Source organism: Streptomyces sp. WAC03905 (assembly GCF_057371075.1).
Genome location: NZ_JBXYDZ010000003.1, coordinates 5,019,333 through 5,132,511, shown reverse-complemented (window position 1 = coordinate 5,132,511; position 113,179 = coordinate 5,019,333). Strand labels below are relative to the sequence as shown.

At 73.5% G+C, this 113,179-nt stretch carries 95 protein-coding genes, 2 tRNA genes and 5 pseudogenes (2 of these 102 only partly in view); 59 read left to right on the top strand and 43 right to left on the bottom strand.

All coding sequences use genetic code 11. The annotated features are described in order from the left end of the window. The 4 genes in view from AC2RP6_RS25660 to AC2RP6_RS25645 are tightly spaced (at most 45 nt apart) and all read left to right on the top strand, a layout consistent with a single transcriptional unit that may run on beyond the window. A protein-coding gene (locus tag AC2RP6_RS25660; protein WP_486448328.1) for a serine/threonine-protein kinase crosses the window boundary here: on the top strand, positions 1-2,459 show its 3' portion. It extends 448 nt beyond the left edge of the window; the window shows 2,459 of its 2,907 coding nt (coding positions 449-2,907); its start codon lies off the left edge, out of view; the stop codon is at positions 2,457-2,459. Between the two features lie 3 nt (positions 2,460-2,462). Further along, positions 2,463-4,013: a PP2C family protein-serine/threonine phosphatase gene (locus AC2RP6_RS25655; RefSeq protein WP_486448327.1), complete on the top strand. Its 1,551-nt coding sequence runs from the start codon at positions 2,463-2,465 to the stop codon at positions 4,011-4,013. Positions 4,014-4,046: 33 nt separating this feature from the next. Next, on the top strand, positions 4,047-5,387 hold the full coding sequence (locus AC2RP6_RS25650; protein ID WP_486448326.1) for a hypothetical protein: 1,341 nt from the start codon (positions 4,047-4,049) through the stop codon (positions 5,385-5,387). 45 nt (positions 5,388-5,432) lie between these two features. Continuing rightward, the gene (locus tag AC2RP6_RS25645; RefSeq protein ID WP_486448325.1) at positions 5,433-6,455 is read left to right on the top strand and encodes an FHA domain-containing protein; all 1,023 of its coding nucleotides are present in this window, start codon (positions 5,433-5,435) and stop codon (positions 6,453-6,455) included. On the opposite strand, the gene AC2RP6_RS25640 is transcribed toward AC2RP6_RS25645, so the two are convergent. Next, positions 6,456-7,454: a methyltransferase domain-containing protein gene (locus tag AC2RP6_RS25640; RefSeq protein ID WP_486448324.1), complete on the bottom strand. Its 999-nt coding sequence runs from the start codon at positions 7,452-7,454 to the stop codon at positions 6,456-6,458. 82 nt (positions 7,455-7,536) lie between these two features. Between AC2RP6_RS25640 and AC2RP6_RS25635 the strand changes: the two genes are divergently transcribed. Beyond that, the gene (locus AC2RP6_RS25635; protein ID WP_486448323.1) at positions 7,537-7,941 is read left to right on the top strand and encodes a globin; all 405 of its coding nucleotides are present in this window, start codon (positions 7,537-7,539) and stop codon (positions 7,939-7,941) included. 36 nt (positions 7,942-7,977) lie between these two features. Here AC2RP6_RS25635 and AC2RP6_RS25630 read toward each other — a convergent pair whose 3' ends face one another. The 3 genes from AC2RP6_RS25630 to ettA are packed head-to-tail and all read right to left on the bottom strand — an operon-like array spanning position 7,978 to position 10,827. Then, positions 7,978-8,694, bottom strand: a complete 717-nt coding sequence (locus AC2RP6_RS25630) for a DUF8010 domain-containing protein (protein ID WP_486448322.1) — start codon at positions 8,692-8,694, stop codon at positions 7,978-7,980. Further along, the gene (locus AC2RP6_RS25625) at positions 8,691-9,140 is read right to left on the bottom strand and encodes an acyl-CoA thioesterase (RefSeq protein ID WP_486448321.1); all 450 of its coding nucleotides are present in this window, start codon (positions 9,138-9,140) and stop codon (positions 8,691-8,693) included. Before AC2RP6_RS25625 ends, AC2RP6_RS25630 begins: the two co-directional genes overlap by 4 nt. A 22-nt stretch (positions 9,141-9,162) precedes the next feature. Further along, positions 9,163-10,827, bottom strand: a complete 1,665-nt coding sequence (gene ettA / locus AC2RP6_RS25620; protein WP_078658346.1) for an energy-dependent translational throttle protein EttA — start codon at positions 10,825-10,827, stop codon at positions 9,163-9,165. A gap of 143 nt (positions 10,828-10,970) precedes the next feature. On the opposite strand from ettA, the gene AC2RP6_RS25615 reads away from it, so the two are divergent. After that, positions 10,971-11,552, top strand: coding sequence for a hypothetical protein (locus AC2RP6_RS25615; RefSeq protein ID WP_486448320.1), 582 nt, complete (start codon positions 10,971-10,973; stop codon positions 11,550-11,552). A 61-nt stretch (positions 11,553-11,613) separates the two neighbouring features. Here the strand turns inward: AC2RP6_RS25615 and AC2RP6_RS25610 are convergent, their stop codons facing one another. From AC2RP6_RS25610 to AC2RP6_RS25590, 5 genes are all read right to left on the bottom strand, one after another. Next, positions 11,614-13,086, bottom strand: a complete 1,473-nt coding sequence (locus AC2RP6_RS25610; RefSeq protein WP_486448319.1) for a phosphatase PAP2 family protein — start codon at positions 13,084-13,086, stop codon at positions 11,614-11,616. A 77-nt stretch (positions 13,087-13,163) separates the two neighbouring features. Next, positions 13,164-14,393, bottom strand: a complete 1,230-nt coding sequence (locus tag AC2RP6_RS25605) for a thioester domain-containing protein (protein ID WP_486450446.1) — start codon at positions 14,391-14,393, stop codon at positions 13,164-13,166. A gap of 132 nt (positions 14,394-14,525) precedes the next feature. After that, positions 14,526-14,936 carry a single-stranded DNA-binding protein gene (locus tag AC2RP6_RS25600; RefSeq protein ID WP_486448318.1) on the bottom strand — a complete coding sequence of 137 codons (411 nt, stop codon included), beginning with the start codon at positions 14,934-14,936 and terminating at the stop codon, positions 14,526-14,528. A gap of 125 nt (positions 14,937-15,061) precedes the next feature. Further along, positions 15,062-16,906 (bottom strand): GTPase, encoded by a 1,845-nt coding sequence (locus AC2RP6_RS25595; protein WP_486448317.1) that lies wholly within the window; start codon positions 16,904-16,906, stop codon positions 15,062-15,064. A gap of 4 nt (positions 16,907-16,910) precedes the next feature. Continuing rightward, complete coding sequence (locus tag AC2RP6_RS25590) at positions 16,911-18,536, bottom strand: dynamin family protein (RefSeq protein ID WP_486448316.1); 1,626 nt, start codon at positions 18,534-18,536, stop codon at positions 16,911-16,913. 332 nt (positions 18,537-18,868) lie between these two features. On the opposite strand from AC2RP6_RS25590, the gene AC2RP6_RS25585 reads away from it, so the two are divergent. The 3 genes from AC2RP6_RS25585 (at position 18,869) to AC2RP6_RS25575 (ending at position 21,720) form a co-directional block, all read left to right on the top strand. After that, positions 18,869-18,941: transfer RNA gene (locus AC2RP6_RS25585), tRNA-Arg, on the top strand. A gap of 343 nt (positions 18,942-19,284) precedes the next feature. Beyond that, a complete protein-coding gene (locus tag AC2RP6_RS25580; protein WP_486448315.1) occupies positions 19,285-20,556 on the top strand; it encodes a phosphoribosyltransferase family protein in 1,272 nt (423 codons plus the stop codon). Between the two features lie 45 nt (positions 20,557-20,601). Further along, a complete protein-coding gene (locus AC2RP6_RS25575; protein ID WP_486448314.1) occupies positions 20,602-21,720 on the top strand; it encodes a sulfite oxidase in 1,119 nt (372 codons plus the stop codon). Positions 21,721-21,780: 60 nt separating this feature from the next. Here AC2RP6_RS25575 and AC2RP6_RS25570 read toward each other — a convergent pair whose 3' ends face one another. Continuing rightward, complete coding sequence (locus AC2RP6_RS25570) at positions 21,781-22,245, bottom strand: phospholipase (protein WP_486448313.1); 465 nt, start codon at positions 22,243-22,245, stop codon at positions 21,781-21,783. 220 nt (positions 22,246-22,465) lie between these two features. Here AC2RP6_RS25570 and AC2RP6_RS25565 point away from each other — a divergent pair, with 220 nt between their 5' ends. Beyond that, positions 22,466-22,948 (top strand): hypothetical protein, encoded by a 483-nt coding sequence (locus AC2RP6_RS25565; protein ID WP_486448312.1) that lies wholly within the window; start codon positions 22,466-22,468, stop codon positions 22,946-22,948. A gap of 137 nt (positions 22,949-23,085) precedes the next feature. On the opposite strand, the gene AC2RP6_RS25560 is transcribed toward AC2RP6_RS25565, so the two are convergent. Continuing rightward, positions 23,086-23,853 carry an alpha/beta fold hydrolase gene (locus AC2RP6_RS25560; RefSeq protein ID WP_486448311.1) on the bottom strand — a complete coding sequence of 256 codons (768 nt, stop codon included), beginning with the start codon at positions 23,851-23,853 and terminating at the stop codon, positions 23,086-23,088. Between the two features lie 146 nt (positions 23,854-23,999). Between AC2RP6_RS25560 and AC2RP6_RS25555 the strand changes: the two genes are divergently transcribed. The 5 genes from AC2RP6_RS25555 to AC2RP6_RS25535 all read left to right on the top strand — a co-directional run bounded on the left by AC2RP6_RS25555 (position 24,000) and on the right by AC2RP6_RS25535 (position 30,000). After that, complete coding sequence (locus AC2RP6_RS25555) at positions 24,000-24,413, top strand: GNAT family N-acetyltransferase (protein ID WP_486448310.1); 414 nt, start codon at positions 24,000-24,002, stop codon at positions 24,411-24,413. Between the two features lie 125 nt (positions 24,414-24,538). Next, positions 24,539-25,990, top strand: a complete 1,452-nt coding sequence (locus AC2RP6_RS25550) for a S8 family peptidase (protein ID WP_486448309.1) — start codon at positions 24,539-24,541, stop codon at positions 25,988-25,990. Positions 25,991-26,233: 243 nt separating this feature from the next. Continuing rightward, entirely contained in the window at positions 26,234-27,529 is a 1,296-nt protein-coding gene (locus tag AC2RP6_RS25545) for a hypothetical protein (RefSeq protein WP_486448308.1), read from the top strand. Positions 27,530-27,698: 169 nt separating this feature from the next. After that, positions 27,699-28,754 carry a WxL protein peptidoglycan domain-containing protein gene (locus AC2RP6_RS25540; RefSeq protein WP_486448307.1) on the top strand — a complete coding sequence of 352 codons (1,056 nt, stop codon included), beginning with the start codon at positions 27,699-27,701 and terminating at the stop codon, positions 28,752-28,754. Between the two features lie 76 nt (positions 28,755-28,830). Further along, on the top strand, positions 28,831-30,000 hold the full coding sequence (locus tag AC2RP6_RS25535) for a hypothetical protein (protein ID WP_486448306.1): 1,170 nt from the start codon (positions 28,831-28,833) through the stop codon (positions 29,998-30,000). A 96-nt stretch (positions 30,001-30,096) separates the two neighbouring features. Here the strand turns inward: AC2RP6_RS25535 and AC2RP6_RS25530 are convergent, their stop codons facing one another. The 4 genes from AC2RP6_RS25530 to iolC are packed head-to-tail and all read right to left on the bottom strand — an operon-like array spanning position 30,097 to position 35,395. Next, complete coding sequence (locus tag AC2RP6_RS25530) at positions 30,097-31,596, bottom strand: CoA-acylating methylmalonate-semialdehyde dehydrogenase (protein ID WP_486448305.1); 1,500 nt, start codon at positions 31,594-31,596, stop codon at positions 30,097-30,099. A gap of 13 nt (positions 31,597-31,609) precedes the next feature. Next, a complete protein-coding gene (gene iolD, locus AC2RP6_RS25525) occupies positions 31,610-33,493 on the bottom strand; it encodes a 3D-(3,5/4)-trihydroxycyclohexane-1,2-dione acylhydrolase (decyclizing) (protein ID WP_486448304.1) in 1,884 nt (627 codons plus the stop codon). Then, on the bottom strand, positions 33,490-34,401 hold the full coding sequence (iolB, locus tag AC2RP6_RS25520) for a 5-deoxy-glucuronate isomerase (protein ID WP_486450445.1): 912 nt from the start codon (positions 34,399-34,401) through the stop codon (positions 33,490-33,492). Before iolB ends, iolD begins: the two co-directional genes overlap by 4 nt. Before the next feature lie 7 nt (positions 34,402-34,408). Then, complete coding sequence (iolC, locus tag AC2RP6_RS25515) at positions 34,409-35,395, bottom strand: 5-dehydro-2-deoxygluconokinase (RefSeq protein WP_486448303.1); 987 nt, start codon at positions 35,393-35,395, stop codon at positions 34,409-34,411. A 26-nt stretch (positions 35,396-35,421) separates the two neighbouring features. On the opposite strand from iolC, the gene AC2RP6_RS25510 reads away from it, so the two are divergent. The 5 genes from AC2RP6_RS25510 to AC2RP6_RS25490 all read left to right on the top strand — a co-directional run bounded on the left by AC2RP6_RS25510 (position 35,422) and on the right by AC2RP6_RS25490 (position 40,576). Beyond that, positions 35,422-36,336 (top strand): sugar phosphate isomerase/epimerase family protein, encoded by a 915-nt coding sequence (locus tag AC2RP6_RS25510; protein ID WP_486448302.1) that lies wholly within the window; start codon positions 35,422-35,424, stop codon positions 36,334-36,336. Positions 36,337-36,356: 20 nt separating this feature from the next. After that, positions 36,357-37,370 (top strand): Gfo/Idh/MocA family protein, encoded by a 1,014-nt coding sequence (locus AC2RP6_RS25505; protein WP_486448301.1) that lies wholly within the window; start codon positions 36,357-36,359, stop codon positions 37,368-37,370. 256 nt (positions 37,371-37,626) lie between these two features. Beyond that, entirely contained in the window at positions 37,627-37,827 is a 201-nt protein-coding gene (locus AC2RP6_RS25500) for a helix-turn-helix transcriptional regulator (RefSeq protein ID WP_030655426.1), read from the top strand. A 140-nt stretch (positions 37,828-37,967) separates the two neighbouring features. Continuing rightward, positions 37,968-38,201, top strand: a complete 234-nt coding sequence (locus AC2RP6_RS25495) for a heavy-metal-associated domain-containing protein (protein WP_486448300.1) — start codon at positions 37,968-37,970, stop codon at positions 38,199-38,201. Positions 38,202-38,317: 116 nt separating this feature from the next. Continuing rightward, positions 38,318-40,576: a heavy metal translocating P-type ATPase gene (locus tag AC2RP6_RS25490; protein ID WP_486448299.1), complete on the top strand. Its 2,259-nt coding sequence runs from the start codon at positions 38,318-38,320 to the stop codon at positions 40,574-40,576. A 381-nt stretch (positions 40,577-40,957) separates the two neighbouring features. Here AC2RP6_RS25490 and AC2RP6_RS25485 read toward each other — a convergent pair whose 3' ends face one another. Together AC2RP6_RS25485 and recD2 are read right to left on the bottom strand one after the other, a co-directional pair. Then, positions 40,958-42,247, bottom strand: a complete 1,290-nt coding sequence (locus AC2RP6_RS25485) for a citrate synthase (RefSeq protein ID WP_350995241.1) — start codon at positions 42,245-42,247, stop codon at positions 40,958-40,960. A 182-nt stretch (positions 42,248-42,429) separates the two neighbouring features. After that, a complete protein-coding gene (gene recD2 / locus AC2RP6_RS25480) occupies positions 42,430-44,697 on the bottom strand; it encodes an SF1B family DNA helicase RecD2 (RefSeq protein WP_486448298.1) in 2,268 nt (755 codons plus the stop codon). A 265-nt stretch (positions 44,698-44,962) separates the two neighbouring features. Between recD2 and AC2RP6_RS25475 the strand changes: the two genes are divergently transcribed. Together AC2RP6_RS25475 and AC2RP6_RS25470 are read left to right on the top strand one after the other, a co-directional pair. Continuing rightward, positions 44,963-45,511, top strand: a complete 549-nt coding sequence (locus AC2RP6_RS25475; RefSeq protein ID WP_486448297.1) for a DUF937 domain-containing protein — start codon at positions 44,963-44,965, stop codon at positions 45,509-45,511. A gap of 167 nt (positions 45,512-45,678) precedes the next feature. Then, positions 45,679-46,176: pseudogene (locus AC2RP6_RS25470) on the top strand (GNAT family N-acetyltransferase); the annotation flags it as partial. On the opposite strand, the gene AC2RP6_RS25465 reads toward AC2RP6_RS25470, so the two are convergent. Further along, the gene (locus AC2RP6_RS25465; RefSeq protein ID WP_486448296.1) at positions 46,127-47,053 is read right to left on the bottom strand and encodes an EamA family transporter; all 927 of its coding nucleotides are present in this window, start codon (positions 47,051-47,053) and stop codon (positions 46,127-46,129) included. The pseudogene AC2RP6_RS25470 and the gene AC2RP6_RS25465 overlap by 50 nt on opposite strands. Positions 47,054-47,142: 89 nt before the next feature. On the opposite strand from AC2RP6_RS25465, the gene AC2RP6_RS25460 reads away from it, so the two are divergent. Together AC2RP6_RS25460 and AC2RP6_RS25455 are read left to right on the top strand one after the other, a co-directional pair. Then, positions 47,143-48,060, top strand: coding sequence for a LysR substrate-binding domain-containing protein (locus tag AC2RP6_RS25460; RefSeq protein ID WP_486448295.1), 918 nt, complete (start codon positions 47,143-47,145; stop codon positions 48,058-48,060). A 179-nt stretch (positions 48,061-48,239) separates the two neighbouring features. Continuing rightward, entirely contained in the window at positions 48,240-50,054 is a 1,815-nt protein-coding gene (locus tag AC2RP6_RS25455) for a glycoside hydrolase family 3 protein (protein ID WP_486448294.1), read from the top strand. 87 nt (positions 50,055-50,141) lie between these two features. Here AC2RP6_RS25455 and AC2RP6_RS25450 read toward each other — a convergent pair whose 3' ends face one another. Beyond that, complete coding sequence (locus AC2RP6_RS25450; protein ID WP_486448293.1) at positions 50,142-51,575, bottom strand: S28 family serine protease; 1,434 nt, start codon at positions 51,573-51,575, stop codon at positions 50,142-50,144. 84 nt (positions 51,576-51,659) lie between these two features. Next, positions 51,660-52,145 (bottom strand): hypothetical protein, encoded by a 486-nt coding sequence (locus AC2RP6_RS25445; protein ID WP_486448292.1) that lies wholly within the window; start codon positions 52,143-52,145, stop codon positions 51,660-51,662. A gap of 165 nt (positions 52,146-52,310) precedes the next feature. On the opposite strand from AC2RP6_RS25445, the gene AC2RP6_RS25440 reads away from it, so the two are divergent. Further along, on the top strand, positions 52,311-52,865 hold the full coding sequence (locus tag AC2RP6_RS25440; RefSeq protein WP_486448291.1) for an EF-hand domain-containing protein: 555 nt from the start codon (positions 52,311-52,313) through the stop codon (positions 52,863-52,865). Positions 52,866-52,890: 25 nt separating this feature from the next. Here the strand turns inward: AC2RP6_RS25440 and AC2RP6_RS25435 are convergent, their stop codons facing one another. The 3 genes from AC2RP6_RS25435 to speB form a co-directional block, all read right to left on the bottom strand. Then, positions 52,891-56,742 carry an ABC transporter ATP-binding protein gene (locus tag AC2RP6_RS25435; RefSeq protein ID WP_486448290.1) on the bottom strand — a complete coding sequence of 1,284 codons (3,852 nt, stop codon included), beginning with the start codon at positions 56,740-56,742 and terminating at the stop codon, positions 52,891-52,893. Positions 56,743-56,924: 182 nt separating this feature from the next. After that, positions 56,925-58,610 carry a thiamine pyrophosphate-binding protein gene (locus AC2RP6_RS25430; RefSeq protein ID WP_486448289.1) on the bottom strand — a complete coding sequence of 562 codons (1,686 nt, stop codon included), beginning with the start codon at positions 58,608-58,610 and terminating at the stop codon, positions 56,925-56,927. 18 nt (positions 58,611-58,628) lie between these two features. After that, the gene (gene speB, locus AC2RP6_RS25425; RefSeq protein ID WP_030655465.1) at positions 58,629-59,591 is read right to left on the bottom strand and encodes an agmatinase; all 963 of its coding nucleotides are present in this window, start codon (positions 59,589-59,591) and stop codon (positions 58,629-58,631) included. A gap of 117 nt (positions 59,592-59,708) precedes the next feature. Between speB and AC2RP6_RS25420 the strand changes: the two are divergent. The 3 genes and pseudogenes from AC2RP6_RS25420 to tesB all read left to right on the top strand — a co-directional run bounded on the left by AC2RP6_RS25420 (position 59,709) and on the right by tesB (position 63,272). Continuing rightward, positions 59,709-61,107, top strand: a pseudogene (locus tag AC2RP6_RS25420) (PucR family transcriptional regulator ligand-binding domain-containing protein). Between the two features lie 125 nt (positions 61,108-61,232). After that, entirely contained in the window at positions 61,233-62,390 is a 1,158-nt protein-coding gene (locus AC2RP6_RS25415) for an acyl-CoA dehydrogenase family protein (RefSeq protein WP_486448288.1), read from the top strand. 6 nt (positions 62,391-62,396) lie between these two features. Beyond that, complete coding sequence (gene tesB / locus AC2RP6_RS25410) at positions 62,397-63,272, top strand: acyl-CoA thioesterase II (RefSeq protein ID WP_486448287.1); 876 nt, start codon at positions 62,397-62,399, stop codon at positions 63,270-63,272. Between the two features lie 13 nt (positions 63,273-63,285). On the opposite strand, the gene AC2RP6_RS25405 is transcribed toward tesB, so the two are convergent. The 4 genes and pseudogenes from AC2RP6_RS25405 to AC2RP6_RS25390 all read right to left on the bottom strand — a co-directional run bounded on the left by AC2RP6_RS25405 (position 63,286) and on the right by AC2RP6_RS25390 (position 65,676). Continuing rightward, positions 63,286-63,444, bottom strand: a complete 159-nt coding sequence (locus AC2RP6_RS25405) for a DUF4253 domain-containing protein (RefSeq protein WP_486448286.1) — start codon at positions 63,442-63,444, stop codon at positions 63,286-63,288. Positions 63,445-63,518: 74 nt separating this feature from the next. Continuing rightward, a pseudogene (locus AC2RP6_RS25400) lies at positions 63,519-63,851 on the bottom strand (DUF4253 domain-containing protein); the annotation flags it as partial. 368 nt (positions 63,852-64,219) lie between these two features. Further along, positions 64,220-65,041: a phosphatase gene (locus AC2RP6_RS25395; protein WP_486448285.1), complete on the bottom strand. Its 822-nt coding sequence runs from the start codon at positions 65,039-65,041 to the stop codon at positions 64,220-64,222. 56 nt (positions 65,042-65,097) lie between these two features. Further along, positions 65,098-65,676 (bottom strand): SACE_7040 family transcriptional regulator, encoded by a 579-nt coding sequence (locus AC2RP6_RS25390; RefSeq protein ID WP_360872169.1) that lies wholly within the window; start codon positions 65,674-65,676, stop codon positions 65,098-65,100. Between the two features lie 99 nt (positions 65,677-65,775). On the opposite strand from AC2RP6_RS25390, the gene AC2RP6_RS25385 reads away from it, so the two are divergent. The 10 genes and pseudogenes from AC2RP6_RS25385 to AC2RP6_RS25340 all read left to right on the top strand — a co-directional run bounded on the left by AC2RP6_RS25385 (position 65,776) and on the right by AC2RP6_RS25340 (position 79,000). Further along, a complete protein-coding gene (locus AC2RP6_RS25385) occupies positions 65,776-67,392 on the top strand; it encodes a carboxyl transferase domain-containing protein (RefSeq protein ID WP_486448284.1) in 1,617 nt (538 codons plus the stop codon). Between the two features lie 23 nt (positions 67,393-67,415). Continuing rightward, positions 67,416-69,423: pseudogene (locus AC2RP6_RS25380) on the top strand (acetyl/propionyl/methylcrotonyl-CoA carboxylase subunit alpha). An 11-nt stretch (positions 69,424-69,434) separates the two neighbouring features. Beyond that, on the top strand, positions 69,435-70,352 hold the full coding sequence (locus AC2RP6_RS25375) for a hydroxymethylglutaryl-CoA lyase (protein ID WP_486450444.1): 918 nt from the start codon (positions 69,435-69,437) through the stop codon (positions 70,350-70,352). 7 nt (positions 70,353-70,359) lie between these two features. Further along, a complete protein-coding gene (locus tag AC2RP6_RS25370) occupies positions 70,360-71,520 on the top strand; it encodes an acyl-CoA dehydrogenase family protein (RefSeq protein WP_030818972.1) in 1,161 nt (386 codons plus the stop codon). Between the two features lie 148 nt (positions 71,521-71,668). After that, positions 71,669-72,706, top strand: coding sequence for an ABC transporter substrate-binding protein (locus AC2RP6_RS25365; protein WP_486448283.1), 1,038 nt, complete (start codon positions 71,669-71,671; stop codon positions 72,704-72,706). Positions 72,707-72,815: 109 nt separating this feature from the next. Next, positions 72,816-73,715, top strand: a complete 900-nt coding sequence (locus AC2RP6_RS25360; RefSeq protein WP_486448282.1) for a siderophore-interacting protein — start codon at positions 72,816-72,818, stop codon at positions 73,713-73,715. A gap of 147 nt (positions 73,716-73,862) precedes the next feature. Further along, entirely contained in the window at positions 73,863-75,353 is a 1,491-nt protein-coding gene (locus tag AC2RP6_RS25355; protein ID WP_486448281.1) for a pyridoxal phosphate-dependent decarboxylase family protein, read from the top strand. Then, positions 75,337-76,638, top strand: coding sequence for a lysine N(6)-hydroxylase/L-ornithine N(5)-oxygenase family protein (locus tag AC2RP6_RS25350; protein ID WP_486448280.1), 1,302 nt, complete (start codon positions 75,337-75,339; stop codon positions 76,636-76,638). The genes AC2RP6_RS25355 and AC2RP6_RS25350 overlap by 17 nt, the downstream gene beginning before the upstream one ends. Beyond that, on the top strand, positions 76,635-77,222 hold the full coding sequence (locus AC2RP6_RS25345) for a GNAT family N-acetyltransferase (RefSeq protein WP_486448279.1): 588 nt from the start codon (positions 76,635-76,637) through the stop codon (positions 77,220-77,222). Before AC2RP6_RS25350 ends, AC2RP6_RS25345 begins: the two co-directional genes overlap by 4 nt. After that, positions 77,219-79,000, top strand: coding sequence for an IucA/IucC family protein (locus tag AC2RP6_RS25340; RefSeq protein WP_486448278.1), 1,782 nt, complete (start codon positions 77,219-77,221; stop codon positions 78,998-79,000). The genes AC2RP6_RS25345 and AC2RP6_RS25340 overlap by 4 nt, the downstream gene beginning before the upstream one ends. A gap of 135 nt (positions 79,001-79,135) precedes the next feature. Here AC2RP6_RS25340 and AC2RP6_RS25335 read toward each other — a convergent pair whose 3' ends face one another. Then, complete coding sequence (locus AC2RP6_RS25335; RefSeq protein ID WP_486448277.1) at positions 79,136-80,716, bottom strand: beta-N-acetylhexosaminidase; 1,581 nt, start codon at positions 80,714-80,716, stop codon at positions 79,136-79,138. A 52-nt stretch (positions 80,717-80,768) separates the two neighbouring features. Here AC2RP6_RS25335 and AC2RP6_RS25330 point away from each other — a divergent pair, with 52 nt between their 5' ends. The 3 genes from AC2RP6_RS25330 to glmS all read left to right on the top strand — a co-directional run bounded on the left by AC2RP6_RS25330 (position 80,769) and on the right by glmS (position 83,918). Further along, complete coding sequence (locus AC2RP6_RS25330) at positions 80,769-81,656, top strand: DUF4429 domain-containing protein (RefSeq protein WP_486448276.1); 888 nt, start codon at positions 80,769-80,771, stop codon at positions 81,654-81,656. A gap of 97 nt (positions 81,657-81,753) precedes the next feature. Beyond that, entirely contained in the window at positions 81,754-82,029 is a 276-nt protein-coding gene (locus AC2RP6_RS25325) for a hypothetical protein (protein WP_030025937.1), read from the top strand. Positions 82,030-82,100: 71 nt separating this feature from the next. Continuing rightward, complete coding sequence (gene glmS / locus AC2RP6_RS25320; protein WP_486448275.1) at positions 82,101-83,918, top strand: glutamine--fructose-6-phosphate transaminase (isomerizing); 1,818 nt, start codon at positions 82,101-82,103, stop codon at positions 83,916-83,918. 70 nt (positions 83,919-83,988) lie between these two features. On the opposite strand, the gene AC2RP6_RS25315 is transcribed toward glmS, so the two are convergent. After that, entirely contained in the window at positions 83,989-84,561 is a 573-nt protein-coding gene (locus tag AC2RP6_RS25315) for an acetate uptake transporter (RefSeq protein WP_486448274.1), read from the bottom strand. A 98-nt stretch (positions 84,562-84,659) separates the two neighbouring features. After that, positions 84,660-85,193 (bottom strand): universal stress protein, encoded by a 534-nt coding sequence (locus AC2RP6_RS25310; protein WP_030840416.1) that lies wholly within the window; start codon positions 85,191-85,193, stop codon positions 84,660-84,662. 322 nt (positions 85,194-85,515) lie between these two features. Here AC2RP6_RS25310 and AC2RP6_RS25305 point away from each other — a divergent pair, with 322 nt between their 5' ends. From AC2RP6_RS25305 to AC2RP6_RS25290, 4 genes are all read left to right on the top strand, one after another. Next, positions 85,516-85,941 (top strand): hypothetical protein, encoded by a 426-nt coding sequence (locus tag AC2RP6_RS25305; RefSeq protein ID WP_486448273.1) that lies wholly within the window; start codon positions 85,516-85,518, stop codon positions 85,939-85,941. A gap of 396 nt (positions 85,942-86,337) precedes the next feature. Then, positions 86,338-87,510: a helix-turn-helix domain-containing protein gene (locus tag AC2RP6_RS25300; RefSeq protein ID WP_486448272.1), complete on the top strand. Its 1,173-nt coding sequence runs from the start codon at positions 86,338-86,340 to the stop codon at positions 87,508-87,510. A gap of 105 nt (positions 87,511-87,615) precedes the next feature. Further along, entirely contained in the window at positions 87,616-88,218 is a 603-nt protein-coding gene (gene orn, locus AC2RP6_RS25295) for an oligoribonuclease (protein ID WP_486448271.1), read from the top strand. Between the two features lie 105 nt (positions 88,219-88,323). Beyond that, a tRNA-His gene (locus AC2RP6_RS25290) sits at positions 88,324-88,396 on the top strand. A gap of 85 nt (positions 88,397-88,481) precedes the next feature. Here the strand turns inward: AC2RP6_RS25290 and AC2RP6_RS25285 are convergent. Further along, positions 88,482-89,525 carry a LacI family DNA-binding transcriptional regulator gene (locus AC2RP6_RS25285; protein WP_486448270.1) on the bottom strand — a complete coding sequence of 348 codons (1,044 nt, stop codon included), beginning with the start codon at positions 89,523-89,525 and terminating at the stop codon, positions 88,482-88,484. A gap of 104 nt (positions 89,526-89,629) precedes the next feature. Here AC2RP6_RS25285 and AC2RP6_RS25280 point away from each other — a divergent pair, with 104 nt between their 5' ends. The 4 genes from AC2RP6_RS25280 to AC2RP6_RS25265 are packed head-to-tail and all read left to right on the top strand — an operon-like array spanning position 89,630 to position 94,215. Then, a complete protein-coding gene (locus AC2RP6_RS25280; RefSeq protein ID WP_486448269.1) occupies positions 89,630-90,979 on the top strand; it encodes an ABC transporter substrate-binding protein in 1,350 nt (449 codons plus the stop codon). Between the two features lie 7 nt (positions 90,980-90,986). Further along, the gene (locus AC2RP6_RS25275) at positions 90,987-91,982 is read left to right on the top strand and encodes a carbohydrate ABC transporter permease (protein ID WP_486448268.1); all 996 of its coding nucleotides are present in this window, start codon (positions 90,987-90,989) and stop codon (positions 91,980-91,982) included. After that, the gene (locus tag AC2RP6_RS25270; protein ID WP_486450443.1) at positions 91,907-92,803 is read left to right on the top strand and encodes a carbohydrate ABC transporter permease; all 897 of its coding nucleotides are present in this window, start codon (positions 91,907-91,909) and stop codon (positions 92,801-92,803) included. Before AC2RP6_RS25275 ends, AC2RP6_RS25270 begins: the two co-directional genes overlap by 76 nt. Next, entirely contained in the window at positions 92,800-94,215 is a 1,416-nt protein-coding gene (locus tag AC2RP6_RS25265) for a GH1 family beta-glucosidase (RefSeq protein ID WP_486448267.1), read from the top strand. Before AC2RP6_RS25270 ends, AC2RP6_RS25265 begins: the two co-directional genes overlap by 4 nt. A gap of 2 nt (positions 94,216-94,217) precedes the next feature. On the opposite strand, the gene AC2RP6_RS25260 is transcribed toward AC2RP6_RS25265, so the two are convergent. Beyond that, entirely contained in the window at positions 94,218-95,036 is an 819-nt protein-coding gene (locus tag AC2RP6_RS25260; RefSeq protein ID WP_486448266.1) for an NAD(P)H-binding protein, read from the bottom strand. A 123-nt stretch (positions 95,037-95,159) separates the two neighbouring features. Between AC2RP6_RS25260 and AC2RP6_RS25255 the strand changes: the two genes are divergently transcribed. Together AC2RP6_RS25255 and AC2RP6_RS25250 are read left to right on the top strand one after the other, a co-directional pair. Then, positions 95,160-95,660, top strand: coding sequence for a MarR family winged helix-turn-helix transcriptional regulator (locus AC2RP6_RS25255; RefSeq protein ID WP_486448265.1), 501 nt, complete (start codon positions 95,160-95,162; stop codon positions 95,658-95,660). Between the two features lie 115 nt (positions 95,661-95,775). Next, on the top strand, positions 95,776-97,119 hold the full coding sequence (locus AC2RP6_RS25250) for an MFS transporter (protein WP_486448264.1): 1,344 nt from the start codon (positions 95,776-95,778) through the stop codon (positions 97,117-97,119). A gap of 12 nt (positions 97,120-97,131) precedes the next feature. Here AC2RP6_RS25250 and AC2RP6_RS25245 read toward each other — a convergent pair whose 3' ends face one another. The 6 genes from AC2RP6_RS25245 to AC2RP6_RS25220 form a co-directional block, all read right to left on the bottom strand. Further along, positions 97,132-97,431 (bottom strand): hypothetical protein, encoded by a 300-nt coding sequence (locus tag AC2RP6_RS25245; protein ID WP_486448263.1) that lies wholly within the window; start codon positions 97,429-97,431, stop codon positions 97,132-97,134. A 104-nt stretch (positions 97,432-97,535) separates the two neighbouring features. Beyond that, a complete protein-coding gene (locus AC2RP6_RS25240; protein WP_486448262.1) occupies positions 97,536-98,198 on the bottom strand; it encodes an NADPH-dependent F420 reductase in 663 nt (220 codons plus the stop codon). Between the two features lie 57 nt (positions 98,199-98,255). Next, positions 98,256-98,912 (bottom strand): disulfide bond formation protein B, encoded by a 657-nt coding sequence (locus AC2RP6_RS25235; protein WP_486448261.1) that lies wholly within the window; start codon positions 98,910-98,912, stop codon positions 98,256-98,258. Further along, complete coding sequence (locus AC2RP6_RS25230; protein ID WP_486448260.1) at positions 98,909-99,073, bottom strand: DUF5993 family protein; 165 nt, start codon at positions 99,071-99,073, stop codon at positions 98,909-98,911. Before AC2RP6_RS25230 ends, AC2RP6_RS25235 begins: the two co-directional genes overlap by 4 nt. Positions 99,074-99,125: 52 nt before the next feature. Continuing rightward, the gene (locus AC2RP6_RS25225; protein ID WP_486448259.1) at positions 99,126-100,532 is read right to left on the bottom strand and encodes a sensor histidine kinase; all 1,407 of its coding nucleotides are present in this window, start codon (positions 100,530-100,532) and stop codon (positions 99,126-99,128) included. Between the two features lie 7 nt (positions 100,533-100,539). Further along, on the bottom strand, positions 100,540-101,229 hold the full coding sequence (locus tag AC2RP6_RS25220) for a response regulator transcription factor (protein WP_030655573.1): 690 nt from the start codon (positions 101,227-101,229) through the stop codon (positions 100,540-100,542). A 79-nt stretch (positions 101,230-101,308) separates the two neighbouring features. Between AC2RP6_RS25220 and AC2RP6_RS25215 the strand changes: the two genes are divergently transcribed. Beyond that, positions 101,309-101,854 (top strand): hypothetical protein, encoded by a 546-nt coding sequence (locus tag AC2RP6_RS25215; protein ID WP_486448258.1) that lies wholly within the window; start codon positions 101,309-101,311, stop codon positions 101,852-101,854. Between the two features lie 53 nt (positions 101,855-101,907). Here AC2RP6_RS25215 and AC2RP6_RS25210 read toward each other — a convergent pair whose 3' ends face one another. The 3 genes from AC2RP6_RS25210 to AC2RP6_RS25200 all read right to left on the bottom strand — a co-directional run bounded on the left by AC2RP6_RS25210 (position 101,908) and on the right by AC2RP6_RS25200 (position 103,964). Next, entirely contained in the window at positions 101,908-102,543 is a 636-nt protein-coding gene (locus AC2RP6_RS25210) for a class I SAM-dependent methyltransferase (RefSeq protein ID WP_486448257.1), read from the bottom strand. 100 nt (positions 102,544-102,643) lie between these two features. Beyond that, complete coding sequence (locus AC2RP6_RS25205) at positions 102,644-103,522, bottom strand: spermidine synthase (RefSeq protein WP_486448256.1); 879 nt, start codon at positions 103,520-103,522, stop codon at positions 102,644-102,646. 34 nt (positions 103,523-103,556) lie between these two features. Next, positions 103,557-103,964: a hypothetical protein gene (locus AC2RP6_RS25200; protein WP_486448255.1), complete on the bottom strand. Its 408-nt coding sequence runs from the start codon at positions 103,962-103,964 to the stop codon at positions 103,557-103,559. A gap of 248 nt (positions 103,965-104,212) precedes the next feature. Between AC2RP6_RS25200 and AC2RP6_RS25195 the strand changes: the two genes are divergently transcribed. Beyond that, complete coding sequence (locus AC2RP6_RS25195; protein ID WP_486448254.1) at positions 104,213-105,553, top strand: NsdA family TPR-like regulatory protein; 1,341 nt, start codon at positions 104,213-104,215, stop codon at positions 105,551-105,553. 810 nt (positions 105,554-106,363) lie between these two features. Here AC2RP6_RS25195 and AC2RP6_RS25190 read toward each other — a convergent pair. Continuing rightward, positions 106,364-106,960: a histidine phosphatase family protein gene (locus tag AC2RP6_RS25190; RefSeq protein ID WP_486448253.1), complete on the bottom strand. Its 597-nt coding sequence runs from the start codon at positions 106,958-106,960 to the stop codon at positions 106,364-106,366. A 98-nt stretch (positions 106,961-107,058) separates the two neighbouring features. On the opposite strand from AC2RP6_RS25190, the gene AC2RP6_RS25185 reads away from it, so the two are divergent. From AC2RP6_RS25185 to AC2RP6_RS25175, 3 genes are read left to right on the top strand one after another with little or no spacing between them, the layout of a single operon-like run. Next, entirely contained in the window at positions 107,059-108,264 is a 1,206-nt protein-coding gene (locus AC2RP6_RS25185) for a hypothetical protein (protein ID WP_486448252.1), read from the top strand. Continuing rightward, a complete protein-coding gene (locus tag AC2RP6_RS25180) occupies positions 108,252-109,835 on the top strand; it encodes a hypothetical protein (RefSeq protein ID WP_486448251.1) in 1,584 nt (527 codons plus the stop codon). Before AC2RP6_RS25185 ends, AC2RP6_RS25180 begins: the two co-directional genes overlap by 13 nt. Continuing rightward, positions 109,832-111,181, top strand: coding sequence for an AAA domain-containing protein (locus AC2RP6_RS25175; RefSeq protein WP_486448250.1), 1,350 nt, complete (start codon positions 109,832-109,834; stop codon positions 111,179-111,181). The genes AC2RP6_RS25180 and AC2RP6_RS25175 overlap by 4 nt, the downstream gene beginning before the upstream one ends. Before the next feature lie 24 nt (positions 111,182-111,205). Here AC2RP6_RS25175 and AC2RP6_RS25170 read toward each other — a convergent pair whose 3' ends face one another. After that, positions 111,206-111,688, bottom strand: coding sequence for a MarR family winged helix-turn-helix transcriptional regulator (locus AC2RP6_RS25170; RefSeq protein WP_486448249.1), 483 nt, complete (start codon positions 111,686-111,688; stop codon positions 111,206-111,208). A 114-nt stretch (positions 111,689-111,802) separates the two neighbouring features. Here AC2RP6_RS25170 and AC2RP6_RS25165 point away from each other — a divergent pair, with 114 nt between their 5' ends. The 3 genes and pseudogenes from AC2RP6_RS25165 to AC2RP6_RS25155 form a co-directional block, all read left to right on the top strand. Beyond that, a complete protein-coding gene (locus AC2RP6_RS25165; RefSeq protein ID WP_486448248.1) occupies positions 111,803-112,384 on the top strand; it encodes an NADPH-dependent FMN reductase in 582 nt (193 codons plus the stop codon). Between the two features lie 239 nt (positions 112,385-112,623). Continuing rightward, positions 112,624-112,968, top strand: a complete 345-nt coding sequence (locus AC2RP6_RS25160) for a hypothetical protein (protein ID WP_403959348.1) — start codon at positions 112,624-112,626, stop codon at positions 112,966-112,968. Positions 112,969-113,099: 131 nt separating this feature from the next. Beyond that, positions 113,100-113,179, top strand: a pseudogene (locus AC2RP6_RS25155) (bifunctional DNA primase/polymerase); it runs 545 nt beyond the window's last position.

Below are 113,179 nucleotides of genomic sequence, written 5' to 3'. Positions count from 1 at the left end.
CGGCGGCGGTCCTGGAGAATCCGGAGGTGCCGGAGCGCAAGCGGTTCTGCTCGCGTTCGGACTGCGGCGCCCCGGTGGGCCGGGCCCGCGGGGACCGGCCGGGCCGGACGGAGGGCTTCTGCACCAAGTGCGGGCACCCGTACTCCTTCGTGCCCAAGCTGCGCGCCGGTGAGGTGGTGCGCGGCCAGTACGAGGTGGCGGGCTGCCTCGCGCACGGCGGTCTGGGCTGGGTGTACCTGGCGGTGGACCGGGCGGTCGCGGACCGGTGGGTGGTCCTCAAGGGCCTGCTGGACACCGGGGACCAGGACGCGATGGAGGCCGCGATCTCGGAGCGGCGTTTCCTCGCCGAGATCGAGCACTCCAACATCGTGCGGATCTACAACTTCGTGGAGCACCTGGACCAGCGGACCGGTTCGCTGGACGGGTACATCGTCATGGAGTACGTCGGCGGCAAGTCGCTGAAGGAGATCGCGAACGAGCGGCGCCGGCCGGACGGCCGGCGCGACCCGCTGCCGGTGGAACAGGCGTGCGCGTACGGCATCGAGGCGCTGGAGGCGCTGGGCCACCTGCACAGCCGGAACCTGCTGTACTGCGACTTCAAGGTCGACAACGCGATCCAGCAGCAGGACCAGCTGAAGCTGATCGACATGGGCGCGGTGCGGCGGATGGACGACGAGGAGTCGGCCATCTACGGCACGGTGGGCTACCAGGCCCCGGAGGTCGCGGAGCTGGGGCCGTCGGTGGCGTCGGACCTGTACACGGTGGCGCGGACGCTGGCCGTCCTGACCTTCGACTTCCAGGGCTACACCAACGTGTTCGTGGATTCACTGCCGGATCCGGAGCACATCGAGGTGTTCCGGCGGTACGAGTCCTTCTACCGGCTGCTGGTCCGGGCGACCGACCCGGACCCGGGACGGCGGTTCTCCTCCGCGCAGGAGATGGCCGACCAGCTGACGGGTGTGCTGCGGGAGGTGGTCGCGCTGCAGACGGGCCGTCCGCGGCCGCAGCTGTCCACCCTGTTCGGCCCGGAACTGCGGGTCCCGGACACCCTGTTGTTCACCGGTACGGGCACCTCCGACACGGTCGTCTCCCGCCTGGGCCACCGCCCGCTCACCACCCGCCCCGCCGGCCCCCTCCGGGCCCTCCTCGGCCGCGGACCGGCTTCGGCCGCGCAGGGCGCCACCGCGCCGCGGCCGCGCGGTGCGGGCGGCACACCGGGACCGTGGCCCCCCGGCGGCGCGGCCGCACCCGCCCCGGGCGCGGGCACCCCGCCGGGCGGCGCCGGCCTGTCCGGCCCCGTCGCGGGCGGCGCGCCCGGACCGTGGTCCCCCGCTTCCGGTGGCGCGGGCACCCCGCCGGGCGGCACGTCCGGGCCCGCCAGCGCCGGCCTGCCCGGCGCGGCCCCCGGCAGGGGTGGGCTCGGGACCACCGCCACGCATGTGGCGGGGGCTGCCGTGCCCCGGGCCCGGCGGGCTCCCGCGCCCACCGCGGGTCCCGCGCCCCTGACCGTGCCGCCCGCCGGCGGCGGCCGCACCGCCAGCACGCTCGACGCCCGCGGCAGCGCACTGGCACTGCCCGTACCGCTGGTGGACGCCGCCGACCCGAACGCCGGTTTCCTCACCGGCCTGCTGGCCTCCGCGCCCGCCGACCTGCTCGGCGCGCTCGCCTCCGCGCCCGCCGACTCGGCCGAGTTGCGGCTGCGGGAGCTGCGGGCCCGGCTGGAGCTGGGCAGACTGTCCGCGGCCGGGGACGCCCTCGCCGAGCTGGAGGCCCGCCACCCGGACGACTGGCGCGTGGTGTGGGCCCGCGGCATCGCCTCCCTCGCCACCGGGGACGACGAGACGGCGGCGCTGTCCTTCGACGCGATCTACGACGCCTTCCCGGGGGAGCCCGCGCCGAAGCTGGCCCTCGGGCTGTGCGCGGAGGTGCTGGGCCAGCTGGACAACGCCGCCGAGTACTACCGCCTGGTCTGGATCACCGATCCGGGGTTCGTCAGCGCGGCCTTCGGGCTGGCACGGGTCCAACTGGCCGCCGGCGACCGGGACGGAGCCGTGCGCACGCTGGAATCCGTACCGGAGGCGTCCATCCACTACACCGCCGCGCGGGTGGCGGCCGTACGCGCACGTCTGCGCGACCGGTCACCGGACGAGCCGCTGCTGGCGGATCTTTCGGCGGCCGCCGACCAGGTGGAGGCCCTGCGGAGGTTCGGGCTGGACCCGGAACGGCAGGAGTCGCTGGCGACGGAGGTTCTGGGCTCGGCCCTGGACTGGGTACTGTCGGGTAGCCGGGGTGCCGACCCCGGTCGTACCTCGTTGCTCGGCAGCCAACTGGACGAGCGGGGCCTGCGCTTCGGACTGGAGCGCTCGTACCGCGTCCTCGCACGGCTGGCACGGCGTGGCGAGGAGAGGATCGAACTGGTGGAACGGGCCAACCGTTTCCGTCCCCGGACGTGGGTGTGATTGATGTCGATGCACCGGCCGTCGTGCTGCCCCAGCTGCGCGGAGCCCCTGGAAGAGGGTGACCGTTTCTGCGGCCTTTGCGGCTACGCCCTGACCTCCTCGCCCCCGGCGGCGTCCACGGACCACCCGACGGTCCCCCTGCCACCGGCTCCGCCCGCCCCGCCGGCGCCACCGGCTCCCCCGGCGCCGGCACCGGCGCCGGCACCCGCCGCTCCGGCGGCCGGGTACGGGGGGCCGACCCCGGCCGCGCCGCACGGTTCCGCCGGCGCGGGTGAACCCGCCCCCGGCTGGGGCAGCGCGGCCGCCGCGGCCCCGACCCTGGTGGGGGACCCGGCCGACTGGGCCGCCACCCCGGCGCCCCCGGCCCAGCACCGGCCGGAGCACGACCGGCACCCGGAACAGGAACCGGAGCCCCGGCCCGGCGCGGCCGGAGCCGCGTACCCGGCCCACGAGACCCCGTACGGCCCCGAGACCCGCCACGACCGTCCCGGCGGCGACCCCGCCGACGGGCATCCCGGCACACCGCCCGCCGCCCCGCACGAGAACCCGTACGAGAGCGGGTACGACGGCCCGCCCCCGTCCGGCGCGGCGCCCGGCGGGAAGACCTGCGTGGCCTGCCGGGCCGGGCACGTCGACACCGACGGGTACTGCGAGCACTGCGGGCACGCCCAGCCCCGCGAGCGCGACCACGTCGAGGAGGAGCTCGGCAGCGTCGCCGCCGTCAGCGACCGCGGGCTGCGCCACCACCGCAACGAGGACTCGTTCGCGGTGTCGGCCACCGCCCTGGCCGACGGCTCCGCCGCCACCGTGGCCATCGTGTGCGACGGGGTCTCCTCCGCCAGCCGCCCCGACGAGGCGTCGGCCGCCGCGGCCGCCGCCGCCAACGAGGCGCTGCTGGAGGCGCTGCCCCGCGGGGCCCACCCCCAGGAGGCCATGCACGAGGCGATCCTGGCCGCCGCCGCGGCGGTCGACGCCCTGGCCCCGGAGGTCCCCGGCGCGCAGAACGCCCCCGCCTGCACCCTCGTCGGCGCCGTCGTCAGCGGCGGCCTCCTGACCATCGGCTGGGTCGGCGACAGCCGCGCCTACTGGGTGCCCGACGACCGTGCCGCGCTGCCCCGCCGCCTCACCGAGGACGACTCCTGGGCCGCCCAGATGGTCGCCGCCGGCCTGATGGGCGAGGCCGAGGCCTACGCGGACGTCCGCGCGCACGCCATCACCGGCTGGCTCGGGGCCGACGCCTACGACCTCGAACCGCACACCGCGATCTTCAAGCCGGACCACCCCGGCGTGGTCGTGGTCTGCACCGACGGACTGTGGAACTACGCGGAGTCCGCGCGGGAGATGGCGCAGGTCCTGCCCGCCGACGCGGCGGTGCGCCCGCTGCACAGCGCGCAGGTGCTCGTGGGCCACGCCCTCGACGGCGGCGGGCACGACAACATCACCGTGGCCGTCGTGCCCTTCGCCACGCAGACCGAACGGGAACCGGGAGCGGCACCGGAGCCCGGACCGGCAGCAGCACCGGAACCGGAAGTGGAAGCGCGCCCGCAGGTCTGACCCGCCTGCCCGAGCCCTCTAGGAGTCCTGCCGATGGCGAACTTCGCCAAGCCGAGCGCACCGCGCTTCAGCGTGGACGTGTACCAGAACGAGTTCCTTCCCGAAGGCGGGCGGGACGTCCACGCCATCGTCACCGTCACCGCCACGGGCGGCGGCAGCGTCACCCGCGGCACGCCCGCCGACGGCACGGCCGCCGACGGCACGGCCGCCGTCGTGATCATGGTGGACTGCTCGGGTTCCATGGAGTACCCGCCGGAGAAGATGCGCGGCGCCCGCGAGGCCACCGCCGCGGCGATCGACACCCTGCGCGACGGCACCGCGTTCGCCGTGGTCGCCGGCACGCACGTGGCCAAGGAGGTCTATCCGGGCCAGGGCCGCCTCGCCGTCGCCGATCCCGCCACCCGCGCACGGGCCAAGGAGGCCCTGCGCGGGCTCGGCGCGGGCGGCGGCACCGCCATCGGCACCTGGCTGCGCCTGGCCGACGGCCTGCTGCGCGGCTCCACCGCCGCCATCCGCCACGGCATCCTGCTGACCGACGGGCGCAACGAGCACGAGGAGCCGGCCGTCCTGCGCGCCACCCTCGACGCCTGCGCGGGCCGCTTCACCTGCGACGCCCGCGGTGTGGGCACCGACTGGGAGGTGAAGGAGGTCACCGGCATCGCGAGCGCCCTGCTCGGATCCGCCGACATCGTGGCCGACCCGGCCCACCTCACCGAGGACTTCACGTCCCTGATGGAGAACGTCATGGGCAAGGAGGTCGCGGACGTCTCACTGCGCCTGTGGACCCCGGTCGGCGTGGAGATCCAGTACGTCAAGCAGGTCGCGCCGGCCGTCCAGGACCTGACGGCCCGCCGCACCGACACGGGCCCGCGCGCCGGGGACTATCCGACCGGGTCGTGGGGTGACGAGTCCCGCGAGTACCACGTGTGCGTACGCGTCCCCGGCGCGGCCGTCGGCCAGGAGATGCTCGCCTCCCGCGTCACGCTCGTCCGGCCGGCGACGGGCGGCCGGCCCGAGGCCGTCCTGGGCCAGGGCCTGGTGCGCGCGGTGTGGACGAACGACCTCGCCGCCTCCACCGCCATCAACCCGCAGGTCGCCCACTACACGGGGCAGGCGGAGCTGGCGCAGGCTATCCAGCAGGGCCTCGAAGCCCGCAAAATGGGCGATGTCGATGGTGCTACGGCCAAACTCGGACGGGCCGTACAACTGGCGAGCGTCTCCGGCAACGCCGACACAGCACGACTCCTGTCGAAGGTGGTGGATGTGGTGGACGCGGTGGCAGGTACTGTGCGGCTGAAAGCGAAGGTCGCCGACGCCGACGAGATGACGCTCGAAACACGTTCGACGCAGACCGTCCGAGTGAAGAAGTTCTGAGAGCCTCCCGCGATGACGCAGGGAGAAGAAGGGGGAAGAGCCGCCATGCCGACCTGCCCGAACGGGCACCAGTCCGCCTCCGACGACTGGTGCGAGGTCTGCGGCCACCGCATGGGTGCCCCGGAGGGACCCCCCGCGGTGCCTTCCTACGGCTACGGCTTCCCCCCGACCGCCGGTGAACCGACCGCCCAGGCCGAGCTGTGCCCGCAGTGCCGGACCCCGCGCGAGGCCATGGCCCCGTTCTGCGAGGAGTGCCGGTACAACTACCTGACGCGTTCCGCGACCTCGTACGCGCCCCCGGCCACGGACCCGGGGCCGTCGGCGCCCGGCCCCGGTACCCATGCCGGTGCCCCCGCGGGGCCGCGTCCCGGCAGCCCGCCCCCGCCGCCGGTGCCCTCGCCGGGCACGTACGCCCAGGACCACTTCGACTACCAGGGTTCCCGGCCGTCCCGGGTCAACCGGCCGGCCGAGCCGCTGCAGCGCGAGGACGACTGGATGCTGCCGCCGCCGGCGCACGAGCCGCCGCCCGCGTACCAGCAGGCTCCGCAGCCCCCGCAGCCCCAGTACCAGCAGCAGCCCCCGCCGCCGCAGCAGCGGGAGTACCAGCAGGAGTACCGGCAGCAGCCCCAGACGCCGCCGTACCAGCCCCTGCCGCCACAGGGCGGCTCCTGGACCGCGACGATCGGCCCGGACCGCTCGTACTTCATGGCGATGATGCAGCGCAGCGGACCGGAGGCGACCGGGCTCAACCTGCCCGCGTACTCCCCGGAGCAGCACCTTCCGCTGTCCGGCGGCCAGATCACCATCGGCCGCCGCCGCGCCTCGACGGGCGAGTCCCCCGACATCGACCTGTCGGTGCCCCCGGAGGACCCGGGCGTCTCCCACCAGCACGCGGTACTGGTGCAGCAGCCCGACATGAGCTGGGCGGTGGTGGACCAGAACTCCACCAACGGCACCACCATCAACGGCGGCGAGGACCCGATCCAGCCCTACGTCCCGGTCCCGCTCGCCGACGGCGACCGCGTCCACGTGGGCGCCTGGACCACGATCACCATCCGCCGCGGCTGATCACCCCTGTCCCAGGGGCCATACGTAGGGCCCCTGGGGATCGTCCAGCCACGACCACTGGCCCTCCGGGCCGACGGAGACGCCGAAGCGTTCGCGGCCCGGCCGGCCCTCGCTGCGCCACAGGTCCAGGGCCTCGCGGGGGTGCAGTACCCCTGCGGTCAGCACGAGCATGAACTGGAAGCGCTCGTTCTCCACCAGCTCGTACGGGAGTCCGCGCACCATCGCCATCCGGTCGGGCGGCGGTACGGCCGTGGCCCCGCGCAGCGGGACGAAGTACGCCGCGGTGTGCAGGAAGCGGCCCTCCGCGAAATCGGCGTCCCGCACCGTGAGCGCGATCAGCCCCGTCGACAGCGGGGCCAGGATCCGCGCCCCCGGGCGGCACTGGCCGAGCCAGGCGTGCGGGACCAGCGGGAGGCTGCAGGTCACCAGGATCCGGTCGAAGGGGGCCCGCGCCGGGCAGCCTCGGGCGCCGTCCCCGGTGACGACGGTGGGGTGGTAGCCGAGGTGGGCCAGGTGGGTCCGGGCGGACTCGGTGATCTCCTCGTCCAGGTCCACCGTGGTGACGTGCTCGTCGCCGAGGCGGTGGCTGAGCAGGGCCGCGTTGTAGCCGGTGCCCGCGCCGATCTCCAGGACGTCGTCGCCGTCCCGCACGTCGAGGGCGGCCAGCATCTTCGCCATCAGGGAGGGCTGGCTGCTGGAGGAGACCAGCCGGCCGTCGCGCAGCCGGGTCGCGAGCGGGGTGTCGACGTACACGCCGCGCAGCCAGCGGGCCCGCTGCCCGGGGTCGGGGTCCTCGGCCCAGAGCCGTTCGTGACCGGCGCCGCGGTCGGTCCAGAAGTAGGGGACGAAGACGTGCCGGGGCACGGCCGCGAAGGCCGCCCGCCAGCGCGGGTCGTCCAGTACGCCGGCGGCGGTCAGCTCCCGTACCTGGGCGGCGTGCGCGGTCTCCCGCAGGTCCCGCGTCTCGGTGCGTACGGTGCGTGCGGTGTGTGCGCCCATGCCTCCACTGTCCTGCGCCCGGCCGTCACGTGCGACGTGAAGGGGCCCCCGGGCAGTGCCGGGCGTCTGAGACGATGGTCGGGTGAATGAGATTCCGCGGGGCAGCCTTCAGGAGCAGACCTTCTACGAGCAGGTGGGCGGCGAGGACACCTTCCGTCGCCTCGTGCGGCGCTTCTACCAAGGCGTCGCGGAGGACCCGCTGCTGCGCCCGATGTACCCGGAGGAGGACCTCGGGCCCGCCGAGGAGCGCTTCGCGCTGTTCCTCATGCAGTACTGGGGCGGTCCGAGCACCTACAGCCGGCACCGCGGCCACCCGCGCCTGCGGATGCGGCACGCGCCGTTCCAGGTGGACGCGGCGGCCCACGACGCCTGGCTGAAGCACATGCGGGTGGCGCTGGACGAGCTGGGGCTGGCGCCGGAGCACGAGGCGCAGCTGTGGAAGTACCTGACGTACGCGGCCGCGTCGATGATCAACACGGCGGGCTGACCGCCGGCGGCGCGGCCGGTCCCGGGGCGCTGCGGGTCAGACGGGGCTGACCCGGAAGGCGCCGAGGCCTCCGGTGGCGCCGGGGCTGCGGGTCGCGACGGAACCGTACGGGGTGCGCAGCCGCAGCCAGCTCCCGGCGGCGAGGAGCGCCACGGGGTCGGGGGCGGCGCCGGACGGGGACGCGGCGGCGGACACGGTGGCCCGTACCGGCCGCAGGAAGCCCAGGGACTGCGCGGCGTGCGCGGCGCGCAGCGGCAGCTCGGTGTCGCCCAGGCAGCGGGACCAGATCTCGCGGCCGATGCGGTCGCGCTCGGAGCGGGTCCGGTGCTGCACGGGGAGGGCCTCGTCCCGGGCCCGGAACTCGGCGACGGACGCCGCGAGGACCCGCGCGATGGCCTCGGGGCCGGGCAGGCCCGGCAGGTGCCGCCAGCCGCCGCGGGGCGGGAGCACCCCGGTCCACGGCGGGCCGGTGACCGGCCCGGGCACGGTGGCCCCGGCCGAGGCCTCGTCCACGGATTCGAGGAGTTCCCCGGCGGAGACGGTCACGTCCAGCGGCGCCGCCACGGGGACGGCGAGCCGGACGGTACGGATGGCGAGGACCTCGAAGGAGGGCGGCCGTCCGAAGACGCCGAGCGCGCCGCCGCCGCCCTGGAGGCGGACGGCGGCGGCCCGGTCGTAGTGCACCAGCCGGCCCAGGAAGGCGGCGAGGTCCGCCGCCTCCCCGGTGTCGGCGAAGCGCAGCTGCTCGGTCATGCCGCGATGGCCTCGGTACGCGGCTCGTCGAGGTACTCCTCCAGGAAGCGCCTCTCCTCGGCCGTGATGCGGCGCGGCCGGCCGGCGGCGAGGTTGTAGGGCACGACCACGGTCTCCGCGCGCACGTAGACCGTCTCGGGCCGGTCCTCGGTCGCCTCGTCCTTGACCTCGTAGCGGATCGTCAGGGAAGCGGCGCCTATCCGGGTCACCCAGGACTCGATGAGGACGGGCTCGTGACGGTGCACGAGGGGCAGCTTGTAGTCGATCTCGTGGCGGGCCACGACGGAGCCGCCCGTGAAGGACTCGCTGCCCTCGCCCGGCGCGAGGCGGAACATGAAGTCGATCCGGGCCTCCTCCAGGTAGCGGAGGAAGACGACGTTGTTGACGTGCCCGAAGGCGTCCATGTCCGCCCAGCGCAGGGGGCAGCGGTAGTGGTGTCTGGCCATGGCCGTGACCTCAGCGCTCCCCTCAGCCCCGGGTGAGCTTCTTGTAGGTGGCGCGGTGCGGACGGGTCGCGTCCGGGCCGAGCCGCTCGATCTTGTTCTTCTCGTAGGACTCGAAGTTGCCCTCGAACCAGAACCACTTGGAGTCGCCCTCGTAGGCGAGGATGTGGGTGGCCACCCGGTCCAGGAACCAGCGGTCGTGGGAGACGACCACGGCCGCACCGGGGAACTCCAGCAGCGCGTTCTCCAGCGAACCCAGGGTCTCGACGTCGAGGTCGTTGGTGGGCTCGTCGAGGAGCAGCAGGTTGCCGCCCTGCTTGAGGGTCAGCGCGAGGTTCAGGCGGTTGCGCTCACCGCCGGAGAGCACGCCGGCCGGCTTCTGCTGGTCCGGCCCCTTGAAGCCGAAGGCGCTGACGTAGGCGCGGGACGGCATCTCGACGTTGCCGACGTTGATGTAGTCCAGCTCGTCCGACACGACCGCCCAGAGGGTCTTCTTGGGGTCGATGTTGGCGCGGCCCTGGTCGACGTACGAGATCTTGACGGTCTCGCCGACCTTGATCTCGCCGGAGTCCGGCTTCTCCAGGCCCTGGATCATCTTGAAGAGCGTGGTCTTGCCGGCGCCGTTGGGGCCGATGATGCCGACGATGCCGTTGCGCGGCAGCGTGAAGGACAGGTCGTCGATGAGGACCTTGTCACCGAACGCCTTGGAGAGGTTGTTGACCTCGACCACGATCGAGCCCAGACGCGGGCCCGGCGGGATCTGGATCTCCTCGAAGTCCAGCTTGCGCATCTTGTCGGCCTCGGCCGCCATCTCCTCGTAGCGGGCGAGGCGGGCCTTGGACTTGGCCTGGCGGCCCTTGGCGTTGGAGCGGACCCACTCCAGCTCTTCCTTGAGGCGCTTGGCGCGCTTCTCGTCCTTCTTGCCCTCGACCTTGAGGCGCTCGGCCTTCTTCTCCAGGTAGGTGGAGTAGTTGCCCTCGTAGGGGTGCGCGCGGCCGCGGTCGAGTTCGAGGATCCACTCGGCGACGTTGTCGAGGAAGTAGCGGTCGTGGGTGACGGCCACGACGGCGCCCTTGTACTGGGCCAGGTGCTGCTCCAGCCAGTTCACGGACTCGGCGTCGAGGTGGTTGGTGGGCTCGTCGAGGAGCAGCAGGTCGGGGGCCTCCAGCAGCAGCTTGCAGAGGGCCACGCGGCGCTTCTCGCCACCGGAGAGGTTGGTGACGGGCCAGTCGCCGGGCGGGCAGCCCAGGGCGTCCATGGCCTGCTCCAGCTGGGCGTCGAGGTCCCACGCGTTGGCGTGGTCCAGGTCGTCCTGGAGCTTGCCCATTTCCTCCATCAGCTCGTCGGTGTAGTTGGTCGCCATTTCCTCGGCGATCGCGTTGAACCGGTTGAGCTTCTGCTTGATCGGGCCGACGCCGTCCTCGACGTTCTCCAGGACGGTCTTGGACTCGTCGAGCTTCGGCTCCTGCATGAGGATGCCGACGGAGTAGCCGGGCGACAGGAAGGCGTCGCCGTTCGACGGCTGCTCGATGCCCGCCATGATCTTCAGAACGGTGGACTTACCGGCACCGTTCGGGCCGACCACACCGATCTTCGCGCCGGGCAGGAAGTTCAGGAAGACGTCGTCAAGGATCACCTTGTCGCCGTGTGCCTTGCGCGTCTTGCGCATGGTGTAGATGAACTCAGCCAAGAGAAACCGTCCGGCAGATCGATGGTGGGCAGATACACCCCATCTTGCCGTACGTCCATACCCGCGGGCGAATGGGTAGGTCAGAGCAGCCCGGGCCGGGGCAGGATGCCACCGGGATGTCGGGCGTGGTGGTCGGGGGGGCGGTGGGGAGCGCACTCATAGGGCTGGCGGCGGCGGTCGTGGGCGTCACCGGGACGCTCGTCGCGTCCGTGCTGTCGCAGCGCATGACGGCCCGTGTCCAGGTGGAGCAGTTCGCCCAGCGGCAGCAGGAGGCCGAGGCCCAGTGGCTGCGCGAGCAGCGGGTCGCCGAGCTGGACCGGCGGCGCGAGGGCTACATGAACGTCAACGCCGCCCTGCGCCGCTACCGGACCCACCTGCTGAACTTCCTGTGGACCGTGCACAAGGGCGCGGTGACCGACGAGGCGCGCGGAGTGGTCGAGGAGGCCCGGCGCGATCACCACTCGGCCATGGCCGAAGCGCAGATGGTGGCATCCGCGGGGGTGCTGGCCGAGCTGAACGACATGACGAGGACGCTGTCGGAGACGTACCGGCGGATCATGTGCCTGGAGGAGGGCCGTCCCGATCCGGACGGTTCCTTCGACGAGATACGGGCGGACTTCGCCCGGATCTGGGACCAGTGGGAGCGGCTGCTCGGCGCCATGCGGACGGATCTCGGGGTGGCGGACGCGGCGGCCGGACCGGCTCGGCTTCCGGCCGGCAGCTGATGGGCATCCGGCGGGCCGCCCCGGCCTGGTGCGGCGGGGCGGCCCGTCGGTCCGTTCCGGGTCAGATGGGGCGGTAGACCGTGAGGGCGTCCGGGAGGGCGTCGAGGACGATCTCGCCCGGGGCTTTGGCGTATTCGCCGTCGAAGGCGAGCGGGGTGCCGGGCGGGACGGAGCCGATGCGCAGGCTGCGCAGGTGCGTGGCGGCATGGACCGGGGAGCGGCTCAGCGGGCCGGCGAAGGCGGCGGCCAGCAGGCGGGGGCCGGGCCGCCCGCCGCCGTAGACGAGCCGGAGGTCGAGCAGGCCCTCACCCAGGCTGTCGCGTCGGCCGGGGTTCGGGCCGCTGCCGTGGTAGGTGCCGTTGCCGGCGAAGAGGAGCCACACGCTGCGGCGGCGGCCGGCGAGGTCCAGCCGTACGGGCCGCTCGGCGCGCAGGACCTTCCAGGCCGCCAGCAGCGCGGCCGGGCCGCCGCCGATGCGCGGGCCCCAGCGCAGCCGGTGGCGCAGCAGCTCCGGATAGGCGCCGATGCTGAAGTTGTTCAGGAAGTAGCCGGGCTCCCCGTCGGGGCCCGGGGAGAAGCGGCCCACCCCGATGCGGACGGCCTCCCCGTGCTCCAGGGCCTCGCAGGTGCCCTCGGGGCCGATGAGACCGAGGTCGAGCGCGAAGTGGTTGAGGGTGCCGCCCGGGAAGACGGCGAGGGGCACGTCGGCGCGCAGCGCGGCGGTGGCGGCCGCGTTGATGGTGCCGTCGCCGCCGCACACCCCGAGGACGGTGGCGCGTGAGGCCGCCTCCGTCAGGGCGGGGAGCAGCTCCGGGCCCTCGCACTCGATCACCTCGGCCTTGGGGAGCCGGGCGCGCAGCAGGCCGGGGACGGCGGCGGCCGTTCCCGAGCCGGTGTTGACGACGACCGTCAGACCGGCCCCCTCGGGCAGTGCGGGCGCCCCGATGGCCCTGCGCTCGTCGCCGGGCACGGCCCGGGCCTCCCGCACGTCGCGCGCGAGGCGGCGTACGACGAAGGCGGCGCCCACGCCCAGTGCCGCGCCCGCCGCCACGTCGGAGGGGTAGTGCACGCCGGTGTAGACGCGCGAGAAGGCCACCGACGCGGCGACGGGCGCCAGCACCGCTCCCCAGCCCGGCGCGGCCAGCGCCACCCCGGTGGCGAAGGCGAAGGCGGACGCCGAATGCCCGGACGGGAAGGAGGTGGTGTGCGGCTGCACGGCCAGCCGCCGCACCGCCGGAACGCCCTCCAGCAGTGGCCGCGGGCGGCGCACGGACCACTTGCCGACGGTGTTGATGGTCGAGGAGGCCAGGGCGAGGGAGGCCGCGCCGCGCACGGCGGCCTTGCGCGCCCCGGCCGATCCGAAGACGGCGAGGGCCACGGCGGCCCCGCCCCACAGCACCCCGTGGTTCGCGGCCCGCCCGAGGCGCGGCAGCACGCGGTCGGCGCCCGGCCAGTGCCTGCGGGCCACGGCGTCGAACAACCGGCGGTCCCACCGCGCGAGGACGCCGGTCCAGGTCAGTTCTTGATCAACCATTTCCTGCCTCTACCCGGGATCCCGTACGGGATCCCTTCTTCGGCCACTCCTCTCCTCCTGCTCCCGTACGCCTCTCCCTATTCCTGTCCCTCCTCGTCGAGCGGGCGCTTGCGCAGGAGGAGGACGACCAGGCCGCCCAGGACGACCAGGCCCACCGCCAGGGACGCGATGACGGGCGTGGCGGCCGAGCTGCCGCTGGTCGCCAGCCGCTCCTCGTCCGGTGAGGTGGTGGCGAGCGCGGCGGACTGCGCGCCCAGCGCGACGGCGTCCGAGCCCGCCGCCCGGCCCGGGTCCGACACCGGGGTCTGGCCGGCCCCGGGCGGTGGGGGCGGCGGCCAGGCCGCCCGCGCCGTGGCGGCGGTCACGGACTCGCTGGAGCCGGCCACGATCTGCGCCTGGGCGGGAACACCGCTGGTGAAGACCCGCCCGACCGGCACCCTGGTCGCCCCCTGGACGGTGACCGTGGCCGTCCCGTCGGGGGTGCCCGCCGGGACCTCGAAGTAGAGCCGGCTGCCGTTGACCGCGGTGGTCAGCGGCTGCCCCTGCGCGTCGACCACCCGTACGCCCATGGCCGCGGCCGCCGCGTCCGGGACGACGGACACGCTCCGCGCCCCGGTGCGTACGGTCACCGGGCCGAGGCGGGTGCCCACCGGCCCCGAGACGTCGCCGGGGTCCAGCCCCAGTGAGGCGGGCGGTTCCGGCATCTGCCCCGCGGCCCGCTGGAGGTAGTCGGCCAGCTTCTCGGCGGACGGGTCCGCGGCCTCGACCCGCACGCCGTCCGCGAGGCGCCAGATCGCCACCTGCGTCCCGGCCGCCGCGCTCTCCGCGGTGAGCCCCACGGCTCCGGCGGCCTTGGCGAGCCCGGCCAGGTCGTTCAGCTGCGGGTAGGAGTGCTCCAGCACCCAGCGGATCCGGCCCGCCTGCCCGTTGCCCGCGAGCGGGCTGCCGCTCCAGCCGCTCTCGGAGTACCGGGCCTGCGGCTGGGCGTTGCCCGCCACGCCGACCCCGTAGGTCTGCAGCATGCCGCCGCCGTCGACCCGCATCTCGTACAGGCCGGCGGGGATCTGCCGCACCGACCCGTCCTCGGCGTGGAGGACCGCCTGCCCGTACGTCTTCAGCCCGTCCAGCACGGCGCTCGCGCCCTCCGGGGCGCGGGGCGCCACCGGACCGGAGTCGGCGGCGGCCCGGGCGCCGGGCGCGGCGGCGAGGGCCGCGGCCAGCAGCGCGGCCGCGAGCGGCCAGGCGCGCCGAGCCCCGGCCCGCGGCGGCCGGTTCGAGCGGCGCCGGCGGAACCGGCGGACCGGCAGCAGGAGCGGGAGCGGGAGCTGAAGCAGGAGCAGGAGTGGAGGATGCGGGAACGGCAATCGACACAGTCTTCCCCTTCGGGCCAAAGACCCAGGTGCCCGTGAGTACCGGGGAATCCTAACCGCCTCGAACACTCAGCCCACCGCCGCCTTCTGAGTGTCCATCAGCGGATGATGATCTGTTCTCACCACCCGCCTGAACGCCGCCGTGCCGCGGTTCAGGTCGTGCCCGACGGCGGTCGCGTCGATCTCCGCGCCGAACCGCCGGTTGCCCTCGTCGTCCGGCGGGTCCTCCCGCACGCGCAGCCGCCCGTGCACCACCAGCGGTTCGCCGACCGCGACGGAGCCGGCGAGGTTCACCGCGAGGGTGCGCCGCGCCCACACCGTGTAGAAGCTCGTGGCCCCGTCCGTCCAGGCGTCCTTGCGCCGGTCGTAGTACCGCGGCGTCACCGCGAACCGGAACCGCGCCGACGGACCGTTCGCCGTCTCCTTGTAGTCGACCTGCGTCGCCACATGTCCCACCAGCGTCACCTGGGTGTCGTACATCCCGGCCGCCCTCCCCCGTCGTTCCGGCCCGCACGGACCATCCGCACGGACCACCCGCACGGACCATCCGTACGGGCTATGACCCATGCTGCGCCCGGCGGCCGGCCCCCGCTCCGGCCTGTGGACTACTGGCGGGTTGTGGACAACCGGCTCCCCCCTGCGGCGACGGTGGCGTACTGCTCCCGCACCTCCCGGTACCGCAGCAGCTCCGCCGCCACCGGTTCCAGCACCCGGGCCCGTCCGCACCCGGCGGCCGCCTGGCGCAGCTTGCGCTCCGCGTCCTGCCCGTACCGGCGGGCCGGGCCGCGGGCCGCGATCGAGCAGGCCCACTCCACGAGCGGTCCGCCGATGATGCCCGCCACCATCAGCAGCACCGGCGGCATCAGCTCGGGCTCAAGGACCCCGACGATCTGCCCGACGAGCCACAGTCCGCCGAAGATCTGGAGCAGCGTCATGGCCGCCTGGGCCAGCACCGCCGCCGGCCACCACGCGGGCCGCGGCGGCTTCGCGGTCGGCACCGCGACCGCGGCCCCGAGGGTCACCGCGATCTCGTCCAGCGCTTCCGGAAGCCCTTCGGCACCGCGCACCGCCGTCTCGCGCACCGCCTGCGCCCAGGGTTCGGGCAGGCCGGCGACCGCCTCGTCGGCGACGACGCGCACCGCCTGCTCCACCCGCTGACGCGCGGTCACCTCCTCCTCGACCGGTGCCTGCGCGACCGTCTGACCGCGGCCGCCGATGGCCGCGAGGGCCGCCAGTCCCGCCAGGGTGCGCGGAGCGCGCCGGTTCTCGTACCAGCGCCACAACCGCAGCCACGGGGTCCCGCACGCCTTGCCCGCGTTGCGCCGCCAGGCCCGTTCGGCGGCGAGCCCGGCCGCGCAGGCCCCGACCGCCTCGGCGAGCCGGTCCTCGAACTCGGCGCGCGCCACCTCCCCGATCTCGGGTCCGGCGTGCCCGTCGGCGACGTAGAGCGGCCGCAGCCGGACGGCCGCGCGATCCACGTCCGCCGAGATCCGCCGGGTCGCGGCGCCCTTCTCCTGCGTGAACTGGCCGAGGAGTTCGCGCAGCTCCCCCACGCCGTCGCCGGTGAGGGCGGAGAGTCCGAGGACCGTGGCGCCGGGCTCGCCGTGCTCGCCGAGCGCGATGCCGTCCTCGTCGAGGAGCCGGCGCAGGTCGTCCAGGACGAGGTCGGCGGCCTCGCCGGGCAGCCGGTCCACCTGGTTGAGCACGACGAAGGTCACCTCGGCGTGCCCGGCGAGCGGCCGCAGGTACCGCTCGTGCAGCACCGCGTCGGCGTACTTCTCCGGGTCCACGACCCACACCACGGCGTCGACGAGCGCCAGTACGCGGTCCACGTGGTCGCGGTGGGCACCGACCGCCGAGTCGAGGTCGGGCAGGTCGACGAGGACCATCCCGCGCAGCGTCTCGGCCTCGGCGGTCTCGCGGGGCCGGCGCCGCAGCCGCCCCGGGATCTCCAGCCGGTCGAGCAGCCCGGCGGCTCCGTCCGACCAGCTGCACGCGATGGGCGCGGCGGTGGTCGGGCGGCGCAGCCCGGTCTCGGAGATCTGCACCCCGGCGAGTGAGTTGAAGAGCGTGGACTTGCCGCTTCCGGTCGCTCCGGCGATCGCGACGACGGTGTGCTGGGGCGAGAGCCCACGGCGTGCGGCGGCCTCGTCCAGCACCCGTCCGGCCTCGGCGAGGGTCTTGCCGTCGAGCCGGGTCCGGGACAGCCCGACCAGCTGGCGCAGCGCGTCGAGGCGCTGGCGCAGGGCCTGCGCCTCGGGGCTGAGCGGGGGCGCGGACGACTTGCCGCCGTCGCTGCCGGCGCCGGAGACGGCCCGTACGAGCGCCTCGTCGCCCTCGTCGCCCGCCTCCGCGGCATCCTCGTCGCCCGCTTCGACGGGGCGGGGGCGGGAGCGCGCGATGAACCCGTCGTCCCATCGGTCGTCGGTGCGGTCGGTCAGGGCGGTCACGGCGTCACCTCTCCTTCTGCAGTACGGACAGCGCGGCGATCAGTTCTGCCTGGGGCTCGGGGGTCACGTCGAGTGCTTCCAACGGGGCGAGGCGGCGGTCGCGTTCGCCGCGCAGCACCTCGTCGAGGTGGTCGCCGACCAGTTCCCCGCCCCTGTCGCGCAGCCGCAGGGCGGCCTGGGCTCCGATCCGCTCCGCGAGCTTCTCCCCGGCGGGCCGGGCCCGTTTGCCGCCGAGCAGAGCCGCGACGAGCAGCGCGGCGACGCCCTCGGCGTCCGGGGCGGGCTGCCTGTCGAGCCCGGCCACCTCCTCCTCGGCCAGTTCCTCCAGCACGCGGCGCCAGCGGCGCACGGCCATGCCGATACGTTCCGCCGCTTCCTTGTCGGGGGCGGGCACGACCAGGGCGCCGGAGGCCGGTTCGCGCCGCCATGCTTCGGCGATGCGTTCGTCGGCGGCGGCGACGGCGCACTGGAGCAGTGCGGCGAGGGACTCGGAGAGCGAGTCCAGCAGTTCCCCGGCACTGGTGTCGAGGGGGTAGCCGCGCCAGCGGGTCAGCGCGTCGCCGGCCAGGACGGCCCCGCGGTCGAGGCGGCCCCGGACCCTCTTGCCCTCGCGCCGGTACGCGTCCTCGACGGCCGAGGTCAGCCGTACGGCGGCGGCGTGCTGGGCGGCGACGGCGGAGGCCAGTTCGGGCATCCGGCGGCCCAGGGAGTCCAGGGCGCCGAGGGCGGTGCGCCCGACGGCGTACTGCCGGGCGGCGGGGTCCTGCGCGTGGTGGGCGAGCCACGCGAAGAGCGGTGCGACCGCGCTGGCCGGGAGCAGTCCGCCGCCGCCGGCCGACTCGGGCAGCTCGGGGACGGTGAAGCGCGGTACGTCGCCCAGCCCGGCCTTGGTGAGCAGGGCTCCGTACTGGCGGGAGACCTCCGCCAACACCTGGTGCGGCACCCGGTCCAGCACGGTGACGAGGGTGGCCTTGTACTGCTTGGCGGTGCGCAGCAGGTGCCAGGGGACGGCGTCGGCGTAGCGCGAGGCGGTCGTGACCATCACCCAGACGTCGGCGGCGCAGATGAGTTCGGCGGCGAGTGTCCGGTTGTCGACCACGAGGGAGTCGATGTCGGGGGCGTCGAGGATGGCGAGTCCGCGCGGCAGGTTGGAGGCGGTCTCGATCCGCATCTCACGGGTCTCGTGGCCGCCCTGGGCGCCGAGGTGGCCTCGGCCGCGGACCCGGGAGGCGGTTCTGGGGGGCCTGTCGTCGTCCTCGTGCGGCACCCACACCCGCATCAGGTCGGGCAGTACGCGCATCCCGGCGAACCAGTGGTGGTCGTCGGGGTGGCAGACGAGCACGGGTGTCCGGGTGGTCGGGCGCAGCACACCGGCTTCGCTGACCTGACGCCCGACGAGGGAGTTGACGAGGGTGGACTTACCGGCCCCGGTGGACCCGCCGACGACGGCGAGCAGGGGCGCCTCGGGCGCCTTCAGGCGCGGTACGAGGTAGTCGTCGAGCTGCGCGAGCAGCTCGGCTCTCGTCTGGCGGGCCCGTGGGGCGCCGGGCAGGGGCAACGGCAGACGTACGGACGCGACCCGGTCGCGCAGGGCGGACAGGGCATCGAGCAGCTGAGGCCGAACATCCAAGGTCACCACATGCGAAGAATGCCCAATTTAGGACCATTTTTGAAGCTTATACGCCCCCTGCGCGCCGAGCGCGACTCCGGTGGGACATTCTGGGCACGACGGACGAGTGGGGCGCAGGCATAACGAGTGCACAACACCCAGGGCGCCGCGGCGCAAAAGCGATGCGAGAATCGCACCTGCCTGCGATTATCGGGACCGCTTCACGGAACCTCCACATCGTGGCCCGCGAGTGAAGCAACCGGGACAAGGCGGCCGGAGCCCTATCCTTGACCCGGTACGGACCGAAGTCCCACCCCCACCAGGGGCTCCAGGACCACCACGGCCACCTTCCGGCCCCCGTAGCTCAGTGGATAGAGCAGGTGCCTTCTAAGCACTTGGCCGCAGGTTCGAGTCCTGCCGGGGGCACACATTCTCCACCACCGAAGCCCTCCCTCCGCGGAGGGCTTTCGCGCAGGTCACAGCCGTTCCGCGGGCACCGGCCCAGGCTCCTTCGGGGGGCGTTCGGGCCGGTCCGGGTCAACACCGGCCCCGGCGGGCGGGGATGCCGCGCCGGGGTGTCAACTCCCGCCCGGGCGGCGGGGCCACCGCCTCGCGGGACGGCCTCCGTCCCCTTCGGGCCGCCGCCGGCGGGCCCTGCGCTCCCCGTGCCGGCACGCGGGCGCCCGACTTGCGGGAGGCCGTGGCGTGGGGTTGCGTCGGAAGGGCACGTGCGTGGTTTTCCGTCTCCCTCGGGCTGGGGGTGGACCCCGTGTTCTTCACCGACCGCGCGGACGCCGGAGAGCGGCTCGCCGGAGCCGTCCGCCATCTGGAGGCGGCGCGTCCCGTCGTACTGGGCCTGCCCCGCGGCGGCGTCCCGGTGGCCTTCCCCGTGGCGCGGGCCCTCGGTGCTCCGCTCGACGTGATCGTGGTCCGCAAGCTGGGCGTCCCGTCCCACCGTGAGCTCGGCTTCGGCGCCATCGGAGAGGGCGGCGTACGGGTCATCAGCGAGGACATCGTCCGCACCGGCCGGGTCACGCCGCAGGACCTGGAGGCGGTCGAGCACGCCGAGCGGGCCGAGCTCGCCCGGCAGGCCCGCAGGTTCCGCGGCGACCGGCCCCGGGAGCCCCTCGACGGCCGGACGGTCATCGTGGTGGACGACGGGATCGCCACCGGCGCCACGGCCGCCGCCGCCTGCCAGGTCGTACGGGCGCAGGGCGCCGCCCGGGTGGTGCTGGCCGTCCCGGTGGCGCCGCCCGAGGCGGTCGCCCGGCTGCGCGGCGCCGCGGACGAGGTGGTGTGCCTCTCCTCGCCGCCCTCCTTCCGGGCGGTCGGCGAGTGGTACCGGGACTTCGGCCAGACCCCCGACGAAGAGGTCGTCGCGCTGCTGGCGCGGGCGGCGGCCCGGCGGGCGCCGCGGGCCGAAGCGGTCGTGGTGGACGCCGGCGGCCTGCCCCTGGCCGGGGACCTCGTGCTGCCGGAGGGCGCCGGGGCGGTCGTGCTGTTCGCCCACGGCTCCGGCAGCGGCCGCCGCAGCCCGCGCAACCGGGCGGTGGCGGCGGACCTGAACCGGGCGGGCCTGGGCACCCTCCTCTTCGACCTGCTCACGCCCGCCGAGGAGACCGACCGGGCCGACGTCTTCGACATCGGGACCCTGGCCGGCCGGCTCACCGGCGCCACCGCCTGGCTGCGCCGGCGCGCGGCCCTCCCGATCGGCTACTTCGGCGCGAGCACCGGGGCCGCCGCCGCCCTGTGGGCCGCGTCCGCCGCGGACGCGGACATCGGCGCCGTCGTCTCCCGCGGCGGCCGCCCCGATCTCGCCGGGCCCCGGCTGGCCTCCGTACGGGCTCCCACCCTGCTCGTCGTCGGGGGCGACGATGCCACCGTGCTCGATCTCAACCGGCGGGCGCAGCGGGAGCTGCGCTGCGAGAACCGGCTGGACGTCGTGCCCGGAGCCACGCACCTCTTCGAGGAGCCGGGCGCTCTGGAGGAGGTGGCGGCTCTGGCCCGCGCCTGGTTCGCCCGGCACCTGGGGCGCCCCTGACGGGCCCGGCGTGCCGCCCGGGCCGGGGCGCGCGACGATGGGGGGATGGAACAGGCGTCCGTGGGGGATGTCAGCGGCCCGGCGCGGATCGCCGCGGCCGGTGAGGGCATCGGCCAGGAGGAGTTGGCGCTCGCGGCCCGCAACCACGGGCTGCCGCTGGAGGCCCTGCGCTACGAGGTGACCCCGCCCGGGCTGCACTACGTCCTGGTGCACTACGACATCCCCGCCGCCGACGCGGACGGCTGGACCCTGACGGTGGGCGGCCGGGTCCGTACGCCGCTGTCCCTGGACCTCGACGCCCTGCGCGCGTTCCCCGCGGTCACCCACCGCGTCACGATGGAGTGCGCGGGCAACGGCCGGGCTCGCCTGTCGCCCCGCCCGGTCAGCCAGCCGTGGCTGGTGGAGGCGGTGGGTACCGCCGACTGGACCGGAGTCCCACTGGGGCTCGTCCTGGACGGGGCGGGCGTACGGTCCGACGCCGTGGAGGCCGTGTTCACGGGCGCCGACCACGGTGTGGAGCGGGGTGTGGAGCAGGACTACCGGCGCAGCCTGCCGCTGCCGTACGCGAGCGGGGACGACTCCGGCGTGCTGATCGCCTACGCCATGAACGGGCTGCCCCTGCCGCCGCAGCACGGATACCCGCTGCGGCTCGTCGTCCCCGGCTGGTACGGCATGGCACACGTGAAGTGGCTGCGTGAGATCACTCTCGTCGACGCGCCGTTCACCGGCTTCCAGCAGTCCGTGGCCTACCGCTACCGGCGGACGGCCGATCCGGATGACCCCGGCGAACCCGTCACCCGGATCGCCCCGCGCTCGCTGATGGCTCCGCCGGGCTTCCCCGACTTCATGTCGCGCACCCGCGTCGTGCGCCCCGGCCCCGTGCGGCTGCACGGGCGGGCCTGGTCCGGTCACGGGGCCGTCGCCCGGGTGGAGGTCAGCGCCGACGACGGCGGGAGCTGGATCCCGGCCGAGGTGGAGTCCCCGCAGCCGCACCCGTGGGCGTGGCAGGCGTGGCGCTGTGTGTGGACGGCCGCGCCCGGCCGCCACACCCTCACCGTCCGCGCCACGGACACCGGGGGCCGCACGCAGCCGCTGGAACAGCCGTGGAACCGCGGCGGGTTCGGCAACAACGAGGTCCAACGGGTGGCCGTCCTGTGCCTGTGACCCAGGGGGTGTCCGGCCGGCGGATCAGGGCCGGACCCGGCCCTGATCCGCCGGACCCCCCTAGGAAATGCCGAGGAGCCTGACCGCTTGGTAGTACGTCCACGCGGTGCCGTCGCACGAGCGCTTGCGGTTGCCCGTGTAGCGGGCGCACACGCGCTTCAGGTCGGCGTGGAAGGCGTCGTCGAGCCGGGCCTTGGCCGCCGGGAACGTCCCTGCAGCCCGGTGGTTGCGGTAGCCGAAGTCGTGGCGGGCGCACGCCGCCGCGAAGGGGAAGCCGAAGGGGTTGTCCGGGGAGGTGGTGCACTGGTCGGTCGACCAGTCGAAGGCGTACGCGGCCCAGGCGGCGCGGTGCTCGCGCGCGTCGGCCCACTGCGCGTAACTGGCGGCGCTGGGCTGGGTCCAGCGGCTCAGCACCTGCGGCTTGTCGGCCGGGACCTCGGGCGCGGCCCAGGCCGTGGGCGCGAGGGCGAGCACCGCTGTGGCGGTGGCGGTGGCGAGGGCGGGGAGGAGGCGACGACGGAGCATGGGGGTCCTCGGGAGCCGGGCGGCGGACGGTCACCGGGCCAACGGGGCGCGGGGCCGGCCGGTTACTGTGCGGCGCCTCGGGGGTGTCGTGCCCGGGCCCACCGTCCCACCCCCTGCGGTGCACCCCTTGGGTATGACGCCGTGTGAGACCTGCGGACAACATCCGGTTCGTTCTGAGGAGGGACGCGCGGGGCGGTCCCCCCGGCCGAGACTGGAAGGCATGAACCGCCGCCCGCTCGTCATCGCCGCCGCCACCGTGGGGGTCCTCGCCACCGCCGCCTTCGCCCTGCCCAACCTGCCGCCCAACCCCGTCACGGACACGATCGACCACAAGGTGTTCAAGGAGAAGGGCAAGCGTTTCGCCACCGCCGCCGACGCCCCGGCCCGTGCGGAAGCGCCGTTCGCGCTGCCCTCCTGGATACCCAAGGACGCCACGGACGTCCGCATACGGGTGCGCACCACCGGGGAGGCCCGGCTGATCCGCTTCGACCTGGGCAAGACCCCGCTGGACGGCCCGCGGTGCACGGCCGGAACCCCGAAGCCGCAGGGCGACCCGGACCTGCACGCCCGGTGGTGGCCGCGCACGGTGCGGGCCGAAGTGCGCACCGAATGCCGGGACTTCCACCAGTACCAGGTCGCGGTCCGCGGCAAGCGGGTCTACGCCTGGACCGACGGCACCACGTCCCCGCGCGCCCGGGGCTAGCCGGCCCACCGGCACGTCCCTACGCACGGTTCAAGGGGCCGGCGGGTCCAAGGGGCCTGCGGAGGCGTTGAGTTCCCCCCTCGCCGCCGGCGCCCTGCGGCGGTCCCCCGCCCGCACGGACCGGCCGGAAGAAGCGCCTACGGGGTCAGGCCCGCGGCGGTGGCCTCGGCGAAGGCCGCCGGGTTGTCCAGCATGACGTTGTGCCCGCAGTCGGGCACGGACACCACGGTGACGCCCGCGGCCCGCAGGGCGTCGGCGCCGGGGAGCGGGCCGTCCGCCTCGGGCAGCAGGAAGGTACGCGGGACGCTCAGCTCCAGCAGCAGCTCGCGCACGGTCGGGGTGGTGCCCGCCGCGAGGTGGACGGCGCTGCGGTACAGGGCGGTCCGCCCCGCCAGCCGCATCGTCGACCACCAGTGGTCGCCGGCCCTGTCGCGCACCTCGGCCCAGCCGCCGGCCAGGAACTCCTCCTCGGTGTAGGAGGCGATCCCGCTGCTCCCGGGGGCCGCGGGGCGGGGCGGCACCGGATCCAGGTTGGCGTCGACGAGTACCAGCCGGGACACCAGGTGCGGGTGCCGGTCGGCCAGCACGACCGCCACCGCTCCGCCCATGCTGTGGGCGATCAGCTCGGCGCCCCGCACACCGGCGCCGGTGAGGGCAGCCGCCAGCGCGTCGGCGTGCTCCTCGAGGGTGTAACCGAAGTCCTCGGGGCGGTCGCTGTGCCCGTGGCCGAGCAGGTCGACCAGCAGGGAACGCCGCCCCGCCAGCAGCGGATGGGTGGCGCTCGCCGCGAAGTAGGCGGGCGAGGTGGCGCCGAGGCCGTGCACGTACACCCGCGCCGGCTCCTCGCCCGGCAGCTCGACCCAGCGGATCCGGTCGCCCTCCGGCGTGACCACGGCGTTCCTCACGATGCGACCCCCCAGGCCCTCAAGTCTCCGGCGACCCGGACAGGTTAGTCGGCGTCGCACCCGGGCCGCCGGGGGTTTCCGGGCCGCCGCCACGCCGCGCCCGGCTTCGCCCCGCCACCGGCCGCGTGCGCACTATCGTGACCGCCATGGACATCCGCCGGGCCCTCACCCCCGCCGAGCTCTCCGCCGCCGAGTCCCTCTTCGACGGGCCCGCCCGCGAGGAGTGGTCCGAGTGCTTCCTCACCGCCCCCGGGCACCTGATGCTCATCGCCTACGTCGACGGCGTGCCCGCCGGGATGGTCTCCGGCATCGAGATGGTCCACCCCGACAAGGGCACGGAGATGTGCCTCTACGAGCTGTCCGTGGACGAGGGCTACCGGCGCCGCGGCATCGGCCGCGCCCTGACCCTGGCCCTCGCGGACGAGGCGAAGGCGCGCGGCTGCTACGGCATGTGGGTGGGGGTCGACACCGACAACGAGGCCGCCCTGGCCACCTATGACGCCGCCGGGGCCCGTGACGAGGGCGTGTTCGCGATGCGCGGCTGGCCGATCGGCCCCTGAGCCGTCCGGCGCACCCACGGCCCACCCACCGCCGGGCCCGGCGGGCACCCGCGCGGCGGCGTGTCGTGCGGCCACTCGGCGCACCCTCCGCGCGCCCGTACGGCCGCTCGCCGAGCATCGGCCGCATGATCCCCTTCGTCCCGCTGGTCCCCGCCCTCGCGCTGCTGGCGGTCGCGCCCGCGGCCGTCGCCCCGCCGCCGTACGCCGCCGCCGACCCGGCCTCTTCGGTCTCTTCGATCTCTGCCGCCCCTTCGGCCACTTCCGCGCCTTCGGCCCCTTCGGCCTCTTCCGCCCCTTCGGCCCCTTCGGCCTCCGGCAACGCCGTCCTCCCGTACGTCGTCGTCCTCAAGGACACCGCCTCGCGGGCCCCGGCCCGGGCCCTGGCCGCCGAGGCCGCCCGGTCCGGTGACGAGGTCGGTGCGGTCTACGAGGCCGCACTCGACGGCTTCGCCGTCCGCACCACGGCGGCACGGGCCGCCGCCCTGGCCGCCGACCCCCGGGTGGCCTCCGTGGAACCGGACACCGTCTTCCGCACCACCGGAGCCGTCGACACCCCGCCCGCGCAGCCGCAGCGCCCCGCGCCCTGGTCGCTGGACCGGATCGACCAGCGCGAGCTCCCGCTCGACGGCTCGTACACGTACGCCACGAAGGCCGCGGGCGTCACCGTCTACATCCTCGACTCCGGGATCGACACCCGCCACCAGGAGTTCGGCGGGCGCGCCCGGACCGGGCTCAACACGGTGTTCCTGGAGGGCTCCCGGGACTGCAACGGCCACGGCACGCACGTCGCGGGGACCGTGGGCGGGGCGACCTACGGGGTCGCCAAGGGCGTGTCCCTCGTCTCGGTGAAGGTGGCCGACTGCCGCGGCGACGGACGCCTGTCGGGCATGCTCAAGGGTCTCGACTGGGTGGTCAAGGACGCCGCCCGCGCCCCGGGCACCCCGGCCGTGGCCAACATGAGCATGGGCGGCAGCCGCAGCCGCGCCCTCGACGCCGCCGTCCTGCGGATCGTGTCCTCCGGGATCACCTTCATCGCGGCCGCCGGCAACGACCGCGGGAACGCCTGCGGCGGATCGCCTGCCTCCGTGCCGCAGGCCCTCACCGTCGGCGCGACCGACGCCGCGGACCGCCGGGCACCGTTCTCCAACTACGGCTCCTGCGTGGACCTGTTCGCGCCGGGCGTGGCCGTCACCTCCGCCCGGAAGGACTCCACCACCGGCACGGCCCGCTCCTCCGGCACCTCGATGGCCGCCCCGCACGTGGCGGGGGCCGCCGCGCTGCTCCTGGCCGGCGGTACGGTGCGCACGCCGGCTCAGGTGTCCGAGGCCCTGGTGCGCGGCGCCGTGCCCGACCGGATCACCGGGCTCCCGGCCGGCACCCCGAACCTCCTCCTGCACGTCCCCACCAGCGTCCCCACCCCGGCCACCCCCACCCCCGCACCCACGTCCACCCACGCACCCACGTCCACCCCCGATCCCGCCACCCCCACCGCTCCCACCGCCACCGCTCCCACCGCCACCACCGGCTCCCCCACCACCGCTCCGCCTTCCGCAACTCCGTCGAACACGGCCGGATAACGCCTCGACCGTCGGCCGCCCCGGCGGCCGGAGCGACCCTTACCGCTCCGACCCCGACCGGCCGGTACCCGATGGGCCATCAGCCCTTCCCTGATGGCCCATCAATTTCTGTGTGCTTCGCGCGAAAGCAAGTCATTGACTTCTCATCACCGTGACGCGTCAATATCGGCCACCGCACCGGCTCGGCCTCCCTCACACAGCGGGTGGGGGGAGGGTTCGTCATGACGAAGGAGTCGCGACCCAGTGAGTACGAGAACGCATCGACGCAGAGTGCTGGCAGGGGCGGGGGCCCTGTCGCTGGCCCTCACCGGCGCAGTGGCGGGCCTGGCGGGCCCCGCGCAGGCCGCGACCAGGACCACGGTCGTCTTCGAGAACTGCGACGCCCCGGCGCCGCAGCCGGACGGCTCGGGCAACCAGAACTGGACCGTGACGCTGCCCGACGGCGCGAAGGCGGGCGACGTCGTCCCGATCACGATCGACCCGGGTGCGAGCCCGCTGATCCCCTCGTTCTCCGTCACCACGGTGAACACCTCCAAGATCACCCTCAAGGTCGGCGCGACCACCCAGGTCGTGACCAGCCCGCCGGAGACCGTGTCCGTCGTCGCCGGGCAGCCGCTCGACCCCAAGGCGTTCTCCGGCACCATCATGATCCCGGACGGCAGTGAGGGCACGACCGTCCAGGTCGCCCTCGACCTCGCGGTGACCGACGCGGACCTCTCCGGGTCGGTGTTCACCACCACCTGTACCCCGGCGCCCCGCCCGAGCGCCCCGCTCGGGTCGGTCGCGGTCGAGGCGCTGCCCAAGGACCCGGTCACCACGAGGCTGACGCCCAACAGCGGCCCGGCGGGCACCGCCGTCGTCGTGAACGGCGCCAACTTCCCGGCCGGTCCGGTCACCTGCTCGGCCCTGCTCGCCGGGGCGGCGACCGGTGACACCGGTACCGGAACGGCCGACGCGTCCGGCGCCGCGACCTGCAACATCACGGTCACCAAGAAGGCCGACGCGATCAGGATCGACGGGTCGATCACCCCGTACAAGTCCTTCGTGTTCATGGAGGACCAGCCGGGCGTGAAGAACCCGGTCGACGTCGAGGTCCTCCCCGGACCGCTGGCCCTGGGGCCGAAGGACGGCCAGCCGGCCGTCAGCTTCGGCGCGGTCACCATCAACGGCAAGGCCCAGTCGGTGGTCGGCGTGTTCAACGCCGCGACCGTCCAGGACTTCCGCGGCGGCTCGCTCGGCTGGGACGTGACGGCGACGCGCACGCCGTTCCTGAACCAGACCACCGGCCACTCGATGGCGAAGGCGCAGATCGGCATCCAGCCGTCCTGCACGGTGACCAACCCGGACAGCCCGAGCACCTGCACCGCGGGCACGCCCGGCGCGATCTCCGACGTCCCGATGAAGGTGGCCTCCCAGGCCGCCGGCGGTGACGAGCTGACCGGTGGTGAGTTCGCCGTCGGCGGCGCCGGGATGATCCAGCTCCCGGCCTTCATGTTCGCCGACACCTACCAGACGGTCGTCACCTTCTCGATCGCCTGACCCGCACGGCCCGCACGACGCCACGACCCGCCCGGCGAGTCGAGCCGTACGACGCCACCACCCGCCCGGCGGGACGACCGCACGACCGCACGGCCGCTCCACCAGGGTGGTGCGGCGCTCCGGCGCCGCACCACCCCTTCCCCTTTTCCGCGCCGACTGGAGACCGCCCATGCGCACCCGCAGCAGTACGCCCAGCCGCACCCGCACCTCCCCGTACGGTCTGCTCCTCGGCCTGCTGACGCTGTGCGCGGGCCTGCTGCTGCCGGCCGGCCCGGCGACGGCCGCGGACAACGGCACGTGGGGGGTGTTCCCGACCCCCGCGGCCGGGGCCGCCATGACCGACCGCGCCTACTTCTTCCACCAGGGCGCGGCCGGGAGCACCCTCACCGACAGCGTGACGGTCCTGAACTCCTCCGACCGGGAGCTGACGTTCCAGGTCTTCGCCACCGACGCCGTGAACACCCCGGCGGGCGGTGCGTTCGCCCTGCTGCCGGTGGAGACGCGGCCGAAGGACGTCGGCGCGTGGATCGCCCTGGCCCCGGAGGCGGCGGGCACCGTCACCGTGCCGGCCAAGGGACGCAAGGACATCCCCTTCACGGTGAAGGTCCCGGCGGACGCGACGCCCGGCGACCACGTGGGCGGGATCGTGGCGCTGGGCACCGCCGTGGAGGGCGTGCAGCGGGAGGGCAAGGTCCAGGTCGGGGTGAAGCGTTCGGTGGGCGCCCGCCTCTACTTCCGGGTACCCGGCCCGGTCACTCCCGGGCTGAGCGTGGAGGACGTGCGGGTCAGCCGGTCCGCCCCGCTGCTGCCCTGGGTCAAGGACGCGCGGGCGACCGTCTCGTACGCGCTGGTCAACCGGGGCAACGTGGTCGTCGAGCCCAGGGTGGCGGTCGCCGCGGAGGGCCTGTTCGGGCGCCGGGTGCTGGACCGGCCCGCACGTGAGCTGAAGCTGACCCTGCTGCCCGGCCAGCGGATCGAGCTGACCGAGCCGTGGCCGGACGCCCCCCAGTCGGACTGGGTGACGGTCAGGATCACCGCGGGCGCGGCGGCGCACCCCGATCTCGTCTCCCGGTCCGAAACCGACTTCGTCGCCGTGCCCTGGCCCGCCGTGGGCCTGCTCCTGGTGCTGGCGGGCGCGGGCGTCACCGCACGGGTGCTGCGCCGGCGCCGTCGCGCCGAGAGCGAACAGGACGAAGCCGTCCTGGACTTGGCTGGAACGCGCTGACCGGCGAGGGTGTCCCCACGTGACGGTATCCGGCCATCACGGCTCAGGGCCGACACCGGCTCAAGGGGGGACACCTGTGACGGAACGACAGCACGGCGACGCGGCCAGGGGCATCGGGCTGCTGACCCGCATCGAGGGCACCCTGGGCACCGGCACCGCCGCCTACCTGCCCGGCGACGGCTGGATCCGCCTCACCCTCCCGCTCGACGACGGCGGCCCGGCCCCCGTCACCGTGGACGTGGTCGCGGACACGGCGCGGGCACCGCGGGGGATCGCGTACCTGCTGCCCGGCGGCGGCCTGAACTTCGCGGCGGAGTTCTTCACCCCGGGCGGCCGGGGCGGGCGCCACCTCGCCCACGAGCTGCGCCGCCGCGGCCTGCTCGTCGTCGGAGTCACCCCGCGCGAGGACGCCGCCGCGGCCGCCGACGTCTCCGCGGAGTGGGGGCTGGAGGCGCACCGCCGGGACCTGGCCGGGGTGGTGGACGCGCTGGACGCCGTACTGGGGCTGCCGTACGAGTACGTCGGCCACTCGGCCGGGGCCGCGCTGGCGCTGGACGCGGCCTCGCACGACGCCTCGCCGCGGCTGCGCCGGGTCGTGGCCCTGGACACGACCGGGCCGTACACGGGCGAGCTCGCGCAGCGGGCGGCCGACACCCGGGACGCGTACGCCACCCGGCTGGCGCAGGGGGTCCCCTTCGTCGATCCGGGGCTCGCGGCCGTGATCGCGAAAGCGGTCGCCGATCCGGACGGCGTCTCCCCGGCGCCCTGGCCGCCGGACCCGGCGCGGCGCTTCACCCACGCCGGGCTGGCCCACTTCGCGCTGATCCGCACGGCCGCCCTCCCGGGGCCGGCGAACTGGATCCACACCCGGGGCCACGGCGCCGGTACCTACGCCTTCGGCGCCACGCCGGCCGAGGACCGCTTCGCGCTGACCCGCACCCCGCTGTCCACCTGGCACGCGGCGACCTCACAGCTCGGCAGCGGGCTCCTGCCGGCCGCCCTGATGCGGGACCTCGCCGCGGTCTGGGCGGGTGACGACACCACCTACGGCATCGCCTGGGACCGCATCACGGCCGAGGTGGTCTGGATCAACACCGAGCTGGGCCGCGGCGACCGGCCGCGCGGTGCGGAACTGATCCGGGCGGGCGGCAACGAGCACGTCTCCTTCACCGTGGTCCCGGGCCACGGCCACGGGGACGCGGTCTGGGCCGACACGGCCGCAGCCGACGTCTGGTCCCGCTTCTGATCCCGCCCCGGAACGGCACCCGCCCCCCGCGGTGAGGTCGCGGGGGGGGCGGGGGCCGGTCCGGGGCGGGCGCCGGCGCGGGACTGCGGCGTGCGGTCAGTGGTTGCGGGGGAAGCCCAGGTCCACGCCGGCGGGGGCGTCCGAGGGGTCCGGCCAGCGGGTCGTGACGACCTTGCCGCGGGTGTAGAAGTGGATGCCGTCGTTGCCGTAGATGTGGTGGTCCCCGAAGAGCGAGTCCTTCCAGCCGCCGAAGGAGTGGTAGCCCACCGGCACCGGGATCGGGACGTTGACGCCGACCATGCCGGCCTCGATCTCCAGCTGGAAGCGGCGGGCGGCGCCGCCGTCGCGGGTGAAGATCGCGGTGCCGTTGCCGAACGGCGAGGCGTTGATGAGGGCCACGCCCTCCTCGTAGGTCTCCGTGCGCAGGACGCACAGCACCGGGCCGAAGATCTCGTCGCGGTAGGCGTCGGAGTCGGTGCGCACGTGGTCGAGCAGCGACAGGCCGATCCAGTGGCCGTTCTCGTTGCCTTCCACGGTGTAGCCGGTGCCGTCCAGGACCACGTCGGCGCCCTGCGCGGCCGCGCCCTTGACGTACGAGGCGACCTTGTCGCGGTGGGCGGCCGTGATCAGCGGACCCATCTCGGAGGTCGGGTCGTTGCCGGGGCCGATCTTGATCTTCTCGGCGCGCTCGCGGATCTTCTCGACCAGCGCGTCGCCGATGGAGCCGACGGCGACGACGGCGGAGATGGCCATGCAGCGCTCACCGGCCGAGCCGTAGGCCGCGGAGACCGCCGCGTCCGCTGCCGCGTCCAGGTCGGCGTCGGGCAGGACCAGCATGTGGTTCTTGGCGCCGCCGAGCGCCTGCACGCGCTTGCCGTTGGCGGAGGCGGTGGTGTGGATGTGGCGGGCGATCGGGGTGGAGCCGACGAAGGAGACGGCCGCGATGTCGGGGTGGGCGAGGAGCGCGTCGACGGCGACCTTGTCGCCGTGGACCACATTGAGCACGCCCGCCGGCAGACCGGCCTCGGTCATCAGCTCGGCCAGCTTGACGGACGCCGACGGGTCCTTCTCGCTCGGCTTGAGGACGAAGGTGTTGCCGCAGGCGATGGCCAGCGGGAACATCCACATCGGGACCATCGCGGGGAAGTTGAAGGGCGTGATGCCCGCGACGACGCCCAGCGGCTGGCGGATCGCGGAGACGTCGACCCGGTTCGACACCGACGTCGACAGCTCGCCCTTGAGCTGCGTGGTGATCCCGCAGGCCAGCTCGACGATCTCCAGGCCGCGCGCGACCTCGCCCAGCGCGTCCGAGTGCACCTTGCCGTGCTCGGCGGTGATCAGCTCGGCGACGGCGTCGCGGTTGGCGTCGAGCAGGGCCCGGTAGGCGAAGAGCACCTTGGTGCGGGCGGCCAGCGAGGACTGCCCCCAGGACAGGAACGCCTCCTTCGCGACCTGTACGGCGGCGTCGACCTCCTCGGTGGACGCGAGCGCGACCTGCGTGGTGACCTCGCCGGTGGCCGGGTCGGTGACCGGGCCGTAGTTGCCCGACGCGCCCTCGACGGTCTTGCCACCGATCCAGTGGTTGACGGTCTTCATGCCTATTGCTCCTTCACAGATGGCGACGTCGCTGCGCGGCTTGCCGGTCGTACTCTTCACGGGCCTCGGACGCCGCCTTGCGGGTCGCGGTCTCGGCCACAGGAACATCCCACCACGCCTGTGCCGGGGGTGGGCCCGACACAGTGTCGGGCGTTCGGGTCTGTACGTAGACACATGTGGGACGCGTCGCCGAGCGGGCCTCGATGAGGGCTTCCCGCAGGTCACGTACGGTGCGGGCGCGGATGACGGCCATTCCGAGGGAGGCCGCGTTGGCCGCGAGGTCCACCGGGAGGGGGTCCCCGGTGTACGAGCCGTCGGCCGCCCGGAAGCGGTAGGCGGTGCCGAAGCCCTCGGCGCCCACCGCCCCCGAGAGACCGCCGATGGAGGCGTAGCCGTGGTTGTCCAGGACGACCACCCTGATCGGGACGCGCTCCTGCACGGCCGTGACGATCTCGGTCGGGTTCATCAGGTACGTCCCGTCGCCGACCAGTGCCCACACGGGCCGGCCGGGCGCGGCGAGCGCGACCCCGAGGGCGGCGGGGATCTCGTAGCCCATGCAGGAGTAGCCGTACTCCACGTGGTACTGGTCCGCGGACCGGGCCCGCCACAGCTTGTGCAGGTCCCCGGGGAGCGAGCCGGCGGCGTTGACCAGGATGTCGCCGGCGTCGACGAGGGCGTCGAGGAGGCCGAGCACCTGGGCCTGGGTGGGCGGGAGGTCCTCCTCGGGTGCGGGCACGGCGTACGCCCGGTCGACGACGGCGTCCCAGCGGGCGGCCTCCCTCCGGTACGCCGCCTCGTACGCGGCGTCCACCCGGTGGCCGGCCAGTGCCGCCGCGAGTTCGCCGAGGGCCTCCCGGGCGTCGGCGACCAGCGGGCGGGCGGCGAGCTTGTGGGCGTCGTACGGGTCCAGGTTGAGGCCGACGAAACGGACGGCCGGGTTCTGGAACAGGGTGGCCGAGGCGGTGGTGAAGTCGCTGAGCCGGGTCCCCGCGGCGAGGACCACATCGGCCTCCCGGGCGAGGGCGTCGGCGGTGGCCGTGCCGGTGTGGCCGATCCCGCCGACGTCGGCGGGATGGCCGTGCGGGAGCACGCCCTTGCCCGCCTGCGTGACGGCCACCGGGATCCCGGTGGCCTCGGCGAGGGCGGCGAGGGCGGTCTGCGCCCCGCTGTGCCGGATCCCGCCGCCGGCGACGATCAGGGGGCGCGCGGAGCCCCGTACGGCGTCGGCGGTGGCGGCCAGCTCGGCGCGGTCGGGCCGCGGGCGGCGGACGCGCCAGACCCGCTCGGCGAAGAACTCCTCGGGCCAGTCGTACGCCTCCGCCTGCACGTCCTGCGGCAGCGCGAGGGTGACGGCGCCGGTCTGCACCGGGTCGGTGAGCACGCGCACGGCCTGGAGGGCGGCGGGGACCAAGGCCTCGGGGCGGGTGACCCGGTCGAAGTGGCGGGAGACGGGCCGCAGGGCGTCGTTGACGGAGACGTCCCCGGCATGGGGCACCTCCAGCTGCTGCAGCACGGGATCGGCGGGGCGGGTGGCGAAGGTGTCCCCGGGCAGCAGGAGCACCGGGATCCGGTTGATGGTGGCGAGGGCGGCGCCGGTGACCAGGTTGGTGGCGCCGGGGCCGATGGAGGTGGTGACGGCGTGGGTGGACAGCCGGCCGCTCTGGCGTGCGTAGCCGACGGCGGCGTGCACCATGGCCTGCTCGTTGCGGCCCTGGAGGAAGGGCATGCCGCCGGGGCCGGTGCCGCCGGTCTCCAGGAGGGCCTGGCCGATCCCGGCGACGTTCCCGTGCCCGAAGATCCCCCAGGTCGCGGCGACCAGCCGGTGGCGGCGGCCGTCGCGCTCGGTGTACTGGGCGGCGAGGAAGCGTACGAGCGCCTGCGCGACGGTGAGCCTCATCGGTGGTCCTCCGCTCCTGTTCGGGGGAACGGCAGCCGGGGGTCGACGTCCTGCCCGTCCCAGCTGCCGCGGATCCACCCGTGGTCGGGGTGGTCGCGGATGAGCCACTCCCGGGGCCCGCCGGTGTCCGGTCCGGCCATCACGTTCAGGTAGTACATGTCGTGCCCGGGGGCGGCGATGGACGGGCCGTGCCAGCCGTCCGGGATCAGCACGGCGTCGCCGGTGCGCACCTCGGTCAGGATGTCGGTCTTCCCCGCCGGGGAGGGCGTGACGCGCTGGTACCCGAGGCCGGGGACGTCCCCGTGCGGGGCGATCTCGAACCAGTAGATCTCCTCCAGGCGGGACTCCTCGCCGGGGTGGTGCTCGTCGTGCTTGTGCGGGGGGTACGAGGACCAGTTCCCGCCGGGGGTGAGGACCTCGACGGCGATCAGCCGGTCGCACGCGAAGCCGGTGGGGCCGGCGGCGGCGAAGTTGTTGACCTGGCGCGAGCAGTGGCCCGCGCCGCGCAGCTCGACGGCGACGGCCTCGGCGGGGCCGTAGCGCGGGGGCAGGCGCTGCTCGCAGCGGGCCCCGGCGAGCGCGAACCGGCCCCCTGCGGCGGAGCTGATCCCGGTGTGCGCGTCCCGCGGCACGTACGCGAAGTCGGTCGGCCCGGCGAAGACTCCGCTGCGCCCCCGCAGTTCGAAGACGTGCGGCTCCGCCGCGGGGGCGCCGTCCCCGAACCCCCGCGCCTCGAACGCCGGCACACCCAGCCCCGTCGGCGTTTGAGGCGCGGGTCCGGGCAGAGCCCGGCAGCGGACCTCGCAGCCGCCCGACAGCGGGAGCACGATCCACTCGCACTCCCCCGCCTCGAAGCCGTAGGTCTCACCCGGCTCAAGGGCCAGCACCCGCAGCCGGGTCCAGTCCATCTCCCACTCAGACACCACCGGCACGCGCCAGCACCTCCTCCACCTCGTGCGGGAACGGCATCGCGCTGGAGCACGCCAGCCGCGAGGCCACGATCGCCCCCGCCGCGTTCGCGTACCGCACGACACGCCCCAACTCCCATCCCGCCAGCAGCCCGTGGCACAGCGCCCCGCCGAACGCGTCGCCCGCGCCGAGGCCGTTGACCACGTCCACCGCGACCGGCGGCGCCTGCGCCACCGTTCCGTCGCGGTGGACCGCCAGCACGCCCTCGGGGCCGCGCTTGACCACCGCCAGTTCCACTCCGGCGGCGAGCAGCGCCCGGGCCGCCGCCCACGGGTCGGACTCGCCGGTGGCGATCTCGCACTCCTCCTCGTTCCCGACGGCCACCGTGGCGTGCGCGAGCGCCCGCTCGTAGTACGGCTCCGGCTTCTCCCGCCACAGCATCGGCCGCCAGTCGAGGTCGAACATCGTGGCCCCGGGACGGCCGCGCCCGCGGGCCTCCAGCGCGGCCAGCGTCGCCGCCCGCGAGGGCTCCTCGCTCAGGCCCGTGCCCGTCATCCAGAACACGCGGGCCGCCCGTACCGCGTCCAGGTCGACCTCGTCCGCCGCGATCTCCAGGTCCGGGGCCTTCGGCAGCCGGTAGAAGTACAGGGGGAACCGGTCGGGCGGGAACATCTCGCAGAAGGTGATCGGCGTGGGCAGCCCGGCGACCTCGGTCACCCACCGGTCGTCCACCCCGAAGCCCCGCAGCTCATTGCGCAGGTACGTCCCGAAGGGGTCCGCTCCGGTCCGGCTGATCAGCGCCACCCGCCGGCCCAGACGGGCCGCCGCGACGGCCACGTTCGCCGGGGAGCCGCCGAGGAACCTGCCGAAGGTCTCCGCCTCGGCCAGTGGTACGCCGGTCGCCAACGGGTAGAGATCCACCCCGGTCCGGCCCATCGTGATCAGGTCGAACGGATACGGATCGCCGGTGCCGGTCACAGTCAGTCCTCCCACTCGTCCTCCACCCTAAGGTGGCCGTTATGACGTCCTCCCCGCCCGCGTTGACCCGTATCCGCATCGGTTCGGCTCCGGACTCCTGGGGTGTCTGGTTCCCCGACGACCCGCAGCAGACCCCTTGGCGGCGATTCCTCGACGAAGTGGCCGAGGCCGGCTACGAGTGGATCGAGCTCGGGCCGTACGGCTACCTCCCCACGGACCCGGCCCGCCTCGCCGAGGAGACGGCCGCGCGGGGCCTGCGGGTCTCGGCCGGAACCGTCTTCACCGGACTCCATCACGGGCCCGCCGTGTGGGAGGAGACCTGGGAGCACGTGTCGCGGATCGCCGCGCTGACCCGGGACGTGGGCGCCGCCCATCTCGTCGTCATCCCCTCCTTCTGGCGGGACGACAAGACGGGGAAGGTGCTGGAGGACCGCACCCTCACCCCCGCCCAGTGGCGCCACCTGGCCTCCCAGACCGAGCGCCTCGGCCGTGAGGTGCAGGACCGGTACGGGTTGCGGATCGTGGTCCATCCGCACGCCGACACCCACATCGACACCCCGGAGAACGTGGCCCGCTTCCTGGACGCCACCGACCCCGGCCTGGTCTCCCTCTGCCTGGACACCGGCCACTACGCGTACTGCGGCGGGGACAGCGTGCGGGCCGTCGAGACCTTCGCGGAGCGGATCGGCTACCTGCACCTCAAGCAGGTGGACCCGCGTGTCCTCGCCGAAGTCGTCGCGCAGGAGCTGCCCTTCGGGCCGGCCGTGGGCCGCGGGGTGATGTGCGAGCCGCCGTCGGGTGTGCCCGCGCTGGAGCCCGTACTGGCGGCGGCCCAGCGGCTGGGGGTGGACCTGTTCGCGATCGTGGAGCAGGACATGTACCCCTGTCCGCCCGACCGGCCGCTGCCGATCGCCCGCCGTACCCGTGCCTACCTGCGCTCCTGCGGCGCCCGCTGACCTTCCGGAGGGAACACGACATGACCAGCACGCTCGGCATCGCCGTCATCGGCACCGGGAAGATGGGCGCGGACCACGTGCGCCGGTTCGGGCGGACCGTCGGCGGGGCGCGGGTGGTGGCCGTGGCCGATCCGGACGGTGACCGGGTCAAGGAGGTCGCGGGCTCCGTCGACGGCGCGAGCGCGCACACCGACCCGGCGGCGGCGATAGCCGCGCCCGGGGTCCAGGCGGTACTGATCGCGTCCCCCGGGCCCGCCCACGAGGAAGCGATCCTGCAGGCCCTGCGGCGGGGGCTGCCGGTGCTGTGCGAGAAGCCGCTCACCCCGGAGCCGGCGGGGGCGCTGCGCGTCATGGAGGCCGAACAGCGGCTGGGGCGGCGCCTGGTGCAGGTGGGGTTCATGCGGCGGCACGACGCCGAGTACGAGCGGTTGAAGGAGCTGCTGGACGCGGGCGGGATCGGCCGTCCGCTCTTCCTGCACTGCCGGCACCGCAACGCCTCCTCGCCGTCCTTCTTCACCAGCGACATGCTGATCAGCGATTCCGTGGTGCACGAGGTGGACGCGGCCCGCTGGCTGCTGGGGCAGGAGATCACGGCGGTGACGGTGCTCTCGCCGCGGCCGACGTCGGCCGCCCCGGAGGGACTGAGCGACCCCCGGATGGTGCTGCTGGAGACCTCCGGCGGGGCCGTCGTCGACGTGGAGATCTTCGTCAACTGCGGTTTCGGCTACCAGGTGCAGTGCGAGGCGGTCGGCGAGGCGGGCAGCGCCCGGATCGGCGACGGCCACGCGATGGTGGTGCAGGCGGCGGGCCGCTGGGGCGGCGCGATCGACCAGGACTACACGGTGCGCTTCGCCGACGCCTACGACCGGCAGCTGCGGCGGTGGGTGGCCGCCGCCGCCCGCGGGCGGGTGGCGGGGCCCGACGCGTGGGACGGCTACGCGGCGGCGGCCGTCTCCGAGGCGGGCCTCGCGGCCGCGCGCGGCGGCGTACGGACCGTGGTGGAGCTCGCGGAACGGCCCGACCTGTACCGCTGAGCCCTCCCCCGCGGCTCCCGGGGCGCGCTGCGCTCTTCTCGTGCGACCCCTGTGACTCTCCGGTCACAGGGGTCGCCCTTCTGTCACGCATGTCCGCGTTACGCGGGTTTTCCGTCACAGGGGGTCGACAGCCCCTCCCGGGCGCTCGTCCCGCGTCGTTCGCCGGGCACAACGCGAGTGATCGTCAGCGTCCACGCGCCGGATCCCCCGACGGCCGCCCGGCCGGCCCGGCGGCGTGGGGCAGGAGGTGTCCACGATGAGCGACCGACAGCTGTGGTCGTACAAGGAGATCGCCGCACACATCCGGGTCCAGCCGGACACTGTGCGCTCCTACCGCAAGCACGGGCTGCTCCCGCCGCCCGACCACGTCGAGGGCGGCAAGCCGTACTGGTACGCCGAGACGGTCCGGGCCTGGGTGGCCCGCCGGCCCGGCAACCGGGGCCGCCGGGAGGACTGAGCCCGCCACGGCACGCAATGACCGGACGCCCATGCTCGCTTTATACCCCCTAGGGGTATAGTCTCGGATCGTCGGGAGGACGGTGGAGTCATCGGCCACCCCTCCCGGTGACCGGACACGCCCCTGAAGAGGAGAACGACATGAGTGCCGAGACGGACACCCAGACCACGACCGTCTACCGGGTGACCGGCATGACCTGCGGCCACTGCGAGGGCGCGGTGACCAGCGAGGTCTCCGCCCTTCCGGGCGTCACCTCGGTCAAGGCCGTCGCCGCGTCGGGCGAGGTCACCGTGGTCTCCGCCACCCCGTTCGCCGACGAGGACGTCCGCGCCGCCGTGGACGAGGCCGGCTACGAGTTCGCCGGCCGGGCCTGAGCGGCACCCGCTCCCTCCTTCGGCAGCACCCGCGGCACTTCGCAGCACCCCGCCGGGCCGTGCCGGCCAGCTCATACTGGACCCGTACGGCCCGGCCATCCCCCTGGAGCCGGAACATGACCAGCACAGTGCACGACGGACCGATAATGGCGGTCGAACTCTCGATCGGCGGGATGACCTGCGCCTCCTGCGCGGCCCGCATCGAGAAGAAGCTCAACCGGATGGACGGCGTCGAGGCCACGGTGAACTACGCCACCGAGAAGGCCCACGTCTCCTACGGCGGCGACGTCCAGGTCGCGGACCTGATCGCGACCGTCGTGAAGACCGGCTACACCGCCGAGGAACCCGCGCCGCCCGCCCCGCCCGCCCCGGCGCCGGGCGAGGAGGAGCCGGCCGCGGCTCCCGACCCGGTGCTGTCCGCCCTGCGGCAGCGGCTGCTGGTCTCGGCCGCGCTCGCGCTGCCCGTCGTCCTGCTCGCGATGGTCCCCGCCCTCCAGTTCGACAACTGGCAGTGGCTCTCCCTGACCCTGGCGGCTCCCGTCGTGGTCTGGGGCGGCTTCCCCTTCCACAGGGCCGCCTGGACCAACGCCCGGCACGGCGCCGCGACCATGGACACCCTGGTCTCGGTCGGCACGCTCGCCGCCTTCGCCTGGTCGCTGTGGGCGCTGTTCTTCGGCCACGCGGGCATGCCCGGCATGCGGCACGGCTTCGACCTCAGCACGTCCCGCGCGGACGGCTCCTCCGCCATCTACCTGGAGGTCGCGGCCGGGGTCGTCACCTTCATCCTGCTCGGCCGCTACCTGGAGGCCCGCTCCAAGCGGAAGGCGGGCGCGGCCCTCAGGGCCCTGCTGGAGCTGGGCGCCAAGGACGTCGTCGTCCTGCGCGGCGGCCAGGAGGTCCGCATCCCGGTGTCCGCGCTCGCCGTCGGCGACCGTTTCGTGGTCCGCCCCGGCGAGAAGATCGCCACCGACGGCACGGTCGTCGAGGGCAGCTCGGCCGTGGACGCCTCCATGCTGACCGGCGAATCCGTCCCCGTGGAGGTGGCCGTCGGCGACTCGGTCACCGGCGCCACCGTCAACACCTCCGGGCGCCTGGTGGTCGAGGCGACCAGGGTCGGGGCCGACACCCAGCTCGCCCGGATGGCCAGGCTGGTGGAGGACGCGCAGAACGGCAAGGCAGAGGTGCAGCGCCTCGCCGACCGGATCTCCGGCGTCTTCGTCCCCGTCGTCCTGGTCCTCGCGCTCGGGACCTGGGTCACCTGGCTGCTCGTCACCGACGACCCGACGGCCGCCTTCACCGCCGCCGTGGCCGTCCTGATCATCGCCTGCCCGTGCGCCCTGGGCCTGGCCACCCCGACCGCGCTGATGGTCGGCACCGGGCGCGGCGCGCAGCTGGGCATCCTGATCAAGGGCCCCGAGGTGCTGGAGTCCACCCGTCGCGTGGACACCGTCGTCCTCGACAAGACCGGGACCGTCACCACGGGCCGGATGACCCTCGCCGGCGTCGTCACCGCGGACGGGGTCGACGAGCGCGAACTGCTGCGCCTGGCGGGCTCGCTGGAGCACGCCTCGGAGCACCCGATCGCCCGGGCCGTGGCCACCGCCGCCGCCGACCGGGCGGGCACCCTGCCCGTGCCGGAGGGCTTCGAGAACCTCGCCGGTCTCGGGGTCCGGGGCGTGGTCGACGGCCACGCCGTGCTGGTGGGCCGCGAGCAGTTGCTGGCGGACTGGTCGATCACCCTGCCGGCCGGGCTGGCGCGGGCCAAGGCGGCCGCCGAGGCCGAGGGCGGCACCGCCGTGCTGGTCGCGTGGGACGGGGCGGCGCGCGGGGTCCTGACCGTGGCCGACGCGGTCAAGGAGACCAGCGCCGAAGCGGTCGCCCGACTGCGGGAACTGGGTCTCACCCCGGTGCTGCTGACCGGCGACCACAAGGCCGTCGCCGAGACGGTGGCCCGCGAGGTCGGTATCGACGAGGTGATCGCCGAGGTGCTCCCGCAGGACAAGGTGGACGTCGTGCGCCGCCTCCAGGCCGAGGGCCGTACGGTCGCCATGGTCGGCGACGGGGTCAACGACGCGGCGGCGCTGGCCCAGGCGGACCTGGGGCTGGCCATGGGCACCGGCACCGACGCGGCCATCGAGGCCGGGGACCTGACGCTCGTACGCGGTGACCTGCGGGTGGCGGCGGACGCGATCCGGCTCTCCCGCCGGACCCTGGCCACCATCAAGGGCAACCTGTTCTGGGCCTTCGGCTACAACGTCGCCGCCCTCCCGCTGGCGGCGGCCGGCCTGCTCAATCCGATGATCGCTGGGGCCGCGATGGCCTTCTCCTCGGTCTTCGTGGTGACCAACAGCCTGCGGTTGCGGTCCTTCCGCTAGTGGATCGCCTTCGCATCGTTCCCACACTTCCTTCACGGGAGACGCAGATCACAGTGACCTCAACGTAACCATCCGGGGTCGCGACAGGTCTAATGGGGCGATGCCAGGAACGTCTTGGGGGACGTTCCACGGAAACCTTGGGGGTTTTCCGTGGCATCCGCCGGCCGGGACACGTGCCCGCGGGAGGCTTTGAGCGGCCCTCCCGACCCGAACGGGTCCCGGCTCAAGGACGCCCCGATCCGGGTCCCGTGGGGGGAATCCGTTTCGGGGGGAAAAGGGAAGCGCCCCGACCGTCGACCCGTGGGGGGATCGACGGCGGGGCGCTTCTCGTGAGCCCGGGTCGGCGCCGCAGCGTCGTGCGCGGCGCCGGGAGGCCTCGGGTCAGCGGGCCTCGACGGGAACGAAGTCGCGCAGGACCTCACCCGTGTAGATCTGGCGCGGGCGACCGATGCGGGAACCCGGCTCCTTGATCATTTCCTGCCACTGGGCGATCCAGCCGGGGAGGCGGCCGAGCGCGAAGAGCACGGTGAACATCTCGGTCGGGAAGCCCATGGCCCGGTAGATCAGACCGGTGTAGAAGTCCACGTTCGGGTAGAGGTTGCGCTCGACGAAGTACGAGTCGGCCAGCGCGTGCTCTTCCAGCTTGAGCGCGATGTCCAGCAGCTCGTCGCTCTTGCCGAGCGCCGAGAGGACGTCGTGCGCCGCAGCCTTGATGATCTTCGCCCGGGGGTCGAAGCTCTTGTAGACGCGGTGCCCGAAGCCCATCAGGCGGACGCCGTCCTCCTTGTTCTTCACCTTGCGGATGAAGGCGTCGACGTCGCCGCCGTCGTTCTTGATGCCTTCCAGCATCTCCAGGACGGACTGGTTGGCGCCGCCGTGCAGCGGGCCCCACAGGGCCGAGATGCCGGCGGAGATCGAGGCGAACATGTTCGCCTGCGAGGAGCCGACCAGACGCACGGTGGAGGTGGAGCAGTTCTGCTCGTGGTCCGCGTGCAGGATCAGCAGCTTGTCGAGCGCGGAGACGACGACCGGGTCCAGGTCGTACTCCTGGGCCGGCACGGAGAAGGTCATGCGCAGGAAGTTCTCGACGTAGCCGAGGTCGTTGCGCGGGTAGACCACCGGGTGGCCGACCGACTTCTTGTAGGCGTAGGCCGCGATCGTCGGGAGCTTGGCCAGCAGCCGGATCGTCGAGAGGTGGCGCTGCGTCTCGTCGAAGGGGTTGTGGCTGTCCTGGTAGAACGTCGACAGCGCGCTGACCACGGAGGACAGCATCGCCATCGGGTGCGCGTCGCGCGGGAAGCCGTCGTAGAAGCGCTTGACGTCCTCGTGCAGCAGCGTGTGCTGGGTGATCTCGTTGCGGAACGACGCGAGCTGGTCGACGGTCGGCAGCTCACCGTTGATCAGCAGGTAGGCCACCTCGATGAAGGACGAACGCTCCGCCAGCTGCTCGATCGGGTAGCCGCGGTACCGCAGGATGCCCTGCTCACCGTCGAGGTAGGTGATCGCGGACTTGTAGGCCGCGGTGTTGCCGTAGCCGCTGTCCAGCGTGACGAGCCCGGTCTGGGCCCGCAGCTTCGAGATGTCGAAGCCCTGGTCGCCGACGGTGCTCTCGACCACCGGGTAGGTGTATTCGCCGTCCGCGTACCGGAGTACTACAGAGTTGTCGCTCACGTCATCCCTCACCGACGTAGTGCCTCTTCTTCGAGGTGCCCTGACTGCCTCTACCTTCCCCCATTTGGCGCAGGAGAGTGCACTCGGGGTCGGCCTTTGGTCTTTCTGACGGCACTGAGTGCCGCCAACCTGCTCATCCTGCCCCCTCCGCACGGTGGCGGGAACCCCAAATGATCGATCATCTAGGTGATGTTTCCCACCGGTATCCGTCCGGACAGCCGTGGCGCGACCGCCGTGTACCTCCTGCCTGCGGAAACGGTACGCACCGCCTGGCCGAGGGCTTTTCGGGACCCGACGAGGACGACGAGTTTCTTCGCCCTGGTCACCGCCGTGTAGAGCAGATTTCGCTGGAGCATCATCCAAGCTCCGGTGGTGACCGGGATCACCACGGCGGGGTATTCACTCCCCTGCGAGCGGTGGATGGTGACGGCGTAGGCGTGGGCCAGCTCGTCGAGTTCGGAGAACTCGTAGCCGATCTCCTCGTCCTCCTCCGTCCGCACCGTCAGGCGCTGCTCGTCCACGTCCAGGCCGATGACGACGCCGACCGTGCCGTTGAAGACGCCGTTGGCGCCCTTGTCGTAGTTGTTGCGGATCTGGGTGACCTTGTCGCCCACCCGGAAGACCCGGCCACCGAACCGCTTCTCCGGCAGGTCGGGCCGGGCGGGCGTCATCGCCTGCTGGAGCAGCCCGTTGAGGTGGCCGGCGCCCGCCGGGCCGCGGTGCATGGGGGCGAGCACCTGGACGTCCCGCCTCGGGTCGAGACCGAACCGGGCGGGGATCCTGCGGGCGGCCACGTCCACGGCCAGCACGCCCGCCGCCTCGGTGTCCTCCTCGGGGAAGAGGAAGAAGTCCGGCAGGCCGTCGGTGATGGGCTGGACACCGGTGTTGATCCGGTGCGCGTTGGTGACGACGCCGGACTGCTGTGCCTGCCGGAAGATCCGGGTCAGGCGCACCGCGGGCACCGGGCCGCCCTCCGCCAGCAGGTCCCGGAGCACCTCCCCGGCGCCGACCGACGGCAGCTGGTCCACGTCTCCCACGAGCAGCAGGTGGGCGCCCGGTGCCACGGCCTTGACCAGCTTGTTGGCCAGCAGCAGGTCCAGCATCGAGGCCTCGTCGACCACGACCAGGTCGGCGTCCAGCGGCCGGTCCCGGTCGTAGGCCGCGTCCCCTCCCGGTTTGAGCTCCAGCAACCGGTGCACGGTGGAGGCCTCCGCGCCGGTGAGCTCCGACAGCCGCTTCGCCGCCCGGCCGGTGGGCGCGGCCAGCACCACCTTGGCCTTCTTGGCCCGGGCCAGCTCGACGATCGAGCGCACGGTGAAGGACTTGCCGCAGCCGGGGCCGCCGGTGAGGACGGCGACCCGGCGGGTCAGCGCAAGCCTGACCGCGTCCCGCTGCTCGGGCGCGAGCGCGGCCCCCGTGCGCCCGGCGAGCCAGCCGAGGGCCTTGTCCCAGTCCACGTCCTGGAAGGACGGCATCCGGTCGTGCTCCGCGTGGAGCAGCCGGCGCACCTGCCCGACCAGGGACAGCTCGGCCCGGTGGAAGGGCACCAGGTAGACGGCGGTCAGCGGGTCCGGGCCGCCCTGCGGGTCCGGCACGGACTCCCGGACGACTCCCTCCGGGTCGGCGGCCAGTTCGGCCAGGCACTCGATGACCAGCCCGGTGTCGACCTGGAGCAGCTTGACGCCGTCGGCGATGAGCTTCTCCTCGGGCAGGAAGCAGTGGCCCTGGTCGGTGGACTGGGACAGGGCGTACTGCAGCCCGGCCTTGACCCGCTCGGGGCTGTCGTGCGGGATCCCGACGGCCTGGGCGATGCGGTCGGCGGTGAGGAAGCCGATGCCCCACACGTCGGCGGCGAGCCGGTAGGGCTGGTTCCTGACGACGGAGATGGAGGCGTCGGCGTACTTCTTGTAGATGCGCACCGCGATGGAGGTGGAGACGCCCACGCCCTGGAGGAAGACCATGACCTCCTTGATGGCCTTCTGCTCCTCCCAGGCGGCCCCGATCAGCTTCGTCCGCTTGGGGCCGAGCCCGGGCACCTCGATCAGCCGCTTCGGCTCGGCCTCGATCACGTCGAGCGTGGCGGTGCCGAAGTGCTCCACGATCCGGTCGGCGATCTTCGGTCCGATGCCCTTGATCAGTCCGGAGCCGAGGTAGCGCCGGATGCCCTGGATGGTGGCGGGCAGGACCGTACGGTAGTTCTCCACGCTGAACTGGCGGCCGTACTGCGGGTGCGAGCCCCAACGGCCCTCCATGCGCAGCGACTCCCCGGGCTGCGCCCCGAGCAGGGAGCCGACCACGGTGAGGAGGTCGCCGCCGCCGCGGCCGGTGTCGACGCGGGCGACCGTGTAGCCGCTGTCCTCGTTGGCGTAGGTGATGCGCTCGAGCACACCCTCGACCACCGCCAGTTGCACCGCCGGCCGCTCCGCCGCGCGTACCCCGTCCGTTGCCATGCCCCGAAGCTACCGGGCGGCGCCGACATCCCGTCAGGCCTGTGGACAGCGCGAAGGGGGTCCCGCCTCACGGCCGGACCCCCTCACGGTTACCCCTCCCTCGTCGGACTTCCCGATCCCCCCAGATCCCTCCCCGGAAGTGCCGACGCACCATACGACCCGCGGCCCCCCGGGAGGGTTGCATCCGGAGTCCCAGATTTACGTTTCCGTTACCCAACGCCTACCCGAGGTGCCGGTGAATCGGCACAGACGTAGCGTTTCAGGCATGAGCGAATCCTCTTTCCAGGACGACGTGCTGGGCGAGCTCGGTGACGACCGGCTGAACGAGATCGCCTCGCTGCTCGGCACGGACGCCGCCGGCGCCCGCGACGCCGTGACCACGACGGTGGGCGCGATGGCCGGCGGCCTCCAGGAGAAGGCCGGCGCTGACGACGAGGACGGCGCGGAGGTGCGGCAGGCCTTCGCCGAGGTCTCCGAGCCCCCGCTGCAGGGCGTCTCCACGCTCGGCGGCGGCCTGGGCGGGCTGCTGAGCGGCGGCATGATGGCCGGGGTGCTGGCCAAGCTGAGCCGGCCCGTCGCCAACGCCGTCTCGAAGAAGACCGGCATCCCCGCGGCGACCGTCAGCCGGGTCATCGAGATGCTGATCCCGGTGGTGCTGGCGGTGTTCGCCAAGCGCGCGGCCGCCGGCAAGACCCCCGGCGCCCCGGCCGGCGCCGGAGCGCCGGCGGGCGGAGCGCCCGGTGCGGGCCCCGCGGGTGCGGGCGGCGGCCTCGCCGACCTCCTGGGCCAGATCCTCGGCGGCGGCAGGAAGTAACCCGCCGGGAACGCCCCCGGCCCACCCGGACGGCGCAGCGCGGGGCGGCGGTCGCGCGACGTCCCCCCGGCCCGCCCCGCGCGCTATCCTCGGGCGCCATGGACACGCCCGCGGCACCCCGGACGCCCGAGGCCCCCGAGGCCCCCGAGGCCCCCGAGGCGCAGGGTGTGCGCCTGCGCGACCCGGAGCCCGGCGACCTGGGCTGGATCGTGCAGCGCCACGGCGCGCTGTACGCCGCCGAGTACGGCTGGAACGCCGGGTTCGAGGGCCTGGTGGCCCGGATCGTCGCGGACTTCGCCGAGGACCACGACCCGTACCTGGAACGCGTCTGGATCGCCGAGCTGGACGGCCGGCCCGTGGGCTCGGTGATGTGCGTACGGGAGGACGGCGCCCCCGGCACCGCCCGGCTCAGGCTGCTCCTGGTCGACCCGGAGGGTCGCGGCCGCGGCATCGGCGGGCTGCTGGTCGACACGGTCGTCGCCTTCGCCCGCTCGGTCGGCTACCGCGAGCTGGTGCTGTGGACCAACGACGTGCTGACCGCCGCCCGCGAGCTCTACCTGCGGGCCGGCTTCTCCCTGGTCGCCGAGCGCCCGCACCGTTCGTACGGGGTCTCCCTCATCGGACAGGACTGGCGGCTGCCCCTGCAGGACGGCTCGCCGCGCTGACGCCCGCCGTACGGTCCCGGGGCCGCGCGGGGGCCAGGGACGTCAGGGCCACCCCGCCGACCAGCAGCACCGCCGCCACCCAGCGCAGGCCCGACACCTGCTCCCCCAGCACCAGGGCCGCCGAGGACATGCCGAAGACCGGCACCAGCAGGCTGAACGGGGCCACGGACGAGGCCGGGTAGCGGCGCAGCAGCCAGCCCCAGGCCCCGAAGCCGAAGACGGTCGAGACCCACGCGACGTACGCGATGACGCCGACCCCGGACCAGTCCAGGGCCCGCAGCGCGGCGAGGTCCCGCTCGGGCCCCTCCAGGAGCAGCGACAGCCCGAACAGCGGCAGCACGGGAACGGTGCACACCCACACCATGAAGTTCAGCGCGTCGGGCGGGGAGGCCTTGCGGGTCAGGACGTTGGAGACGCCCCAGCAGGCGGCGGCCGCCACGACCAGGGCGAAGCCGAGCACCGGCCCGGAGGTCCCCCCGTCCACGGCGGCCACCGCGATCCCGGCCAGCGCCACGGCCATGCCGGTCACCCGCACCGGGCCCGGCCGCTCGCGCAGCACGACGGCGGCGAGGACGGCGGTGAAGACGGCCTGGACCTGCAGGACGAGGGAGGACAGCCCGGCCGGCATCCCCGCGTCCATGCCGGTGAAGAGCAGGCCGAACTTGGCGATGCCGAGGGCGATCCCCACGCCCACGATCCACTTGAGGGCGACCTTGGGCCGCCCGACGAAGAACACGGCGGGCAGGGCGGCGACGAGGAAGCGCAGCGCGGACAGCAGCAGGGGCGGGAAGTGGCCGAGTCCGATCTCGATGACCACGAAGTTGAAGCCCCAGACGGCGGCGACGAGCACGGCGAGTGCGGTGTGTACGGGACGCATGGACCGAGCATCACCTCGGTGAACCATGTAGCACCAGCGCGAATCTCTTCCCCGATGGATGAAGCACCGCTTACGAATAGGATGGGGGCATGCTCGATCTCGCCCGGCTGCGCGCCTTGCACGCCGTATCGGTCCACGGTTCGGTCGCGGCCGCGGCGGCCGCCCTCGGCTACACCCCGTCCGCGGTCTCGCAGCAGATCGCCAAGCTGGAGCGGGAGACCCGCACCACCCTGCTGGAGCGGCGCGGGCGCGGGGTCGCCCTGACCGAGGAGGCCCGCCACCTGGCCGACACCGCGCAGGAGTTGCTGGCCATCGTGGAGCGTGCCGAGACCACCCTGGAGGAGCGCCGCGGGCAGCCGAGCGGGCTGCTGACGGTCGCCGCGTTCGCGTCGGCCGCGCGCGGACTGCTGCCGGGGGTGCTGGCCGAGCTGGCCGCCCGGCACCCGGCCCTGGACGTGCGGCTCACCGAGGTCGACCCGCACCTGTCCGTGGACCTGGTGGCCCGCGGCGTCACCGACCTGGCGGTGGCCCACGACTGGGACATCGCCCCGCTGCCCGCGCCCGAGGGCGTGGAACAGGCCCTCATCGGGGACGACCTGTGCGACCTGGTGGTACCGGCCGGCCACCCCTTCACCACGCGCGGGACCGTCCGGCGCTCGGACCTCGGCGGCCAGCGCTGGGTGTGCCAGCCGCCCGGCCGGGTCTGCCACGACTGGCTGATGCGGACGCTGCGCACGGCCGGCTTCGAGCCGGACGTGGCGCACGTCGCGGAGGAGAACCACACCATCGTCGCCCTGGTGGCGGCCGGGCTCGGGGTGGCGGTCGTCCCCCGGCTGGGCACCGGCGTCCTGCCGCCGGGCGCCGTGGCCGTACCGCTGGAACCGGGCCCGGTGCGCAGGCTGTACGCCCTGTGGCGCGCCGGAGCCGCCCGCCGCCCGGCCATCACGGAAACGGTCCGTACCCTCCAGGCCCACTGGCCGCCGCGCCGGGCCGGGTCCGCGACGTAGCGCGCCGCCCGCAGGCGTGACGGTGCGGGCGCGACCGGGCCGGCGTGGTGCCCGAGGAGACACCCCGGCCCGCGGCCGGCCCGTCGGCACCGCCGGCTCCGGCCGACGGGACGCCCCGGCAGGGCGACACGCACCGACACGCCCGGCGGGGTCCGGACGGCAGCGGTAGGGTCCGGGCCGTGCCGAACCACGCCTCCCGCCGGACCCTGCTCGCCGCGGCCGCCGCGGCCGCCGCCACGGCCGCGGGGGCGGTCGCCGCCACCTCGGGCACCGCCCGCCCCGCCTCCGCCGACTCCGCCGACGCCCGCAACCCCGAACGCCCCCCGGGCCGCCGCCCCGACCTGGCCGCACTCCGGCGAGCCGTGGACCGGATGAGCCTCGCCGAGAAGGTCGGCCAGCTCTTCGTCTCCCGGGCGTACGGGCATTCCGCGACCGCTCCCGACCCGGCCGACGCCGAGCAGAACCGGGCCGCGTTCGGCGTGCGCACCGCCGCCGAGCTGGTCTCCCGCTACCACCTCGGCGGCATCGTCTACTTCGCCTGGGCCCACAACACCCGTACCCCGCACCAGATCGCCGCGCTCTCCACCGGCCTCCAGCAGGCGGCCCTCACCTCCGGCGCCCGGATCCCGCTGCTGCTCTCCACCGACCAGGAGCACGGCGCCGTGGCCCGCATCGGCAAGCCCGCCACGCTCTTCCCGGGAGCGATGGCGCTCGGCGCCTCCGGTTCCGTCGCCGACGCCCGGCGCGCGGCCCGTATCGCGGGCTTCGAGCTGGCCGCCATGGGCATCCGGCAGGACTACGCCCCCGTCGCCGACGTCAACGTCAACCCGGCCAATCCGGTCATCGGCGTGCGGTCGTTCGGCTCGGACCCGCGCGCCGTCGCGGAGCTGGCCGCCGCCCAGGTGCGCGGCTACCAGGCGGCCGGCGTGGCCGCCACCGCGAAGCACTTCCCGGGCCACGGGGACACCGAGACCGACAGCCACGTCGGCCTGCCGGTCATGCGGCACTCCCGCGCCCAGTGGGAGGAGCTCGACGAGCCGCCCTTCCGGGCCGCGGTGGAGGCCGGCGTGGACGCCGTCATGACGGCGCACATCGTCTTCCCCGCGCTCGATCCGTCGGGGGACCCGGCGACCCTCTCCCGGCCGATCGTCACCGGCATCCTGCGCGAACGCCTCGGCTTCCAGGGGGTGGTGGTCACCGACGCCCTGGACATGGCCGGGGTACGCCAGAAGTACGGCGACGACCGCGTGCCCGTACGGGCCCTCCTGGCGGGCTGCGACCAGCTGCTGAACCCGCCGGACCTGCCCCTCGCCCACCGCAGCGTGCTGGCCGCCGTCGCGTCGGGCGAGCTGACGGAGGCCCGGATCGACGAGTCGGTGCTGCGGATCCTGGAACTGAAGTCCCGCCGGGGTCTGTTCGACGAGGCCCACCCCTCGGCCGCCTCCGTGGACGCGGTCGTCGGCGTGCGCGAGCACCTCGACGCCGCCGACCGGATCGCGGCGGCCACCACGACCCTGCTGGCGAACCCCGGCGCCCTGGTGCCGCTCGACGCCGGGGCCGCGCCGCGCCTCCTGGTCACGGGGACGGACCCGGTCTCCCCCAGCGCCACCACGGGACCGCCCACCGTGGTCCTGGCCCGGGAGCTGACCGCGCTGGGCTGCCGGGCCACGGCGGTGCCGCCGGCGCGCGCGGTGGCCGCGGCGGCCGGCAACGCCGCGGTGCTGGTGTGCACGTACAACGTCCCGGAGGGCGACAGTCCGCAGCGCACCCTCGTGACGGACCTGATCGCCACCGGCGTCCCGGTGGTGCTGGTGGCGCTGCGCAACCCGTACGACCCGGCCCGGCTGCCGGCCTGCGCGGCGGAACTCGCGACGTACTCGTGGGGGGACGCGGAGATGCGGGCGGCGGCCCGGGTCCTGACCGGGGCGGCGCGTTCCGCGGGCCGTCTCCCGGTCCCCGTCCCCGGCCGCTATCCGCTGGGCCACGGGCTGTAGCCGGCCGGCCGACACCGGCCGGGAACACGGCGGAGGGCGCGCCCGCACCGTGCGGACGCGCCCTCGTCACTTCCGGCCGTGCGGCGTCTACGGCCGCAGCTGCGGCTCGCGCTCCAGGTCGCGCCGGTCGAGCTCGGCGTCCGGGGCCGCCAGCGGGGCCGCCCGGCCCGCGTCGGCGAGCGCGGCGGCCGGAGCCACCCCGGCCCACTGGAGGATCTTGGCGGTCGCGAGGGCCTTCTCGCCGTCCATGAGCTTGGCGACGTTCGCGCCGTGGTTGGCGCCCGGGGCGATCATCACGTGGCTGTCGCGGGCCCCGTAGCCGATGCGGAACGGCTCGGCGCCCCACGGGTCGTTCTGGCCGTACACGAACAGCATCTGGTTCGCGTGGTCGCGCACCCACGCGTCGATGTCGGCCATGGCTCCCGGCTGGAAGGTCATGGGGATGTCACGGGGCACGAAGTTGCGCGGCGGCTGGTAGCCGTAGCGGCTGAGGTTGCCCAGGTGCGGCTGCTTGATGTCCGGGGAGCCGAGCTGGGTGCCCGCCTGGTAGTAGTACGGCGTGTACGTCTCCAGGCCCTGGTCGGTGTAGGCGGAGAAGCCGGAGATCGCGTCGATCGAGTCCCAGATCTCCTGGTCGGTGGCGGTGGCGGCGGCCGGGATCGAGGCGCAGTCGGCCAGCAGGCTGTACTGCCAGAAGGCCCACACGTAGTCGAGGACGACGGCCTCGTAGGCCTTGTCGAGGTTGCCGACGGTGGTGAAGGTCCAGCCGTTCTCGGCGGCGGCCGTGGCGTACTTGGCCTCCAGCGGCTCCCGGCGCACCAGTGCCTCGCGCTGCACCGCGTTCAGCTTGTCGCGGCACTCCTTGGTGCCGACCTTGGCGAAGAACCGGTCGTAGGCCGAGTCCTCCTTGTTGACGACGTCGTTGGGCGCGACGTACGCGACGACGCCGTCCATGTCGCGCGGGTAGAAGCGCTCGTAGTACGTGGCCGTCATGCCGCCCTTGCTGCCGCCGGTGGCCAGCCAGTTCTTCTTGTAGATCTTCTTCAGCGCGGTGAAGAGGCGGTGCTGGTCACTGGCGGCCTGCCAGATGTCCAGGTTGGCCCAGTTGGCCGGGTCGGGCCGGGAAGGCGTGAAGAATCGATACTCCAGAGAGACCTGGTTCCCGTCGACGATGGTCGTCGGCTCGCTGCGGCGCGGGCTGGTGTTGACGTTGTAGCCGGAGGTGAAGAACACCGACGGCCGCGAGACGTCCTTGTGCAACAGGGTCAGGCGCTGCTTGAAGGTGCCCTTCCACGGCTGCCGGTGGTCGACCGGCTGCTCGTAGTTCAGCACGAAGAATCGGTAGCCGGGGTACGGCTTCTCCTCGATCAGGCTCATCCCGGGAATGCCGAGGATCTGGTCCTTGATGTCCGCGGCGGCCGCCGGCTGCGCGGCGGTGGCCGCTTGTGCCGTGGAGCCGGCCGCACCCATGGTGCCGATGAGCACCACGAGCGACAGCAGCCATCCGAGCGTCTTGCGCATTCGCCCTCCCCTTGAGTTCACTTCGGTCGCCGTGAACCTAGCCGGGGCAACACGCCACTGAACAGACCCCGTTGGGACTGACCCTCAGCACAGGATCCAGCCGGAGTCGGCCGAACCGCCTGCCACGCTCCCCTTCACGTACACACAGCGGTTGATCGCCCCCACAGTGACGGGACCGGCATGCCGGGTGAAACGCCCCGCGTCGCGCACCGGCGCGCCGCCGCGCGGCTGAATGCTCACCGCCATCCGCCGGCGCTCCCCGGGCGTCCGGGCCACGGTCACCGCGCAGGCCTGCTTGCGGCTCTTGTAGACGTGCAGCTCACCGGCGTCGAAGGCCAGCGTCCGGGCCAGCCGGCCCGCGCACCCGGCGGGTGCGGCCTGGACCGGCGGTCCGGCGAACAGCCCGCCGACACAGAGCCACAGGGCCGTTGTGAGCGCTCCCAAAGACGCGGCACGGCGGCCCCGTCCGCTCCGTTCCAGCACCATCCAGTCCCCCGATCGGTCGCGCGCACGGACGACGTGCGCACGGACGTACGACGCCGGGGCGCCCCGGAAGGTTGCGTCGGCCAAGGACCGGCCACCACGCCGCGACCCGCGCCTCCCTCGTACGGGTGCATCCACAACTCCCGCGCAGCCGTAGGGAAGTTCGCGCCTCACGGGACGATTACGCTAGGTGACCGCAAGCCCGCACCACGTGTCCACGCGGATGTGGACGGAGCCGTGAAAGGCACTCACATGACGAACGACCTGCTCGACCGCAAGCTGGCGCGCGCCTTCACGCACCTGGACGCCGACCGGAGCGGGGTGATCGACGCCGACGACATCATCGCGCTGGGCTCGCGGCTGCTGACCGCCCTCGCGGAGCCCGCGGACTCGCCGAAGGCCACCCTGGTGATGGGCGGTCTGGCCGACTTCTGGCAGGACCTCTTCACCGAGCTGGACCTGGACCGGGACGGCAAGGTCACGCCCGAGGAGTACAAGACGGGCATGACCCGGCTGTACGCGCAGGGCGGCCCGGCCTACGACCGCTCGTTCCGTCCGATGATGCAGGCGATCCTCACGATCGTGGACACCGACGGCGACGGGCGCATCAGCCCCGAGGAGTTCCACCGGGCGCAGGAGGCCTTCGACACCGACCTGAGCCCCGCCCACACCGAGGCGCTCTTCCACCGGATCGACGCGGACGGGGACGGCAGCCTGACGGTGGACGAGCTCCTCGGCGCGGTACGCGAGTACTACACCGGCACCGACGAGGACGCCCCGGGGAACCTGCTGTTCGGCGAGTTCTGATCCCCGGGGCGGCCCCGCCGCCCGTTCAGGCCGCGGCGCGCTCGTCCTCCCCGACGAAGGTGCGCCACAGCTCGGCGTACCGGCCGCCGCGCGCCAGCAGTTCGCTGTGGGGGCCGTCCTCGACGACCCGGCCGCGGTCCATCACGACGACCCGGTCGGCGCGTGCGGCGGTGGTCAGCCGGTGCGCCACCACCAGCGTGGTGCGCTTGCCGGCGAGCCGGTCCGTGGCTTGGTTGACCTGGGCCTCGGTGGCCAGGTCCAGGGCGGCGGTGGCCTCGTCGAGCAGCAGCACGTCCGGGTCGACCAGCTCGGCGCGGGCCAGCGCGATCAGCTGCCGCTGTCCGGCGGAGAGGTTGCGGCCCCGCTCGGCGACGGTGTGCAGGTAGCCGCCGTCCAGGGTGGCGATCATGGCGTGGGCGCCGACCGCGCGGGCGGCGGCCTCCACCTCGGCGTCGCTCGCGCCGGGACGCCCGTAGGCGATGGCGTCGCGGACGGTCCCCGGGAAGAGGTACGACTCCTGGGGGACCACGCCCAGCCGGTGGCGGTACGCCGTCAGGTCGAGCTCCCGCAGGTCGGCGCCGTCGGCGGTGATCCGGCCCGAGGTCGGGTCGTAGAACCGGGCCACCATCTTGACCAGGGTGGACTTTCCGGCGCCGGTCTCGCCGACGAAGGCGACGGTCTGCCCGGCGGGTATGCGCAGGCTGATGCCGGCGAGGGCGTCGCCCTTCTCGCCGCGTTCGGCGGCCGTCCCGTACTGGAAGCGGACGTCCTCGAAGGCGATCTCCCCGCGCAGCGCGGGCAGTTCCCGCGGGGCCTGCGGCTGCGGGGTGGTCGTGGGCTCGCGCAGCAGGTCCTGGATGCGGCCGAGGGAGACGGTGGCCTGCTGGTAGCCGTCGAAGACCTGGGAGAGCTGCTGGACCGGGGCGAAGAACAGGTCGATGTAGAGCAGGTACGCGACCAGCGCGCCGGTGGTGAGCGTGCCGGCCTCCACCCGACCCGCGCCGACGATCAGCACGGCGGCCGCGGCGGCCGAGGACAGCAGCTGCACGAACGGGAAGTAGACCGATATCAGCCACTGGCCGCGGACCCGGGCCTCGCGGTAGGAGTCGCTGCGCTCGGCGAAGCGGGTGGCGCCGGAGCCCTCGCGGCGGAAGGCCTGGACGATCCGCAGGCCGGAGACTGACTCCTGCAGGTCGGCGTTGACCAGGCTGACCCGGTCGCGGGCGAGTTCGTAGGCGGCCACGGACCTGCGGCGGAACACGATCGTCCCGACGACCAGGACGGGCAGGGTCGCGAAGACGATCAGTGCGAGCTCGACGTCGAGGACGAGGAGGGCGACCAGGATCCCGAAGAAGGTGAAGACGGAGACGACGGCCGTGACCAGTCCGGTCTGCAGGAACGTGGACAGCGAGTCCACGTCCGTGGTCATCCGGGTCATGATCTTGCCGGTCAGTTCGCGCTCGTAGTAGTCCAGGCCGAGTCGCTGGAGCTGGGCGAAGATCTTGACGCGGAGCGCGTACAGGACGCGCTCGCCGGTACGGCCCGTCATGCGGGTCTCGGCGAACTGTGCCGCCCACTGGGCGACGACGACCGCGAGGGCGAGCCCGGCGGCCACCCAGACGGCGCCGAGCACGGCCTGTTCCACGCCCTGGTCGATGCCGTGGCGGATCAGGATCGGCAGGAGCAGTCCGGCGCCCGCGTCGACGGCGACGAGGGCGAGGCTGATGGCGAGCGGCGCCCAGAAGCCCCGCAGCAGGCGGCGCAGTCCGTAGCTCTCCTCGGCGGCCGCGGCGCGGGTCTCGTCCACCTCGGGCCGGTCGTCGGCGGGCGGCAGCGCGGCCACCTGGGCGAGCAGTTCGGGGGTGGCGGGCATGCCGGCGACGGCGCCGGCCATGGAGTGGCCGGCTCCGGGCGCCCCGGTGCCCGGAGCGGGCGCGCCGGCGACGGCCGCCTCGGGCTCCTCGCGGCGGCGCCACAGCTCGGGGGTGATCCCGGCGGGGACCCTGCGCTTGGCGTTGACGGGCTCGGAGTCGATCTCCGCCTCGAACTCGATGTCGCGTTCGAGGTCGCGGTCGAGGTCGCTCTCGAACTCGGCCATCGCGAGGGCGTCCGGGGTCCGCGGCGAGCCGGCGCCGAGCGCGTCGGGGTCGGTGAGCAGCCTGCGGTAGAGCGGCGAGCGCTTCTCCAGCTCCTCGTGCGTGCCGATCTCGGCGAGCCGCCCGCGGTCCAGTACGGCGATCCGGTCGGCCAGCGCCAGCGTGGAGCGGCGGTGGGCGATCAGCACGGTGGTCCGGCCGGCCATGACGGCCCGCAGGGCCTCGTGGATCTCGTGCTCGACGCGGGCGTCCACGGCGGAGGTGGCGTCGTCGAGGAGCAGCAGCCGGGGGTCGGTGAGGATCGCCCGGGCCAGGGCGATGCGCTGGCGCTGGCCGCCGGAGAGGGTCAGGCCCTGCTCGCCGACCTTGGTGTCGTACCCGGCGGGCAGGGCCCGCACGAACCCGTCGGCCTGGGCGGCGCGGGCGGCGGCCTCGATCTGCTCGTCGGTGGCGCCGGGGTGCCCGTAGGCGATGTTGGCGCGGATGGTGTCGGAGAAGAGGAAGGAGTCCTCGGGGACGAGGCCGATCGCGCCGCGCAGGGAGGCGTAGGTCAGCTCGCGGACGTCGTGGCCGCCGATGCGGACGGTGCCGCGGTCGGCGTCGTAGAAGCGCGGCATCAGGAGCGAGACGGTGGACTTTCCGCTGCCGGAGGCGCCGACGACGGCGACGGTCTCGCCCTCCGCGACGGAGAGCGAGAAGCCGTCGAGGACGGGGCGTTCGGGGTCGTATCCGAAGTGCACGTCCTCGAAGTCGACGGTGGCGGGCGCGTCGGCGGGCAGTTCGCGGGTGCCCTCCGCGATGGCGGGCTCGGTGTCGATGAGCTCGAAGACGCGTTCCACGCCGGCGCGGGCCTGCTGGGCGACCGTGAGGACCATGGCGAGCATCCGGACGGGACCGACGAGCTGCGCGAGGTAGGTGGAGAAGGCGACGAAGGTGCCGAGGGTGACCTGCCCCTCGGTGGCCATCCAGCCGCCGAGCGCCAGCATGGCGACCTGGGCGAGCGCGGGCACGGCCTGGAGGGCGGGGGTGTAGCGGGAGTTGAGCCGGATGGCCCGCAGCCGTCCGGCGAAGAGCCGGCGCCCGGCCTCGCGGAGCTTGCCGGTCTCCTGCTCCTCCTGCCCGAAGCCCTTGACGACGCGTACGCCGGTCACGGCGCCGTCGACGACGCTCGCGACGGCGGCGGCCTGGCCCTGCGCGTACCAGGTGGCGGGGAAGAGCTTCTTGCGGCTGCGCTTGGCGATGAACCACAGCGCGGGGGCCATCAGCAGCGCGACGACGGTCAGCAGCGGCGACAGCCACAGCATGATCCCGAGGGACATCCCGAAGAGCAGGAAGTTCCCGATCGTCATCGGGAGCATGAAGAGCAGGCCCTGGATGAGCTGGAGGTCGGTGGTGGCGCGTCCGACGACCTGCCCGGTCGACAGCTCGTCCTGCCGCCGTCCGTCGAGGCGGGAGATGGTGTCGTACATGTCGGTGCGCAGGTCGTGCTGCACGTCGAGGGCGAGGCGTCCGCCGTAGTACCGGCGTACGTAGGTGAAGACGTACACGAGCAGGGCGGCGGCTATGAGCGTCCCGGCCCAGGGGCCCATGGGCTTGGTCCGGTCGCCGATGACGTCGTCGATGATCACCTTGGTGACCAGGGGCACGACCGCCATGACGGCCATGCCCGCCAGCGAGGAGCCGAGCGCGAGGAGCACGTTGGTCCGGTACCGCCAGGTGTAGGCGGCCAGCCTCCTGGCCCAGCCCTGTTTCTCCCCCGCCGCTGTCTGTGCCGCCGCCACGTAGGCCTCCCCGTTCGGTCCTGTCCTGCCGGAAGCGGGAACGCCCCGACCGGCGGATTTCATCCCGCCGCAACGATTCGAACGTGTACGCAGGTCGGCTCCGGCGCACCCGGGGAGCCCCTCGGTTGGGCCGCCCGGGTCGCCTCCCGGCCCCCGGGCCGCCCACCCGGCGGCCCGGGGGGTCACAGGTGGGTCGGGGCGAACATCCTCGGGGTGGCCGGGAGGACGAGGACCGACGGGCCCGGGGTGGCGAGGGCCTTGCCGAGGTCGGCCGCCAGGGATTCCGGGGTGGTCGTGGCGGCCGGGACCCCGAAGGACTCGGCCAGGGCGACGAAGTCGGGGCGGGTGAGTTCCGTGCCCGTGGTGCGGCCCTCGAAGGCGTCGCTCATGTACGCGCGCAGGATTCCGTAGCCGCCGTCGTCGACGATCAGCCAGGTGACGTCCAGGTCGTGCTGGCGGGCCGTGGCCAGCTCCGCGAGGGAGTACATCGCGCCGCCGTCGCCGGAGACGGCGAGCACCGGGGTGCCGGGCTCGGCGACGGCCGCGCCGAGGGCGGCCGGGAAGGCGTAGCCGAGGCCGCCGGCGCCCTGCGCCGAGTGCATGGTGTTGGGGTGCTTGGCGTCGAAGGCGGACCACGCCCAGTAGGACAGGATCGTCATGTCCCAGAAGGACGGGGAGCGGGCCGGCAGCGCGGACCGGATCGAGGTCAGCAGGGACTGCTCCAGGGCGAGGTCCTGGTCGGCGAGGCGGGCGGCGATGTCCCGCAGGACCAGGCGGACCCGCTCGGGGGCGTGGTCGTCCCGCCGCTCGGGGACCGTCTCCAGCAGGGCCTGGAGGGCGAGGCGGGCGTCCGCGTGGATGCCCAGCGCCGGGTGGTTGGACTCCAGCTTGCCGAGGTCCGCGTCGATCTGCACGACGCGGCCCGTGGGGAAGAAGGTGTGGTAGTTCGACGACAGCTCCCCCAGGCCGGAGCCGACGACGAGGAGCACGTCGGCGTCTTCGAGGAAGTCCGTCATGTGGCGGTCCTCCAGCCAGGACTGGAGGGACAGCGGGTGCGTCCAGGGGAAGGCGCCCTTGCCGCCGAAGGTGGTGACCACGGGTGCGTTCAGGCGTTCCGCGAGCTGCCGGAGCTTGCCGGAGGCGTCCGCGCGGACGACCCCGCCGCCGGCGATGATCACCGGGCGGGAGGCGCGGGAGAGCCAGTGGGCGGCCACCGCCGTCAGCTCGGGGCGCGGGGCGAGCTCGTGCGGGGTCGCGTCCGTGCCCGTGACCTGCGGGACGATCGTCTCCGACCGCAGGACGTCCTCGGGGATCTCCACCCAGACCGGGCCGTGCGGAGCGGTGAGCGCGGACTCCCAGGCCTCGGCGATCACCGAGGGGATCTGGGAGGGGGTGCGCGCCTCGTGGACGGACTTGACCACGTCCCGGAAGGACGCGGCCTGGTCGCGCAGCTCGTGCAGGTGGCCGCGGCGTCCGCCGCCGAGACCGGCGACGGGGACCTGGGAGGAGACGGCGAGGACGGGGGCGGAGGCCGCCGCCGCCTCCGCCAGGGCCGGCAGGGCCGTCAGCGCTCCGGGGCCGGTGGACAGCAGCAGGGGCGCCGCCTCGCCGGTGATCCGGCCGTACGCGTCGGCCGCGAAGCCGGCGTTGTTCTCCACCCGGAGGGTGACCAGGCGCAGGTCGGAGCGCCCCACCGCGTCGAAGAGGCCGAGGGCATGCTGCCCCGGCAGTCCGAACACGGTGGTGGCGCCCAGCGCACGCAGCGTCTCCACGACCAGGTCCCCGCCCGTCCGCCCCGGCGGCGGGGCCAGGGCGGCGGCCGTCTGGGCCTCGGTGGGACGGAGTACCAGGTCGTGGTCGTGCGTCACGGGTGCGGGGTGCCCTTCTTACTTCGCCTTCGCCGCCGCGATCTGACGGCTCATGATCGTGGTGAGCTCGTACGCGGTGTGCGAGGCCGCGACCGAGGTGATCTCGGCGTGATCGTACGCCGGGGCCACCTCGACCACGTCGGCGGAAACGAGGTTGCAGGAGGACAGTCCGCGGATGATCTCCAGCAGCTCGCGGGAGGTCATGCCGCCGGCCTCGGGGGTGCCGGTGCCGGGGGCGTGCGCCGGGTCCAGGACGTCGATGTCGATGGAGATGTACAGCGGGCGGTCGCCGATGCGCTGGCGCAGCTGGTCGGCGACCTCGTCGGCGCCGCGGCGGTAGACGTCCGCGGAGGTGACGATGCCGAAGCCCATCTTGGCGTCGTCGTCGAGGTCCTGCTTGCCGTACAGCGGGCCGCGGGTGCCGACGTGGGAGAGGGCCTCGGTGTCGAGGATGCCCTCCTCGACGGCGCGGCGGAACGGCGTGCCGTGGGTGTACTCGGCGCCGAAGTAGGTGTCCCAGGTGTCCAGGTGGGCGTCGAAGTGCAGGAGCGCGACCGGGCCGTGCTTCTTGGCGACCGAGCGCAGCAGCGGCAGGGCGATGGTGTGGTCGCCGCCGAGGGTCATCAGGCGGGAGCCGTTGCCGAGGAGCTCGTCGGCGGCGGCCTCGACCGTCTCCACGGCCTCGTTGATGTTGAAGGGGTTCACCGCGATGTCACCGGCGTCCGCGACCTGCGCGAGCGCGAAGGGCGAGGCGTCCTGCGCCGGGTTGTAGGGGCGCAGCAGGCGGGAGGCCTCGCGGATGGCGTTGCCGCCGAAGCGGGCGCCCGGGCGGTAGGAGACGCCGGAGTCGAAGGGCACGCCGACGACGGCGACGTCGGCGGAGCCGACCTCGTCGAGCCGGGGCAGCCGGGCGAAGGTCGCCGGGCCCGCGTAGCGCGGGATGCGGGAGGAGTCGACGGGTCCGCGCGGCTGCGTGCTCATGGCTGGTGCCTCTTTCTCTGGCCTGACGTGTGCGGTCCTTCGAGCGTAAGCGGGCCGCGGGAGGGTGGGGAGTGTACGTTTCATCCATCTGGTCCTACTGATGTGTATGGAGCATCCATGCCCGCCCTTCCCAGCGATCCGGAGTACGGCAACGGACCCGCCGGGGAGCCGCTCACCCCTCCGGTGCCCCTCGCCGCGCTGCTCGCCGACCGGGAAGCTCGGCCTGCGGCACCTCGCCGGGCCGGCCGCCGCCGGGGTGCACGGCGTGCACGCCTCCGAGATGCCCGATCCCACTCCCTACCTGCTCGGCGGCGAGCTGCTGCTGACCGCCGGGGCGGGCCCCGCCGAGGACCCCGACGGGTACGTGGCCCGGCTCGCCGGGGCGGGGGCGGCCGCCCTCGGCTTCGGCGTGGCCCCGGTGCACGAGGAGGTCCCGGCCGCGCTGGCCGAGGCCTGCGCCCGGCACGGGCTGCCCCTGCTGGAGGTTCCGCCGCGGACCCCGTTCTCGGCGGTCGCCCGCGCGGTGGGGCGCCTGATGGCGGAGGCCCGGACCCGGGAGCTGCGCCGGACCACCGAGGCCCAGCAGGCCCTGGCCGCGGCCGCGGCCCGGCCCGATCCGGTCCCGGCGGTACTGGCCCGGCTCGCCGCGAGCCTGGGCGGCTCGGTCGCCCTGTGGCCGGGCGGCCGGACCGCGGGCCCGGAGCTGCCCGCCCCGGCCCGGGAGGCGCTGTCCGCGCTGCTGGTCCGGGTCGGCCGCGAGGGCGGGCCCGCCACGGCCACGGACCGGGCGGGCGGACACCACCTGGCCGCATACGCGCTGGCCGGGCGGGCCGCGCTGGGCACCGCGACCCCGGCCCGCGCGCCCGGCGACCACACCGTGGCCTCGGTGGCCGCCGTACTGCTGACCCTGCTCACGGCCGACCGGCCGGCCGGGACGGAGGCGGCGGCCCTGACCCGGCTGCTGCTCGACGGGGATCCGGCCGCGGCCCTGACCGCCGGGCCCTGGTACGCCGTCCACGCCCGCGGCACCGGGGATCCGCAGGCCCTCGCGGCCGCGCTGGGCACCGTACTGCTGGACCCGCACGAGGGCGGCGCGCGGCTGCTGGCCGACCGGGAGCCGGGCGCGCAGCCCGGGTGGCGGCTCGGGGTGAGCGCCCCCGCGGCGCCGGACGCGCTGGCCGCGGCGGACGCCCAGGCCGGGCGCGCGCTCCAGCGCGCGGAGGGGGCCCGTACCCCGCTGGCCCGGCACGCCGAGGCCGGCTTCGCGGGCCTGGTCGGGGAGGCCGAGGCCCGGACCCATGCCGAGGCCCTGCTCGGCCCGCTCTCCCCCGCGCTGCGCGACACCCTGCGCGTCTGGCTGGCGCACCACGGCAGCTGGGACCGCACGGCGGCCGCCTCGGGCCTCCACCGCAACACGGTGCGCCAGCGCATCGGCCGCGCCGCGGCCCTGCTCGACCGGGACCTCGACGACCCGGACGTGCGGATGGAGCTGTGGTTCGCGCTGCGCCGGGCGTGATCCGGCCACGGGTGTGACGTACGCGCGTGCGACCGAGTCTGGACAGCGTGGTCAACTCGTCGGTAACTTAGTCTGAGCAAGCGCTTAATTTAGGCGGCGGACCGCCGCGACGAAGGGAGCCGGCCGTGCGCCGTACGGTGTTCAACGAGGACCACGAGGCGTTCCGCGAGACCATCCGCGCCTTCATCGAGGCCGAGGTCGTCCCCGTCTACGACGACTGGTTCGCCGCCGGACAGGCGCCGCGCGACTTCTACTACAAGCTCGGCGAGCTGGGCGTCTTCGGCATCAACGTGCCCGAGGAGTTCGGCGGCGCGGGCCTGGACACCCACAAGTTCGAGGCCGTCCTCTACGAAGAGACCTCCCGCGCGGGCGTGAACTTCGGCGGCTCCGGCGTGCACGTGCTGCTCGCCCTGCCCTACATCAAGATGCTCGCCTCCGACGAGCAGAAGAAGCGCTACCTGCCGAACTTCGTCTCCGGCGAGGAGATGTGGGCCCTGGCCATGACCGAGCCGGGCACCGGCTCGGACGTCGCGGGCATGAAGACCACCGCCAAGCTCTCCGAGGACGGCACCCACTACGTCCTCAACGGCTCCAAGACCTTCATCACCGGCGGCGTCCACGCCGACCGCGTGATCGTCTGCGCCCGCACCTCCGCCCCGAGCGCGGACGACCGCCGCTTCGGCATCTCCCTCTTCGCCGTGGACACCAAGTCCGAGGGCTACTCCATCGGCCGCAAGCTCGACAAGCTCGGCCTGCGCACCTCCGACACCGCCGAGCTGGCGTTCGTCGACGTGAAGGTCCCGGTCGAGGACCTGCTCGGCGAGGAGGGCAAGGGCTTCTACTACCTCGGCCACAACCTGGCCTCCGAGCGCTGGGGCATCGCCTTCGGCGCGTACGCCCAGGCCAAGGCCGCCGTCCGGTTCGCCCAGCAGTACGTGCAGGAGCGCACCGTCTTCGGCAAGCCCGTCGCGCACTTCCAGAACACCAAGTTCGAGCTGGCCGCCTGCCAGGCCGAGGTCGACGCCGCCGAGGCCGTCGCCGACCGCGCGCTGGAGGCCCTGGACGCCGGCGAGCTGACCCCGGCCGAGGCCGCCTCCGCGAAGCTGTTCTGCACAGAGGTCGCGCACCGCGTCATCGACCGCTGCCTCCAGCTGCACGGCGGCTACGGCTACATGAACGAGTACCCGATCGCCCGCCTGTACGCCGACAACCGCGTCAACCGCATCTACGGCGGCACCAGCGAGATCATGAAGTCGATCATCGCCAAGTCGATGGGTCTGTAAGTCCCCTTGAACGAGGCACTGACGGATCTCCTCGATCTGCTCGACCTGGAGCAGATCGAGGAGAACATCTTCCGCGGCACCAGCCGCACCTCCCTGGTGCCGCGCGTCTTCGGCGGCCAGGTGGCCGCCCAGGCCCTGGTCGCGGCCGGGCGCACGGTGCCCGCGGACCGTCTGCCGCACTCGCTGCACTCGTACTTCCTGCGCACCGGCGACTCCGGCGCGCCGATCGTCTACTCCGTGGACCGGATCCGCGACGGCCGGTCCTTCACCACCCGGCGCGTGGTCGCCGTCCAGCACGGACAGCCGATCTTCCACCTCTCCGCGTCCTTCCAGACGTACGAGGAGGGGCTGGAGCACCAGGTCCCGATGCCCGCGGCGCCGGACCCCGAGTCCCTGCCGACGGCCCTCCAGGCGCTGCCCCCGTACCGCGAGATCTTCCGCGACCCGGGCACCGTCGAACGCCTGCTGGAGGCACGCGGCGCGGTGGACCTGCGGTACGCGACCACCCCGCCCTGGGGCACGGTCGGCGAACCGCTGGAGCCGCGCTCGCAGGTCTGGTTCCGCACCCAGGGCAAGCTCGCGGACGACCCGCTGCTGCACACCTGCCTGGCCACCTACGTCTCCGACATGACCCTGCTCGACGCCGTCCTGCTCGCGCACGGGCGCGGCGGCTGGGCGGTGGGCGACGTCGTCGGGGCCTCGCTGGACCACGCGATGTGGTTCCACCGGCCGTTCCGCGCGGACGAATGGCTGCTGTACGACCAGGAGTCCCCGTCGGCCCACGGGGGCCGCGGCCTGGGCCAGGCCCGCATCTACACCCAGGACGGCCGCCTGGCGATCACGGTCATCCAGGAGGGCGTGGTCCGCGTCCCGCGCACCTGATCCGGCAGGCGGCTCAGTCCCACCAGAACCCCCAGTGCCCGCGCCCGGTGACGGCCTCGTCGGCGTAGGCGCGGATGCTGCCGGAGCCCTGCCGGATGTTGTCGGGCGAGAGCGCGAAGTGCTCCGCCGCGACGGGCAGGGCGCGGGCGGTCGTGGGCGGCGGGAGCGCCACCGAGAGGTGGAGCCGTCGAATCCGAGGGCGACGAGCCGGGCGCCGAAGCGGTCCTCCCAGGACCGGAGCACCACGCTGATCAGGGCGGTGTCGTTCTCGTAGTTGGTCGGCCCGCCCCAGCCCAGCGCGGTGGGTACGTCGGCTCCGCGGCCGGCGGGGACCAGCGCGAGCCGGGGACTCGGAAGGTGTCCTTGCCCGATCAGCTCGTCCGCCAGCTCGCAGGCCGCGGCCCGCGGGTCCGGGACGTCGGGACCGTCCGGCGGGCCGGTCACCGCGAGACCGGGCCAGTCCCTGCCGAAGGGCGCGATGACCTCATCGCCCTCCTCCCCCTCAGCGGGGTCGGGCACCACCCTGCTCCAGAACTCGCGCAGCACGGGCTCGACGTGGTGGTCGTCCGGATCGGACATCCGCTCCGGCGCGAACTCCCTCTCCTGCCACCAGCGTTCCAGCCCGGGCCGGTCCTGCAGCAGCACCGCCTGCAGTCCGGCGGCGGCGAGCTGCGGGCCGCAGTACGCGGCGAGCGCGCCCACGCCCACCGGCTCGTCGGACACCCACACCAGCGGCTCGGGTTCCTTGCCCCACCGGTGCCGCCCGGACCTCCTCCGCACGACCCCGCCCGGCGGCAGGTCCAGCCCCAGGGAACGCCCTCGGGGATCATCGGCCAGGACGGACAGCGGATCGCGCTTCTTCGGGGGCTTCACCATGCGGCGACGCTAACGGCGCCCACTGACAGCGCGCCCCGGTCCGGCGGGCGGGCCGGGGCAACGCCCGTGCGTCAGCTCAGGCCCGCCGCGTGCAGCACGTACGCCACCATCGGGTCGTAGTAGCGGGGGTCGCGGACGTGGTCGTCCAGGGGGATCGCCACCTGGAGGGTGCCTTCGGCCTCGCCGAGGAAGAGGGCCGGGTCGTTGCAGTCGGCGTAGCCGACGGCGTCCAGGCCGCGCTGGGCCGCGCAGCCCGCCCAGCCGTGGTCGGCCACGACCAGGTCCGGCTGGGGGCGGCCCTCCGCCGTGAGGGCGTCCAGGATCGCCGCCATCGGGGCCGGGGAGTGGGTGTGCCACAGGGTCGCGCCCCGCTCCAGGACCGCGACGTCCGCGAACTGCCACACCGATCCCTCGTCCGCCGTCAGGCCCTGCGGGATGACGACGATCTCGCAGCCGGCCGCCCGCAGGGCCGCCGCCGTCGCCCGGTGGACGTCCAGGAGGCCGCCCGGGTGCCCGGTGGCCAGCAGAACGCTCTGCCGGTCGGCCGCCGCCTTGCGCAGCCGCGCCGCCAGCCGGTCCAGGCCGGCCACGGTCAGCTCCGGGTCGATGGTGTCCTGGCCGTGGCGGAAGCCCGGGTCGTCCACGACCCCGCAGCGCTCCGCCATCACGGCGAGGACGTCCTGCTCGTCGCTCCAGCGGTCGCCGAGTTCCAGGCCGAGCCAGTAGTGCCGGTCGCCGTTGGCGAGCTTGCGGTAGTGGGAGAGGTTGTTCTCGCGCGGCGTCGCCACCTGCCCCGCGATCCGCGTGCGGACCAGATGGTCGACGAGTTCGGCGCGGCTCGGCGTTGCAACAGATCGGTCGGACGTCTCTATCGGCTTCGGCATACGGGCCATTCTGCCGCCGCCGGGCCGGAGGCGGCGCGTCCATTCCGGTCGGCGGACGCCCCGGGTCATGCCGACAGCGCCCCGAACGCCCCGTGCGCCAGCCTGCGCAGCAGCGCCTCCGTGGCCTCCCGCCCCAGGGCCGCCAGGTGCGGGGTGGAGTTGAGCAGGCCGAACACCGCGTGCACGGCCACCCGTACCTCCGCCTCGCCCACCTCGGGGTGCAGCTCCCGCACGACCTCCACCCACAGCTCCACGTACTGGCGCTGCAGCTGCCGTACGAGCTTGCGGTCGGCCTCCCGCAGCCGGTCGAGCTCCCGGTCGTGGAGGGTGATCAGGGCCCGGTCGTCGAGTGCGAAGTCGATGTGGCCGTCGATGAGGGAGGACAGGACCCGGCCCGGGTCCCCCGCGGCCTCGGCCACCCGGTGCCGGCCGCCGGTGAGCAGCCGTTCGCTGATGCCGACGAGCAGCTCGGCGAGCATGGCGTCCTTGCCCGCGAAGTGCCGGTACAGGCCGGGGCCGCTGATGCCCACCGCGGCCCCTATCTCGTCGACGCCGACGCCGTGGAAGCCGCGCGCAGCGAACAGGCGGGCGGCCTCGCTGAGGATCTGCTCGCGACGGGTCGGGGCGGCGGCTCTGGTGCTCATGGGAAACCATTCTAGACAGGGCCGTTAGCGGTCGTTAACCTAAGCTCCACGAGCGTTAACGCTCATTAACCGCCTGGAACGAGCAAGGGAGCTCGACCGATGCAGCAGGCACCAGTGCTGACGAGCGCCGCGGACCCGGCGTCCGAGGCCTGGCGGACCAACGAGGCCGCCCACCGCGAGCTGACCGAGGGCCTGCGCGCCCGGCTCGACGCGGCCCGGCTCGGCGGCGGCGAGAAGGCCCGCGCCCGCCACACCGCCCGCGGGAAGCTCCTCCCGCGCGACCGCGTGGACGCCCTCCTGGACCCGGGCTCGCCCTTCCTGGAGCTGGCCCCGCTGGCCGCCGAGGGCATGTACGGGGGCTCCGCCCCCGCCGCCGGGGTCATCGCGGGCATCGGCCGGGTCAGCGGGCGCGAGTGCGTGATCGTCGCGAACGACGCCACCGTCAAGGGCGGCACGTACTACCCGATGACCGTCAAGAAGCACCTGCGCGCCCAGGAGGTGGCGCTGGAGAACCGTCTCCCCTGCCTCTATCTGGTCGACTCCGGCGGGGCCTTCCTGCCCATGCAGGACGAGGTCTTCCCCGACCGGGAGCACTTCGGCCGCATCTTCTACAACCAGGCCCGCATGTCGGGCGCCGGCATCCCGCAGATCGCCGCCGTCCTCGGCTCCTGCACCGCGGGCGGGGCGTACGTGCCGGCCATGAGCGACGAGGCCGTCATCGTCCGCAACCAGGGCACGATCTTCCTGGGCGGCCCGCCGCTGGTGAAGGCGGCCACCGGTGAGGTCGTCACGGCCGAGGAGCTCGGCGGCGGCGAGGTCCACTCCCGCGTCTCCGGGGTGACCGACCACCTCGCGGAGGACGACGCGCACGCGCTGCGGATCGTACGGAACATCGTGGCGACCCTGCCCGGGCGCGGGGAGCTGCCCTGGTCGGTGGAGGCCCCGGAGGAGCCGAAGGTGGACCCGGCCGGGCTGTACGGCGCGGTCCCCGTCGACTCGCGCACCCCCTACGACGCCCGCGAGATCATCGCGCGGGTCGTGGACGGCTCCCGCTTCCAGGAGTTCAAGTCCGAGTTCGGCCAGACGCTGGTCACCGGCTTCGCCCGGATCCACGGCCACCCGGTCGGCATCATCGCGAACAACGGCATCCTGTTCGCCGAGTCCGCCCAGAAGGGCGCCCACTTCATCGAGCTGTGCGACCAGCGCGGCATCCCGCTGCTCTTCCTGCAGAACATCTCGGGCTTCATGGTCGGCCGCGACTACGAGGCCGGCGGCATCGCCAAGCACGGCGCCAAGATGGTCACGGCCGTGGCCTGCGCCCGGGTGCCGAAGCTGACGGTGGTGGTCGGCGGCTCGTACGGCGCCGGCAACTACTCGATGTGCGGGCGGGCCTATTCCCCCCGCTTCCTGTGGATGTGGCCCAACGCCAAGATCTCCGTGATGGGCGGCGAGCAGGCCGCCTCGGTCCTCGCGACGGTCAAGCGCGACCAGATCGAGGGCGCCGGCCAGGAGTGGCCGGCCGAGGACGAGGAGGCCTTCAAGGCCCCGGTCCGCGCCCAGTACGAGGAGCAGGGCAACGCCTACTACGCCACGGCGCGGCTGTGGGACGACGGGGTCATCGACCCCATGGAGACCCGGCAGGTGCTGGGACTGGCCCTGACCGCGTGCGCGAACGCCCCGCTGGGCGACTCGGGCTTCGGCATCTTCCGTATGTGACGTGTGACGTGAGGACCTCACTGATGTTCAGCACTGTTCTGGTCGCGAACCGCGGCGAGATCGCGGTCCGGGTGATCCGCACCCTGCGGGAAGCTCGGCATCCGCTCCGTGGCCGTCTTCAGCGACGCCGACGCGGACGCCCGCCACGTACGGGAGGCCGACACGGCCGTCCGCATCGGCCCGGCGCCGGCCGCGGAGAGCTACCTGTCGGTGGAGCGGCTGCTGGAGGCCGCGAGGCGGACGGGCGCCGAGGCCGTCCACCCCGGTTACGGCTTCCTCGCGGAGAACGCCGCCTTCGCGCAGGCCTGCACGGACGCCGGACTGGCCTTCATCGGGCCGCCCGCCTCCGCCATCTCCCTCATGGGCGACAAGATCCGCGCGAAGGAGACGGTGAAGGCGGCGGGCGTGCCCGTGGTCCCCGGCTCCTCGGGCAGCGGACTGACCGACGCCGAACTGGTCGCCGCCGCCTCCGAGATCGGCATGCCGGTCCTGCTGAAGCCCTCGGCGGGCGGCGGCGGCAAGGGGATGCGGCTCGTACGGGACGAGGCGGTGCTGGCCGAGGAGATCGCGGCGGCCCGCCGCGAGGCCCGCTCGTCCTTCGGTGACGACACCCTGCTGGTGGAGCGGTGGGTGGACCGGCCCCGGCACATCGAGATCCAGGTGATGGCGGACGCCCACGGCAACGTGGTGCACCTCGGCGAGCGCGAGTGCTCGCTGCAGCGCCGGCACCAGAAGGTCATCGAGGAGGCCCCCTCGGTCCTGCTCGACGAGAAGACCCGCGCGGCGATGGGCGCGGCGGCCGTGGACGCGGCCCGCTCCTGCGGGTACGTCGGCGCGGGCACGGTGGAGTTCATCGTTCCCGGCGGCGACCCGTCCTCCTATTACTTCATGGAGATGAACACCCGCCTCCAGGTCGAGCACCCGGTGACGGAGCTGATCACCGGCCTGGACCTGGTGGAGCTCCAGCTGCGGGTGGCCGCCGGCGGGGCGCTGCCCGTGACCCAGGACGACATCCGGCTGACCGGGCACGCGATCGAGGCCCGCGTCTGCGCGGAGGACCCGGCGCGCGGCTTCCTGCCGTCCGGCGGGACCGTCCTGGCCCTGTCGGAGCCCTCGGGCGGTGCGGTCCGTACGGACTCGGGCCTGACGGCGGGCGTCCCGGTCGGGTCGACGTACGACCCGATGCTGTCGAAGGTCATCGTCCACGGGCCGGACCGCCCGACCGCCCTGCGCATGCTGCGGGGCGCGCTCGCCGACACCGTGATCCTGGGCGTCCAGACGAACGCCGGCTTCCTGCGGCGGCTTCTGGCCCACCCGGACGTGGTGTCGGGCGACCTGGACACCGGCCTGGTCGAGCGCGACCTCCCGTCCCTCCTGCCGGAGGGGGTGCCGGACGAGGTGTACGCGGCCGCCGCGCTGCTGGCGGGCGCCGCGCCGGAGCAGCGGGCGACGGGATGGACCGACCCGTTCGACGCCGCCGACGGCTGGCGCCTGGGCGGTACGCCCGCCTGGACGGTGCACCACTTCCGCCTTCCCGGCCAGGAGCCGGTCGAGGTCCGTACGCGCCCCGCGGGCAGCGGAACGGAGATCCTGCTGGACGCGCTCGACGGCGGCGCACCGGCCCGCGGCCGGATCGTCAGCCGCACCCCCGACACCGTCACCGTCGAACTCGACGGCGTCACCCACCGCTTCAGCCACGCCGCCTCCCCGGAGGGGACCTGGATCGGGCGCGACGCCGACTCCTGGCACGTCCAGCGCCACGACCCCGTGTCCGCCCACGGCGCGGCGAGCGCGGGGGCCGACACCCTCGCCGCCCCCATGCCCGGCACCGTCACGGTCGTCAAGGTGGCCGTCGGTGACAAGGTGACGGCCGGTCAGAGCCTGCTGGTCGTCGAGGCGATGAAGATGGAGCACGTCATCTCCGCCCCGCACGCGGGCACGGTCACCGAGCTGGACGTCTCGCCCGGCACCACCGTCGCCATGGACCAGGTGCTGGCCGTCGTCACCCCGGACGAGGAGGAGGCCGCGTGATCGGGCTGCCCATGCACGTCCCGGCCCCCGGTCTGCCGGCCCGGGTCCGCATCCACGAGGTCGGCGCCCGCGACGGCCTGCAGAACGAGAAGACGGCCGTCCCCACGGAGGTCAAGGCGGAGTTCGTCCGCCGCCTGGCCGCCGCCGGGCTGAGCACCATCGAGGCGACCAGCTTCGTGCACCCCAAGTGGGTGCCCCAGCTGGCCGACGCCGAGCAGCTCCTCCCGCTGCTCGCGGACGTAGACGCCGCCCTGCCCGTCCTCGTGCCCAACGAGCGCGGCCTGGACCGGGCGCTCGCCCTCGGGGCCACCCGGATCGCGGTGTTCGGTTCGGCCACGGAGACCTTCGCCTCCCGCAACCTCAACCGCACCGTCGCCGAGTCCCTCGCCATGTTCGAGCCCGTCGTGGCCCGGGCCCGGCAGGGCGGGGCGCACGTGCGCGGCTATCTGTCCATGTGCTTCGGCGACCCCTGGGAGGGCGCCGTCCCGGTCCACCAGGTCGTCTCCGTGGCCAAGGCCCTGCTCGACCTCGGCTGTGACGAGCTGAGCCTCGGCGACACGATCGGTGTCGCCACCCCGGGCCATGTCCAGGCCCTGCTCTCCGCGCTGAACGAGGCCGGTGTCACCACCGACCGCATCGGCGTGCACTTCCACGACACCTACGGCCAGGCCCTGTCCAACACCCTCGCCGCGCTCCAGCACGGCGTCACCACCGTCGACGCCTCCGCGGGCGGCCTCGGCGGATGCCCGTACGCGAAGAGCGCCACCGGCAACCTCGCGACCGAGGACCTGGTGTGGATGCTCGACGGTCTCGGCATCGAGACCGGGGTCGACCTGGCCGCCCTCACCGCCACGAGCGTGTGGATGGCCGAACGGCTGGGACGCCCCAGCCCCTCCCGTACCGTCCGCGCCCTCTCCCACAAGGAGTAGTCACACCATGTCCCTCGACCACCGGCTCACCCCTGAGCACGAGGAACTCCGCCGTACCGTCGAGGCGTTCGCCCACGACGTGGTCGCCCCGAAGATCGGCGACCTGTACGAGCGGCACGAGTTCCCCTACGAGATCGTCGCCGAGATGGGCCGCATGGGCCTGTTCGGCCTGCCCTTCCCGGAGGAGTACGGCGGCATGGGCGGGGACTACCTCGCCCTCGGCATCGCCCTGGAGGAGCTGGCCCGCGTCGACTCCTCGGTCGCCATCACCCTGGAGGCCGGCGTCTCGCTCGGCGCGATGCCCCTCTACCTCTTCGGCACCGAGGAGCAGAAGCGGCAGTGGCTGCCGAAGCTGTGCTCGGGCGAGGTGCTCGGCGCCTTCGGCCTGACCGAGCCGGGCGCGGGCTCGGACGCCGGCGGCACCCGCACGACGGCCGTCAAGGACGGCGACGAGTGGGTCATCAACGGCTCGAAGTGCTTCATCACCAACTCCGGTACGGACATCACCGGTCTGGTCACGGTCACCGCCGTGACCGGCCGCAAGGCGGACGGCCGTCCGGAGATCTCCTCGATCATCGTCCCGTCCGGCACCCCGGGCTTCACGGTGGCCGCCCCGTACTCGAAGGTGGGCTGGAACTCCTCGGACACCCGTGAGCTGTCCTTCGACGACGTGCGGGTGCCGCTGGCCAACCTGGTGGGCGAGGAGGGCCGCGGGTACGCCCAGTTCCTGCGGATCCTCGACGAGGGCCGCATCGCCATCTCCGCGCTCGCCACGGGCCTCGCGCAGGGCTGTGTGGACGAGTCGGTGAAGTACGCCCGGGAGCGCCACGCCTTCGGCAAGGCGATCGGCGACAACCAGGCCATCCAGTTCAAGCTCGCCGACATGGAGATGCGCGCCCACATGGCCCGCATCGGCTGGCGCGACGCGGCGTCCCGCCTGGTCGCCGGGGAGCCCTTCAAGAAGGAGGCGGCGATCGCGAAGCTGTACTCCTCCACGGTGGCCGTGGACAACGCCCGTGACGCGACGCAGATCCACGGCGGCTACGGCTTCATGAACGAGTACCCGGTGGCTCGAATGTGGCGGGACTCCAAGATCCTGGAGATCGGCGAGGGCACCAGCGAGGTCCAGCGCATGCTGATCGCCCGCGAGCTGGGCTTCGCCGGCTAGCCCAAAGGCCCGCGCACGTGCGGGTGGTGAGAGGGGGCCCGAAAAAAACTTAGGGCCCCCTTACCGTTTTCGGCCAAGGTTAGGCTAACCTTCCCCACGAACGGCACGCTGGTGGCCGCCCCGGTACGCACGAAAACGGACATCGATTATGCCCAAGTCCCGCAACTTCTCCTTCACCCGTCGTGGCTTCGTCGCCGCGGGTGGCGCCCTCGGCCTCGTCGCCGCGCTCGCCGCGTGCGGTGGCACCGACTCGGCGAAGGACGGCGACAAGGGCAGCACCGCCGCCGCTTCCTCCGGTCCCTGGACCTTCAAGGACGACCTCGGCAAGGACGTCAGCGCCAAGTCCACGCCGAAGAACATCGTCGCGTTCACCGGCACCGCCGCCGCGCTGTACGACTACGGCGTCCCGGTCAAGGGCGTCTTCGGCCCGACCAAGACCGCCGACGGCAAGCCGGACGTCCAGGCCGGTTCCATGGACATCTCCAAGGTCGAGATCCTCGGCAACGTCTACGACGAGTTCAACGTCGAGAAGTACGCCGCCCTCCAGCCCGACCTGCTCGTCACCAACACCTGGGACGGCTCGTACTGGTACGTGCCCGAGGCCTCCAAGGACAAGATCCTGAAGGTGGCCCCGGCCGCCGCGATCGGTGTCGGCGGCAACGTCTCCATGGACAAGGCCCTGGAGCGCACCGCGGACCTCGCCAAGTCCCTGGGCGCCGACATGAACGCCAAGGCCGCCGTCGACGGCAAGGCCCGCTTCGAGGCCGCCGCCGCCAAGGTCCGCGAGGCCACCAAGGCCAACCCGGGCATCAAGGTCCTCGTCGGCTCCGGCTCCGCCGACCTCTTCTACGCCTCCACCCCGGACACCTCGGCCGACCTGAAGTACTTCAAGTCCCTGGGCGTCGAGTTCATCACCCCGGACAAGCTCGACGAGGGCGGCTTCTTCGAGAGCCTGAGCTGGGAGAACGCCGGCAAGTACAAGGCCGACCTGGTCCTGCTCGACAACCGCACCGGCACCCTGCAGCCGGAGGAGCTGAAGGCCAAGGCCACCTGGGCCGAGATGCCCGCCGTGAAGGCCGGCCAGGTCGCCCCGCGCACCACCGAGCCGATCTTCTCGTACGACAAGTGCGCGCAGATCCTCGAGGACCTCGCCAAGGCCGTCCAGAACGCCAAGAAGGTCTCCTGACCCTCGCGCGGCGCCCGGTGACCCCGGGCGCCCGCCCCCAGGGCGTGTCCGCACCGGACACGCCCTGGACCCGGCTCCGGCCGCACCGACTTCCAGGGGGACCCTCCGCATGACCGCCACCGCGTCCGACACCCCGGCCGCCTCGCACTTCCGCTTCTTCACGCTCGAAGTGCTCCGCACGCGCCGTCTGGGCCACTCGTTCCTGCGGGTCACCTTCGGCGGCGAGTCCCTCGCGGACTTCCGTTCCGGCGGCTTCGACCAGAGCTTGTCGCTCTTCCTGCCCCCGGCCGGCACGGAGCACACCGCGCTGCCGTCCACGGACGAGGACACCTGGTTCACCGCCTGGCGCGCCATGCCGGAGGAGGAGCGGCCGGTGATGCGCTCCTACACCGTGCGCGAGCAGCGCCGCGACGAGGCGGGCGCCGTCGAGGTCGACATCGACTTCGTCCTGCACGGGGACGTCTCGCCCGCCTCGCACTGGGCCGGGCGCGCGGCCGCCGGACGCCGCATCATGGCGATCGGCCCGGCCGTCGCCGAGAACAAGTCCGTGCGCTTCCAGCCGCCGGCCGGCACCGACGCGGTCTGGATGTACGCGGACGAGACCGCCCTGCCGGCCGCGGCCGCCATCCTGGACCGGCTGCCCGCGGGCACCCGGGTCCGGGCCTGGTTCGAGGTCCCGCACGAGGACGACCGGCTGGGGCTCGGCACTCCCGCCGACGCGGACATCACGTGGATCGTGCGCGCCGGCGACGACCGGGAGCGGACCGCCCGGGTTCTGGAGGCGGTCCGCGCGGCGCAGCCGCCGGCCGGGGAGGCCCCGTACGTATGGCTGGCGGGCGAGGCGGGCACGGTCCGCGCGGTACGCCGCCACGTCGTGCAGGAACGTTCCGTCGACCGCCGCTCGGTGCGCTTCACCGGCTACTGGCGGCTCGGTGCGAGCGAGGAGCAGCTCCTCGCCGAGGCGTACGCGGGCAAGGCTCCCAGCGAGGACCCCACCTCCGAGCTGTAGTCAGTTCCGCGCCTCCCCCTAGCAGTTCGAGATGGACCCTGGCCGAAGCCAGGGTCCATCTTCATTTGGTCATTCCGATTAGGTTAGGCTAACCTAAACATCACACACCCCACCCTCCCCTTCTCCCCCCTGCCCGGAGGAAAGTTGATGCGCCAGCATCTGCTGAACGAGACGACCGCGGATATCTACCGCCGTTCTGTCACCGAGGGCGTCGACCGCGTCGCCGCCAAGCTCGCCACCACCGAACGGCCCCACACCGGCATATCCGTCGACGAACTCGCCCCGGTCATCAACGGGATCGACCTCGACACCCCGCTCGGCGACTCCTCCGCCGCGCTGGCCGAGCTGGAGGACGTCTACCTCCGCGACGCCGTCTACTTCCACCACCCGCGCTACCTGGGCCATCTCAACTGCCCGGTCGTCATCCCCGCGGTGGTCGGCGAGGCCGTCATGGCCGCCGTCAACTCCTCCCTCGACACCTGGGACCAGTCCATCGGCGGCACGCTCATCGAGCGCCGCCTCATCGACTGGACCACCCGCCGCATCGGCCTCGGCGAGAACGCGGACGGCATCTTCACCTCCGGTGGCAGCCAGTCCAACTTCCACGCGCTGCTGCTCGCCCGCGACGAGGCCTGCCGCACCGTCATGAAGCGCGCCATGGACGCCGGGATCGGCCTGACCAAGGCCGAACTCCTGCCCAAGCTGCGCATCTTCACCTCCGAGGCCAGCCACTTCAGCGTGCAGAAGTCGGCCGCCATGCTGGGCCTGGGCTACGAGGCCGTCATCTCCGTGCCCGTGGACCGCAACCGCCGCATGGACACCTCACTCCTCGCGCTGGAGCTGGAGAACTGCGCCGCCGAGGGGCTGTTCCCGATGGCCGTCGTCGCCACCGCCGGCACCACCGACTTCGGGTCCATCGACCCGCTCCCCGAGATCGCCCGCCTCACCGCCGAGCACTCCGCGTGGATGCACGTGGACGCCGCCTACGGCTGCGGACTGCTGGTCTCCCCCACCCGCCGGCACCTCCTCGACGGCATCGAGCACGCCGACTCGGTCACGGTCGACTACCACAAGTCGTTCTTCCAGCCCGTCAGCTCCAGCGCGATGCTGGTCCGCGACCGCGACACCCTCAAGCACGCCACGTACCACGCGGACTACCTCAACCCGCGCCGCATGGCCGAGGAGCGGATCCCCAACCAGGTCGACAAGTCCATCCAGACCACGCGCCGCTTCGACGCACTCAAGCTCTGGATGACGCTGCGCATCATGGGCGCCGACGGCGTCGGCTCGCTCTTCGACCAGGTCATCGACCTCGCCGCCGCCGGCTACGACGTCATCACGGCCGACCCGCGCTTCGAGGTCGTCGTCGCGCCGCAGATCTCCACCCTCGTCTTCCGCTTCCTGCCCGGCGAGGACGTTCCCGCGGACATCCTCGACGAGGCGCAGCTCCACGCCCGCAAGGCGCTCTTCGCCTCCGGCGAGGCCGTCGTCGCCGGCACCAAGGTGGACGGGAAGCAGTACCTGAAGTTCACCCTCCTCAACCCGCAGACCACGACGGCCGACATCGCAGCCGTCCTCGACCTCCTCGCCGCACACGCCGAGCAGTTCCTGGGAGAATCCCTTGCCGTCCACCACTGAGCCCCACGACTTCATCGGCATCGGTCTCGGTCCCTTCAACCTGGGACTGGCCTGCCTGACGGCGCCGATCGACGAGCTGAGCGGCCTGTTCATCGAGTCGAAGCCGCACTTCGAGTGGCACGCGGGGATGTTCCTGGACGGCGCGCACCTCCAGACGCCCTTCATGTCGGACCTGGTGACCCTGGCCGACCCGACGTCGCCCTTCTCCTTCCTGAACTACCTGAAGGACCAGGACCGGCTGTACTCCTTCTACATCCGGGAGAACTTCTACCCGCTGCGCGCCGAGTACAACGACTACTGCCGCTGGGCCGCAGACCGCCTCGACAACGTCCTGTACTCGACCTCCGTCACCGAGGTCACCTACGACGAGGCCGCCGGCGTCTACGAGGTCCGCACCGACCAGGGCGGGACCCACCGCGCCCGCCGCATCGTCCTGGGCACCGGCACCACGCCGTACGTCCCGGACGCCTGCGCCGGCCTCGGCGGCGACTTCCTGCACAACTCCGCCTACATGCCCAACAAGGCGGAGCTGCAGAAGAAGAAGTCGATCACCCTGGTCGGCTCCGGCCAGAGCGCCGCGGAGATCTACTACGACCTCCTCGCCGAGATCGACGTGCACGGCTACCAGCTCAACTGGGTCACGCGCTCCCCGCGCTTCTTCCCGCTGGAGTACACCAAGCTGACGCTGGAGATGACCTCCCCCGAGTACGTGGACTACTTCCACGCCCTCCCGGAGGACACCCGCTACCGGCTGGAGACCCAGCAGAAGAACCTCTTCAAGGGCATCGACGGCGACCTGATCAACGCCATCTTCGACCTGCTCTACCAGAAGAGGATCGGCATGCCGGGCGCGGTGCCGACGACCCTGCTGACCAACACCTCGCTGAACAGCACGGCCTACGACACCACCACCGGCACCTACACCCTCGGGCTGCGCCAGGAGGAGCAGGAGCGGGACTTCTCCCTCACCACCGAGGGCCTGGTCCTCGCCACCGGCTACAAGTACCGCACCCCCGACTTCCTGGACCCGGTCCGGGACCGCCTGAACTTCGACGGCCGCGGGCGCCTGGACGCCGCCCGCAACTACAGCGTCGACACCACGGGCCGTGGGGTGTACCTCCAGAACGGCACCACCCACAACCACTCCCTGACCTCCCCCGACCTGGGCATGGCCGCGTACCGCAACGCGTACATCGTCGGTGAGCTGCTCGGCCGCGAGTACTACAAGGTCGAGAAGTCCATCGCGTTCCAGCAGTTCGCCGCCCCGGAAGGCACGCACGCATGAGCACCACCGACACCCTCTACTCCCGGACGGACTCCGTCCTCGGAGACTTCTCGATCCGCCCGCTGGACCCGCTCGCCGACGCGGAGCTGCTGCACGGCTGGGTCACGCACCCCAAGGCGTCGTTCTGGATGATGCAGGACGCCTCGCTGCCGGACGTCGAGCGCGAGTACATGCGCATCGCCGCCCACGAGCACCACCAGGCCTACATCGGCCTGCACGAGGGCCGCCCCGCCTTCCTGATGGAGACGTACGACCCGAGCGAGCTGGAGCTGGTCGGCCTGTACGACGCCCAGCCGGGCGACGTCGGCATGCACTTCCTCGTCGCGCCCAGCGACCGGCCGCTGCACGGGTTCACCCGCGCCGTCATCACCACCGTCATGGCCGCGGTCTTCGCCGACCCGGCGACCGTCCGCGTCGTCGTCGAGCCGGACGTCGACAACACCGCCGTGCACGCCCTGAACGAGGCCGTCGGCTTCGTGCCGGAGCGCCGGGTGACCAAGCCGGAGAAGGAGGCGCTGCTGAGCTTCTGCACCCGCGCCCAGTTCGAGGCCGCCACCGGCATCACCCAGGGGGTGTCGATATGAACCTCTCCGACGCCGTGACCCACCTCTCCCCCGAGCTGTGGGACCGGGCCAACCGCGCCCTGGTCCGCAAGGCCCTCGCCGAGTTCGCGCACGAGCGCCTCCTGACCCCGGTCTCCCTCGGCGGCGACCGCTATCGCGTCGTCTCCGACGACGGCACCGTCGAGTACCACTTCGACGCCACCCGGCAGGTCCTCGACCACTGGTCGGTGGACGAGGCGGGCATCACCCGGCTGCGGGACGGCGCGTCGCTGCCGCTGGACGCCCTCGACTTCCACATCGAGTTCCAGCGGACCCTGGGGCTGAGCGCGGAGGTCCTGCCGGTCTACCTGGAGGAGATCTCCTCCACCCTGGCGGGCTCGGCCTTCAAGTACACCAAGCCGCAGATCCCCGCCGCCGTGCTGGCGAAGTCCTCCTTCCAGGACATCGAGACCGGCATGACCGAGGGCCACCCCTGCTTCGTCGCCAACAACGGCCGGCTCGGCTTCGGCGTCCACGAGTACCACGCGTACGCCCCCGAGGCCGCGAGCCCGGTGCACCTGATCTGGGCCGCGGCCCACAAGGACGTCGCCACCTTCACGGCGGGCGCCGGCCTGGAGCACGACGGCTTCATGCGCGCCGAGCTGGGCGACGCCGCCGTCGAGCTGTTCGCGGCGAAGCTGCGCACCATGGGCCTGGACCCGGCGGACTACCTGTTCTTCCCCGTCCACCCCTGGCAGTGGTGGAACAAGACCACGATCACCTTCGCGGCGGAGATCGCGAACCGCCGGCTCGTGCTGCTCGGCGAGGGCGAGGACGCCTACCTCCCGCAGCAGTCGATCCGCACGTTCTTCAACACCACCACCCCGACCAAGCACTACGTCAAGACGGCCATCTCCGTCCTGAACATGGGCTTCATGCGGGGCCTGTCGGCCGCCTACATGGAGGCCACCCCCACCATCAACGACTGGCTGCACCAGCTGATCGAGTCCGACGACGTCCTGCGGTCCGTCGACTTCTCGATCATCCGCGAGCGGGCGGCGATCGGCTACCGGCACCTGCAGTACGAGCGCGCCACCGACCGCTACTCGCCGTACCGCAAGATGCTGGCGGCCCTGTGGCGCGAGTCCCCGGTGAACTCCCTCGGGGACGGCGAGCGCCTGGCGACCATGGCCTCGCTCCTCCACGTGGACGCCGAGGGCACGTCGTTCGTCGGCGCCCTGATCGAGGAGTCCGGCCTCACCCCGGCCGAGTGGCTGAAGCCCTACCTGCGGGCCTACCTGCTGCCGCTGGTGCACTGCTTCTACCAGTACGACCTCGCGTACATGCCGCACGGCGAGAACACCATCCTGGTCATCAAGGACGGCGTCGTACAGCGAGCGATCTTCAAGGACATCGCCGAGGAGATCGTCATCATGGACGCGGACGCGGTGCTGCCGCCCGCGGTCGAGCGGATCCGGGCCGACGTCCCGGAGGACATGAAGCTGCTGTCGATCTTCACGGACGTCTTCGACTGCTTCTTCCGCTTCCTGTCCTCCATCCTCGTCACCGAGGGCATCTGCACGGAGGAGACCTTCTGGCGGGCCGTGGCCGACTGCGCCCACGCCTACCAGGAGTCCATGCCGGCCCTCGCGGAGAAGTTCGAGCGCTACGACTTCTTCGCGGAGGAGTTCCAGCTGTCCTGCCTCAACCGCCTCCAGCTGCGCAACAACAAGCAGATGGTCGACCTCTCCGACCCGTCCGCCGCGCTCCAGCTGGTCGGCAACCTCAAGAACCCCGTCGCGCCCTACGCACGACGGTGAGACACGGGGCGGGGCGGGCGTCGAGACGGTCCCTCGGCACCCGCCCCGCCCCGCCCGTGTGACGGCGTGACCGCGAAGCCCAAGGCCCTCTTCGCGGTCACGCCTTCGCCGTGTCCACGGCCGCGACCCGGGCGCTCAGCGGGTCCAGGGGACGTCCGGGGCACGGAAGTAGCCGATGTCCTGGGCGTCCATGCGGGGCGCCTGGGCCGCGAGGCGGCGGCTGTACGCGGTCCAGTCGAGGGCGGCCGCCGGGGACCAGCCCAGCTCCGCCAGGCCCAGCACCCGCGGGAACGCCATCAGCTCCCACTCGGCCCGCGTCGCGACGTTCTCCGTCCACAGCGGGGCCTCCACCCCGAGCACGGCGGACTCCGGCACCCCGGCCAGATAGGCCCCCGGGTTCCAGGAGTAGGACCGCGCCACCGGGACGTGGCCGGCCCACGCCAGGCCCGGCTTCGTCGCCGCCTCGTACTTCATGTCCAGGTAGGCCCGGTCCGCCGGGGACAGGATCAGCGGGTGCCCGGCCTTCGCGGCCGCCGCCACGGCCGACCGGTCCGCCGCGGAGGTCTTGTCGTGGCCCCAGTACTGGAGCACCGCCCCCGCCGCCGGCCGCGCCGAGGCCAGCTGGTGCCAGGCGACCACCGTCTTGCCGTGGCGGCCCACCACCTCCTGGGCCCGGTCCATGAAGGCCGCGTAGTCCGCCGCCGGGGTCGCGTGCGCCTCGTCGCCGCCGATGTGCAGGTACCGGCCGGGCGTCAGCCGCGCCAGCTCCCCGAGCACCTCGTCGACGAACTCGTACGTCCGCTCCTCGCCGACGCACAGGGAGCTGAAGCCGACCTTGATCCCGGTGTAGCGGGGCGGGGCCTTGCCGTCGCAGTTCAGCTCGGCGTAGGAGGCCAGGGCCGCGTTCATGTGCCCCGGCATGTCGATCTCCGGGACGACGTCGACGTACCGCTCGCCCGCGTACGCCACCAGCTCGCGGTACTGCGCCTTCGTCCAGTGGCCGCCGGGCCCGCCCCCGACCTCGCTCGCGCCGCCGTACTGCGCGAGGCGCGGCCAGGAGTCGATCGCAAGGCGCCAGCCCTGGTCGTCGGTGAGGTGCACGTGCAGGGTGTTGATCTTGTACTGGGCCAGCTGGTCCACGTACCTCTTCACCTGCTCCACCGTGAAGAAGTGCCGCGCCACGTCGACCATCGCGCCCCGGTAGGCGAACCGCGGCCGGTCGGTGACCGTACCGCCCGGCACCGTCCCCGGCCCGGCCGCGGGCACCAGCTGACGCAGGGTCTGGCCCGCCCGGAACAGCCCGGCCGGGGTCCGCGCCACGAGATCGACGCCGCTCGGCCCGGACAGCAGCCGGTAGCCCTCATCCCCCACCCCCTCGGCCGACGGCTCGATCCTGAGCCGGATCCCCTCGCCCCGCGTCCCGTCGACGACCGGCAGCGGCAGCCCGCTCGGCCCGCGCAGTTGCTCCGCCAGCAGCTCTCCCACCCGGCGGACCTCCTCGCCCGCGCCCGGACCCGTACGGACCACGGTGGCGGGCCCGAAGGCGTAGCCGGGGCCCTCCGCGCGGGCGGAGACCGGCGCCGGCAGGAGCCGTTCGAAGGGGGCGGGGGCCGCGGGCGGGTCGTCGCCGGCCCTCGCGTCGTCGCCGCGGGCGGCGGTGCAGGAGACGGCACCGAGGACGAGGAGGGTGCCGAGCGCGCGTCGCAGGACTCTCATGTGCCCAGGTATAGGCCAACTGGCCCGTCCTGCGCGGTGGGAGAATCGTCGAATGGCGGAAATCATCCAGAAGGACGGAACCTGGACGTTCGACGGCGACGCGGTGCGCATCGTGCCGGGCCGCGACAAGGGGGTGGGGCTGCTGCGGCAGACCCTGGGCGAAGTGCTCGTGCCGTTGCGCGCGCTCGCGGGGATCAGTTTCGAACCGGGCCGCAAGGCGGGACGCCTGCGGCTGCGGATGCGGGAGGGGGCCGACCCGCTGACCCAGGTGACGGGCGGGCGGCTGCCGGAGGCCTCCGACCCGTACCGGCTGAGCGTGGAGCCGGACCGGACGGGGGTCGCGGAGTACTTCGTGGACGAGGTGCGCAACGCCCTGCTGCTGGAGCAGGTGGATCCGGGCCCGTGCGAGAGCTACCTGCTGCCCGGCCCGAGCGTGCCGATGGCGGTGGGTGCGGGCGACGGCACCGTCACCTTCGACGGCGACCGGGTCGCGCTGGAGTGGAACTGGACCACCGAGGAGGCCAAGCGCTCCGGCGGCCCGCGCGAGTTCCGGGTCGCGGACCTGCGGACGGTGGAGTGGGCCCCGGCCAAGGGGCTGGAGAACGGCTGGCTCCGCTTCGGTCTGGCGGGCGCCCCGCAGGCCGCCGCGCCCAAGTACGACCCGCACACGGTGGAGCTGTTCGGTTTCAAGAAGGACCCGCTGATGGCACTGGTCGCCGCGGCGGTCGCGCTGCGGCTGCCGCACCCGGCCGCGCCGGCGTCCGACCGCGCCGTCGAGGACGCCCCGCCGAAGGAGCTCGCCGCTGCGCCCGCCGGCGTCGCGGAGGACCACGACGCCCTGCTGCGACGGCTGCGGGAACTGGGGGAGCTGCACCAGACGGGGGTGCTCACGGCCGACGAGTTCGCCGCGGCCAAGCAGGCCGTTTTGCGCAGATTCTGACCGGATGCATCCATTCCGCTGGTCCAGACCAGAGGGATCCTGCCCGGAATCGGGCAGGATCTTTGCTTTGGGCGGCCACAGCAGTCAATATCTACGGGTGCTCGACCGCCGCCCGTCCTATGACGACCTCGTCGAACACCTGGTGCGCAGCACCTCGCTGCAGCGGGGCGAAGCGGCCCGGGTGGTCCTCGACGTGCTCGCCTACTTCGACGAGACGACGGAGGACTTCGTCCGCCGCCGCCACCGCGAGCTGCAGGCCGGCGGCGCCGTGAACGCGGAGATCTTCGAGCGGATCGCGGCCGAACTGCCGCACCGCGCCGTGGCGCCCCCGGAGCTCTCGCTCCGGCAGCTGCGCCGCATCGTCTACGGCTGACCGGCCGCGGCCGGCGCGGCCGCGGGCGGACGACGGGTACACGAACCGAACTTCAGGAGGGGCAGGACCGTATGTGCGGAATCGTCGGTTACATCGGAAAGCGTGACGTGGCACCGCTGCTGCTGGAGGGCCTGGCACGGCTGGAATACCGCGGGTACGACTCCGCGGGCATCGTCGTGAACAGCCCGAAGGCCGGCGCGCTCAAGATGGTCAAGGCCAAGGGCCGCGTCCGCGACCTGGAGGCCCGCGTCCCCAAGCGCTTCGCCGGCACCACGGGCATCGCCCACACCCGCTGGGCCACGCACGGCGCGCCGAGCGACGTCAACTCGCACCCGCACCTGGACCCGGAGAACAAGGTCGCCGTCGTCCACAACGGCATCGTGGACAACGCCGCCGAGCTCCGCGCCAAGCTGGAGGCCGAGGGCGTCGTCTTCGCGTCCGAGACCGACACCGAGGTCATCACCCACCTGATCGCCCGCTCCCAGGCCGACACCCTGGAGGAGAAGGTCCGCGAGGCCGTCAAGGCCATCGACGGCACCTACGGCATCGCCGTGATGCACGCCGACTTCACCGACCGCATCGTCGTCGCCCGCAACGGCTCGCCGGTCATCCTCGGCATCGGCGAGAAGGAGATGCTGGTCGCCTCCGACGTCGCCGCGCTGATCGCCCACACCCGCCAGGTCGTCACCCTGAACGACGGCGAGATGGCGACCCTGAAGGCCGACGACTTCCGCACGTACACCACGAGCGGCACGACGACGAACGCCACCCCGGAGACCGTGGAGTGGGAGGCCGCCTCCTACGACATGGGCGGCCACGACACCTACATGCACAAGGAGATCTCCGAGCAGCCCGACGCGGTCGACCGCGTGCTGCGCGGCCGGATCGACGACCGCTTCAGCACGGTCCACCTGGGCGGCCTGAACCTGGACCCGCGCGAGGCGCGCGGCATCCGCCGGGTCAAGATCCTGGGCTGCGGCACCTCGTACCACGCGGGCCTGATCGGCGCCGGCCTCATCGAGGGCATGGCCCGCATCCCCGCGGACGCCGAGCCGGCGTCCGAGTTCCGCTACCGCAACCCGGTCGTGGACCCCGACACCCTCTACATCGCGGTCTCCCAGTCGGGCGAGACCTACGACGTGCTCGCGGCGGTGCAGGAGCTCAAGCGCAAGGGCGCCCGCGTCCTCGGCGTCGTCAACGTGGTCGGCTCCGCCATCGCCCGCGAGGCCGACGGCGGCGTGTACGTGCACGCCGGTCCCGAGGTCTGCGTCGTCTCCACCAAGTGCTTCACCAACACGGTCGTGGCCTTCGCGCTGCTCGCCGTGCACCTGGGCCGCATCCGGGACCTGTCCGTCACCGACGGCAAGCGGATCATCGAGGGCCTGCGCAAGCTGCCCGCCCAGATCCAGGAGATCCTCGACGGCGAGGAGGACATCAAGAAGCTCGCGGCCGAGTTCGCCGAGGCCAAGTCGATGATGTTCATCGGCCGGGTGCGCGGTTACCCGGTGGCGCTGGAGGCCTCCCTCAAGCTGAAGGAGATCTCCTACATCCACGCCGAGGCCTACCCGGCCTCCGAGCTCAAGCACGGCCCGCTGGCCCTGATCGAGCCGTCGCTGCCGACCGTCGCGATCGTCCCGGACGACGACCTGCTGGAGAAGAACCGCGCGGCGCTGGAGGAGATCAAGGCGCGCAGCGGCCGGATCCTCGCGGTCGCCCACCGCGAGCAGGAGAAGGCGGACCACACCATCGTGGTCCCGAAGAACGAGGACGAGCTGGACCCGATCCTCATGGGCATCCCGCTCCAGCTGCTGGCGTACCACACGGCCCTGGCCATGGGCCGGGACATCGACAAGCCGCGCAACCTGGCGAAGTCGGTCACCGTCGAGTAGCGGCCCCGGACGTCACCGGACACGGCAGAGCCCCCGTGCGCACAGCGCACGGGGGCTCTGCGCGTACCGCTCAGCCCGCGGCGACCGCGCCGTCGCTGCGCCGGGCCCTGCCCAGGGCCATCGGCCAGTGCGCCAGGGCCGCGGTCGCCCCGTACCAGGCCAGCAGCCCGGAGACGGCGGCGACCCAGCCGCCCGCCTTGGCCAGCGCGCCACTGTCCATGAACGAGGCTATGGCCAGCAGGACGAGGGAGAGGGTCAGCAGGCCGTAGACGCCCTGGCTGAACAGGCCGCTCGCCGCGGCGACCGTCAGGGTCAGCGCGAGCATGGCGAACAGGACAAGAAACGTTCCGGCGGTTTCGTCGGAGGCCGAACCGCCGGCACCCTTGGCCCAGGTGAACCAGAAGACGCCGAGGCCCGCGAACGCGGTGCCGTTGAATCCGTCGCCGCCGCGGTACTCCAGGAGGCCGAGGAGGAAGAGGGCGGCGCCGCCGACGTACATGGCGAGCGACACGGAGCCGGCAGCGGACACGCCGTCGATGACACCGGTGTGGCCGATACCGAATGCGAGAAGGGTCAGACCCAGGGCGATGTGCCCGAGGGTCGAAGTCGAGGCCGTGCTTCCCGCAGAGACACCATTGTCCACGGCGGGCTCCCTTCGATCTGCAGTTGTTTGCTGCGTCCCAGCAGCATTTATCTACCCTTTACACGGGTGCACAACCGCACAATCGGCTTGACAGAGGGTCACGGAATGACAACGACGGGTCGCTGCGCGCGCTTGGCGAGCCGGCCGGCCACCGAGCCGAAGATCCGGCCGACGATCCCGTGCGTGGAGCCGACCACGATGGCGTCGGCCGAATACTCCCGGCCGACCTCCTCCAGCTCATGGCAGATGTCACCGCCGCGCTCGACCAGGATCCACGGCACTTCCGCCAGGTAGTCGGCGCAGGCGAGCTCCAGCCCCAGCACCTCGGTGCGGTGGTCCGGCACGTCGACGAAGACGGGCGGCTCGCAGCCGGCCCACACGGTGGTGGGGAGCCGGTTGGCGACATGGACGATGATCAGACCGGATCCGGAGCGACGGGCCATGCCGATCGCATAGGCGAGCGCGCGCTCACTGGAGGTGGATCCGTCGAATCCCACCACGACGCCGTGCCGGAAGGCCGGGTCGCAGGGCGAGCGTGTCTGTTCCACCGCGCGCGGCTCGGCGGCCGACGCGGGGTCGGCGAGCCGTTTGCGCTTGCGGTCCGCGGGTTCGGAGAATTCGTGACCGGCCATGGGTGTCTCGGCGGAGAGGTCCTTGGAGGAAGCAACAGGGGCGATTTCGGCGACGCAGTGTGACGGAGCTCTGTCCGGGAAGCATCTTCCCAAGCCCATACCCACCAGGGTACGGCGACACTCCTGTCCTGCACAGGGCTTGCCGCACTTGGAGAGCGTCCCAGGGAGCATGCCGGAGCGAGAGCGCCTTGGCAATGGCCGCTGTCCCCTACAGCCAGTGACGGAAGCGGGAGTTGCCACCCGTGCGCGCAGTGACCGAGCCCCACCGGGCGGCGTTGGACATGCGTCCGACCGTTCAGGAAGAGCCCGCAGGGAGTACGCCGTGTCCGGCCATCCGGTTCACCCCGACCAGCCAGCTCAGCCGATCCAGTCCGTCCACTTCCCCGACCCGGGCGCGCGTTTCGCCGCCTCCGCGCGTCAGCCGCTTCACCCGTCCGGGCAGCCTTCCGGACGCCCCCACGACGACCCCGCGGGTGACGTCGTGCGCTGGGCCGCCTTCAGCTGCCTGCTCGTCCCGGTGGTCCTCGTCGTCTACGGAACCTCGTTCGGCGGGGCCGCGGTGGCCACCCTCGGCCTGTTCGTCGTCACGGCCGCCTGCCTCGTCCTCCTGCGGCACTCGGAACGGGCCGCGGCCCGCGTCCGCGCGCAGGAGCGTCCCGCGTCCGCGCAGCGCCGGCGCCACTCGCGCGAGGGCACCGGGGGCCGCCGGGGCTGCCGCACCTCCGACTCCGCGTCCCCGCACGAGTGACCCGGCCCCCGCACGACTGACTCATTCGCACACCCACACCCGCACGTTTTCAGCCAACTTCCCGGCAGGGTGCCCTCCTTGCCGGAATGTCCCCCCGATCCCCCCACCACCAGCGACGACATTCGCCAGGGGGCGTTCTAGCCCTACGGGTACTGGCCACGGCCGCGATCCGCGCTTCCCACCCGGGTAGCGGAGTGGAACGCTTCCTGATCGAATGCTTTTCGCCAAGTTGAGAAGTCGACATAGCGCTGCGTGCTGAACTTGTCACGCCGACACCACGGGACGCAGTAGATTCGATCATGTATTTACGGCGGGGGATCCACGTGCAAGGCCGAGGGGAAACGTGCAGGTGCGACCAGACCAAGGAGTCGCGACACCCAAGGGGGGCTTAGCGCCATGAGCCAGGATTCCACCGCCGTCGTCGCAGACGCCGGCCGGAAGCTCGCGGGGCGTCGCCGCAGGGAGATCGTCGCGGTGCTGCTCTTCAGCGGCGGACCGATCTTCGAGAGCTCCATTCCACTATCCGTGTTCGGCATTGACCGGCAGGACGCGGGAGTTCCACGCTATCGACTGCTCGTGTGCGCCGGAGAGGACGGTCCGCTCAGGACCACCGGCGGACTCGAACTGACCGCGCCGTACGGGTTGGAGGCGATCGCCCGGGCAGGCACGGTCGTCGTTCCCGCCTGGCGCTCCATCACTTCACCGCCGCCTCCGGAGGCGCTCGACGCACTGCGTCTGGCGCACGAGGAGGGGGCCCGGATCGTCGGACTGTGCACCGGGGCCTTCGTGCTCGCGGCCGCCGGTCTGCTGGACGGCCGGCCCGCGACGACGCACTGGATGTACGCGCCGACGCTGGCCAAGCGCTACCCGTCCGTCCACGTCGACCCGCGCGAACTGTTCGTCGACGACGGCGACGTGCTCACCTCCGCGGGCACGGCGGCCGGAATCGACCTCTGCCTGCACATCGTGCGCACCGACCACGGCAGCGAGGCGGCCGGGGCCCTGGCCCGCAGGCTCGTCGTACCGCCGCGCCGCACAGGCGGCCAGGAGCGCTACCTCGACCGGTCACTGCCGGAGGAGATCGGCGCCGATCCGCTGGCCGAGGTCGTCGCCTGGGCGCTGGAACACCTCCACGAGCAGTTCGACGTGGAGACCCTGGCGGCCCGCGCCTACATGAGCAGGCGCACCTTCGACCGCCGGTTCCGCTCGCTCACCGGCAGCGCGCCGCTCCAGTGGCTCATCACCCAGCGGGTGCTCCAGGCCCAGCGGCTGCTGGAGACCTCCGACTACTCGGTCGACGAGGTCGCCGGACGCTGCGGGTTCCGCTCGCCGGTCGCCCTGCGCGGGCACTTCCGGCGGCAGCTGGGGTCCTCCCCGGCCGCGTACCGCTCCGCCTACCGGGCTCGCCGCCCGCAGGCGGAGGTGGCCCAGGTCTCGGAGATCGCCGGCGGGCCGGTTCCGCACCAGCGCACTCCGCAGCCCCACCGGGCGGCGGCGGCCCTGGCCGCGGCGGGTCCCACGGTGACGGAGCTGTACGCCCCGGGCCGGGTCCTGCGCGAACACGCGTAACCCCCACCACGGGTACGACAGCGAAGGTCCTCCGTCGGTCACCGCCGACGGGGGACCTTCCGCATATGCGGTCCGCTCCGCAAGGGACCGCATAAGGTGGGACACATGAACGATCGCATGGTGTGGATCGACTGCGAGATGACCGGGCTCTCGCTGACGGACGACGCACTTATCGAGGTGGCCGCACTGGTCACCGACTCGGAGCTCAACGTGCTCGGCGAGGGCGTGGACATCGTGATCCGCCCGCCGGACGCGGCCCTGGAGACCATGCCCGACGTGGTCCGCGAGATGCACACCGCCTCCGGCCTGCTCGACGAGCTGGCCGGCGGGACCACCCTCGCGGATGCCGAGGCGCAGGTCCTGGCCTACGTACGGGAGCACGTGAAGGAGCCGCGCAAGGCTCCGCTCTGCGGGAACTCGGTCGGCACCGACCGCGGCTTCCTGCTGCGTGACATGGCCGCGCTGGAGAGCTACCTCCACTACCGGATCGTGGACGTGTCCTCGGTCAAGGAGCTGGCGCGCCGCTGGTACCCGCGGGCCTACTTCAACAGCCCCCCGAAGAACGGCAACCACCGGGCGCTCGCGGACATCAAGGACTCCATCACCGAGCTGCGCTACTACCGGGAGGCGGTCTTCGTCCCGCAGCCCGGGCCCGACTCGGACACCGCCCGCGGCATCGCGGCCAGGCACACGGCGGCGGGCGCCTAGGCTCCCGCCGCGCCGGCCCCGGAGGGGGTGCGGGAAAAGGGTGGAGCGAGCACCCTCCCGGACCCTGTACCCTTTTCTTCGGCCGGTCGGTTTCGACCGGACATGGTGGGTGTAGCTCAGTTGGTAGAGCACCTGGTTGTGGTCCAGGTGGCCGCGGGTTCAAGTCCCGTCACTCACCCTGTGGGAAGGCCCCGGTCCGCGGAAGCGGACCGGGGCCTTCTGCATGTCGCGGGGGCCTTCTGCAGGTCGCGGGGCCGGGGCGGTCAGGACGACTCCCGGACCACCAGTCTGTTCTGCAGGACGACGGCCGGGCCGCCCGTGCTCCCGGCGCTCCCCCGCCGTCCCGAGACGCGCTCCAGCAGCATCTTCGCCATGGTCCGGCCCATCTCCTCGATGGGCTGGCGGACGCTCGTCAGCGGTGGGTCCATGTGCCGGGCCACCACCGAGTCGTCGAAGCCGACCAGGGCCACGTCGTGCGGGATCCGGCGCCCGGCGGCGCGCAGCTCCCGCCGGGCGCCGGCCGCCATGACGTCCGAGGAGGCGAAGACCGCGTCGAGGGAGGGGTTGCGTTCGAGCAGTTCGCGCATGGCCCGGCGGCCGCCCTCCTCGGTGAAGTCGGCGACGGCGACCAGCCGCTCGTCGACGGGGCGGCCGGCGGCGGCCAGGGCCTGCCGGTAGCCGTCGAGCCGGCAGTGGGCCCCGTACACGTCCAGCGGTCCGGTGATCGTGGCGATCGTACGGCGGCCCCGGTCGAGCAGGTGGCGCACGGCCTCGGCGGCGCCCTCCAGGTTGTCGGAGTCCACGCAGGGCAGCGTCTCGGCGGCGGAGCGGCGGCCGCTGATCACCGTCGGGATGCCCAGCTCGGCCAGCAGCTCGGGCAGCGGGTCTCCGGCGTGCACGGAGACCAGCAGGACGCCGTCGACGCGGTGCCCCGAGAGGTACTGCGCGAGGCGGCGGCGCTCGCGGTCGCTCCCGGCGAGGGTGAGGACGAGCTGGATGTCGGTCTCCGCCAGGGCGGCCCCCACGCCGCGGACCACTTCGGAGAAGTACGGTTCGGCGAAGAACCGGGCCTCGGGCTCCGGGATCACGAGCGCGATGGCGTCGTTGCGGTTGGCCGCGAGGGCGCGCGCCGCGCGGTTCGGTACGTACCCCAGTTCGGTCACGGCCGCCTCCACGGCGGCCCTGGTCTGCTCGCTGACCTTGGAGGATCCGTTGATCACCCGGGACACGGTGCCGCGCCCGACCCCGGCGCGTGCCGCGACCTCTTCCAGCGTCGGCCGTCCCCCACTGCGCCCGTGCCCGTTCATGGCTTCCTCCCGGTTGTGAATCTACCCCTTGACTACTGTGGGAGCGCTCCCACACTGTGTCACACGACACCCCCACGTTGTCGCCCACCCTCCAGGGAGGAACCATGCGAGCCCAGTCCCCGGCCCGAGCACGAGCCCGAAGAACCCTCGTCACGGCGGTCGCCACGATGGGCGCCGCCTCGCTGCTGCTCGCAGGGTGCGCGCAGGACCCCGAGACGGACCCGAAGTCGGGTCCTTCGTCCGACGGAAAGGGCGGCATCACCCTGACCGTGGGCGTCTTCGGGGCCTTCGGCCTCCAGGAGGCCGGGCTCTACGACGACTACATGGCCAAGAATCCGGGGATCCGCATCGAGCAGACCTCCATCGAACGCAACGAGAACTACTACCCCCAGCTCCTCACGCACCTGGGGACGGGCAGCGGGCTCGCCGACATCCAGGCGGTCGAGGTCAACAACATCGCCGAGATCACCGCGACCCAGGCCGACAAGCTGGTGGACCTGGGCAAGTCACCCGGCGTGGACAAGGCCGCCTACCTGCCGTGGAAGTGGGCGCAGGGCACGGCGCCCGCGGCGAAGGGCGGCGCCACCGTCGGACTCGGCACCGACATAGGCCCGCAGGGCATCTGCTACCGCAAGGACCTGTTCGAGGCGGCCGGACTGCCCTCGGACCGGGAGGCGGTCGGCGCACTGTGGGCCGGGGACTGGAACAAGTACCTGGAGACGGGCAAGGCGTACAAGGCGAAGGCCGGCGACGGCAAGGCCTTCGTGGACTCGGCGTCGGGGGTCATGGCCGCGGTGACGGGGAGCAGCGCCCAGCGGTTCTACGACGAGCAGGGCAAGGTCGTCTACAAGACCAACCCGGCGGTGCGCGGCGCCTTCGACCTGGCGGCGTCCTTCGCCACCGAGGGACTCAGCGCCAAGCTCCAGCAGTTCACCCCCGGCTGGGACCAGGGCTTCGCCAACGGCGCCTTCGCGACGGTCTCCTGCCCGGCGTGGATGCTCGGCTACATCCAGGACAAGGCGGGCCCGTCGGGCAAGGACAAGTGGGACGTGGCGCAGGCGCCGAAGCCCAGCAACTGGGGCGGTTCCTTCCTCGTGGTCCCCAAGGCGGGCAAGCGCGCCGAGGAGGCGGCGAAGCTGGCGGCCTGGCTGACGGCCCCGGAGCAGCAGGCGAAGCTCTTCGAGAAGCGGGGCAGCTTCCCGAGCGCGAGCGCCGCGTACAAGCTGCCGTCGGTGTCGGGGGCGAAGCACGAGTACTTCGGCGGGGCGCCGATCGGCGAGATCTTCTCGAAGGCGGCCCAGGGGATCCCGGTGACGGTGGTCGGTCCGAAGGACCTCGTGATCGCGCAGAACCTCGCGGACATCGGGATGCTGCAGGTCGACCAGAAGGGCCGCAGCCCGCAGGAGGGCTGGGACGCCGCGGTGAAGGCCATCGACAACGCCCTGGACCAGTGAGGCGCCGGTGACGGACGAGACGGCACTCCTGTCCCCCTCCGCCGCCGACCCGAAGCGGGCGGCGGCGGAGGGGGGCGGCCGGGGCCGGCCCGGCCAGGTGTGGCGCTCGCGCCGCTACCGCTGGGACCTGCGCTGGAGCCCGTACGCCTTCGTGGCGCCCTTCTTCCTCTTCTTCGCCGTCTTCGGCCTGTTCCCGCTGCTGTACACGGGCTGGGCGGCACTGCACCAGGTGGAGCTGACCGACCCGGACGCCATGACGTGGGTCGGGCTGCGCAACTTCACCCGGCTGTGGGACGACGAGTTCTTCTGGAACGCCCTGCGCAACACCGTGACCATCGGCCTGCTCTCGACGGTGCCGCAGCTGGCGATCGCGCTGGGCGTGGCCCATCTGCTGAACTACCGGCTGCGGGGCTCGGCGTTCTTCCGGGTCGCCGTGCTCACCCCGTACGCCACCTCGGTGGCGGCGGCCACCCTCGTCTTCGTGCTGCTCTTCGGCCGGGACTACGGAATGATCAACTGGGCCCTGTCGGCCGTCGGCCTCGGGGCGGTGGACTGGCAGAACGGCACCTTCGCCTCCCAGCTGGCGGTGTCCACCATCGTGATCTGGCGGTGGACCGGCTACAACGCCCTGATCTACCTGGCGGCCATGCAGGCCGTACCGGGTGAGCTGTACGAGTCGGCCGCGCTGGACGGGGCCTCGCGCTGGCAGCAGTTCCTGCACGTCACCGTGCCCTCGCTGCGGCCGACGATCCTCTTCACCTGTGTGGTGTCGACGATCGGGGCGACCCAGCTGTTCGGCGAGCCGCTGCTGTTCAACGGCGGGGCCGGCGCGACGGGCGGCTCGGACCACCAGTTCCAGACGCTCGGGCTGTACCTGTACGAGCAGGGCTGGGTGAACCTGCACCTGGGGCGGGCCTCGGCGATCGCCTGGGCGATGTTCCTGATCCTGCTGCTGATCGCCGGAGCGGCACGGCTGCTGCGCGGACGGGGGGACTCCCGATGAGAACGCTGCGCGCGGGCCGGTTCACGTATCTGGTGCTCGGCCTCTTCACGGCTGGTTCGCTCTTCCCCCTCCTGTGGACGGCGATCGCCGCCTCCCGCACCAACACGCGGCTGGCGCAGACCCCGCCGCCGTTCTGGTTCGGCGGGAACCTGGGACGCAACCTGCAGATCGCCTGGACCGACGCCAACATGGGCACGGCCCTGCTGAACACGGTGATCGTGGCGGGCACGGTCACCGTCGGGACGGTCCTGTTCTCCACGCTGGCGGGCTTCGCCTTCGCCAAACTCCGCTTCCGCGGACGCCGGATGCTGATGGCGCTGGTGGTGGGCACGATGTTGATCCCGCCGCAGCTGAGCGTGGTGCCGCTGTACATGCTGATCGCGAAGCTGTCGTGGACCGACCGGCTCCAGGCGGTCGTCCTGCCCTCCCTGGTGTGCGCCTTCGGGGTGTTCTTCATGCGGCAGTACCTGGTGCACGCGCTGCCGACGGAACTGGTGGAGGCGGCCCGCACCGACGGGGCGAGTTCCCTGCGGGTGATGTGGCACGTGGTCTTCCCGGCCGCCCGCCCGGCGATGGCGGTGCTGGGGATGCTGACCTTCGTCATGTCCTGGAACGACTTCTTCTGGCCGATCGTCGCGCTGACCCAGAACGGCAGCCCGACGGTACAGGTGGCCCTCACCGGGCTGGGCCGGGGATACATCCCCGACCAGTCGGTGATCATGGCGGGTGCGCTCCTGGGCACGCTCCCGCTGCTGCTGGTGTTCCTCGTCTTCGGCCGCCAGATCGTCGGCGGCATCATGCAGGGAGCGGTAAAGGGATGACTGACACCCCGACGCACACGACGCACACGACGCACACGACGGACCCGTCGCAGACGTCGCACGTGACGGACCCCGGGGGCGGAGAACTCCGCTTCCCCGAAGAATTCCTGTGGGGCACGGCCACGGCGGCCTTCCAGATCGAAGGCGCCGCCGCGCTGCGCGGGCCCTCCATCTGGGACACCTTCTGCCGCACCCCGGGCAAGGTGTACGGCGGCCACACCGGGGACGTCGCGGTCGACCACCACCGGCTGTGGCGCGAGGACGTCGCGCTCATGGCCGAACTGGGCCTCGGCTCCTACCGGTTCTCCGTGTCCTGGCCGCGCGTCCTCGCCGGCGGGATCGGCTTCTACGACGCACTCGTCGACGAACTGCTCGCCCACGGCATCAAGCCCTGCGTGACCCTCTACCACTGGGACCTCCCGCAGGAGCTGGAGGACGCCGGGGGCTGGCCGGAGCGGGAGACCGCCTACGCCTTCGCCCAGTACGCCGGCCAGGTCGCGGACGTCCTCGCCGACCGCGTGGAACTCTGGACCACTCTCAACGAGCCCTGGTGCAGCGCCTTCCTTGGCTACGCCTCCGGCGTGCACGCCCCCGGCCGCACCTCGCCCGCCGACTCGCTGCGCGCCGCCCACCACCTCAACCTGGCCCACGGCCTGGCCGCGACGGCCCTGCCGGCCCGCACCCGGGTCGGCATCGCCCTCAACCCCAGCGCGGTGCGCCCGCTGACCGGCTCGCCGGCCGACCTGGACGCGGCCCGCCGGATCGACGCGCTCGCCAACCGGATCTTCACCGGCCCCCTCCTGCACGGCGCCTACCCCCAGGACCTCCTGGAGGACACCGCCGCCCTGACGGACTGGTCCTTCGTCCGCACCGGCGACGAGGCACTGATCCGCCAGCCGCTGGACTTCCTCGGCGTGAACTACTACACCCCGGCGGTGGTCTCGGCGGCCCCGGACGGCAACGGCCCCCGCGCCGACGGCCACGGCGCCACCTCCCACTCCCCCTGGCCCGCCGCGGACACGGTCGCCTTCCACCAGCCCCCGGGTGAACGGACCGACATGGGCTGGTCGGTCGACCCGACGGGCCTGTACGACCTGCTGATGCGCTTCACCCGCGAGGCGCCCGGCCTGCCGCTGATGGTCACCGAGAACGGCGCGGCCTACGCCCCCGACCTGCACGACCCCCAGCGCATCGCCTACCTGGAGGCCCACCTCGCCACCGTCCACCGCGCGCTGGCGGACGGCGCCCCCGTGGGCGGGTACTTCATCTGGTCGCTGCTGGACAACTTCGAGTGGTCCTACGGGTACAGCAAGCGCTTCGGCATCGTGCACGTCGACTACGACACCCAGGTCCGCACCCCGCGCTCCAGCGCCCACTGGTACGGCCGCCTGGCCCGCAAGGGGGTCATGTAGCGTCACGCGAAGACGTCGGCGTGGTCCTCGGCCCACGTGCGGAACGTGCGGGCCGGGTGGCCGGTGAGCTCCTCGACGGCGCCGGTGATCTCGACCGGAACGCCGTCGGTGGACGCCCAGTACTCCAGGAGCGCGTCGGCATAGGGGCCCGGGATGTACCCGTCGACCTCGGCCTTCCACTGCCCGGCCGAGACGGCCTCGAAGGGTATGGGGCGGCCGAGGACTTCGCCGAGTATCGAGAGCTGGGCCGTGAAGGTCAGCGACTGCGGGCCGGTCAGCGTGTACGCCCGGCCGGACAGGGCCGGGTCGGTGAGGACCGCGAGGGCCGACTCGGCCAGGTCGGCCTCGTGCACGGGATCGCAGTACGCGCCGGGGTGGGGCAGGCGGACCGGCCGGCCCGCCTTCAGCGACCAGGCCCAGCCACGGGCATTGCTCGCGAAGGACCCCGGGCGCAGCAGGGTGGTGCGCAGCGGGGAGGCCGCGAGCGCCTGCTCGACGGCGAGGTGGGAGGCCGACAGCGGGCTGTCGGCTGCATACGGGGCCAGTACCGAGGAAGACGACAGGAGCACGACGTGCTCCACTCCCGCCGTGACGGCCTCCTCGACGAAGGCCTCGACGCCGGACGCCTCGGCGTAGAGGAACACGGAACGGATGCCGGCGAGGGCGCCGGGATGGGTGGCCGGATCGGTGAGGTCGCAGTGGACCGCACCGGGGCTGTCCCGGTCGCGGGAGGCCAGCCGGTACGGGATGCCGCGGGCGGCGAGGAGACGGCCGAGACCGCGGGCGACGGCACCGCGGCCGCCGGTCACAAGAATGGACATGACGGGTCCTCATTCCGAAGTGGTGGTGGAGACGGACACTGACGGTAGAATCACTACGCGACACAGATTCTGCACTACACATCCTCTGCGTCACACAGATAAATTTGGAGCACGGAGAATCCGATGTCAACCGATTCCCCTCGTACGGGTGATGAGTGGAGCCGCGCCGAGCTGCTCGCGCGCATCGTCACCGAAAGCCAGCGGCACTACGCCGACTACTCCCTCTTCAACCAGGCCATGGCCGACTCGGTCGGCCTGCACCCCACCGACATGCAGTGCATCGCCCTCCTCGACATGGAGCCCGGCCCCGTCAGCACCGGCGACATCGCCCGCCTGACCGGCCTGACCTCCGGCTCCGCCACCCGCCTCGTCGACCGGATGGTCAAAGCGGGCATCGTCGAACGGCAGGCCGACCCCAACGACCGGCGCCGCTCCCTCGTCGCCCTCTCCCCCGAGGCCCGTCGGCGCATCGGCGCGGCCTGGGACACCCCTGGCCGCGCCTTCGGGGCCGTTCTGGAGGGCTACTCCGACTCCGAACTCGCCGTCATCGCCGACTACCTGCACCGCGCCGCCGCAGTGGGACGGGCCCAGGCCAAGCGGCTGACCTCGGGCGAACCGGACTGACGGAGCCGCCCCGGGAGGGCTTCCGCGGGGACCGCCGCAACAGTACGGTGCGGCGCAACGGGCAACGGTGCGCGCCGGAGAAACGGGAGGGTCGGCGTGCGGTCGGAGGTTGTCCGTGTCCCAGTCCACGCCCGCACCCACGCCTGCGCCCACGCCCGCGTCCACGCCCAGGGCTGCGCCCGCCCCCGCGTCCACCGGTGCGCCCGCTCCCCCGCCCGCTCCCCCGGCCGCGTCCACGGGCGGCCTGCGCGCGGTGCTCGCCCTCGGCGGTCCGGCCCTGCCCCTCTACGGGTTCCTCGCGCGGCTCCCCGCCGCCCTGTGCCCCATCGGGACGCTCCTGCTCGTCACCGGACGCGACGGCATCGGAGCCGCGGGCCCCGTCGCCGCCGCGCTCTGGCTCGGCCAGGCCCTCGGCGGCCCCGCCATCGGCCGCCTCGCCGACCTGCGCGGGCACCGCCCCGTGGTCCTGCTCGCCTGCGCCGCGAACGCCACCGCCCTCCTCGCCCTCGTCGCGGCCGTCCTGGGCGGCCTGCCGCCGGTCGCCCGCCTGGCGGCGGCCGCCGCGGCCGGTCTCACCGTCCCCCAGGTCGGCCCGCTCGCCAGGGCCCGCTGGGCCCGGCTGGCCGGCGGGGACGAACGGCTGCTCGGCTCGGCCCTGTCCTTCGACACCACCCTGGACGAGGTCGGCTTCATGGTCGGCCCCGCGCTGGCCGGCGTCCTGGCCGTGGCCGTCCACCCCGCCTCGGCGCTCGTCCTCGCCGCGGCCCTGATCCTGGTTTTCGGCGCCCTGTTCGCCGTCCACCCGACCGCCCCGGGCCCTGCCGCCGGTTCACCGGGCGGGCGGGCCCGCGTACGGCTGTGGTCGCCCGGCCTGGCACTGCTGTTCACGATGGCCGTCCTGCAGGGGGCCGCGTGGAGCGGGGCCAACACCGGCGTCAACGCGCTCGCCGCGTCACTGGGCGAGCCCGGCACGGCCGGGCTCGTATGGGCGGCCATGGCCGTGACCAGCTCCATCGCCGGCTTCCTCACGGTCGCCCGGCCCGGCCCCGCGGACCTGGCCGGGCGGCTGCGGTGGACGATCGCCCTACAGGCGTTGCTGACCCTGCCGTTGCTCGCGGTGTCCGGGCCGTGGGCGGCCGCGCTCGCCCTCGCGGGCATCGGCCTGGCGGTGGCCCCACACCTGATCGCGCTGTTCGGACTGGTGGAACGCTCCGGTCCGGCCGAGCGGATGGGCGAGGCCATGACCGTGATCGGCAGCGGCCTCATCCTGGGCCAGGCCCTGGCCGCGGCCCTCGCGGGCCCCTTGGCGGCCGCCCACGGCCACCGCGCCGCCTTCGCCGTCTCGTGCGCCGCGATCACCGCCTCAGCGACCCTCGCCCTGACGCTGACCCTGACGGCTCGCGGGCGCAACCGGTTCGACGCACCGACCGGCGCAAGCGGCGGCCCCGGACCGACGTGAGCGAAACGGAGGTCAGGGCGAGGACTTCATCGCCGCCAGGCCTTCTGCCAGGTCCTCGGCGTTCATCACCGGGGCGACCTCGATCTCCGCGTTGAACTGCACGAACAGGTCCTCCATCAGGGACGGCAGCCGGGAGCTGTCCTGGAGGTCGAAGACGATCCAGCAGGAGCGCACGCCCTCGTGCAGGCCGAAGTAGGCCGCCTCCGGCTGCACCTTGTCCATCAGCGTCCGGATGGCCTCGGGCAGGCCGCCGGTCCGGATGGACTCGTTGGTGGCGACCGTGTCCATGTGCGCCCTGAGCATGACCCTCATGCGTGGCTCCTTCCGTCACGCCCACCCTGACCGCGGGCCGGGGGCGCGGCAACAGGTGCGCCCCCGTCCGGGTCGTCCCTGCGCGGCCCGCCCCGTCAGGCCCGTCAGGCGCCCTGGATGTGGAAGTTGAAGTCCGTGTGCCCGAGCGCGCCCATCAGGCGGAGCCAGACCGGCAGCAGCATCTCCGTGCCCCGGGCCGTCTCGATGCCGCCGAGGTCGAGGACGCTCGCCTCCGGCCAGCCGAAGGAGTGCAGCAGCTCGCGCACCGTCTTCTTGGCGTCCGCGTCGTCCCCCGAGACGAACACGTGGTGCTCGCCGGCGACCCGCGCCGGGTCCACCATGATCTGGCAGTTCATCGTGTTCAGCGTCTTGACCACCCGCAGCCCCGGGAACGTCCGCTGGATCAGCTCGCCCAGGCTGTCGTCGTCCACCGGGTCCAGGCCCGGCGGGAAGCCGCCCGAGAAGTCCAGCGGGTTCGCGATGTCGATCAGCACCTTGCCGTCCAGGTGCGCGGCGTCCGCCTCCGTCAGCGCGGCGACGCTGACCTGCCCGCCGGTGGCGTTGACCAGCACCTCCCCGTCCCGCGCGGCCTCCGCGAAGCCGGCCAGCCCGATCCCGGGGTGGACCTCCTGCCAGTCCGCGTACTCGGCCCGGCCGAGGGTGGCGCCGGGGTCCCGGGTGCCGATGACGACCCGGTGGCCGAGGGAGTCGAGCCGGGCGGCCACCGTCCAGCCGACGATCCCGGTGCCGAGCACTGCGTAGCGCATCCGCTGCTTCCTTCCGGTCGGTACGGGCGCCCGGGCGGGCACCCGGCGGGACACGACCTACCCCAGCATCCCGACCTCGTCGAAGAACCGGTACCGGTTCGGCGCGTCCGGCAGGAACCAGTGGTAGCCCTCCTCCAGGAAGACCAGCACCATGTTCACGGCGATGACGACACCCAGGAACCACAGCGCGAACAGCCCCACCGTCCGCAGCAGCCCCGGCGCCGTCGCCGGCACGCTGCGGTCCGCCGTCGTGTGCGCGGTCGCCATGACGACGCCGATGACCAGCACCGACGCCTGGAAGAGGATCAGGGCCCACACGTACAGGTGCAGGCCCAGCACCTCGCTGCCGTAGCCCTTGGCCCCCGGCAGGATGTGCAGCGTCGTCTGCCGCCACGCGGCGAAGGAGCCGCCGGCCACCGCGACCAGCGCCAGGCCCCAGCCCGTCATGTAGTGGCGGCCCGTCACCGCGCCGCGCAGCAGCGCCGTCCGGACGATGTACGCCGCTCCCATCGCCGCCAGCAGCATGAACATCCGCTGCACGACGCACAGCGGGCACGGATGCTCCCACGCGCTGAACTGCTGGTAGAGGCCGACGCAGACCACGCCCGTCCAGCCGACGGCGAACAGGCAGGCGAACCAGTACTGGACCTTTCCCGGCGGCGCTGCGTCGGGCGTGGTCTCCGGGATGAGGCTCTCGATCGTGGCCACGGTCACCAGCTCAGGGTCAGAGCCAGGCTGCCGGTGATGTGGCGCGCCATCAGCAGGAAGACGGCGATGAGCATGACCCACCACGCCCCGAGCACGACCATCCGGGACGTCTCCCGGTACATGGCGATCAGCGTGGCGAGGAGCCCGCCGAAGATGAGGGTGTCCATGCCGCGGACCGTACCGAGACGAGGACATCCTGCCTGCTAGGCGCGCCCCCGCTCACGGCGTGGCGCGCCCCCGGTTACGTCGGTTGCCGCGTCGGCCGCGACCGGTGCGGCCCGTGCCCGGTCCGCCCGCGCTCCGGCCGTCCAGACCGATCCACACCCGTACCTCGGTGCCGCCGAGGACCGATCGCCCCAGCCGTACGTCGCCCCCGGTCGACTCCGCGACCCGGCGCACGATGTCCAGGCCGAGGCCCGTCGAGCCGTCCCGGGCGCCGTCGTTGCCGCGCCGCAGCGCGGCGTCCGGGTCGGAGATGCCGGGGCCGGCGTCCGAGACGAGCACGATCACCGCGTCGCCCGCGTCGTGGACGTCGACGGCGAAGGGGGTGCCCTCGGGCGTGTGCCGGAAGACGTTGCCGAGCATGGCGTCGAGGGCCGCGGCCAGCTCGGGCCGCGCCACGGGGATCCGTACCGTACGGTCCACGCCCGCCAGCCGCACCTCGCGGCCCTCGTCCTCCGCGAGCGCCGACCAGAAGTCCATCCGGTCGCGGATCACCTCGGAGGCGTCGCACCCGGCCCCCGCGCCCGCTCCGGCGAGGCCGGAGGCCGGCCGCTGCTCCCGGGCCGTACGGATGATCGTGTCGACCTCGCGCTCCAGCTGCTCCACCGCCGCCCGGGTCTGCTCTGCGGCGGGGCCGTCCCCGAGGGAGGCCGTGTTGAGCCGCAGCACGGTCAGCGGGGTGCGCAGCCGGTGGGACAGGTCGGCGGCCAGTTCGCGTTCGTTGGCGAGGAGTTCGACGACCTGGTCCGCCATGGCGTTGAACGCGAGGGCCGCCGAGCGCAGTTCCTTCGGTCCGGCCTCGGGGACGCGCGCCCCGAGCCGTCCCTCGCCGAGCTGGTGGGCGGCGTCCGCGAGCCGCTCGGCCGGCCGGACGAGCCGGGCGCCGAGCCGGTCGGCGACCGCGACCGAGCCCACGATCAGGGCCAGGCCGACGCCCGCGAGGACCAGCCAGGCCGTGCCGACGCCGTTGCTGACCTCGCTCTCCGGTACGAAGATCTCCACCACGGCGATGTCCCCGGAGCCCAGCGCGGTCGGCTGGAGCAGCGCGGAGCCTCCGCCGGACACCTTCGCCGTCGTGGCCCGGCCCATCCGCCGGGTCTCCGCGACGGCGCGCTCCCCGGCGCGGCCCTCGCCGATGCTCACGGGGGCGCTGTCGCCGAGCGCGGGCACGTGGACGGCCATCCGCCGGGCGGCGCCCATCTGCGTGGACTCCACGGCCTTGCGCAGCTGCACCGGGTCGGTGGTGATCGACAGGGTCGGGCCGATGCTGGCGGCCTGCCGCTCGGCGTTGGAGAACGCCCGGTCGCTGGCCATCTCCTGGACGACGAGACCGAGCGGTACGGCGAAGGCCACGACGACCATGGCCGTGACCGCGAGGCACACCTTGACCAGGGCCCATCTCATCGCGGCATCACTGCGGTGGCTCCAGCTTCACGCCGACCCCGCGCAGGGTGTGCAGGTACCGGGGCCGGGCGGCGGTCTCACCGAGCTTGCGGCGCAGCCAGGACAGGTGGACGTCGATGGTCTGGTCGTCGCCGTAGGACTGCTGCCAGACCTCGGCGAGCAGTTCCCGCCGGGCCACGACGACGCCGGGCCGGCCGGCGAGGAAGGCCAGCAGGTCGAACTCCCGGCGGGTCAGGTCCAGGACCGCCCCGTCCAGTTCCGCCTGGCGGCGCAGCGGGTCGATGGCGAGGCCGCCGACGCGCAGGACGCGCGAGGGCGGCTCGGCACCGGCGGCGGCCCGGGCGCGGCGCAGGACGGCGGCCATCCGGGCGGAGAGGTGTTCGACGGAGAAAGGTTTGGTCAGGTAGTCGTCGGCGCCGTCGTTGAGCAGCCGGACGATCTCGGCCTCGTCGTCGCGCGCGGTGGCGATGATCACGGGCACGTCGGTGATGCCGCGCAGCATCTTGAGCGCCTCGGACCCGTCCAGGTCGGGCAGGCCGAGGTCGAGGATGACCACGTCGAAGCGGTGGTGCGCGACCTCCCGCAGGGCCTCCAGGGCCGTACCGACGCTGCGCACGGTGTGCGAGGCCTCGGTGAGGTGCCGGATGAGGGCGGAACGTACGAACTGGTCGTCCTCGACCACGAGCACACTTGCCATGGGCCGCACCGTAGTCCATCCGGGCGACCGGACGGGGTGTCGGGCCACTCTTGTGGCGCGTGGTGCAGTATGTGCCCTGATGCGAAGAGGACTTGTGCATGCCATGGCGTGGATGCTCGCGACCGGGGCGGCGGTGACGCTGTGCTGGTGGGGCGTCCACACCGTCATGTCGGGCACGGCCTACGATCCGCCGCTCGCGGTGCCCCTGGCCACCCAGCCGCTGTCCTCCTCGACCCGCAGCGCGCAGCCTTCGGACTCCGCGTCGCCGTCCCCGTCCGCCTCGCCCTCCGCGCCGCCGTCCCCGCCCGCGTCGCCGACCGCCGGCGCCTCCGCCTCCGCCGACGAGCCGCCGCAGAAGCCCGCCGCCTCCCCCGAGGGCCGGCGGGCGATCGGCCAGGACGCGGGGAAGGTGCAGGCGTACCCGGTCTCCGGCGGCCGGGTCACCTTCTCCCTCGGCGCCTCCTCGGCCGAACTGGTCTCGGCGACACCGGCGGCCGGCTGGCGCATGCAGGTGTGGAAGCAGGACTTCTGGATCCGGGTCACCTTCACCCGGGACGGCCGCGAGGTGTCGGTGTTCTGCACCTGGCACGACCACCCGCCGATGGTCGAGATCGTCGACCCCTGACCCGGCCGGGCTGGGGCCGGGGGCCGGGGCCTCGCCGCGGCCGCTGCGCCGGGTCAGGCCGGAACCGTGCCGACCAGTACGAACTCGTTGTACGGGAAGACCTTGCCCATCGGGCGGGGGAACGGGAACGAGTACGTCCGCCGTACCGCCACGCCGGCCTTCGCGGCGTGGGCGCGCAGCTCCTCGAACCCGACCCAGCGGATGTGGGTGGCGTCGGAGTGGAAGCCCTTCTCCTGCGGGGTGATCATGACGACCGACCCGCCCGGCTTGACCAGCGGCAGGTACTGCGCGAGCAGCGCCGCTCCCGTCGCCTCCTCCACGTGCTCCAGCACGTGCGCGGCCAACAGGCTGTCGAACGACCCGGGCCCGCAGTCGGGGGCCGCGGCCAGTTCCTCGGGCGTGTAGGCGGTCAGCCCGCGCTCGCGGCAGAGCGCCACGGAGTGCGGGTTGTGGTCGACGCCGACGCTGTCGGGTCCGCAGTTGAGCAGGTTGCGGCCCAGCCCGCAGCCGATGTCGAGGACGCGTCCCAGTCCCAGCCGCTGCAGGTTCCATCTGTACGGGGCCTGCGTGGGCAGCAGCCGCTTGATCCCGGACTGTTCGAGGCGGGCGAGCCTGCGGGTGTAGTCCGAAGTCGCGGTGCTGGGGGCGCTCGGGTTCGGAGCACCTGAGGACGCGGGGATGTCAGACATCTGTCGCCGTTCCTGGATCGCCGTAGGAGGGGGTGGCCCTCGGAGGGGTTAACAGGCTACGCAGCGACAACGGCCGCGGGAAGTAGATGTGTTGATCTTTCTAACGAAAGACGGAGGGCGGGGGCTGGGGCGAGGCCACCGCGGCGGCGTCGGCGACCGGAGCGGCGCCGCCCGCGAAGTCCGCCAGGGCCCGGCCGTGCTCGACCCGGCCGGGATGCGGGTCGCTCGCGACGCGGCGGGTGAACTCGGCGACGGGCAGCTCCCGGTCCGCCGCCACCAGCACGGCGTTGCCGAAGCGCTTCCCCCGCCACACCACCGGGTCCGCGGCCAGCGCCAGCTCCGCGAAGCGCGACGCCGCCGTCGCGATCTGACCGCGCAGGTGCGTCAGCGGCGGACCGTCCGCGAGGTTCGCGACGTACCACCCGGTGGGCGCCAGCGCCCGGCGTACGTCGTCCAGGAACTCGGTGCTCGTCAGGTGCGCCGGGGTGCGCGCCCCGCTGAACACGTCCGCGACCACCAGGTCCGCCCAGCCGTCCGGCACCTTGGCCAGACCGGCCCGCGCGTCGACCGCCCGGACCCGGACCCGCGCCTGCGGATCCAGCGGCAGGTGCTCCCGTACGAAGGCCACCAGGGCGGCGTCGATCTCCACGACCTGCTGGGTGGAGCGGGGGCGGGAGGCGGCGGTGTAGCGGGCGAGGGTGAAGGCGCCGCCGCCCAGGTGCAGAACGTTCAGGGGCTGCCGCGCGGGCGCGGCGAGATCGATCAGGTGGCCGATCCGCCGCTGGTAGGAGAAATCCAGGTACGCGGGATCGTCCAGGTCGACGTGCGACTGCGGGGCGCCGTCGATCAGCAGCGTCCAGGCACCGGGGCGCTCCCGGTCCGGCGCCAGCTCCGCCCGTCCGCCGTCCACCTGTCCGACGACCGGCTCCGCGCCGCCGCGCCCGCGCTGCCTGCCCTTGTTCCTGTCCTTGCCCGCCACCCTCCCATTGTGCGGGGCGGCCGGCCGGGAGCGGTCAGCGGCAGTTGTCCGCGGCCTCGATCAGCCGGGCCGCCTCGCCGAGCGCCGCGCGCAGCACCTCCGGATCGGTGACCGGCCCGACGGCGTCCGGCGGCAGCAGCCAGCCCGTGGCGCCCGCGGTGGGCGAGACGGCGTCGCCGAAGCGCATCCCCCGCCCGTCGGACTGGGTGCACGCGCTGCCCGGGAGGTCCCAGGCGTCGGCGGTGCCGGACGGGACGAGGAAACCGAGGGTGCCGCCGGACCCGTCGTGCAGGACGGGCCCCACCGGACCGGACCGGTCGGCCGCGCGGCGGATGATGTCCACCGCCTCCAGGCCCTGCCGGGCGGGCACGGTCACCAGGTCAAGGTCCAGGTCCGGGGCCGCGCCGGGCTCGGGTGCGGTGCTCGTTCCAGTGCTCTCCATGCCGGCCTCCACCAAGGGGAACCCCTCCTCGATCCGTCTCCGCATGAGTTCAACGCACGGGAACGTCAACGGGTGCGGCACCAAGACGCCGCAAAGGATGGCAGTTCATGGCGGATCGCGGGTGAGATATCCGTTTTGTAGCTAAACATCGCGTGAACACCCCGTCACTGGCGGTACTTTCATGCGCGCCGGGCCCACTCCACCAGCCCCGCACCGGCGCTGCGTTCCTTGCCAGAGAGGTCACGTCCATGGCGGCGTTCCCCCACTCACCCAACTCCACGTTCCGGCGGCTGCGCGGGCAGCACTCCCCTGCCGAGTTCGCGGCCCTGGTGCGCCGGGCGGCGAAGGAGATCGGAGAAACGGTTTCCTGCGACGCGCGCTACATCGGGCGGGTCGAGTCCGGCGAGATCCGCTGCCCCAACTACGCCTACGAGCGGGTCTTCCTCCACATGTACCCCGGCCACACCCTGGCCGACCTCGGCTTCTCCCCCCGCGAAACCGTCCGCGGGCGCTCGGCGCAGCGCGGCCCGCACACCCCCGGGTCCGCGCCCGTCCCCCTCCCCCTCCCCCGATCCCCTTCCAGTGCCAAGGAGAGCGACGTGCTGCGTCGCGCGTTCATGGCGGGCGGCTCCGCGACCGTGGCGGCCGCGACGCTCGGCCTCACCCTGCTCGGCGACTCCCGCCGACTGCCCGCCCGCGCCGGCGAGTCCGAGGCGGCCGCCGTCGAGGACGCCGTACGCCGGATCCGGCTGCTGGACGACCGGCACGGGGCCGACGCCCTCTACCGCAAGGCGGCCGAACCGCTGCGCACCGCCTACGCCCTCCTCGACGCCGGTGCCACGCGGCAGTCCACCGAGGACCGGCTGCACTCGGGCGCGGGCGAACTGGCCGTGTCGGTCGGCTGGCTGGCCCACGACTCCGGCCGCTTCGACGACGCCCGCTCGCACTACGCGGAGGCGCTGGCCACGGCCCGGGTGGCCCGGGACGCGGCCCTGGAGGCGCACGCCTTCAGCAACATGTCCTTCCTGGCCCGGGACACCGGCCGCTCGCGCGAGGCGGTACGGGCGGCCCAGGCGGGCCGGCGGGCCGCCTCCTCCCTCGGCTCGCCGCGGCTGCTGGCGCTGCTCGCGCTGCGGGAGGCCGGCGGGTGGGCGGGGCTGGGGGACCGCAAGGCGTGCGAGGAGTCCCTGACGCGGGCCCACCGGGAGTTCGCGCGGGGACCGGCGGAGGCCGACCCCGAGTGGATGTCCTTCTTCGGCGAGGCCGAGCTGGAGTCGCTGGAGGCGCGCTGCTGGTCGGCGCTCGGGGAACACGCCCGTGCGGCCCGGCACGCGCGGCGGGCGGCGGACCTGCAGGACCCGCACTTCGCCCGGAACGTGGCGCTCTACACCGCCGAGCTGGCCGGTGACCTCGCGCGGGCGGACGCGCCCGACGAGGCGGCCTGGGCGGGCGGGAGGGTGCTGGACCTGCTGGCCGAGGTGCAGTCGACGCGGGTGCGGTCGATGCTCGCGGGGACGGCCGTGGTCCTGGTCCCCCACCAGCGGTCCCCCCGGGTGGGAGCCTTCCTGACCCGCCACGCCTCCCTGTAACCCTTCCGCTCCCGCGACGGGTAGCGGTGCTCGGGGCGGCCTGCGGGCCGGTGTGCTGGGGCTCTGCCCCTCCGCTCCCGCGGCGGGCAGCGGTGCTCGGGGCGGCCTGCGGGCCGGTGGCTGCTGGGGCTCCGCCCCTCCGCTCCCGCGACGGGTAGCGGTGCTCGGGGCGGCCTGCGGGCCGGTGTGCTGGGGCTCTGCCCCAGACCCCGCGCCTCAATCGCCGGCGGGGCTGGATATGGCGGTGCGGGGGCTTCGTAGGGTGGGGGACGGGGCGGCTTTCGCCGGGGTGACCGCTAGACCGGGTCGGTTGGGTGTGGGGCGGTGCCCCGCCGGAGTGTCTCCTCGGCTCGGCGCGCGCGGGCGAGTCGCGGTGGTGCCCGGGGGTGGCGCCTCGTCCTGCGGGGACACTCCGCCGTGTCCCCGCCCCACTGCCGTGCCCGTCGCGGGGGGAGCGGGGACGGTGAGGGGTGTCCCCGCAGGACGAGCGCGCAACCCCCGGCCCACGGCCGAGAAGGCTCGCGCGCGCCGAGCCGAGGAGACACCCCTCGGCGGCCCCGCGCACCGGCCCGCGCAACCCCAGCACCACCGGCCCCGACTGCTGCCCGCTGCGGAGCGGAGACGCCCCATCCAGCCTCGCCGGCGATTGAGGCGCGGGGTCTGGGGCAGAGCCCCAGTGGCCACCGGCCCGGGCACATCCAGCCCCGCCGGCGATTGAGGCGCGGGGTCCGGGGCGGAGCCCCGGTGGCCACCGGCCCGGGGCGGCACCGAGTACGGCCACCCGCCGCGGGAGCGGAAGGGCGGCCGGCGCTACGCGTCCAGGTGGCCCGTGTCGTTCCAGCGTTCCAGGGCCGGGGCTCCGTAGGCCCAGCCCAGGACCGACAGGGAGGTCGGTTCCAGGCGGATGCGGGCGCCGAAGGCCGCGTCGAAGCCCAGCCAGCGCGCGGCCAGCGTGCGCAGGATGTGCCCGTGCGCGAAGACCAGGACGTCCCGCTCCGCCGAGCGCGCCCACGCCACCACCTCGTCGGCGCGTGCCGAGACGTCGGCGACGGACTCCCCGCCCGGGACGCCGTCGCGCCAGATCAGCCAGCCGGGCCGGACCGCCTGGATCTCGGCCGGGGTCATGCCCTCGTAGTCGCCGTAGTCCCATTCCATCAGCGCGTCCCACGGCTCGGCCCGCACCCCGAAGCCCGCCAGCTCGCAGCTCTCGCTCGCGCGGACCAGCGGGCTGGTGCGGACCTCCAGGCCGGGCAGGCCCTGCCACGGATCGCGGGCGAGGCGTTCGCCGAGCAGTTTCGCGCCCTGCCTGCCTTCCTCCAGCAGCGGCACGTCCGTGCGTCCGGTGTGCCTGCCGAGCTGGGACCACGCCGTCTGGCCGTGGCGGGCCAGCAGGATGCGGGGGGCCATGCGTATCTCCCGGTCGGTGCGCGTTTCCTGGTCCGTCCATCATCCATCACGCCCCCGGCCCGCTCTCCCACCGGCCCGTTTCCCCACTCCGCACACGATTGTCAGTGGCGGATGGGACACTTCCGCGGGTGAGCTCCTACCCGCCCAGCGACCCCACGCGGCCCACCACGCTGCGTCAGCGGCTCGCCGGCCTGCGAGGCCCCGCCGTGCAGCCCCGCCCGCTCGACGCCCGGGCACTGGCGGCCCTCGCCGCCAACCCCGGATGCGGCAGACGCGCTCTGCTCGACGGCGCCGGTGTGGACAAGCACGCCCTCGCCACGGCCCTCGGCTCGCCCGCCGCCTTCGGGCAGTCGCAGTTCGCCATCGTCCGCGGGAACTCCTTCGAGGCGAAGGTCAAGGGCGACGGCGGTGCCGAGCTGTTGCGGCTGGTGCACGGGCACCTGGATCCGGCCGCCGAGCCGCCGGGGGCCGGTGCCCGCGTCCCCGACCTGACGGCCGCCGGGCCCGAGGGCCGTGCCGCCCGGACCGCGCTCGCCCTGCGCGAGGCCACCGCCGCGCGGGCGTGGACGCTGCTGGACCACCCGATGCTGGCCCTGGAGGTGGCCGGTTCCCCGGCCTACCTGGAGCCGGACGCCGTCGTCGTGCACCCCGACGGCCGCTGGACCGTGGTGGAGATCAAGTCGTTCCCCATGATCGACGCGGCCGCGGACGCCGCGAAGGTGGGCGCGGCGGCCCGTCAGGCCGCCGTCTACGTCCTGGCCCTGGAGCGGACCGCCGAGAAGCTGGCCGGCGCCGAGGTCGGACACACCGTGCTGCTGGTCTGCCCGAAGGACTTCTCCAACCTGCCGACCGCCGCGCCCGTCGACGTCCGCCGCGAGCGGGCGGTGACCCGGCGCCAGCTGGACCGGCTGACCCGGGTCGAGGAGCTGGCCGCCGCGCTGCCCGACGGGCTGACCTTCGATCCGGAGCGCAGCCCCGAGGAGCTGGCCGAGGCCGTGTCGGCGGTGGACGCCGCCTACGCGCCCGAGTGCCTGGCCGCCTGCGAGCTGGCCTTCCACTGCCGGGAGCGGGCCCGCGCCGCCGACGAGGTGACGACGCTGGGCCGTTCCGTACGGGGTGAGCTGGGCGCGCTGACCACCGTCGAGGCGGCCCTCGCGGCGGCTTCCGGGGCCGGCTGTGCCGAGGACCCCACGGCCGCCGCGCTGCACCGTGCGGCCCGGCTGCGCGCCGAGGCCCTGGAAGCGGCTGCCGCCCTGCCCCGTCCGCGCCCGCACGTTCCGGAGTCCCCCGAATGCCCCTGCTGAGCACCCTGGCCCGGCTGGAGGCCGTCCGCGCCGGTCACGCGCAACCGCTCACGACGGTGCGACACCGCCACCTGAGCGAGAAGCCGCTGGTCCTGGTACCGCTGACGACGGCCGGTGAGGCCGGTGCCCCGCTGGGTGCGATGGTCGGCACCGACCGGAACGAGCCGCGGGTCTTCGTGATACCCCAGCCCCGCGACCGCGACCTGCGCTGGGCGTTCCTCGCGGACCTCGCGGTCCACGTGCTGGCCCACATCGACGCCTACGCCGACGCCGTCGAGCCGGCCGAGCGCACCGAGACCGATCCGGAGACGGGCAAGCGCGTCAAGGTCGAGACCGAGCTGTGCGTGGACGCGCCGCAGGTGATCGTGCCGAGCCGCGCGGGCATCGAGTACGTGCGGCTGCTGGGGCGGTCGATGAGGTTCCGGCGCACGGCGGAGGAGGATCCGGACAATCCCTTTCCCGCGCCGTCTCGCGTGCCGCTGCTGGGCCGTTGGTTCACGCACCTGGGCGAGCGGGCACGGGTGCCCGGTTCGTCGATGCTGCTGTCGGCGACGGATCTGCTGTCGCGGCACTGGGCTACGGGCCAGAGCAATCTGGAGGACCAGCACCTGGGCGCGCTGCTGGCCTGGGTCGCGCCGTCCGGCGGCGGGTCGGGGGCCGAGGCGGCCCTGCGGGCGGAGCTGGGCCGCGACGAGCACGGCCAGCTGCTGTGCCCGCCGGCCGGCCCGGCCACGGACCCGGCCTTCGACAACAAGCTGTTGGCCCCGGCGATCGCCCGCTACGACGCGGCGCGCGCGGCCCTGGCGGCCGGACCCGGCGACGACGACCGCGAGGTCCGTACGGCGGAACGGGCCGTGCGCCGACTGGTGGTGGACCAGATGTCGAGCACCTGGTGGGCGACGTGGGAGGCGATCGACCTGTTGCGCGGGCTGCCGGCGGGCGAGCGGGTGGAGGAGCGCTGGACGCGTGACCGCTGGTCGTACACCGGGCACCGGGACCGCGTACGGGCGGGCGAGCCGCCGCAGCCGCGCCGGGACGACGCGGTGACGGCGGCGCAGAAGCTCGCGACGCGGGAGACCGAGCAGGTGCGCCTGGACGCGCAGGAGGCGCTGGACGACCCGCTGGTCATGGCGGGCCGGCGGCTGGCGGGCGAGGCCTTCGCGGGCGAGGTCACCGAGGTGGTGATGGAGTGGACGGAGTCGAAGCGGCCCGGTCCGCGCCCGCTGGTGACGGTGTCCACGGAGGACCGGCCGCAGCTCGCGGACGGTGGCGCGGCGAAGGTGTACCGCTCGCTGGACGGGCGGCCGCAGAGCGCGCAGTTCGTCCGCTTCGAGGAGGACGGCCAGGTGGTGGTGCGGCTCCTCGACAAGATGGGCCGCGGCCGGGATCCGGAGCCGGGTTCCGTGCCGGAGAAGGGTGACCGGGTGTGCTGGACGCTCTTCGAGCACGACGCGCGCGGCGGTCCGAAGCTCCCGGACCCGGAGCGGACGCCGTGGACCCATGGCGGGCCGCCGGGGTCCGGGGCCGCCGTGCACCTGCCCGACGCCGTCACCGACGAGGACATCCTGTGACTCCTGTGTCCGCACCGGCCGCCTACGATCCGGGGGCCGCCGCCGCCCGGGCGACCGCGGCGATCCTGCACGACACCCTGCACGGGGCGGAGCGGGGTGTCGTCGTCGACTCCCCGCCGGGGGCCGGCAAGTCCACGCTCGTCGTGCGCGCGGCGCGGGAGCTGGCCGCGGCGGGCCGCCGGCTGATGGTGGTGGCGCAGACGAACGCGCAGGTCGACGACCTGGTGCTGCGTCTGGCGGAGAAGGATCCGGAGCTGAGGGTCGGCCGGCTGCACAGTAGCGACGGGGACGCCTACGATCCGGCGCTGCGCGAGCTGCCGTCGGTGTCCCTGTCGGCGAAGCCGGGGGACCTCGCGGAACTGCCGATCACCCTGTCCACGGCGGCGAAGTGGGCGTTCGTCAAGGACGTCGAGCCGTGGCAGCACGCGATCGTCGACGAGGCGTACCAGATGCGTTCGGACGCGCTGCTGGCCGTGGCGGGGCTGTTCGAGCGGGCGCTGTTCGTGGGCGACCCGGGGCAGCTGGACCCCTTCAGCGTGGTCGGCGCGGAGCAGTGGGCGGGATTGTCCTACGACCCTTCGGCGTCGGCGGTGAGCACGCTGCTGGCGCACAATCCGCAGCTGCCGCAGCACCGGCTGCCGGTGTCCTGGCGGCTCCCGGCGACGGCGGCGCCGCTGGTGTCGCGGGCGTTCTACCCGTACACGCCGTTCCGCAGCGGTACGGGCCCGGGCGAGCGGAAGCTGTCCTACGGGGTGGCCTCGGACGGCTCCGGCCCGGACCGGGTGCTGGACGAGGCGGCGGAGGCGGGCTGGGGTCTGCTGGAGCTGCCGGCGCGGCACACGCCGCGCACCGATCCGGAGGCGGTCGGCGCGGTGGCACTGGTGGTGCGCCGGGCCCTGGACCGGGGGGCGGTGACCTCGGACGAGCAGTCCCCGGTGCCGGCGCCGCTGACGCCGGACCGGATCGCGGTCGGTACGGCGCACCGCGACCAGGCGGCCGCGGTCCGCGCGGCGCTGGCCTCGCTGGGGGTCTGCGGGGTGACGGTGGACACCGCGAACCGGCTGCAGGGCCGCGAGTACGACCTGACGGTGGTCCTGCACCCGCTGTCGGGCCGGCCGGACGCGACGGCCTTCCACCTGGAGACGGGCCGGCTGTGCGTGCTGGCGTCGCGGCACCGGCACGCGTGCGTGGTGGTGGCCCGGGCGGGCATAGCGGAGCTGCTGGACGACCATCCGTCGACGGAGCCGGTGCAGCTGGGCGTGACGGTGAAGTTCCCGGACGGCTGGGAGGCGAACCACTCGGTGCTGGCGCACCTTGCGGAACACCGGGTGCCCTGGCGTCCGTAGGCCGTGTCCGGGCGGGTGCTCCGCTCAGTCCCTTCCCTTGCGGGTGGCGCCGAAGCGGTGGCGGAGCACCTCGCCCACCTCGGCCAGGGCCCGGAGCTGTTCCGGGGTCAGGACGTCGATCAGGTGGCGGCGTACGGAGTCCACGTGGAGCGGGGCGGCGTCCGTGATCGCCGCCAGGCCCGTGCCGGTGAGGACCACTTCGGCGCCGCGGCCGTCGGTGGCGACTTCCTCGCGGCGGACGATGCCGCGCTGTTCCATGCGCGTGAGCTGGTGGGACAGCCGGCTGCGCGACCAGCGCATCAGTTCGGCCAGTGCGCTGATGCGCATGCGGTGGCCCTCGGTGCCACCGAGCACGGACAGGACGTCGTAGTCGGCTTCGGAGAGCCCGCTGTCCTGGTTCAGGTCGCGCGCGATCTCCGCGTTGACCAGCGGGAACATCCGTCGCCACGCGTACCAGGCGTCCTGTTCGGCCTCGGTGAGCCAGCGGGGCTGGGATGCGGGGGTCATGGCGTCCACTGTAGCCAGATCGGTGACACATCACCTACCTGGTTGACACGTCACTCACGTAACGCTTTCCTTAGGTGACACATCAACAACCGCATCGAACGGGGAACCCTTTCCATGATCCGCCTGCACGTCGTCTCCGCCGCCACCCGTCCCACCTCCTCCGGCCGTCCGCTCGCCCAGTGGGTCGCCGGCCAGGCCCGCGCGCACGGCGGCTTCGACGTCACCCCCGTCGACCTCGCCGAGATCGCCCTGCCCTTCCTCGACGAGCCCGAATACGCGTCCACCGGCAACTACGCCCACCAGCACACCCGCGACTGGAGCGCGCTGGTCGACTCCGCCGACGCCTTCCTCTTCGTCCTGCCGATGTACAACGGCGGCTTCACCGCCCCCTTCAAGAACGCCATCGACTTCCTCTACAACGAGTGGAAGGGCAAGCCGGTCGGCATCGTCAGCTACAGCGCCGGCCCCACCGGCGGCGCCCCGGCCGCCGAGATGCTGCTGCCGGTCCTGACCCGCCTCGGCATGCTGCCCGCCGAGCACTCCGTGGCGGTCCCCGGCATCCCGAAGCTGATCGGCGCCGAGGGCTTCGAGGCCCCCGAAGCCCTTCCGGGCGAGCTGGCCGCCGTCCTGGCCGACGTGGCCGAGCTGGCGGCGAAGCGCGCGGCCGAGCTCGACGCGGAGGCCGTCGCCGTCTGACGCGCACCCGCCCAGAGGGGCGCACGGGGGGCGTGACTGACGGCCGGTCAGCACGGTCCGGTGACCGGCGACGGCGCCGGCCGATCACCTGAGCGACTCCCCCGCAACCGGGCCCCCCGGCTGCACGTGCACCTCACCGGCCGTACAGACGTTCCCGCCCGTCGGGGCGCGCCCTTGCGGGGCGTTGGACAATGGACGGTGGCCCGGAAGGTTTTCGCACGCGCAGCAGGAGGACAGGGATGGCAGAGCCCGAGCGGACCGAGCGGCGGCTGCGGCCGGCGCCGCTGCTCTTCGAGCCCTCGGAGGCCGTGGCGGATCCGGAGCACTTCTTCGACCTGGAGTCGATCGAGGACCCGCGCGAGCTGCTGGCCCGTGCGACAGAGCTGACCCTGGCCTTCCGGGCCGCGCAGGAGCGGGCGGTGGAGTTCCAGGCGCTGGCCGCGGCCCAGCTGGCCGACCCGCGCCGCTTCGACCGGCTCACCGCCGCGGCCATCGCCGAGCAGGCGGAGTGGACCGAGGACTACGCCCGCAAGATGATCGAATTCGGCGAGACCCTCCAGCACGGCCGCGCCGACCTCGCGTAGCCGCCGGGGCGGGGCCGGGTCCGGACGCGGCGCGTCATATGCGGGGGGCACCATACTCCAGACCCGGCCCGCGCGTCCCGGTTTGGGTGACTCCTGGAGATCGACCCGCTACGGCGGGTAGACCTTGGCATATGACGACGCTGACGACGGCCCACGGATGCACCGCCCTCCACGCCCGCGGCGAGCGCACGCGCACCGCGCCCGCCACACA

Coding starts and splice junctions, on each gene's coding strand:
- AC2RP6_RS25655 (WP_486448327.1), top strand. CDS start 2,463: ATGTCGATGCACCGGCCGTCGTGCTGCCCCAGCTGCGCGGAGCCCCTG.
- AC2RP6_RS25650 (WP_486448326.1), top strand. CDS start 4,047: ATGGCGAACTTCGCCAAGCCGAGCGCACCGCGCTTCAGCGTGGACGTG.
- AC2RP6_RS25645 (WP_486448325.1), top strand. CDS start 5,433: ATGCCGACCTGCCCGAACGGGCACCAGTCCGCCTCCGACGACTGGTGC.
- AC2RP6_RS25640 (WP_486448324.1), bottom strand. CDS start 7,454: ATGGGCGCACACACCGCACGCACCGTACGCACCGAGACGCGGGACCTG.
- AC2RP6_RS25630 (WP_486448322.1), bottom strand. CDS start 8,694: ATGACCGAGCAGCTGCGCTTCGCCGACACCGGGGAGGCGGCGGACCTC.
- AC2RP6_RS25625 (WP_486448321.1), bottom strand. CDS start 9,140: ATGGCCAGACACCACTACCGCTGCCCCCTGCGCTGGGCGGACATGGAC.
- AC2RP6_RS25610 (WP_486448319.1), bottom strand. CDS start 13,086: ATGGTTGATCAAGAACTGACCTGGACCGGCGTCCTCGCGCGGTGGGAC.
- AC2RP6_RS25600 (WP_486448318.1), bottom strand. CDS start 14,936: ATGTACGACACCCAGGTGACGCTGGTGGGACATGTGGCGACGCAGGTC.
- AC2RP6_RS25575 (WP_486448314.1), top strand. CDS start 20,602: ATGGAACAGGCGTCCGTGGGGGATGTCAGCGGCCCGGCGCGGATCGCC.
- AC2RP6_RS25570 (WP_486448313.1), bottom strand. CDS start 22,245: ATGCTCCGTCGTCGCCTCCTCCCCGCCCTCGCCACCGCCACCGCCACA.
- AC2RP6_RS25565 (WP_486448312.1), top strand. CDS start 22,466: ATGAACCGCCGCCCGCTCGTCATCGCCGCCGCCACCGTGGGGGTCCTC.
- AC2RP6_RS25555 (WP_486448310.1), top strand. CDS start 24,000: ATGGACATCCGCCGGGCCCTCACCCCCGCCGAGCTCTCCGCCGCCGAG.
- AC2RP6_RS25550 (WP_486448309.1), top strand. CDS start 24,539: ATGATCCCCTTCGTCCCGCTGGTCCCCGCCCTCGCGCTGCTGGCGGTC.
- AC2RP6_RS25540 (WP_486448307.1), top strand. CDS start 27,699: ATGCGCACCCGCAGCAGTACGCCCAGCCGCACCCGCACCTCCCCGTAC.
- AC2RP6_RS25530 (WP_486448305.1), bottom strand. CDS start 31,596: ATGAAGACCGTCAACCACTGGATCGGTGGCAAGACCGTCGAGGGCGCG.
- iolD (WP_486448304.1), bottom strand. CDS start 33,493: ATGAGGCTCACCGTCGCGCAGGCGCTCGTACGCTTCCTCGCCGCCCAG.
- iolB (WP_486450445.1), bottom strand. CDS start 34,401: ATGGACTGGACCCGGCTGCGGGTGCTGGCCCTTGAGCCGGGTGAGACC.
- AC2RP6_RS25510 (WP_486448302.1), top strand. CDS start 35,422: ATGACGTCCTCCCCGCCCGCGTTGACCCGTATCCGCATCGGTTCGGCT.
- AC2RP6_RS25505 (WP_486448301.1), top strand. CDS start 36,357: ATGACCAGCACGCTCGGCATCGCCGTCATCGGCACCGGGAAGATGGGC.
- AC2RP6_RS25500 (WP_030655426.1), top strand. CDS start 37,627: ATGAGCGACCGACAGCTGTGGTCGTACAAGGAGATCGCCGCACACATC.
- AC2RP6_RS25495 (WP_486448300.1), top strand. CDS start 37,968: ATGAGTGCCGAGACGGACACCCAGACCACGACCGTCTACCGGGTGACC.
- AC2RP6_RS25490 (WP_486448299.1), top strand. CDS start 38,318: ATGACCAGCACAGTGCACGACGGACCGATAATGGCGGTCGAACTCTCG.
- recD2 (WP_486448298.1), bottom strand. CDS start 44,697: ATGGCAACGGACGGGGTACGCGCGGCGGAGCGGCCGGCGGTGCAACTG.
- AC2RP6_RS25475 (WP_486448297.1), top strand. CDS start 44,963: ATGAGCGAATCCTCTTTCCAGGACGACGTGCTGGGCGAGCTCGGTGAC.
- AC2RP6_RS25465 (WP_486448296.1), bottom strand. CDS start 47,053: ATGCGTCCCGTACACACCGCACTCGCCGTGCTCGTCGCCGCCGTCTGG.
- AC2RP6_RS25460 (WP_486448295.1), top strand. CDS start 47,143: ATGCTCGATCTCGCCCGGCTGCGCGCCTTGCACGCCGTATCGGTCCAC.
- AC2RP6_RS25450 (WP_486448293.1), bottom strand. CDS start 51,575: ATGCGCAAGACGCTCGGATGGCTGCTGTCGCTCGTGGTGCTCATCGGC.
- AC2RP6_RS25440 (WP_486448291.1), top strand. CDS start 52,311: ATGACGAACGACCTGCTCGACCGCAAGCTGGCGCGCGCCTTCACGCAC.
- speB (WP_030655465.1), bottom strand. CDS start 59,591: ATGAGCACGCAGCCGCGCGGACCCGTCGACTCCTCCCGCATCCCGCGC.
- AC2RP6_RS25395 (WP_486448285.1), bottom strand. CDS start 65,041: ATGGCCCGTATGCCGAAGCCGATAGAGACGTCCGACCGATCTGTTGCA.
- AC2RP6_RS25390 (WP_360872169.1), bottom strand. CDS start 65,676: ATGAGCACCAGAGCCGCCGCCCCGACCCGTCGCGAGCAGATCCTCAGC.
- AC2RP6_RS25385 (WP_486448284.1), top strand. CDS start 65,776: ATGCAGCAGGCACCAGTGCTGACGAGCGCCGCGGACCCGGCGTCCGAG.
- AC2RP6_RS25375 (WP_486450444.1), top strand. CDS start 69,435: ATGCACGTCCCGGCCCCCGGTCTGCCGGCCCGGGTCCGCATCCACGAG.
- AC2RP6_RS25370 (WP_030818972.1), top strand. CDS start 70,360: ATGTCCCTCGACCACCGGCTCACCCCTGAGCACGAGGAACTCCGCCGT.
- AC2RP6_RS25365 (WP_486448283.1), top strand. CDS start 71,669: ATGCCCAAGTCCCGCAACTTCTCCTTCACCCGTCGTGGCTTCGTCGCC.
- AC2RP6_RS25360 (WP_486448282.1), top strand. CDS start 72,816: ATGACCGCCACCGCGTCCGACACCCCGGCCGCCTCGCACTTCCGCTTC.
- AC2RP6_RS25355 (WP_486448281.1), top strand. CDS start 73,863: ATGCGCCAGCATCTGCTGAACGAGACGACCGCGGATATCTACCGCCGT.
- AC2RP6_RS25345 (WP_486448279.1), top strand. CDS start 76,635: ATGAGCACCACCGACACCCTCTACTCCCGGACGGACTCCGTCCTCGGA.
- AC2RP6_RS25340 (WP_486448278.1), top strand. CDS start 77,219: ATGAACCTCTCCGACGCCGTGACCCACCTCTCCCCCGAGCTGTGGGAC.
- AC2RP6_RS25335 (WP_486448277.1), bottom strand. CDS start 80,716: ATGAGAGTCCTGCGACGCGCGCTCGGCACCCTCCTCGTCCTCGGTGCC.
- AC2RP6_RS25330 (WP_486448276.1), top strand. CDS start 80,769: ATGGCGGAAATCATCCAGAAGGACGGAACCTGGACGTTCGACGGCGAC.
- glmS (WP_486448275.1), top strand. CDS start 82,101: ATGTGCGGAATCGTCGGTTACATCGGAAAGCGTGACGTGGCACCGCTG.
- AC2RP6_RS25310 (WP_030840416.1), bottom strand. CDS start 85,193: ATGGCCGGTCACGAATTCTCCGAACCCGCGGACCGCAAGCGCAAACGG.
- AC2RP6_RS25300 (WP_486448272.1), top strand. CDS start 86,338: ATGAGCCAGGATTCCACCGCCGTCGTCGCAGACGCCGGCCGGAAGCTC.
- orn (WP_486448271.1), top strand. CDS start 87,616: ATGAACGATCGCATGGTGTGGATCGACTGCGAGATGACCGGGCTCTCG.
- AC2RP6_RS25285 (WP_486448270.1), bottom strand. CDS start 89,525: ATGAACGGGCACGGGCGCAGTGGGGGACGGCCGACGCTGGAAGAGGTC.
- AC2RP6_RS25280 (WP_486448269.1), top strand. CDS start 89,630: ATGCGAGCCCAGTCCCCGGCCCGAGCACGAGCCCGAAGAACCCTCGTC.
- AC2RP6_RS25265 (WP_486448267.1), top strand. CDS start 92,800: ATGACTGACACCCCGACGCACACGACGCACACGACGCACACGACGGAC.
- AC2RP6_RS25260 (WP_486448266.1), bottom strand. CDS start 95,036: ATGTCCATTCTTGTGACCGGCGGCCGCGGTGCCGTCGCCCGCGGTCTC.
- AC2RP6_RS25255 (WP_486448265.1), top strand. CDS start 95,160: ATGTCAACCGATTCCCCTCGTACGGGTGATGAGTGGAGCCGCGCCGAG.
- AC2RP6_RS25245 (WP_486448263.1), bottom strand. CDS start 97,431: ATGAGGGTCATGCTCAGGGCGCACATGGACACGGTCGCCACCAACGAG.
- AC2RP6_RS25240 (WP_486448262.1), bottom strand. CDS start 98,198: ATGCGCTACGCAGTGCTCGGCACCGGGATCGTCGGCTGGACGGTGGCC.
- AC2RP6_RS25230 (WP_486448260.1), bottom strand. CDS start 99,073: ATGGACACCCTCATCTTCGGCGGGCTCCTCGCCACGCTGATCGCCATG.
- AC2RP6_RS25225 (WP_486448259.1), bottom strand. CDS start 100,532: ATGAGATGGGCCCTGGTCAAGGTGTGCCTCGCGGTCACGGCCATGGTC.
- AC2RP6_RS25220 (WP_030655573.1), bottom strand. CDS start 101,229: ATGGCAAGTGTGCTCGTGGTCGAGGACGACCAGTTCGTACGTTCCGCC.
- AC2RP6_RS25215 (WP_486448258.1), top strand. CDS start 101,309: ATGCGAAGAGGACTTGTGCATGCCATGGCGTGGATGCTCGCGACCGGG.
- AC2RP6_RS25210 (WP_486448257.1), bottom strand. CDS start 102,543: ATGTCTGACATCCCCGCGTCCTCAGGTGCTCCGAACCCGAGCGCCCCC.
- AC2RP6_RS25200 (WP_486448255.1), bottom strand. CDS start 103,964: ATGGAGAGCACTGGAACGAGCACCGCACCCGAGCCCGGCGCGGCCCCG.
- AC2RP6_RS25195 (WP_486448254.1), top strand. CDS start 104,213: ATGGCGGCGTTCCCCCACTCACCCAACTCCACGTTCCGGCGGCTGCGC.
- AC2RP6_RS25190 (WP_486448253.1), bottom strand. CDS start 106,960: ATGGCCCCCCGCATCCTGCTGGCCCGCCACGGCCAGACGGCGTGGTCC.
- AC2RP6_RS25180 (WP_486448251.1), top strand. CDS start 108,252: ATGCCCCTGCTGAGCACCCTGGCCCGGCTGGAGGCCGTCCGCGCCGGT.
- AC2RP6_RS25170 (WP_486448249.1), bottom strand. CDS start 111,688: ATGACCCCCGCATCCCAGCCCCGCTGGCTCACCGAGGCCGAACAGGAC.
- AC2RP6_RS25165 (WP_486448248.1), top strand. CDS start 111,803: ATGATCCGCCTGCACGTCGTCTCCGCCGCCACCCGTCCCACCTCCTCC.
- AC2RP6_RS25160 (WP_403959348.1), top strand. CDS start 112,624: ATGGCAGAGCCCGAGCGGACCGAGCGGCGGCTGCGGCCGGCGCCGCTG.